103 protein-coding genes (2 of these 103 cut by a window edge) are annotated in these 111828 nt (G+C 69.1%); 62 read left to right on the forward strand and 41 right to left on the reverse strand.

Features of this window, described 5'->3' with window-relative positions; genetic code table 11:
* Positions 1–597, reverse strand: the beginning of a protein-coding gene (locus ACAM42_RS13880; RefSeq protein WP_369632355.1) for a sensor histidine kinase. 762 nt of this gene lie to the left of the window's left edge; the window shows 597 of its 1359 coding nt (coding positions 1–597); it begins with the start codon at positions 595–597; its stop codon lies off the left edge, out of view.
* Complete coding sequence (locus ACAM42_RS13885; protein WP_062474437.1) at positions 594–1268, reverse strand: response regulator transcription factor; 675 nt, start codon at positions 1266–1268, stop codon at positions 594–596. Before ACAM42_RS13885 ends, ACAM42_RS13880 begins: the two co-directional genes overlap by 4 nt.
* A gap of 138 nt (positions 1269–1406) precedes the next feature.
* On the opposite strand from ACAM42_RS13885, the gene ACAM42_RS13890 reads away from it, so the two are divergent.
* Genes ACAM42_RS13890 through ACAM42_RS13900 form a run of 3 tightly spaced genes read left to right on the forward strand, consistent with a single transcriptional unit; the run spans position 1407 to position 4500 of the window.
* On the forward strand, positions 1407–2117 hold the full coding sequence (locus ACAM42_RS13890; RefSeq protein WP_369632356.1) for a phosphatase PAP2 family protein: 711 nt from the start codon (positions 1407–1409) through the stop codon (positions 2115–2117).
* Positions 2104–2679, forward strand: coding sequence for a phosphatase PAP2 family protein (locus ACAM42_RS13895; RefSeq protein ID WP_139705214.1), 576 nt, complete (start codon positions 2104–2106; stop codon positions 2677–2679). The genes ACAM42_RS13890 and ACAM42_RS13895 overlap by 14 nt, the downstream gene beginning before the upstream one ends.
* Before the next feature lie 57 nt (positions 2680–2736).
* Positions 2737–4500 carry a phosphoethanolamine transferase gene (locus tag ACAM42_RS13900; protein WP_369632357.1) on the forward strand — a complete coding sequence of 588 codons (1764 nt, stop codon included), beginning with the start codon at positions 2737–2739 and terminating at the stop codon, positions 4498–4500.
* A 22-nt stretch (positions 4501–4522) separates the two neighbouring features.
* Here the strand turns inward: ACAM42_RS13900 and ACAM42_RS13905 are convergent, their stop codons facing one another.
* Genes ACAM42_RS13905 through eat form a run of 4 tightly spaced genes read right to left on the reverse strand, consistent with a single transcriptional unit; the run spans position 4523 to position 8723 of the window.
* Complete coding sequence (locus ACAM42_RS13905; protein WP_062474448.1) at positions 4523–5104, reverse strand: peroxidase-related enzyme; 582 nt, start codon at positions 5102–5104, stop codon at positions 4523–4525.
* A gap of 2 nt (positions 5105–5106) precedes the next feature.
* Entirely contained in the window at positions 5107–5916 is an 810-nt protein-coding gene (eutC, locus tag ACAM42_RS13910) for an ethanolamine ammonia-lyase subunit EutC (RefSeq protein WP_369632358.1), read from the reverse strand.
* Complete coding sequence (locus tag ACAM42_RS13915) at positions 5913–7307, reverse strand: ethanolamine ammonia-lyase subunit EutB (RefSeq protein WP_369632359.1); 1395 nt, start codon at positions 7305–7307, stop codon at positions 5913–5915. Before ACAM42_RS13915 ends, eutC begins: the two co-directional genes overlap by 4 nt.
* A gap of 9 nt (positions 7308–7316) precedes the next feature.
* Positions 7317–8723 (reverse strand): ethanolamine permease, encoded by a 1407-nt coding sequence (gene eat, locus ACAM42_RS13920; RefSeq protein WP_369632360.1) that lies wholly within the window; start codon positions 8721–8723, stop codon positions 7317–7319.
* Positions 8724–8858: 135 nt separating this feature from the next.
* Here eat and ACAM42_RS13925 point away from each other — a divergent pair, with 135 nt between their 5' ends.
* The 3 genes from ACAM42_RS13925 (at position 8859) to ACAM42_RS13935 (ending at position 10529) form a co-directional block, all read left to right on the forward strand.
* A complete protein-coding gene (locus tag ACAM42_RS13925; protein ID WP_159272246.1) occupies positions 8859–9272 on the forward strand; it encodes an FKBP-type peptidyl-prolyl cis-trans isomerase in 414 nt (137 codons plus the stop codon).
* Between the two features lie 285 nt (positions 9273–9557).
* On the forward strand, positions 9558–10052 hold the full coding sequence (locus ACAM42_RS13930) for a pentapeptide repeat-containing protein (RefSeq protein ID WP_095744888.1): 495 nt from the start codon (positions 9558–9560) through the stop codon (positions 10050–10052).
* A 9-nt stretch (positions 10053–10061) separates the two neighbouring features.
* On the forward strand, positions 10062–10529 hold the full coding sequence (locus tag ACAM42_RS13935; protein ID WP_369632361.1) for a hypothetical protein: 468 nt from the start codon (positions 10062–10064) through the stop codon (positions 10527–10529).
* Between the two features lie 168 nt (positions 10530–10697).
* Here ACAM42_RS13935 and ACAM42_RS13940 read toward each other — a convergent pair whose 3' ends face one another.
* Positions 10698–12296 (reverse strand): glucan biosynthesis protein, encoded by a 1599-nt coding sequence (locus tag ACAM42_RS13940; protein WP_369632362.1) that lies wholly within the window; start codon positions 12294–12296, stop codon positions 10698–10700.
* A 239-nt stretch (positions 12297–12535) separates the two neighbouring features.
* Here ACAM42_RS13940 and ACAM42_RS13945 point away from each other — a divergent pair, with 239 nt between their 5' ends.
* The gene (locus ACAM42_RS13945; protein ID WP_369632363.1) at positions 12536–13288 is read left to right on the forward strand and encodes an alpha/beta fold hydrolase; all 753 of its coding nucleotides are present in this window, start codon (positions 12536–12538) and stop codon (positions 13286–13288) included.
* Here the strand turns inward: ACAM42_RS13945 and ACAM42_RS13950 are convergent.
* From ACAM42_RS13950 to ACAM42_RS13960, 3 genes are all read right to left on the reverse strand, one after another.
* Positions 13281–14324, reverse strand: coding sequence for an RNA methyltransferase (locus tag ACAM42_RS13950; protein ID WP_369632364.1), 1044 nt, complete (start codon positions 14322–14324; stop codon positions 13281–13283). The two genes, ACAM42_RS13945 and ACAM42_RS13950, sit on opposite strands and share 8 nt — an antisense overlap.
* Before the next feature lie 148 nt (positions 14325–14472).
* Positions 14473–17715 carry a hypothetical protein gene (locus tag ACAM42_RS13955; protein ID WP_369632365.1) on the reverse strand — a complete coding sequence of 1081 codons (3243 nt, stop codon included), beginning with the start codon at positions 17713–17715 and terminating at the stop codon, positions 14473–14475.
* Between the two features lie 220 nt (positions 17716–17935).
* A complete protein-coding gene (locus ACAM42_RS13960; protein WP_369632366.1) occupies positions 17936–18322 on the reverse strand; it encodes a DUF4259 domain-containing protein in 387 nt (128 codons plus the stop codon).
* A gap of 329 nt (positions 18323–18651) precedes the next feature.
* On the opposite strand from ACAM42_RS13960, the gene ACAM42_RS13965 reads away from it, so the two are divergent.
* Both ACAM42_RS13965 and ACAM42_RS13970 read left to right on the forward strand, forming a co-directional pair.
* Positions 18652–19653, forward strand: coding sequence for a hypothetical protein (locus tag ACAM42_RS13965; protein WP_369632367.1), 1002 nt, complete (start codon positions 18652–18654; stop codon positions 19651–19653).
* Positions 19654–19693: 40 nt separating this feature from the next.
* Complete coding sequence (locus ACAM42_RS13970) at positions 19694–20494, forward strand: DUF1266 domain-containing protein (protein ID WP_369632368.1); 801 nt, start codon at positions 19694–19696, stop codon at positions 20492–20494.
* 7 nt (positions 20495–20501) lie between these two features.
* On the opposite strand, the gene ACAM42_RS13975 is transcribed toward ACAM42_RS13970, so the two are convergent.
* On the reverse strand, positions 20502–21332 hold the full coding sequence (locus ACAM42_RS13975; RefSeq protein ID WP_369632369.1) for a class I SAM-dependent methyltransferase: 831 nt from the start codon (positions 21330–21332) through the stop codon (positions 20502–20504).
* Between the two features lie 56 nt (positions 21333–21388).
* Positions 21389–23284, reverse strand: a complete 1896-nt coding sequence (locus ACAM42_RS13980) for a sigma-54-dependent Fis family transcriptional regulator (protein ID WP_369632370.1) — start codon at positions 23282–23284, stop codon at positions 21389–21391.
* Positions 23285–23519: 235 nt separating this feature from the next.
* Here ACAM42_RS13980 and adh point away from each other — a divergent pair, with 235 nt between their 5' ends.
* A complete protein-coding gene (gene adh / locus ACAM42_RS13985) occupies positions 23520–25040 on the forward strand; it encodes an aldehyde dehydrogenase (protein WP_369632371.1) in 1521 nt (506 codons plus the stop codon).
* Positions 25040–25417 carry a DUF779 domain-containing protein gene (locus ACAM42_RS13990; RefSeq protein WP_369632372.1) on the forward strand — a complete coding sequence of 126 codons (378 nt, stop codon included), beginning with the start codon at positions 25040–25042 and terminating at the stop codon, positions 25415–25417. Before adh ends, ACAM42_RS13990 begins: the two co-directional genes overlap by 1 nt.
* A 15-nt stretch (positions 25418–25432) precedes the next feature.
* Here the strand turns inward: ACAM42_RS13990 and ACAM42_RS13995 are convergent, their stop codons facing one another.
* On the reverse strand, positions 25433–26350 hold the full coding sequence (locus tag ACAM42_RS13995) for a LysR family transcriptional regulator (RefSeq protein ID WP_369632373.1): 918 nt from the start codon (positions 26348–26350) through the stop codon (positions 25433–25435).
* A gap of 141 nt (positions 26351–26491) precedes the next feature.
* Between ACAM42_RS13995 and ACAM42_RS14000 the strand changes: the two genes are divergently transcribed.
* From ACAM42_RS14000 to ACAM42_RS14060, 13 genes are all read left to right on the forward strand, one after another.
* Positions 26492–26908 (forward strand): YjfI family protein, encoded by a 417-nt coding sequence (locus ACAM42_RS14000; RefSeq protein WP_062476391.1) that lies wholly within the window; start codon positions 26492–26494, stop codon positions 26906–26908.
* A gap of 12 nt (positions 26909–26920) precedes the next feature.
* Positions 26921–27652, forward strand: coding sequence for a PspA/IM30 family protein (locus ACAM42_RS14005; RefSeq protein WP_369632374.1), 732 nt, complete (start codon positions 26921–26923; stop codon positions 27650–27652).
* Positions 27653–27654: 2 nt separating this feature from the next.
* Complete coding sequence (locus ACAM42_RS14010; RefSeq protein ID WP_369632375.1) at positions 27655–28014, forward strand: hypothetical protein; 360 nt, start codon at positions 27655–27657, stop codon at positions 28012–28014.
* Positions 28015–28056: 42 nt separating this feature from the next.
* Positions 28057–28701, forward strand: coding sequence for an OB-fold-containig protein (locus tag ACAM42_RS14015; RefSeq protein WP_070059349.1), 645 nt, complete (start codon positions 28057–28059; stop codon positions 28699–28701).
* 121 nt (positions 28702–28822) lie between these two features.
* Entirely contained in the window at positions 28823–30991 is a 2169-nt protein-coding gene (locus tag ACAM42_RS14020) for a hypothetical protein (protein WP_062476401.1), read from the forward strand.
* A gap of 14 nt (positions 30992–31005) precedes the next feature.
* Positions 31006–31551 carry a zf-TFIIB domain-containing protein gene (locus tag ACAM42_RS14025; protein WP_095947463.1) on the forward strand — a complete coding sequence of 182 codons (546 nt, stop codon included), beginning with the start codon at positions 31006–31008 and terminating at the stop codon, positions 31549–31551.
* Positions 31552–31563: 12 nt separating this feature from the next.
* Positions 31564–36831: a DNA repair ATPase gene (locus tag ACAM42_RS14030; RefSeq protein ID WP_369632376.1), complete on the forward strand. Its 5268-nt coding sequence runs from the start codon at positions 31564–31566 to the stop codon at positions 36829–36831.
* A complete protein-coding gene (locus ACAM42_RS14035) occupies positions 36831–37529 on the forward strand; it encodes a phospholipase D-like domain-containing protein (RefSeq protein WP_369632377.1) in 699 nt (232 codons plus the stop codon). The genes ACAM42_RS14030 and ACAM42_RS14035 overlap by 1 nt, the downstream gene beginning before the upstream one ends.
* Positions 37529–38302, forward strand: a complete 774-nt coding sequence (locus tag ACAM42_RS14040; protein WP_062476414.1) for a hypothetical protein — start codon at positions 37529–37531, stop codon at positions 38300–38302. The genes ACAM42_RS14035 and ACAM42_RS14040 overlap by 1 nt, the downstream gene beginning before the upstream one ends.
* A 112-nt stretch (positions 38303–38414) precedes the next feature.
* Positions 38415–39587, forward strand: coding sequence for a CaiB/BaiF CoA transferase family protein (locus ACAM42_RS14045; protein WP_369632378.1), 1173 nt, complete (start codon positions 38415–38417; stop codon positions 39585–39587).
* Positions 39584–40567 (forward strand): hydroxymethylglutaryl-CoA lyase, encoded by a 984-nt coding sequence (locus ACAM42_RS14050; protein ID WP_369632379.1) that lies wholly within the window; start codon positions 39584–39586, stop codon positions 40565–40567. The genes ACAM42_RS14045 and ACAM42_RS14050 overlap by 4 nt, the downstream gene beginning before the upstream one ends.
* Entirely contained in the window at positions 40564–40944 is a 381-nt protein-coding gene (locus ACAM42_RS14055) for a VOC family protein (RefSeq protein WP_369632380.1), read from the forward strand. The genes ACAM42_RS14050 and ACAM42_RS14055 overlap by 4 nt, the downstream gene beginning before the upstream one ends.
* Before the next feature lie 48 nt (positions 40945–40992).
* Complete coding sequence (locus ACAM42_RS14060) at positions 40993–41958, forward strand: Bug family tripartite tricarboxylate transporter substrate binding protein (protein ID WP_369632381.1); 966 nt, start codon at positions 40993–40995, stop codon at positions 41956–41958.
* Between the two features lie 16 nt (positions 41959–41974).
* Here the strand turns inward: ACAM42_RS14060 and ACAM42_RS14065 are convergent, their stop codons facing one another.
* The gene (locus ACAM42_RS14065; protein ID WP_172438277.1) at positions 41975–42121 is read right to left on the reverse strand and encodes a hypothetical protein; all 147 of its coding nucleotides are present in this window, start codon (positions 42119–42121) and stop codon (positions 41975–41977) included.
* A 204-nt stretch (positions 42122–42325) separates the two neighbouring features.
* On the opposite strand from ACAM42_RS14065, the gene ACAM42_RS14070 reads away from it, so the two are divergent.
* Positions 42326–42772: a GNAT family N-acetyltransferase gene (locus ACAM42_RS14070; RefSeq protein WP_369632382.1), complete on the forward strand. Its 447-nt coding sequence runs from the start codon at positions 42326–42328 to the stop codon at positions 42770–42772.
* A gap of 139 nt (positions 42773–42911) precedes the next feature.
* On the opposite strand, the gene ACAM42_RS14075 is transcribed toward ACAM42_RS14070, so the two are convergent.
* Positions 42912–43478 (reverse strand): LuxR C-terminal-related transcriptional regulator, encoded by a 567-nt coding sequence (locus ACAM42_RS14075; protein ID WP_062476432.1) that lies wholly within the window; start codon positions 43476–43478, stop codon positions 42912–42914.
* A gap of 93 nt (positions 43479–43571) precedes the next feature.
* Between ACAM42_RS14075 and ACAM42_RS14080 the strand changes: the two genes are divergently transcribed.
* From ACAM42_RS14080 to ACAM42_RS14095, 4 genes are all read left to right on the forward strand, one after another.
* A complete protein-coding gene (locus ACAM42_RS14080; RefSeq protein ID WP_062476435.1) occupies positions 43572–44375 on the forward strand; it encodes a CoA transferase subunit A in 804 nt (267 codons plus the stop codon).
* Position 44376: 1 nt separating this feature from the next.
* Complete coding sequence (locus ACAM42_RS14085) at positions 44377–45015, forward strand: 3-oxoacid CoA-transferase subunit B (RefSeq protein WP_095744909.1); 639 nt, start codon at positions 44377–44379, stop codon at positions 45013–45015.
* Positions 45016–45117: 102 nt separating this feature from the next.
* Positions 45118–46515 carry a CoA transferase gene (locus tag ACAM42_RS14090; protein ID WP_369632383.1) on the forward strand — a complete coding sequence of 466 codons (1398 nt, stop codon included), beginning with the start codon at positions 45118–45120 and terminating at the stop codon, positions 46513–46515.
* Between the two features lie 12 nt (positions 46516–46527).
* Entirely contained in the window at positions 46528–47595 is a 1068-nt protein-coding gene (locus ACAM42_RS14095) for a DUF4241 domain-containing protein (RefSeq protein WP_369632384.1), read from the forward strand.
* A 13-nt stretch (positions 47596–47608) separates the two neighbouring features.
* Here the strand turns inward: ACAM42_RS14095 and ACAM42_RS14100 are convergent, their stop codons facing one another.
* Positions 47609–48517 carry a LysR family transcriptional regulator gene (locus ACAM42_RS14100; RefSeq protein WP_369632765.1) on the reverse strand — a complete coding sequence of 303 codons (909 nt, stop codon included), beginning with the start codon at positions 48515–48517 and terminating at the stop codon, positions 47609–47611.
* Between the two features lie 152 nt (positions 48518–48669).
* On the opposite strand from ACAM42_RS14100, the gene ACAM42_RS14105 reads away from it, so the two are divergent.
* From ACAM42_RS14105 to mmsB, 5 genes are read left to right on the forward strand one after another with little or no spacing between them, the layout of a single operon-like run.
* Positions 48670–50193, forward strand: a complete 1524-nt coding sequence (locus tag ACAM42_RS14105) for a CoA-acylating methylmalonate-semialdehyde dehydrogenase (RefSeq protein ID WP_095947476.1) — start codon at positions 48670–48672, stop codon at positions 50191–50193.
* Complete coding sequence (locus ACAM42_RS14110; protein ID WP_070059333.1) at positions 50190–50588, forward strand: lysozyme inhibitor LprI family protein; 399 nt, start codon at positions 50190–50192, stop codon at positions 50586–50588. Before ACAM42_RS14105 ends, ACAM42_RS14110 begins: the two co-directional genes overlap by 4 nt.
* Positions 50585–51739, forward strand: a complete 1155-nt coding sequence (locus ACAM42_RS14115) for an acyl-CoA dehydrogenase family protein (RefSeq protein WP_369632385.1) — start codon at positions 50585–50587, stop codon at positions 51737–51739. Before ACAM42_RS14110 ends, ACAM42_RS14115 begins: the two co-directional genes overlap by 4 nt.
* Before the next feature lie 27 nt (positions 51740–51766).
* A complete protein-coding gene (locus ACAM42_RS14120; RefSeq protein WP_369632386.1) occupies positions 51767–52885 on the forward strand; it encodes an enoyl-CoA hydratase/isomerase family protein in 1119 nt (372 codons plus the stop codon).
* A 40-nt stretch (positions 52886–52925) separates the two neighbouring features.
* Positions 52926–53822, forward strand: a complete 897-nt coding sequence (mmsB, locus tag ACAM42_RS14125) for a 3-hydroxyisobutyrate dehydrogenase (RefSeq protein ID WP_369632387.1) — start codon at positions 52926–52928, stop codon at positions 53820–53822.
* Here mmsB and ACAM42_RS14130 read toward each other — a convergent pair.
* The gene (locus tag ACAM42_RS14130; protein ID WP_369632388.1) at positions 53807–55072 is read right to left on the reverse strand and encodes an MFS transporter; all 1266 of its coding nucleotides are present in this window, start codon (positions 55070–55072) and stop codon (positions 53807–53809) included. The two genes, mmsB and ACAM42_RS14130, sit on opposite strands and share 16 nt — an antisense overlap.
* Before the next feature lie 95 nt (positions 55073–55167).
* Positions 55168–56094: a LysR family transcriptional regulator gene (locus ACAM42_RS14135; protein WP_369632389.1), complete on the reverse strand. Its 927-nt coding sequence runs from the start codon at positions 56092–56094 to the stop codon at positions 55168–55170.
* Positions 56095–56194: 100 nt separating this feature from the next.
* On the opposite strand from ACAM42_RS14135, the gene metE reads away from it, so the two are divergent.
* The 3 genes from metE (at position 56195) to ACAM42_RS14150 (ending at position 59965) form a co-directional block, all read left to right on the forward strand.
* The gene (metE, locus tag ACAM42_RS14140; protein ID WP_369632390.1) at positions 56195–58531 is read left to right on the forward strand and encodes a 5-methyltetrahydropteroyltriglutamate--homocysteine S-methyltransferase; all 2337 of its coding nucleotides are present in this window, start codon (positions 56195–56197) and stop codon (positions 58529–58531) included.
* 37 nt (positions 58532–58568) lie between these two features.
* Entirely contained in the window at positions 58569–59423 is an 855-nt protein-coding gene (locus tag ACAM42_RS14145) for a hypothetical protein (RefSeq protein ID WP_369632391.1), read from the forward strand.
* Positions 59424–59620: 197 nt separating this feature from the next.
* The gene (locus ACAM42_RS14150) at positions 59621–59965 is read left to right on the forward strand and encodes a hypothetical protein (RefSeq protein WP_062481853.1); all 345 of its coding nucleotides are present in this window, start codon (positions 59621–59623) and stop codon (positions 59963–59965) included.
* Between the two features lie 91 nt (positions 59966–60056).
* Here the strand turns inward: ACAM42_RS14150 and ACAM42_RS14155 are convergent, their stop codons facing one another.
* Entirely contained in the window at positions 60057–60641 is a 585-nt protein-coding gene (locus ACAM42_RS14155) for a DNA-3-methyladenine glycosylase I (protein WP_369632392.1), read from the reverse strand.
* Positions 60642–60689: 48 nt separating this feature from the next.
* On the opposite strand from ACAM42_RS14155, the gene ACAM42_RS14160 reads away from it, so the two are divergent.
* Positions 60690–62429 (forward strand): dipeptidase, encoded by a 1740-nt coding sequence (locus tag ACAM42_RS14160; RefSeq protein ID WP_369632393.1) that lies wholly within the window; start codon positions 60690–60692, stop codon positions 62427–62429.
* 24 nt (positions 62430–62453) lie between these two features.
* On the opposite strand, the gene ACAM42_RS14165 is transcribed toward ACAM42_RS14160, so the two are convergent.
* The 5 genes from ACAM42_RS14165 to ACAM42_RS14185 all read right to left on the reverse strand — a co-directional run bounded on the left by ACAM42_RS14165 (position 62454) and on the right by ACAM42_RS14185 (position 67454).
* Complete coding sequence (locus ACAM42_RS14165) at positions 62454–63530, reverse strand: M48 family metalloprotease (protein ID WP_369632394.1); 1077 nt, start codon at positions 63528–63530, stop codon at positions 62454–62456.
* Between the two features lie 181 nt (positions 63531–63711).
* On the reverse strand, positions 63712–64731 hold the full coding sequence (locus tag ACAM42_RS14170) for a helix-turn-helix transcriptional regulator (RefSeq protein ID WP_369632395.1): 1020 nt from the start codon (positions 64729–64731) through the stop codon (positions 63712–63714).
* 60 nt (positions 64732–64791) lie between these two features.
* Entirely contained in the window at positions 64792–65979 is a 1188-nt protein-coding gene (locus tag ACAM42_RS14175; protein WP_369632396.1) for a serine hydrolase domain-containing protein, read from the reverse strand.
* 189 nt (positions 65980–66168) lie between these two features.
* On the reverse strand, positions 66169–66489 hold the full coding sequence (locus ACAM42_RS14180; RefSeq protein ID WP_062481866.1) for a chaperone modulator CbpM: 321 nt from the start codon (positions 66487–66489) through the stop codon (positions 66169–66171).
* A gap of 2 nt (positions 66490–66491) precedes the next feature.
* Positions 66492–67454, reverse strand: a complete 963-nt coding sequence (locus ACAM42_RS14185) for a DnaJ C-terminal domain-containing protein (protein WP_369632397.1) — start codon at positions 67452–67454, stop codon at positions 66492–66494.
* A gap of 259 nt (positions 67455–67713) precedes the next feature.
* On the opposite strand from ACAM42_RS14185, the gene ACAM42_RS14190 reads away from it, so the two are divergent.
* Positions 67714–68559 (forward strand): hypothetical protein, encoded by an 846-nt coding sequence (locus ACAM42_RS14190; RefSeq protein ID WP_369632398.1) that lies wholly within the window; start codon positions 67714–67716, stop codon positions 68557–68559.
* A 68-nt stretch (positions 68560–68627) separates the two neighbouring features.
* Positions 68628–69563 carry an abortive infection family protein gene (locus ACAM42_RS14195; protein WP_369632399.1) on the forward strand — a complete coding sequence of 312 codons (936 nt, stop codon included), beginning with the start codon at positions 68628–68630 and terminating at the stop codon, positions 69561–69563.
* Between the two features lie 261 nt (positions 69564–69824).
* Here the strand turns inward: ACAM42_RS14195 and ACAM42_RS14200 are convergent, their stop codons facing one another.
* From ACAM42_RS14200 to ACAM42_RS14225, 6 genes are all read right to left on the reverse strand, one after another.
* Positions 69825–70478, reverse strand: coding sequence for a histidine phosphatase family protein (locus tag ACAM42_RS14200; protein WP_144004418.1), 654 nt, complete (start codon positions 70476–70478; stop codon positions 69825–69827).
* A 3-nt stretch (positions 70479–70481) separates the two neighbouring features.
* Positions 70482–72878, reverse strand: coding sequence for a penicillin acylase family protein (locus tag ACAM42_RS14205; protein WP_369632400.1), 2397 nt, complete (start codon positions 72876–72878; stop codon positions 70482–70484).
* 102 nt (positions 72879–72980) lie between these two features.
* A complete protein-coding gene (locus ACAM42_RS14210; RefSeq protein ID WP_369632401.1) occupies positions 72981–73562 on the reverse strand; it encodes a glutathione S-transferase family protein in 582 nt (193 codons plus the stop codon).
* A 35-nt stretch (positions 73563–73597) separates the two neighbouring features.
* On the reverse strand, positions 73598–74236 hold the full coding sequence (locus ACAM42_RS14215) for a phosphatidylcholine/phosphatidylserine synthase (protein ID WP_307584024.1): 639 nt from the start codon (positions 74234–74236) through the stop codon (positions 73598–73600).
* An 88-nt stretch (positions 74237–74324) separates the two neighbouring features.
* The gene (locus tag ACAM42_RS14220; protein WP_369632402.1) at positions 74325–75071 is read right to left on the reverse strand and encodes a glutamine amidotransferase; all 747 of its coding nucleotides are present in this window, start codon (positions 75069–75071) and stop codon (positions 74325–74327) included.
* 33 nt (positions 75072–75104) lie between these two features.
* Positions 75105–76007, reverse strand: a complete 903-nt coding sequence (locus ACAM42_RS14225) for a LysR family transcriptional regulator (protein ID WP_369632403.1) — start codon at positions 76005–76007, stop codon at positions 75105–75107.
* 145 nt (positions 76008–76152) lie between these two features.
* Between ACAM42_RS14225 and ACAM42_RS14230 the strand changes: the two genes are divergently transcribed.
* From ACAM42_RS14230 to ACAM42_RS14245, 4 genes are all read left to right on the forward strand, one after another.
* Entirely contained in the window at positions 76153–77307 is a 1155-nt protein-coding gene (locus ACAM42_RS14230; RefSeq protein ID WP_369632404.1) for a CaiB/BaiF CoA transferase family protein, read from the forward strand.
* Between the two features lie 53 nt (positions 77308–77360).
* The gene (locus ACAM42_RS14235) at positions 77361–78329 is read left to right on the forward strand and encodes a Bug family tripartite tricarboxylate transporter substrate binding protein (protein WP_369632405.1); all 969 of its coding nucleotides are present in this window, start codon (positions 77361–77363) and stop codon (positions 78327–78329) included.
* 8 nt (positions 78330–78337) lie between these two features.
* Positions 78338–80146, forward strand: a complete 1809-nt coding sequence (locus tag ACAM42_RS14240) for an acyclic terpene utilization AtuA family protein (protein WP_369632406.1) — start codon at positions 78338–78340, stop codon at positions 80144–80146.
* 198 nt (positions 80147–80344) lie between these two features.
* Positions 80345–80968 carry a hypothetical protein gene (locus ACAM42_RS14245; protein ID WP_369632407.1) on the forward strand — a complete coding sequence of 208 codons (624 nt, stop codon included), beginning with the start codon at positions 80345–80347 and terminating at the stop codon, positions 80966–80968.
* Positions 80969–80974: 6 nt separating this feature from the next.
* Here ACAM42_RS14245 and ACAM42_RS14250 read toward each other — a convergent pair whose 3' ends face one another.
* Positions 80975–81520: an SRPBCC family protein gene (locus ACAM42_RS14250; RefSeq protein ID WP_369632408.1), complete on the reverse strand. Its 546-nt coding sequence runs from the start codon at positions 81518–81520 to the stop codon at positions 80975–80977.
* Between the two features lie 40 nt (positions 81521–81560).
* Complete coding sequence (locus ACAM42_RS14255; protein ID WP_095744933.1) at positions 81561–81920, reverse strand: helix-turn-helix transcriptional regulator; 360 nt, start codon at positions 81918–81920, stop codon at positions 81561–81563.
* A gap of 175 nt (positions 81921–82095) precedes the next feature.
* Here ACAM42_RS14255 and bla point away from each other — a divergent pair, with 175 nt between their 5' ends.
* From bla to ACAM42_RS14280, 5 genes are all read left to right on the forward strand, one after another.
* Entirely contained in the window at positions 82096–82983 is an 888-nt protein-coding gene (gene bla / locus ACAM42_RS14260; protein ID WP_369632409.1) for a class A beta-lactamase, read from the forward strand.
* 49 nt (positions 82984–83032) lie between these two features.
* Positions 83033–84028 carry a LysR family transcriptional regulator gene (locus ACAM42_RS14265; RefSeq protein ID WP_369632410.1) on the forward strand — a complete coding sequence of 332 codons (996 nt, stop codon included), beginning with the start codon at positions 83033–83035 and terminating at the stop codon, positions 84026–84028.
* A 141-nt stretch (positions 84029–84169) separates the two neighbouring features.
* Complete coding sequence (locus tag ACAM42_RS14270; RefSeq protein WP_369632411.1) at positions 84170–85741, forward strand: AMP-binding protein; 1572 nt, start codon at positions 84170–84172, stop codon at positions 85739–85741.
* Positions 85742–85761: 20 nt separating this feature from the next.
* Positions 85762–87000, forward strand: coding sequence for an acyl-CoA dehydrogenase family protein (locus tag ACAM42_RS14275; RefSeq protein WP_369632412.1), 1239 nt, complete (start codon positions 85762–85764; stop codon positions 86998–87000).
* Between the two features lie 34 nt (positions 87001–87034).
* Positions 87035–88033 carry a tripartite tricarboxylate transporter substrate binding protein gene (locus ACAM42_RS14280; protein WP_369632413.1) on the forward strand — a complete coding sequence of 333 codons (999 nt, stop codon included), beginning with the start codon at positions 87035–87037 and terminating at the stop codon, positions 88031–88033.
* A 10-nt stretch (positions 88034–88043) separates the two neighbouring features.
* On the opposite strand, the gene ACAM42_RS14285 is transcribed toward ACAM42_RS14280, so the two are convergent.
* Entirely contained in the window at positions 88044–88667 is a 624-nt protein-coding gene (locus ACAM42_RS14285; RefSeq protein WP_354347693.1) for a hemolysin III family protein, read from the reverse strand.
* Positions 88668–88872: 205 nt separating this feature from the next.
* Here ACAM42_RS14285 and ACAM42_RS14290 point away from each other — a divergent pair, with 205 nt between their 5' ends.
* Complete coding sequence (locus ACAM42_RS14290; protein ID WP_369632414.1) at positions 88873–89868, forward strand: sialic acid TRAP transporter substrate-binding protein SiaP; 996 nt, start codon at positions 88873–88875, stop codon at positions 89866–89868.
* Here ACAM42_RS14290 and ACAM42_RS14295 read toward each other — a convergent pair.
* On the reverse strand, positions 89865–90884 hold the full coding sequence (locus ACAM42_RS14295; RefSeq protein WP_369632415.1) for an AraC family transcriptional regulator ligand-binding domain-containing protein: 1020 nt from the start codon (positions 90882–90884) through the stop codon (positions 89865–89867). The genes ACAM42_RS14290 and ACAM42_RS14295 overlap by 4 nt on opposite strands.
* Before the next feature lie 140 nt (positions 90885–91024).
* Between ACAM42_RS14295 and ACAM42_RS14300 the strand changes: the two genes are divergently transcribed.
* Positions 91025–91816, forward strand: coding sequence for a crotonase/enoyl-CoA hydratase family protein (locus ACAM42_RS14300; protein WP_255221122.1), 792 nt, complete (start codon positions 91025–91027; stop codon positions 91814–91816).
* 9 nt (positions 91817–91825) lie between these two features.
* On the opposite strand, the gene ACAM42_RS14305 is transcribed toward ACAM42_RS14300, so the two are convergent.
* Both ACAM42_RS14305 and ACAM42_RS14310 read right to left on the reverse strand, forming a co-directional pair.
* The gene (locus ACAM42_RS14305; protein WP_369632416.1) at positions 91826–93250 is read right to left on the reverse strand and encodes a GTPase/DUF3482 domain-containing protein; all 1425 of its coding nucleotides are present in this window, start codon (positions 93248–93250) and stop codon (positions 91826–91828) included.
* The gene (locus ACAM42_RS14310) at positions 93247–94635 is read right to left on the reverse strand and encodes a DUF2868 domain-containing protein (protein WP_369632417.1); all 1389 of its coding nucleotides are present in this window, start codon (positions 94633–94635) and stop codon (positions 93247–93249) included. Before ACAM42_RS14310 ends, ACAM42_RS14305 begins: the two co-directional genes overlap by 4 nt.
* A 450-nt stretch (positions 94636–95085) precedes the next feature.
* Here ACAM42_RS14310 and tssE point away from each other — a divergent pair, with 450 nt between their 5' ends.
* Together tssE and tssF are read left to right on the forward strand one after the other, a co-directional pair.
* A complete protein-coding gene (gene tssE / locus ACAM42_RS14315) occupies positions 95086–95676 on the forward strand; it encodes a type VI secretion system baseplate subunit TssE (RefSeq protein WP_369632418.1) in 591 nt (196 codons plus the stop codon).
* 61 nt (positions 95677–95737) lie between these two features.
* Positions 95738–97618 carry a type VI secretion system baseplate subunit TssF gene (tssF, locus tag ACAM42_RS14320; protein WP_369632419.1) on the forward strand — a complete coding sequence of 627 codons (1881 nt, stop codon included), beginning with the start codon at positions 95738–95740 and terminating at the stop codon, positions 97616–97618.
* On the opposite strand, the gene ACAM42_RS14325 is transcribed toward tssF, so the two are convergent.
* Positions 97615–98208 (reverse strand): TetR/AcrR family transcriptional regulator, encoded by a 594-nt coding sequence (locus ACAM42_RS14325; RefSeq protein WP_369632420.1) that lies wholly within the window; start codon positions 98206–98208, stop codon positions 97615–97617. The genes tssF and ACAM42_RS14325 overlap by 4 nt on opposite strands.
* Before the next feature lie 85 nt (positions 98209–98293).
* Between ACAM42_RS14325 and ACAM42_RS14330 the strand changes: the two genes are divergently transcribed.
* On the forward strand, positions 98294–98722 hold the full coding sequence (locus ACAM42_RS14330; protein ID WP_369632421.1) for a VOC family protein: 429 nt from the start codon (positions 98294–98296) through the stop codon (positions 98720–98722).
* A 7-nt stretch (positions 98723–98729) separates the two neighbouring features.
* Here the strand turns inward: ACAM42_RS14330 and ACAM42_RS14335 are convergent, their stop codons facing one another.
* Together ACAM42_RS14335 and ACAM42_RS14340 are read right to left on the reverse strand one after the other, a co-directional pair.
* Positions 98730–100586: an ABC transporter ATP-binding protein gene (locus ACAM42_RS14335; protein ID WP_174543666.1), complete on the reverse strand. Its 1857-nt coding sequence runs from the start codon at positions 100584–100586 to the stop codon at positions 98730–98732.
* A 94-nt stretch (positions 100587–100680) separates the two neighbouring features.
* The gene (locus ACAM42_RS14340; protein ID WP_062475640.1) at positions 100681–101616 is read right to left on the reverse strand and encodes a LysR family transcriptional regulator; all 936 of its coding nucleotides are present in this window, start codon (positions 101614–101616) and stop codon (positions 100681–100683) included.
* A gap of 100 nt (positions 101617–101716) precedes the next feature.
* Here ACAM42_RS14340 and ACAM42_RS14345 point away from each other — a divergent pair, with 100 nt between their 5' ends.
* Together ACAM42_RS14345 and ACAM42_RS14350 are read left to right on the forward strand one after the other, a co-directional pair.
* Positions 101717–102541, forward strand: coding sequence for a class III extradiol ring-cleavage dioxygenase (locus tag ACAM42_RS14345; RefSeq protein ID WP_369632422.1), 825 nt, complete (start codon positions 101717–101719; stop codon positions 102539–102541).
* Between the two features lie 31 nt (positions 102542–102572).
* Entirely contained in the window at positions 102573–103451 is an 879-nt protein-coding gene (locus ACAM42_RS14350) for an alpha/beta fold hydrolase (RefSeq protein WP_369632423.1), read from the forward strand.
* Positions 103452–103470: 19 nt separating this feature from the next.
* Here ACAM42_RS14350 and ACAM42_RS14355 read toward each other — a convergent pair whose 3' ends face one another.
* Both ACAM42_RS14355 and ACAM42_RS14360 read right to left on the reverse strand, forming a co-directional pair.
* Positions 103471–104475, reverse strand: a complete 1005-nt coding sequence (locus tag ACAM42_RS14355; protein WP_369632424.1) for a Bug family tripartite tricarboxylate transporter substrate binding protein — start codon at positions 104473–104475, stop codon at positions 103471–103473.
* Positions 104472–105467, reverse strand: a complete 996-nt coding sequence (locus ACAM42_RS14360) for a Bug family tripartite tricarboxylate transporter substrate binding protein (protein ID WP_369632425.1) — start codon at positions 105465–105467, stop codon at positions 104472–104474. The genes ACAM42_RS14355 and ACAM42_RS14360 overlap by 4 nt, the downstream gene beginning before the upstream one ends.
* A gap of 166 nt (positions 105468–105633) precedes the next feature.
* Between ACAM42_RS14360 and ACAM42_RS14365 the strand changes: the two genes are divergently transcribed.
* The 6 genes from ACAM42_RS14365 to ACAM42_RS14390 all read left to right on the forward strand — a co-directional run.
* Positions 105634–107088, forward strand: coding sequence for an FAD-dependent oxidoreductase (locus ACAM42_RS14365; protein ID WP_369632426.1), 1455 nt, complete (start codon positions 105634–105636; stop codon positions 107086–107088).
* 90 nt (positions 107089–107178) lie between these two features.
* On the forward strand, positions 107179–108021 hold the full coding sequence (locus ACAM42_RS14370; protein WP_369632427.1) for an IclR family transcriptional regulator: 843 nt from the start codon (positions 107179–107181) through the stop codon (positions 108019–108021).
* A gap of 53 nt (positions 108022–108074) precedes the next feature.
* Positions 108075–109370, forward strand: coding sequence for an aconitase X (locus ACAM42_RS14375; protein ID WP_369632428.1), 1296 nt, complete (start codon positions 108075–108077; stop codon positions 109368–109370).
* Positions 109367–109831 (forward strand): DUF126 domain-containing protein, encoded by a 465-nt coding sequence (locus tag ACAM42_RS14380; protein ID WP_369632429.1) that lies wholly within the window; start codon positions 109367–109369, stop codon positions 109829–109831. The genes ACAM42_RS14375 and ACAM42_RS14380 overlap by 4 nt, the downstream gene beginning before the upstream one ends.
* Entirely contained in the window at positions 109828–111528 is a 1701-nt protein-coding gene (locus ACAM42_RS14385) for a dihydroxy-acid dehydratase (protein ID WP_369632430.1), read from the forward strand. Before ACAM42_RS14380 ends, ACAM42_RS14385 begins: the two co-directional genes overlap by 4 nt.
* A 125-nt stretch (positions 111529–111653) precedes the next feature.
* Positions 111654–111828, forward strand: partial view of a porin gene (locus ACAM42_RS14390; RefSeq protein WP_369632431.1) — the 5' end (the start) only. The gene runs 953 nt beyond the window's last position; 175 of the gene's 1128 nt are visible here — the first part of the coding sequence; it begins with the start codon at positions 111654–111656; its stop codon lies beyond the right edge, outside the window.

Below are 111828 nucleotides of genomic sequence, written 5' to 3' on the forward strand. Positions count from 1 at the left end.
GATCTCGGCGGCCAGCTGCTGCAGCACGCGCAGCTCGGTGCGCGCCACGCGGCGCAGCACCAGCGCCAGCAGCGGCAGCACCGCGCCGAGCGGGATGATGAGGCCGAACAGCGTGCGGTTCAGCGCGCGGCGGCGTTCGTCGAGCGGGTCGGCCACCTGGAAGTACAGGCCCAGCGTGGGGTGGCGCACGGTGTAGATGCGCCAGGTCTGGTTGTTGGCGAAGCCCGCGGCCAGCGGCACATCGAAGGCGTCGTCGGGCGCTTCGGCCGAGCGCAGCAGCACGTGCTCGTGCACGTCGACCACCTGGTACATCACGGCGTCTTCGGAGAACAGCTGCTTGGGTGCGATCAGCGGCGTGTCCTGCTTGCCGCTTTCATGGCGCAGGCGCAGCTTCTCGAGCTCCTGCACCGCCATGTCGAACATGCGGTGCGACACCTCCACCAGCTCGTTGTCGAAGTTGTGGTTGATCTCGCGGTCCACGTACCAGACCACGGCGAGCACGCACAGCAGCCACACGCCGCCGACCCACAGGATCAGTGTGCGCGTGAGGCGCCCGGCCAGCGAATCGCGGCGGTCGCGCAGCAAGGTGCCGGTCATTCCTCGTCGTCCGCCGAGAACGACAGCCGGTAGCCCAGGCCGCGCAGCGTCTGGATGTGGCTGCGCCCGAGCTTGCGCCGCAGCCGGCTGATGAACACCTCGAGCGTGTTGCTGTCGGCCTCGTCGCCGAAGCCGTACAGCGCGTCGGCCAGGTTGTCGCGCGTGTGGATGCGCTCGGGCCGCGTGGCCATCACGCGCAGCAGGGCCCATTCCTTCTGCGTGAGCACGACGGGCACGCCGTCCTTGCGCACGCGGTCGTGGGCCAGGTCGATCTCCAGCGTGCCCAGCTGCAGCACCGGCGAGGTGTTGGCGCTGCGTCGGCGCTCCACGGCGCGCAGCCGCGCGAGCAGCTCGGCCGGGTCGTAGGGCTTGATGAGGTAGTCGTCGGCGCCGGCGTCGAGGCCGCGGATGCGGTCGGTGACCTGGTCGCGCGCCGTGAGCACGATGACGATGGGCGGCTCGCGCAGCGCGCGCACCTGCGGCAGCAAAGAGAGGCCGTCGCCGTCGCCCAGGTGCAGGTCGAGCAGCACCGCCGCGTACTGCACCGAGAGCAGGGCGCCGCGCGCTTCGGCCAGGCTGGGGGCCACGTCGACGACGAACGCCTTGGCGACGAGGTAGCTGCAGACCGCGTCTGCCAACGAACTGTCATCTTCGACCAGCAAGATTCGCACGCGGTGGCCCTTACAAAAACTCGAAGTCTAGCGCCGCCCCTCTGGCGATCGCGTCAGGAATCGTTCAGGTCGCTTCAGACTGGGTTCATCCCGCGTGCGTAGGCTCGCGCCAGTCTGTTCCGAGGCCTGTTTTTCTTCATGACCCGTCGTACCCCGCATCTCCGTCTCGGAGCCCTGACCTTGCTTGCCCTGGCCCTGCTGATGATCTGGGACGCCCTTGGCGGCGACCTGCCGCTGGCCCGCCTGGCCGGCACGCCGATGGGCTTTCCCTGGCGCGAGAACCCCTTCCTGGTCCACGTGATGCACGAGGGCGCGAGAAACCTCAGCTGGCTGCTGGTGATCGGCCTGTTCGCCGCCATCCGCTGGCCCGTGGGCGTGCTGCGGCGCCTGGACACGGGCGCCCGCGTGCAGCTGGCGCTGACGGTGCTGGCCTCGGTGCTGGCCGTGAGCCTGATCAAACACCTGAGCGACACCAGCTGCCCCTGGGACCTGAAGGAGTTCGGCGGCGTGGCGCGCTATGTGTCGCACTGGGCCTGGGGCCAGGACGACGGCGGGCCGGGCGGCTGCTTCCCGGCCGGCCATGCGTCGGCCGCCTTCGCTTACCTCGGCGGGTATTTCGTGCTGCGGCGCGTGGCACCGCGCGGGGCCGTCGTGTGGCTGTGCGTGGCGCTGGCCGCCGGCTTCGTGCTCGGCGTGGCGCAGCAGATGCGCGGCGCGCACTACATGAGCCACACGCTGTGGACCGCCTGGGTCTGCTGGACGGTCGGCTTCCTCATCGAACTGGTGGCGACGCGCCGCCGCACGTCCCCTCCCATCGAGCGCACCGCGCCCCTGCATGCAAGCCCTTGATTTCGCCCTGTTCAGCTGGCTCAACGCCTCGGCCTCCGCGCCGGCGTGGAGCCTGCGCTTCGCGATGTTCGCGTCCGACGTGCTGCCGGCGCTGCTGGCGCTGTCCATCGCGGCCGCCGCGGCCTTCGACCGCCGCTGGCGCCACGCCTTCTTCACCGCACTGGTCAGCGTGCTCGTCGTGTGGCTGGTGGTGAACGTGTTCCGCTCGGTGCTGCCGTTCCCGCGGCCCGCGTTTTACGGCCTGGGCATCCAGTGGGTGCCGCAGGGCGCGCGCCCGGGCTTCCCCAGCCTGCATGCGGCCGGCACCTTCGCCGCCGCCTTCTCGCTGTGGTGCCTGCCCTGGCGCACGCCGATGCGGCTGGCCCTGGTGGCGGCGGTGGTGGTGGCCTGGAGCCGGCTGTACCTGGGCCTGCATTTCCCGACCGACGTGACGGCCGCCGCGATCCTGGCGGCGCTGGTCTCGATCGTGGTGGAGCGCGGCATCAGCCGCCCCGCCGGCCGCGCGGTGTCGCGCAGCCCGCGCCTGCGGCTGCTGCGCCGTGCGCGCATCGGCCGAGCCTGAATGCGCTCTGAATGAACTGTTCAGGCTCTCTTCAGGCGCGCTGCCTACATTGGCGGCATGTCTGTTTCGCGTCTCGACTCCGCGCTGCTGGCGCGTGCTCCCAGCCGATCTGAATCCCGCCCCGCGCCGCTGTCGGATGCGGGCGCCGCCGGCACTTTCTGGCAACGCATCGACCGCTGGATCTCGCAGCCCCGCTCGACGCGGCAGGTGATCGTCTGGCTCAGCCTGTACCTCGGCCTCACCGCCAACTGGCCGCTGCTGAACGACCTGGCCCGCCTGGGCGGCGCGCCCAGCACTTACATGCCGACCATCGCCGCGCTGGGGATGCTCACCTTCTGCGGCACCGTCGCGATGCTGTCGCTCACCGCCTGGTCGCGCTGGATGAAGCCGCTGTGGCTGCTCGTGGTCGTGATCGCCGCGGTGGCGCAGCACTACATGCTCCAGTACCGCGTGGTGATGGACCCGAGCATGATCGCGAACGCGTTTCAGACCGACCCCAACGAAGCGCGCGACCTGCTGAGCGGGCGCATGGCCTTCAACGTGCTCGTGGTCGTGCTGCCCGCGGCCTGGGCGATCTGGCGTGTGCGCATCGTGCCGATGGGGCTGCTGTCGCACGTCTGGCGCAACGCGCTGCTGCTGGTGCTGGCCGCCGTCGTGGCGGTGGTCACGGCCGTGGCCATGAACCGGCAGCTCGCGCCGCTGATGCGCAACAACGTGCACCTGCGCTACATGATGAACCCGATCGCCAGCCTGTACTCGGCTGGTGCCGTGGTGCTCAAGCCGATGTTCAAGCGCAGCAGCAAGCTGATCCCGATCACCGCAGGCACGGCGCTGGGCGCGAGCTATGCGGCGCAGAAACGGCCGCCGCTGTTCGTGGTGGTGGTGGGCGAGACCGCGCGTTCCGACCACTTCGGCCTGAACGGCTACGCCCGCGACACCACGCCCGAGCTGGCGAAGCGCAACGTGCTGAGTTACCGCGAGGTGCGCTCGTGTGGCACCAACACGCTGGCCTCGGTGCCCTGCATGTTCTCGCCCCTGGGCAAGAGCGGCTACGAGTCGCGCAAGGACGAGTACGAGAACCTCATGGACGTGCTGCAGGCCTCGGGCCTGGCCGTGTTCTGGCTCGATAACCAGGCCGGCTGCAAGGGCGTGTGCGCGCGCATCCCCAACGCCTCGGCCTTCGACGGGCTCGACGCGGCCACCAAGAAGGCCCTGTGCGACGGCGAGGAGTGCCTCGACAACGTGATGCTCAAGGGTCTCGATGAACGCATCGCCGCGCTGCCCGCCGAGCGGCGTGCCAAGGGCGTCGTGCTCGTGATGCACCAGATGGGCAGCCACGGCCCGGCCTACTACAAGCGCTCTGCGCCCGAGCTGAAGCGCTTCACGCCCGAGTGCAAGACCAACGCGCTGGCCGAGTGCGCGCATGCCGAGCTGATGAACGTCTACGACAACTCGATCGCCCAGACCGACCATTTCCTCGGCCAGACCATCGACTGGCTCCAGACTCAATCGAAGCAGTACGACACGGCGCTGCTGTACATGAGCGACCACGGCGAGTCGCTGGGCGAGTACGGGCTGTTCCTGCACGGCGTGCCCTACAGCTTCGCGCCCGATGCGCAAAAGCACGTGCCCATGGTCACCTGGTTCGGCGACGGCATGAGCGAGCGCCGCAAGCTCTCGCGCTCGTGCATGGAGGCGGGCCTGGACGCGCCGCTCACGCACGACAACCTCTATCACACGGTGCTGGGCCTCATGGACGTGGCCACGCCCACCTACAAGCCCGCGCTCGATGCGCTGGCCTCGTGCCGCGGCAAGGCCTGAGCCCGCCCGCAGCTTCGGCTTCTTACTTCTTTTCGCGCGGCAACCGGCCCATCAGGAAGAACTCCGGGTTCGGCTGCATGCCGCTGAAGCTGGCCAGGCGGTTGCTCAGGCCGAAGAAGGCGGTGATGGCCGCGATGTCCCAGATGTCCTCGTCGTCGAAGCCGTGCGCGTGCAGCGGCCCGAAGTCGCGGTCATCGATCTCGTGCGAGCGTTCGCAGACCTTCATCGCAAAGTCGAGCATCGCGCGCTGGCGCTGCGTGATGTCGGCCTTGCGGTAGTTCACCGCCACCTGGTCGGCCACCAGCGGTTTCTTCTCGTAGATGCGCAGCAACGCGCCGTGCGCCACCACGCAGTACAGGCATTGGTTGACCGCGCTGGTGGCGGTGACGATCATCTCGCGGTCGCCCTTGGTGAGCGAGCCTTCTTCCTTCAGCATCAGCGCGTCGTGGTACGCGAAGAAGGCACGCCACTCGGCAGGGCGGCGCGCAAGGCCGAGGAACACGTTGGGCACGAAACCGGCCTTTTCCTGCACGGCAAGGATCGCGGTGCGGATGTCGTCGGGCAGGTCTTTCAGTTCGGCGAGGGGGTAGCGGGGGGCGTTCATTGCTATGTCTCCTGGGGATCGGTCCCGGGATCATAGGCAACGGCGTCCGGGCCTGCAGCCAGCACCGCCAGGTCACTCTCGTCCTTGAGCCCCACACCGCTCAGCCCCCGGCGCAGCGATTCGCGCACCAGCCACGCGAGCTTGAAGGCGGCCTGCGCGTACGACAGCCCCTCGGGCCGCACGTTCGAGATGCAGTTGCGCTCGGCGTCGTGTCGACCGCGGCGTGGCGAATGGGTCAGGTAGATGCCGAGGCTGTCGGGCGAGCTCAGGCCCGGGCGTTCGCCGATCAGCATGACCGACAGCGCCGCGCCGACCGCTTCGCCCAGTTCGTCGGCCAGCGCCACGCGCGCCTGCGTGGCGATGAACACGGGCGACAGGCGCGTGCCGGGCGGCAGCTGCGGGCGCAGCGCCGCGAGCAGCGGCACGGCGTGGCGGGCGACGGCGAGCGAGGAGAGGCCGTCACCGATCACGAAGCAGACGTCGCAGCCGCCCGCAGGTCGGCCGTCGCGCAGGCGCGCGGCGTCTTCGGCATCGAGCTGGCGGCCCAGGTCGGGGCGGCGCAGGTAGGTGGTGCGGTCGGGCGCGCGGCTGCGCACGCGATCCACGTCCCACTGGTCCGCGCGCAGTGCGGCATCGAGCGCGTCGACATCCAGTGCGGCATGGATCGCGTCGCGCGCCATCGCGTGGGCCCAGCCGAAGCGCAGCGTCTCGTCGGTGGGCATGCCGGCACCGGCGCGGCCCAGCGCGAGCCGCGCGGGCGTGGCGGCGCGCCATTGCGCCCAGGGGTTGGGGGTGACCGGCGAATCGCTCATGGCGCCAGCGCGGACAGTCCGCCCATGTCGCTCAGCAACCGGTTGGCCGTGGGCGGTGCGAGCCGCCCGGCGGTGTCGGTGAGCTGCATGCGCTGCAGCCAGGCCTCGAACTCGGGCGCGCGCTTCAGGCCCAGCGTTTCGCGCAGGAAGAGGGCGTCGTGGAACGAGGTGCTCTGGTAGTTGAGCATCACGTCGTCCGCGCCCGGGATGCCCATGATGAAGTTGATGCCCGCCGTGCCCAGCAGCACGAGCAGCGTGTCCATGTCGTCCTGGTCGGCTTCGGCGTGGTTGGTGTAGCAGATGTCGCAGCCGATCGGCAGGCCCATCAGCTTGCCGCTGAAGTGGTCTTCGAGACCGGCGCGGATGATCTGCTTGCCGTCGTACAGGTACTCGGGGCCGATGAAGCCGACCACGGTGTTGATGAGCAGCGGCCGGTAGCGCCGCGCCAGCGCATAGGCGCGCACCTCGCAGGTCTGCTGGTCGACGCCGAAGTGGGCGTTGGCCGAGAGCGCGCTGCCCTGGCCGGTCTCGAAGTACATGAGGTTGTTGCCGACGGTGCCGCGCGCGAGCGACTGCGCCGCGGCATGGGCCTCGTCGAGCAGCGCGGGCGTCACGCCGAACGAGAGGTTCGCTTTCTCGGTGCCCGCGATCGACTGGAACACGAGGTCGACCGGTGCGCCGGCCTCGGCGAGCTTCAGCGTGTTGGTCACGTGCGTGAGCACGCAGCTTTGCGTGGGGATTTCGAAGCGCTGGATCACCTCGTCGAGCATGTGCAGCAGGCGCCCGAGCACCGGCAGGCTGTCGGACACGGGGTTGATGCCGATCACCGCGTCGCCCGCACCGTAGAGCAGGCCGTCGAGCGTGGAGGCAGCCACGCCGCGCAGGTCGTCGGTGGGGTGGTTGGGCTGCAGGCGCACGGCCAGGTGGCCGGGCAGGCCGATGGTGTCGCGAAAGCGCGTGACCACGTGGCACTTCTTCGCGACCGCGACCAGGTCCTGGTTGCGCATGAGCTTGGACACGGCCGCCACCATCTCGGGCGTGAGGCCCGGTGCCAGCGCGGCGAGCGCCTCGGTGGTGGCCTGCTCGGACAGCAGCCAGTTGCGGAAGTCGCCGACCGTGAGGTGCGCGACTGGCGCGAAGGCCTGCGCGTCGTGCGTGTCGATGATGAGCCGCGTGATGTTGTCCTGCTCGTAGGGAATCAGCGCCTCGGTGAGGAACTGCTTCAGCGGCGTATCGGCCAGCACGTGGCGCGCCGCCATGCGCTGCTGCGCGGTCGCCGCGCCGAGGCCCGCGAGGTAGTCGCCCGAGCGCGCGGGGCTGGCGCAGGCGAGCACCTGCCGCAGATCGTCGAAGGCGAAGCCCTGGCCGGCAATGGTGGTGCGGTAGCGCATGTCTGTTTGTCAGGGCGTGGAAGACAGCATCGCGTCCGGCGCGGCGGCGTCGCGCTGCGCTGAGGTGAGCAGGAAGTAGCCGTAGGCGGCCGCCATCAGAACGAGGAACAGCACCGTGAGCATCGGGTTGAACCAGACCATCGCGCCCAGGCACACCAGCCCGAGCCCGAGCGCGACGGCGGGGAACACGGGGTAGAAGGGCGCGCGGTAGGTGCGCAGCAGGTCGGGTTCGGTGCGCCGCAACTTGAACAGGGCGGCCATCGAGACCAGGTACATCACGATCGCGCCGAGCACGGCCATGGTGACGATGTTGGCGGTGAGCGTCTGCCCGCCGAACTGCACCCACTCGTCGCTGAAGATGGCGGCGATGCCGACCACGCCGCCGGCCAGCAGCGCGCGGTGCGGCGTGTCGAAGCGCGGGCTCAGGCCGGCGAAGTAGGCCGGCAGGTAGCCGGCGCGCGCGAGCGCGAAAATCTGGCGCGAGTAGCCCATGAGGATGCCGTGGAACGAGGCGACCAGTCCGAACAGGCCGATCCACACCAGCATGTGCAACCAGCCGCTGTTGGCCCCCACCACCGCCTTCATCGCCTGAGGCAGCGGGTCGTTGATGTTCGCGAGCTGGCGCCAGTCGCCCACGCCGCCCGCGAAGATCATCACGCCGAAGGCCAGCAGCACCAGCGTGACGATGCCGGTGGTGTAGGCCAGCGGAATCGTGCGGTGCGGATCGCGCGCCTCTTCGGCCGCCATGGCCGCGCCCTCGATGGCCAGGAAGAACCAGATCGCGAACGGGATCGACGCGAAGATGCCCGACACCGCTGCGCCGTTCAGCACGTTGCCGCCGGCCCATCCGTTGGCCACGAAATTCGCCATCGACCAGCCCGGCGCGACCACGCCCATGAACACCAGCAGCTCGAAGATCGCGAGCACGGTGACGAACAGCTCGAACGCCGCCGCGATGCCGATGCCGATCCAGTTCAGCCCGATGAAGACCACGTAGGCCCCGACCGCGAACCACTTCGGGTTGATGCCTGGGAACTGCACGTTGAGGTAGGCGCCGATGGCCAGCGCGATGGCTGGCGGCGCGAAGACGAACTCGATCAGCGTCGCGAAGCCCGCCACGAAACCGCCGCGCGGCCCGAAGGCCCGCCGCGCATAAGCGAAGGGGCCGCCCGCGTGCGGGATGGCGGTCGAGAGCTCGGTGAAGCTGAAGATGAAGGTCGTGTACATCGTCGCCACCAGCACCGTGGCGACCAGGAAGCCGAGCGTGCCGGCCGTGTTCCAGCCGTAGCTACAACCAAAGTACTCACCCGAGATGACGAGGCCGACCGCGATGCCCCACAACTGGACGGGACCGAGGACTTTCTTGAGATGACCGGTGCCGGCGGCGGGGGCCGGCGAAGCGTCGTTGGAGCGCATGGGGGCTTCCTCTCTGGGCGGATGGTGACAGTGCGTCTGTCCCAAAGCAAGGGCCGTTCCATCGGATACATCGGCGTACAGGGGCTTCACGGGGGCTGTCCATAATCGGCAGCTTTTCAACCACCGAGGTGTTTCGTGAAGTCATTTTTCTGTGCCGCGCTCGTGTCCGTCTTTGCTATCCCCGCAGCCTTTGCGCAATCCGCCGCCGTGACCACGCCCAGCGGCCTGATCTACCAGTCGCTCAAGGAAGGCACCGGCGCATCGCCCGCCGCCACCGACGTGGTCAAGGTGCACTACCGCGGCACCTTCCCCGACAGCGGCAAGGAGTTCGACAGCTCGTATAAGCGCGGCGAACCCACCGAGTTCCCGCTCAACGGCGTGATCCCGTGCTGGACCGAAGGCGTGCAGAAGATGAAGCCGGGCGGCAAGGCCAAGCTGACCTGCCCGGCGTCGATTGCTTATGGTGCGCGCGGTGCGGGCAACGGCCTGATTCCGCCGAATGCGACGCTGAATTTCGAAGTCGAGCTGGTGTCGGTCACGAAGAAGTAGTGGTCGCGGCCGGTTGGAGCCGGCTTGGGCAATGGGCGGTGCGTGCAGTCCATCACGCTGCTCGCCACGCAATAGTTGCCCGATTCTTTCCCCCTGTTTTTGCGCACATGGGCCTCCCACAATCCGCCGCCTGACTCCTGATCCACAGGAGCGGCTTCTGGGAGGAACACATGTCCGCATTCCGTGCTGCGCCAACGCGCACGCTTCATAGCAATGGCACCGCCACTCTGATGTTTCTGGGCCGCGTGGTGCCCTCATGTGCAGTCGGATTTTTCGAGGTGCACCATGAGCGCTAAACAAATCATCGAGGACCACGACAAATGGCGAAAGGGCGCAGGCGGTGCGCCGGCGGGTCTTTCCGGTCAGAGCGACGGCAATGCCTACGCTGGCCTCGACCTGAATCTGGTCACTTTCTCGTCGAGCGCTTTCAGCGGCAGCAGCTTCACATCGACCACTTTTCAAGACGCTGTCTGGAGCATGTGCCAGTTCAGCGGCTGTTCCTTCAGTCAGTGCGACATGCAGCGGATCGCGATCAGTGGATGCACCTTCGTCGATTGCACTTTCAGCGCGTCGCAGCTCAAGGCCAGCACGCTCCGCGATTGCACCTTCACCCGTTGCAACTGGACCGCACTCAATTTCGATGCGAGCCAGTGGTCGCGCTTGAAGTTGCTCGAATGCCGAGGCACGCAGGTGAGTGCGACCAACCTGCAGGGCGAGCAGGTCGACTTCACGGGCAGTCAATTCGAAGACATGCAACTGACCAACGCGCGAATCAACTGAGGCTGCAATATGTTGTGGCTTCCTTTTTCGATCATCGGCGCGTTCATTGGCGGATGTGTTGGTCTCACCATATGCGGAGATTGTGCGCACAGTGCGGGTGACGCGATTGGTGCCGTTCTCGGTATTTTCTATATGGCTGTCGGCGCGCTCGCCGGCCTGATTGCTGGATGCATCGGTGGTCTCATTTTTTCGGCATGGGCCAAGAAGGCCCATCTGTCTTCCGTCGAGAGCCAATCAGCTATCGATAGTGCCGACAAGTGGTTTGACGGAGGCTCACCGTGTCCGTATTCGGGTCTTTGGGTCGCGCGGGTGGACGACAGCCATGCGCTGGCCGACGCATTCAACATTTGGAATCGAACCGCCAGGGTGCTCAAGGGAGACCGATTTCCTCATCCGTCGACCATGTTGGCTGGCGTAGTCGTTGCAGACATCCGGTGGAAGTGTCTGGACGGGGCATCGGATTGCCCGAGGATGTAAGCGTGTCTGATCTCGCCATTGGGCATCCGTAGCACTGCGAATCAACGAACTCTGGCTTCGCTTCCGAGGCTGAGGCAGGTCACTGCCCACAGCATCGACCCTTGTCAGATCTCGAAATTTGGCTGCTGCGGATGCCCCGCGGCCTGCCTTGCCGTCCGGGGCTCCCACTCACCCCGGCTGGTACTGATACAGCCAGGTCTCCGTCAACGTCTGATCCCCGTTCTTCAGATACAGCCGCATGTCTACTGGCTCCGTGCCCTCGGGCGTGAAGTCGAACTGCGCGCGCCAGTGGCCCGGCACGCCATTCGGCACGGCTTCGGCGAAGACGTAGGAGAACTTGCCGCGCGGCGCGGTGAGCACCAGTTCGGGCTTGACGCCGAAGGGCACGGTGGTGAGCGGCTGTCCGATGAACTCCACCATGAATTTGCGCACGCCTTGCGGGCGCGGCTGGCCCGGTTGGCCGCCGCGGCCGATGCGGGTGGCGACGCAGCGCGCGAGCGGTGACGGAAAGGGCTCCTGGTCGGTCCAGTGCAGCCGGTATTGCAGGCTGTAGCTCGCACCCGCCTTGGCATCGGCCTTGGGCACCCAGAAGGCGACGGTGTTGTCGTGGATCTCGTCGTCGGTCGGGATCTCGATGAGTTGGACCGAGCCTTCGCCCCAGTCGCCCAGCGGTTCGATCCACAGGCTGGGGCGCTTCTCGTAGTTGACGCCATCCTGGTAGTGGTCGAAGTTGCGGTCGCGCTGCAGCAGGCCGAAGCCGCGCGGCCGGGTGTCGGCGAAGGCGGAGGCGCGGGTCTGCGTGGGGTTGTTGAGCGGGCGCCAGATGCGCTCGCCCGCGCCGTTCCAGATCGCGAGGCCGTCGGAGTCGTGCACCTCGGGGCGCCAGTCGATGGCGGTGGGCTTGATGGTTTCCGAGTACCAGTACATCGACGTGAGCGGCACCAGGCCCAGGCGCGACACGTCGCGGCGCAGAAAGATGCGCGCATCGATGTCCATGATCACAGCCTTGCCGCGCTGCATGACGAACTTGAACACGCCCGTGACGCTGGGCCCCTCGAGCAGCGCGTAGACGGTCATCGAGGTGGTGTTGCCCGCGGCCGGCGTCTCGAAATAGAAGCGCGTGAAGTTCGGAAACTCCTCGGGCTTGTCGGGCACCGCGACGTCGAGCGCGATGCCGCGCGCCGACAAACCGTATTGGTAGAGCTCGCCGATGGCGCGGAAGTACGAGGCGCCGAGAAAGGCGACCCAGTCGTTCTTCTGCCAGTCGAGCTTGCCCTGGTCGCCCAGACGGCTTTCCTGCAGGCGAAAGCCCGCGAAGCCGGCGCCTTCGGGCAGTGCGCGCGCGGGGCTGTCAGGGGGCATCGAGAAGTACGTGGGGCTGTAGAGCACCTCGCGCGCAAAGCTGTCGCCGCCGGCGGTCTCCAGCACGTGCATGCGCACCGGCGTCTGGAAGAAGCGGCCGAGGTGGAAGAACGTGACGGGAAACGCGCCGGGCCCGTCGCGGAAGAGGGCGTTGGCGGGGTCGAAGCGGATCTTGCCGTGCGCGTCGTAGTCGATGCGCTCCAGCACCTGCGGCGCCAGCGGCGCGGCGGCGGTGTAGGGGCGGGCCGCGAGGCGCTTGGCCTGCGCGACGAGCGCATCGAAGGAGAAGGGCGCCGGCTGGCTCAGTTGCAGGCCGTTGGCGGCCAGTGCCTCTTCGGGCAGTCCCAGGGCGGCGAGTGCGGCGGCGGCACTGCCGGCGGCGAGGAAGGATCGGCGATCAAGCATGGGTTCTTGAGGGGCGGCGAAAGCCTTTGGAGGAGAAGGGAAAAGAGAAGCGTCGGGGAGACGGGGGAAAAACAACGCCAAGCATGCCTCGGACCACAGGGTACGGCGCGTCAGCCATTCCGCGCAAACGGGGCCGGACAAGGCCCCGCGCTGTCTTGCGGCAGCGGGTGCCGATCGGGCCCTTTTCGGGGCGTCGCCGGGTATTCTCGCGCCATCGAAAGTGCCAGGAGACAAAGGACATGTACACGGAACAAGGCGGCGAAGGCCCGGACCTGCTGGTGCTGCTGCACGGCATGGGCGCGACAGGCGCGGTGTGGGCGCCGCTGTGCGCGCAGGCGGGTACGCGATGGCGCGGTCGTTGGCTGGCGCTCGACCTGCCTGGGCATGGCACATCGGACCGACAGACCTCTTACGCCATCGGTCAGCACGCGGCGACCGTGGCGCGTGCGGTGCTGCCGCATCTGCAGCCCGAAGGCCGACTCGTGATGCTCGGACATTCGCAGGGCGGTGTGATCGGCCTGGCGCTCGCGACGGGGTGGTTCGGCGTCGTGCCGCACCGGGTGTTCGCGGCCGGCATCAAGGTCGCGTGGAGCGATGAAGAGGTCCGCCGCATGGAGACGCTGGCGACGCAGCCCGCGAAGAAGTTCGCTACGGAAGAAGAGGCTCGGGACCGCTATCTGAAAGTCTCCGGTCTCGCGGGGATCGTCGATGCAGCGGCGCCCGTCGTGGCGCGCGGCGTTGCGCAAGATGGCGAGGGATGGCGCCTCGCCATGGATCCGCGCGCCAATGCCGTGGGCAAGCCGCCGCTGTCCGAACTCGTCGGCCTGGCGCGCTGCCCCGTCCACCTCGGGCAGGGTCGGCACGACGCGCTGGTGACGATGGAACAGACCCGCTCTCTCGACCCCGACGCCCGCGACCTGGGCCCGCACGGCCACAACGTGATGGTCGAGGCGCCCGGCGCAGTGTGGGACTGGATGGCCTCGCTCAGCTGAGCCGGTCGTCGGCGCGGCGGATCGGCACCGTCACCCGCACCTCGGCCGCGCGTGCCCGCAGCTGGCCGCAGCCGCCGTCGACGTCCTGGCCGGCCGAGTAGCGCAGCTTCGTGAGGATGCCGCGTTCGTGCAGCGTGCGGGCCATCTGCTCGCAGCGCTCGCGCGACGGGCGGCCGAAGTCCACGCCCTCCACCGTGTTGAACGGGATCATGTTCAGCACGCCGTACTTGCCCGAGAGCAACCGCACGATGCCTTCGACTTCTTCGGGCCCGTCGTTCACGCCTTCGAGCAGTGTCCACTGGTACTGGATCGGGTAGCCGGTGGCGCGGGCGTAGTGCTCGCCCGCGTCGATGAGGGCTTCGGGCGTCAGGTTCGGCGCGCGCGGCAGGAGCTTGCGGCGCAGCGCCGCATCGGTCGTGTGTAGCGAGAGCGCCAGCGCGGGCCGCACGCGCGCCTGCAGCAGCCGCTCGAACACGCGCGGATCGCCGACGGTGGAGAACACCAGGTTCTTGTGGCCGATGTTGCCGACCGTGCCGAGCAGCTCGATGGCCTCGATCACGTTGTCCAGGTTGTGCGCCGGTTCGCCCATGCCCATGAACACCACCTTGCGCACGGGCCGGCGCAGGCGTGCGAGCGCCACCTGCGCAATGATCTCGGCGCTTTCGACCTGGCGCAGCAGGCCGTCGCGGCCCGTCATGCAGAACTGGCACCCGACGGCGCAGCCGACCTGCGAGGAGACGCACAGGCCGTCGCGCGGCAGCAGCACGCTTTCCACCGTCTGGCCGTCGGCCAGCGCAACGAGCAATCGCTCGGAGCCGTCGGCGCCAGGGTGAACCGCATGGATGCGCGCCAGGCCCGCCAGTTCGGCTTCGATGGCCGGCAGGGCGTCCATCAGTGACGACGGGAAGAACGTGGCCGGCAGGCGCCTGCCGCTGTTGCGCGGCAGCGCGTGCGACCACAGCCGCAGGATGCGCTGCTCGTGGCTGGGGCCGGCCCCGGCCTCGCGGAGTCGTCGTTTCAGTTCGTGGATTCGCATGCGCGGCGTGGGGCAAAGGGGCTCGGGGGAGCGCCAATTGTGCACGGCAGGCATGCGAAGGCGCGGCGCGCCGGAGCGGGCGCCGCGCCTGCGGTGCGTGAGAAAGCGTGTGAAGGGGAGGGCCGTTGCCGGCCGCTCCCGCCTTCGGTCAGCCCAGCAGGCCGTGCAGGATGTTCGTCACGGGCGCCAGCGCGGAGCCTGTGCCGCTGTGGTCAAACAGGCTGGTGATCGGGGCCACGACCTCACACACCAGCGGCGTGACCGCGTGCTCGACGGTGTTCACCACCTCGGCGACCACCGGGGCAACTGCCGAGCTGGCGCCGGCCAGGATGTCGGCCGCGGGCACCGCGGCGCCGGATGCGGCTTGCGTGGCCTCGGCCACGACCGGTGCCACGGCATCGCTTGCATGGCAGAGCACCGACGACACCGGCTCCAGGATGTCCGCGACGGGGCTCTTGCCTCCGAGCAAGCCGCCGAGCAGGCTGCCCACGAGGCCGTCTTCGCCGACGATGCCGCCGAGCAAGCCGCCTTCGCCGCCACCGAGGACGCCGCCCAGCAGGCCGTCGTCACCGAGCACGCCGCCAAGCAGACCACCGTCGCCGCCGAGAACGCCACCCAGGAGGCCGTCGTCACCGAGCAAACCGCCGTCTCCGCCGAGAACGCCACCCAGGAGGCCGTCGTCACCGAGCACGCCGCCGAGCAAACCACCGTCACCGCCGAGGACGCCGCCCAGGAGACCGTCGTCACCCAGCACACTGCCGAGCAGACCGCCGTCACCGCCGAGGACGCCACCCAGGAGGCCGTCGTCACCGAGCACGCCGCCGAGCAAACCACCGTCGCCACCGAGGACACCACCCAGGAGGCCGTCGTCACCGAGCACGCCGCCGAGCAAACCACCGTCGCCACCGAGGACACCACCCAGCAAGCCGTCGTCGCCCAGCAATCCACCGAGCAGACCACCGTCGCCGCCGAGGACACCGCCCAGCAAGCCGTCGTCACCCAGCACGCCGCCAAGCAATCCGCCGTCGCCGCCGCCGAGCAGGCTGCCCAGAAGGCCTTCGTCACCCAGCAAGCCGCCGAGCAGGCCTCCCTCACCACCGAGGACACCACCCAGCAGGCCGTCGTCACCCAGCACACCGCCGAGCAGGCCACCGTCGCCACCGAGGACGCCGCCCAGAAGGCCGTCGTCACCCAGCACGCCGCCGAGCAGACCACCGTCGCCGCCGAGCAGTCCGCCCAACAAGCCATCGTCACCCAGCACACCGCCGAGCAAGCCGCCGCCGTCGCCACCAAGGACGCCATTCAACAGGCCGCCGACCGGGCCTTCGGCACCGAGGATGCCGTCGTCGCCCAGCACACCGCCCAGCAGGCCGTCGTCACCGAGGACGCCACCCAGGAGCCCGTCATCGCCCACCAGGCCGCTGAGCAAGCCGTCTTCGCCGCCGAGCAGGCCGGCCAGCGGGGTCGCGTTCAGCAGGGAGCCGACTGCGCCGTCGGGGCCGAGCAGGCTGTCCACGAGCCCGTTGCCACCGAGCAGTCCGCCGGTGAGGCCCTCGCTGCCGAGCAGGCCGGACAGGGCGCCGTCGCCGCCGAGCACGCCGCCCAGGATGCCTTCGTCACCGAGGAGGCCGTTGACCAGGCCGTCGTCGCCCAGCACGCCGCCAAGCAGACCGCCCTCGCCGCCGAGGAGGCCGCCCAGCAGGCCGTCATCACCCAGCACGCCGCCGAGCAAGCCGCCTTCGCCGCCGAGAACACCGCCCAGCAATCCGTCGTCGCCGAGCACACCGCCGAGCAGGCCGCCATCGCCACCGAGCAAGCCGCCCAGCAGGCCGTTGTCACCCAGCACGCCGCCAAGCAAGCCGCCTTCGCCGCCGAGGACACCACCCAGCAGGCCGTCATCGCCCAGCACACCGCCGAGCAGGCCCCCGTCGCCACCGAGCAGGCCACCCAACAGGCCGTCGTCACCCAGCACACCGCCCAACAAGCCGCCTTCGCCGCCGAGGACGCCACCCAGCAAACCGCCATCGCCCAGCACGCCACCGAGCAGCCCGTCATCCCCCAGCAACTGCCCGATCAACCCGTCTTCGCCGAGCACGCTGCCCAGCAGGCTGCCGTCACCCAGCAGCCCCTCGAGCACCTGGCCGACGACACCGTCCGTGCCGAGCAGGTCGTCCACGAGGCCGTCCAGGCCCAGCGGGGTGGTGATGCCGCCGAGCAGGCCTTCGCTGCCCAGCACGTTCTCCAGCGCATTGCCCAGCGCGTCGGTCAGGTAGTCGACCTGGCCGATCAGCGAGCCGACGAGGGCGTCGGTCAGGCCATCGCCGAGCAGGCCGTCGACCACCGGGGTCAGCACGCCGCCCACGTGAACGGCGATGTTTTCGACCGCGTTGTCCACCGGTTCGAACTCATTGGGATCGTTGGGCTTGAACTCCTCGCCGGTGACCGGCGAGAGCAGGTCGTCGACGAGGTCGGTGAGGCCGTCGGCCACCGGCATCAGCGAGGCCAGCGTGCCCGACGAGCCGGAGGCGCTGCGCACGTTGGCCGCACCGCCGCCCAGGCCGAGCGCGTTGTCGAGGGCGCCCAGCAGGTGCCCGGCGAGGCCGTCGCCCGGATCGAGCAGGTGGTCTGCGTCGGCATCGGCATCCGCGTCCGAATCGGCGTCCGCATCAGCGTCGGCGTCTGCATCCGAATCCGCGTCGGCGTCCGAATCGGCATCGGCATCGGCGTCTGCATCCGAGTCGGCGTCGGCGTCTGCATCGGCATCCGAATCGGCATCCGCGTCGCTGTCGCCGATGCCCGAGACGAACAGCGGGAACCCGCCGCCGTCGCCGCCGCCACCGCCGCTCAGCGCGGCGCCCAGGCCGATGGCGCCCAGCGCGCCGAGTGCGAATTCGCCCAGGCCGATGCCGCTGCCGGCTGCGGTCTTCTTGCTCACGGCGAGTGCCGCGGCTTCCGCGTCGCTGTCGGGCGAGGTGACATCGAGGTTGCCGGCGGCCACGTCGACGTTCACCTGCTCCAGGCCACTGGACAGCTTGGTCGAGGTGATGGTGGCGTCGGTGCCGCCCGCGAACACACCGGCCAGCGGCGCCTTGTTGGTGGCCGAGCCGGGGAAGAGCACGTTGGCCTGCCCGCCGTCGGGCACGATCACGCGGTCGCCGGCGATGAGGGTCTGGTTGCCGTCCACCGGCATGCGAAATCCGTCGCGCATGACGACCGTGCCGGGCGTGGCGTTGGACAGGGTGCCCAGGCTGGTCGGCCCGGCGGGCGCGGCCATGGGGGCGCTCGACCCGACAGGGCCCAGGGGCGTGACGCTGGCCTGTGCAAGCACCACGGGAGCGCCGCTTTCGGCGGCGGCGGGGATCGAAGCGATCGGCGATACGGTGGTGGTCATGCGGCCTCCTCGTCAAATAAATGACTACAGAGGGCAACATGCGTGCCGCCTTCGACTTCGGCCGTCAACGACGGGCCGAAAACGCCGTATCTCTTTGATTCGAAACGATTTTTGTGCGAATGGCCCTGTCAGGCCAATGGTGCAAAACGGGCAGCTGTCGCCACTCGTTACGTAACACGGCGCACGCTTTGGCCGGAACGCCGGGCGCGTTCAGCGTGGTTCAGCCGCGCAGCCGGACCTGCAGGCTCTTCAGGTTGGCGAGCCACGCGAGATAGTCCTCGTCGTCCTCGCCCAACTCGGCCCAGGTGTCGTGGCCGTCCGCGTCGGGGTCGTCGAGGATGGCCTGCAGCGCGTCGGCGGCGGCATGGCGCAGGTCGGTGGGCGGCGCGGCCTTGCCGGCGCACCAGTCGACGGCGTCCGGGTGCGCGTCGGCGCTGCCGTGTCCGGCGAGCAGCGCCAGCACTTCGGCCGCGGCGACGGTACCTTCGGTGGAACCTGAATCCAGCGTCTCGCGGATGAAGGCGAGCGCGTCGTCGGCTTCCTGCAGTTCAGCCAGCCAATCGAGTGCCTCGTCGTTGCCGAAGCCTGCTGTCGACCATGTACCCATTCGTTTGACTCCCGTGTGTGGCGTGTCGCGGTGCGGCCACGGTTTGAAGATGCGCTGATGCTAGCGACCCGATGGCGTGATCGCGCGGCCTCTCAGAATTCGTCAGAATGCCAGGCGACGCTTCCCAGTAGCATGGCCGCGCTCCTGACATGGGGGCGCGTGATCATCCAGTCCGTGAGCCGCCGGGGAACACTTCCCTTGGGCCGGCGTTGCGGCGGTGTCCTTCCAGGACACGCCGCGGTCACGGCCGATCTGCCGTGCATGGCCCACGGAAGCAGATGCCGGGCCGCTTACCCATTCACAACCACGGTTTCAGGGAGAGATTCAGCATGTCATTCGTTTTTTCGTCGTTTACCGATCACCTGGGCGCATTGCCGCCCGAACGCGCGCGCCACGGAGATGCCTTGCGCGCACGCGTGCAGCAACAGGTGCAGGCACCGTTGCATGCCGACCTGTCGGCCTTTGCCTTCCTGCCCGACCAAGCGGACCACCCCGATCACGAGGATGCGCCGCAGGTGTTCGCGCAGGCGGTCGAGCAGATGTACCTGCCCAGGCCGTGGCTGGGCGACGAGATTCCGCTCTTCTTCCTCGGCTACCACGCCATGAACCGGCTCAGCGGCAAGCGCACCTCGCAAGGCCTGCTGCTGACCGACCAGGCGGTGTACGTGCAGGACGACTTCACCGTGCTGTCCGCGGCGCCGCCGCCGGCGCAGGGCCATGCCTTGCCGGCGCGCGCGGACGACGCACCTTCGTTCGTCTCGACGCTGCTGGCGCGCTACAAGGCGTGGAAAGACTGGTCCGGCGTGGCCGACGCGCCCGAGCCGGTGCTGCTCAAACGCTGCGGCGAGCTGCTGGCGCCGACGGTCGCGGCGGTGCTCGCGTACCACGCAGAAAACGGCAGCCAGCGGCAGGCGCAGCAGCGCGTCTGGACGCTGGCCGAGCTGGTGGCCGACCACGGCGCGACCGACACCTTGCTCGACCCCGCCAACCCGAAGCTGGCCAAGAAGCTGGGCAAGGTGACGGACAAATTCCAGATTCCGGCGGGCGAGACGCTGCAGTTCGCGCTGGCCGACTTTCCGCTGTTCGGCGGCCCCTACGGCGTGGCTCTTACTGCGCAGGCGCTGTACGGCAAGGACCTGATGGAGTCGCCGCTGCGCATCGCGCTGGAGCGGGTGGAGGTGCGCGCGTTGCAGATCGGAGAGAAGGGCGACCAGTTGCTGACAGGCTCGACCCCGCCGATGGCGCTGCCGGCGCACATGAAGGAATCGCTGCGCGCACCCTTCCTCGCGTTCCTGCAGCAGGAGATCGCGCGCCTGCAATCGAAGGCCTGATTCGCCCACGCGGCATTCAACAAATTTCGGAGGGGTTTTCATGGGGTTCAAGGACACGCTCGCGCACGCGATGCTCGACAACGACAAGCTCAAGTTCGACGCCGCAGCGCCCGCGCTTTCCGCGCAGGAGCAATGGTTGGTCACGCTGAGCACGCCGCTGTCGGCCTTCAACGGCGACTGCGTGAACGCGGTGCTCACCGGCAAGGACAACGACACCTTGCGCGAAGGCATCGCGCAGGTGTGGAACGTGAGCGACCGCGCGAGCTTCGAGCAGACCGCGCGCTGGCTGACCGAGGAAGGGCAGCGCGCGAAGTACCTGCCGGCCTGGAAGGCCATCGGCGCGATCGATGCGGCGGTGCAGTCCACGCCGGGCGTGCTGCGCCTGGTCATGGACGCGTGGTTTCCCGCGTTCTTCCAGATCAAGGCGCGCGAGCACCTGGACATGCGGGCGCTGTCCGCGCAGACCGGGCACTCGAGCGCCGAGCTGAGCCAGCTGATGACGGGCAGCCAGAGCTGGGTCAGCGCCCTGCGCAAGCACTTCGGCGTGGCGCCGGATCAGCTGACGAACCTGGTGGCCTGGGACGCGGTGCGCCTGGTCAACCTGTCGCGCTGGGCCGTGCAGCTGGGCTTCATCGACCGCGCGGAGTTCGCGGACTTTGCGGGCGGCCTGGCATCGCAGGTGCGCGCGGCCTATGCCAGCTGGTCGCAGGTGAGCGCCGCGTACATCGCGGCGGGCCTGATCTGGCAGTACTCCGACGCGCGCGAAGAGCACCTGCTGCGCACCAACCGCCTGCTGCTGAGCGACACGCGCAGCCCGTGGCGCAGCGTGCCTTTCGCCTGACGCAGCCCTAGTCCTTCGCCCTCAGCGCGTACACCGCATAGATCGGCACGCCGAGAAAGAACAGCACCATCGGCGCGAACAGCGTGTAGGGCCAGCCGTAGCCTTCCATCACGCGGTAGGTGCCGTCCAGGTGCAGGCGCGGATGGGGCTGCGTGAGGTCTTCGTAGCGGCGCAGGCCCCACTGGAACTCCGCACCGGTCGCGCGCACCGACGGATGCTGACGCGCGCGGCCCACGGCCAGCCAGCACATCGCATCGAAGGCCAGCACCGAGCCCGCAGGCGCGCGTTCGCCGAAGGTAGCGAACACCGCGTTCACCTGCTCGGGCGTGAGGTACATCAGCACGCCCTCGGTGAACAGGAAGACCGGCTGCGCCTGGCGCTTGCGCGGCAGGCCGAGCTGCTCCCACCAGCCGGGCGCCGTGAGGTCGAGTTCGCGCAGGTCGTGGCGCGGATGCGTTTCGGGCAGCAGCTCGCGGCGCAGGGCCAGCACCTCGGGCAGGTCGGCGTCGGTCATGCGCGACTTGCCGTCGTCCAGCCATTGGAAGTAGTGGCTCAGGCCGCAGCCCATGTTCACGACGCGCGCGCCCGGGTGCAGCTTGAGGAAGTCCTGCGCCAGGCTGCGAAAGCGCCGCGTGCGCGCGAGGATGCCGTAGATGGTCGTGCGGTCGTCGGGCAGGGCGTGATCGTCGTCGCGGATCTGCTCGAGGATGCCGGCGGCGTAGGCGTCGCGCACGGCCATCTGCGGAAAGAGCGCATCGCCGGAGGCCCGCGCGGCCAGCGGAATCCGCAAGGTGGACGGCACGGCCGAGAGCTTGCGCGCGGATTTGCCGGTGGTCATGAATGCGGGGGCAGGGCCATGCGCAAAGTCTGGCCGGTCCCGCGCGTGCGGGCAAGTCAGTCTTTGGTGTTGCCCGCGGGCGGGCGCTGGCGCGCGAGATGGCGGTACACGGTGCTGCGGTGAACGCCGAGCCGGCGGGCCGCGCGCGCCACGTCGTGGTCGCAGGCCCGCAGGGCTTCGTCGATGGCGTGGCGCGTGATGGTCTGCAGGGGCGCGTTGGGTTGCGACGCCGTGGCTTCGCTGAAGTCGGCAAAGGGCGCGGCGTCGTGCAGGTGCGCGGGCAGCGCATCGGCCGTCACCGCATCGCCCGGGTCGGCCAGCGCCACGAGGGCGCGCAGCACGCTGCGCAGCTCACGCACGTTGCCGGGCCAGCGGTAGGCGGCCAGGCGTTCGAGCGCGTCGTTCTCCAGGCACAGGTGCTTGGCGGCGCCGCCCGATTCGAGAAACAGCCGCGCGATCAGCGCGCGCCGGTCGGCGCGTTCGTGCAGCGCGGGCAGAGCGACGGTGAAGCCGGCCACGCGGTACATCAGGTCGGCGCGAAAGCGCCCGGCCTCGACCAGCGCGGGCAGGCCGGCGTGCGTGGCGCAGACCAGGTCGAAATCGACCGCCACGCCCTGGCCGCCGCCCAGCGGCGTGACCACGCGGCCTTCGAGCACGCGCAGCAGGCGCGTCTGCAGCGCGAGCGGGATCTCGGCGATCTCGTCCAGAAAGAGCACGCCGCCGTGCGCTTCGCGGATGCGCCCCGGCATGCCCTTGCGGCGCGCACCGGTGAAGGCGCCTTCTTCGTAGCCGAACAGCTCGGCCTCGATCAGCGTCTCGGGCAGCGAGGCGCAATCGACCGCCACGAACGGGCCCGCGCTGCGGCGGCTGGCGGCGTGCAGGCGGCGCGAGAACACCTCCTTGCCGCTGCCGGTCTCGCCGTTCACCAGCACCGGCACGCCTTCGTTGAGCACGCGCACGGCGCGCGCCAGCAATGGGCGCACCACGTCGTCGTTGTCGACGGGCGCGGCGTTCGCGGCCATCACCTGCCGCGCGCCGGTGCGGCCCGTGTCGCTGTTCGCCGTGCCCGTGCGCTCCATGACGGTCGCGATCTGCCGCCCGCCCGGCAGCGTGAGCAGGCTGCGCCGGTGCTCCATGCGCGGCCACTGCGCGCCCAGGAAATCTTCGGCGTCGAGGTCGAGCAGGCCTTCCCACGAACGGCCGAACAGGTCGAGCGCCACGCGGTTGGCCGCCACGATGCGCCCGCCCTCGATCACCATCAGCCCTTCGCGCGCGGTGCCGATCAGCGCCGGCCGCGCATGGAAGCGCAGCACATGGCCCGAGGCTTCGGCCAGCAGCATGCGGTGCTCGACCTGCTGCGCCGCCATGCGCACCAGGCCCAGGGCGTGGTGGTTCACGCGCGCGGTCTCGCCCGAGATGTCGAGCGCGCCGGCCAGCTCGCCGCGTCCGCTGAAGATGGGCGCCGCCGCGCAGCCCAGCCGGCCGTTCTGCGCCAGGTAGTGCTCGCCGCCCAGCACCATCAATGCCTCGCGCTCGGCCAGCGCGGTGCCGATGGCGTTGGTGCCGCGGTGGCTCTCCGACCATTCCACGCCGGGCTGCAGCGCCACGCGCTGGGCCTTGGGCAGGAAGTCGGGGCTGCCGATCTCCTCGAGGATCAGGCCACTGGCGTCCGACAGCGCGACGATGCAACCGTTGCCCACCGCGTGCTCGGCGAGCCCGTCGAGCTCGGGCTGCGCGCAGCTGAGCAGGCGCATCGCCTGCTCGCGGCGCTCGTTCAGCAGCGAAGGCGCCATCGGCGTCGGGTCGATGCAATGCGGATCGACCGGCCGGCTGCGCTGCCACGAGCGCGAGATGTGCGGCGCGATCCACGGCGCCGGGTCGCGGCCCTGCGCGAAGAACAGCTCGCGCGCCTGCGCGACGCTGACCGATGGCGCGGAAGCTTCACTCGTCATGCGTGACTCCGTGGACGGGGATTGCCGGCGATTCGCCTTGTGCGACATCGTAGTCGCCACCGTCGCGCCCATCTGTCGCAGATTGCGAATGGAAACCCTCTGCGCGGGCCGCGCCCCTGTGGCGCGGGGCTTGGGGATTGTCCCGATCCGCGCGGGTATGCCGCTTGCGGTGCCTGTGCGGGCCGCCGCATGTCGCGGTGCCGCCCGTTCACACCTTACCCAACGGAGACAACCCATGGACATGCTCGAACCGGGCAAATTCGGTACCGCAGTGCCTTTCAAGGCGCGCTACGGCAACTACATCGGCGGCGAATGGGTCGCGCCGGTGGAGAACCAGTATTTCGGCAACATCACCCCCGTCACCGGCAAGGTCTTCTGCGAAGTGCCGCGCTCCAGCGCCGCCGACATCGACCGCGCGCTCGACGCCGCCCACAAGGCCAAGGGCGCCTGGGGCCGCACCTCGACCACCGAGCGCGCCAATATCCTGAACCGCATCGCCGACCGCATGCAGGAAAACCTGGCCATGCTGGCCGCCGCCGAGACCTGGGACAACGGCAAGCCGATCCGCGAGACCATGGCCGCCGACCTGCCGCTGGCCATCGACCACTTCCGCTACTTCGCCTCGTGCATCCGCTCGCAGGAAGGCGGCATCAGCGAGATCGACCACGAGACTTTTGCGTACCACTTTCACGAGCCCATCGGCGTGGTCGGCCAGATCATTCCGTGGAACTTCCCGATCCTCATGGCCGTGTGGAAGCTCGCGCCCGCGCTGGCGGCCGGCAACTGCGTGGTGCTCAAACCCGCCGAGCAGACGCCGGTGTCGATCCTGGTGCTGATGGAGGTCATCGGCGACCTGCTGCCGCCGGGCGTGCTGAACATCGTCAACGGCTTCGGCGTGGAGGCGGGCAAGCCGCTGGCGTCGAGCAACCGCATCGGCAAGATCGCTTTCACCGGCGAGACCACCACGGGCCGGCTGATCTCGCAGTACGCGAGCCAGAACCTCATTCCGGTCACGCTGGAGCTGGGCGGCAAGTCGCCCAACATCTTCTTTGCCGACGTGATGGAGCGCGACGACGCCTTCTTCGACAAGGCGCTCGAAGGCTTCACGATGTTCGCGCTGAACCAGGGCGAGGTCTGCACCTGCCCGAGCCGCGCGCTGATCCAGGAATCGATCTACGACCGCTTCATGGAGCGTGCATTGAAGCGCGTGGCCGCGATCAAGCAGGGCAGCCCGCTCGACGCGGCCACCATGATCGGCGCGCAAGCCTCGAGCGAACAGCTCGAAAAGATCCTGTCGTACCTCGACATCGGCCGGCAGGAGGGCGCGCAGGTGCTCATCGGCGGCGAACGCCAGCAACTCGAAGGCGACCTGGCCGACGGCTACTACGTGAAGCCGACCGTGTTCCGCGGCCACAACAAGATGCGCATCTTCCAGGAGGAAATCTTCGGACCCGTGGTGTCGGTCACCACCTTCAAGGACGAGGAAGAGGCGCTGGCGATTGCCAACGACACGCTCTACGGCCTGGGCGCCGGCGTGTGGAGCCGCGACATGAACCGTGCCTTCCGCATGGGCCGCGGCATCCAGGCGGGGCGCGTGTGGACCAACTGCTACCACCAGTACCCGGCGCATGCGGCCTTCGGCGGCTACAAGCAATCGGGCATCGGGCGCGAGAACCACAAGATGATGCTCGACCACTACCAGCAGACCAAGAACCTGCTCGTGAGCTACAGCGAGAACAAGCTGGGCTTCTTCTGATGACCGGCGAGGTCCTGCGCGTCACCGCGACCGACGCGGCGCTCGCGCTCATCGACGACCTCGCCGCACGGCACGGCCCGCTGATGTTCCATCAGTCGGGCGGCTGCTGCGACGGCAGCGCGCCCATGTGCTACGCCCAGGGCGAGTTCATCGTGGGCGACTACGACCGGCTGCTGGGCCATATCGGCGGCATGCCGTTCTACATCAGCGGGCCGCAGTTCGAGCACTGGCAGCACACCCAGCTGATCATCGACGTGGTGCCGGGGCGCGGTGGCATGTTCTCGCTGGAAGGGCCGCTGGGCGTGCGCTTCCTGACGCGCTCGCGGCTGTTCACGGAGGCGGAGTGGGCATTGCTCGAGGCTGAGGCGGCGGGGTAGGGTCCCGGCCGGTCGTCAGTTCGATGAGGCGAGCAGTTGCCGCACCAGCAGCTGCGTCGCCGGCGTCAGCGCCGCGCCCGTCTTCGTCGCCATCAGCAGGCGACGTGTGGCCCACGCGTCCTTCAGGTGCACCACCTTCAGGTCGAGCGCGGTCACCTGCGCCCTGCAGGCGGCCAGCGGCACCACGCCGATGCCGAGGTTGGCCGCGATCATGTGGCACATCGCATCGAAGCTGCGCACCTGCACGCGCAGGCGCATCGGAATGCCGGCCTGCTCGGCCGCGCGCGAGGTCAGCTCGAGCAGCGAGCTGCTGCGGTTCAGCCCCACGAACTCGTGCGCGAGGCAGGTCTTGAAATCGACCTGCTTCGCGCGCAGGCGCGCCAGCGGGTGGGGCCTGGCGCACAGCACCACGAGCTCGTCGGTCTGGAAGGGCGCGACATCGAGGCCGTAGGCGGGCGTGTTCTCGGCGAACACGCCGACGTCGGCGAGGCCGTCGACCAGCGCGCGCACGATGTCGCCGCTCAGTTGTTCCTCGACCTCGACGCGGATATCGGGATGCTGTCCCAGGAAAGCCGCCAGCGTGGTCGGCAGGAACTCCGTCAGTGCCGACATGTTGGCCCACAGCCGCACATGGCCGCGCACGCCGCTGGCGTAGTCGCCCAGCTCGTTGCTGAACTGCTCGAAGCCCTGGAAGAGGCGCATCGCATGCTGCATCGCCACGTGTCCGGCGGGCGTGAGCGCGATGCCCTGCGCGCTGCGTTCGAGCAGCTTGGAGCCTGTGGCGGCTTCGAAGTCGGACAGGCGCCGGCTCGCCGCCGAGAGCGCGAGGTGACACGCTTCCGCGCCCTTGGTGATGCTGCCCGACTGCGCCACGGCGCAGAACAGGCGCAGCGTCACGAAATCGACACGCGCGGGGTTGATGGTGGGGGCCATCGGCGGATTCTAGAGAGCGCGCCAGTGCCGAAAGTCATGCGCACGGGTTAAAAGAATTTTTGACATGTTATGTCGCTGCACCTATAGTGAATCCATCGAAGCATCGCGCGCTTCCCACGGTAGACAACCCAAAGGAGAGGTATGCAATCACTGCTGGATCAACTCGAAGGCCTCGACGTGCTGGCCGGTGCCGCGATGGGTGGGCTGTCTGTTCAGCTGCAGCCAATTCCGGGCAGCACGCCGGTGGTGCAGGTGAGCATCGAGGGGCGCGATGAGCTGCCGATCTTCGTCACCAGCTCCGACATGCAGATCATCTGCATCTGCTACCTCTGGACCGAAGAAGACGTGAAGCCCGCGCGGCGCACCGAGTTGCTCGAATCGCTGCTCGACCTCAACCCCTCGGTCCCGCTGTCGTCCTTCGGGCGCGTGGGTGGCCGCTATGTGCTCACGGGGGCGCTGGGGCGCAACGCGAGCGTGGAAGACATCGCACGCGAAGTGGCCGTGCTCAGTGACAACGCGCTCGATGCGCTCGACGCCTTGTCCGAATTCCTGAATTAAGCGGAGATCATCATGACAGTCATCAAGAAGCTGGTCACCTTGCTGCGCGGCAGCGCCCGCGAAATCGGCGAGAGCGTGATCGACAGCAATGCCACGCGCATCTACGAGCAGGAAATCATCGACGCCAAGCACAGCATCGAAAAGGCCAAGGGCGACCTCACGGGCGTCATGGCCAAGGAGATGCAGTCGGCCCGCGAAATCGAACGCCTGAAGGGCGAGGTCGCGCGCTACGAAGGCCTGGCGCTCGAAGCCCTCAACAAGACCCAGGAAGGCCTGGCGCTCGACGTGGCGGCCAAGGTCGGCACGCTCGAGCAGGAGCTCGAGGAGCAGGCCAAGGCCCACGCCTCGTATGCGCTGCAGGTGTCGCGGCTCAAGGACCTGATCAAGTCGGCCGAGGCGCGCATCCGCGAGCACGAGCGCGAGATCGGCATCGCCAAGACCACCGAGAGCGTCTATCGCGCCACGCAGTCGATCTCCGAGAACATCGGCAGCGGCGGCTCGCGCCTGGCCAGCGCGCGGGAGTCGCTGGAACGCATCCGCTCGCGCCATGAGGATTTGTCCGACCGCATGGCGGCGGGCCAGCAGCTCGAGGACGAATTCGGCCACAGCGCGCTCGAGAAGAAGCTGGCCGCGGCGGGCATCGGCAACGACGCCGACCGCACCGGCAAGGTGATGGAGCGCATCCGCGCCCGGCAGGCCAAGCCGTCCGAACCGTCCAAGCCGTCTGAACCGGCGTCGGAGTGACGATGGTGCGGGTCAAGCCGGTACGCTGGCAGGGCTCGGACGAGGCGATCCGCGCGGTCCAGGTGGCCTTCGACGTGGAAGAGGCCGTTCTCGAGGCCGTGCGCACCGCGGCGTTCGAGCAGCATGTGTCCACGCCCGACCAGATCCGGCAGGTGCTGGGCCTGGCGACCACCTCGAAGCCGAAGCGGCCGCGTCTCACCGTGTCACTGAGCACGGCCGACTACGAATTTCTGGCGGCGCGTTATGGTCTGTCACCTGACGACCGCCTGGCCATCAAGGAGAGGGCCACGCGCGAACTGATTGCCTTTGCAGGCAAGGCGAACAAGAAGAACACCGGCACGAGGAAGCCGGGCGGCAGGTAAGAAGAAAAGAGAACAACAACCAACCCGCACGCGGGAGGATCAATGGGCGATTTCATGGGAGCGGTGACGGGGTACCCCACCGCGATCTACACGGTGCTGCTGGGCGTCGTGGTGATCTATTGGGTGCTCGCGGTGGTCGGCATGGTCGACTTCGAGAGCAGCGGGATCGACGTCGACCTGCAGACGCATGCCGACGGCGACACCAGTGACATGGGCCAGATCGCGAGCTACGTGGTCGCCTTCGGCCTGAACGGCGTGCCGTTCTCGGTGGCCGTGAGCCTGCTGGTGCTGGTGGCCTGGACGCTCTCGTGCCTGGGCGGCGAGTGGCTGCTGCCGCTGGTGCCGACGATGGTGCTCAAGCTGGTGGCCGGCACGGTGCTGCTGGTGGTCAGCGCGGCCCTTGCCATCCCGGTGACGGCGGTGGCCATCCGCCCGCTCAAGGGCCTTTTCGTGAGCCACACGGCCGTGAGCAATGCGGCGCTGGTAGGCCAGGTCTGCCGCGTCGTCACCGGCGTGGTGAACGAGAAGGACGGCCGCGCCGAAGTGGCGCGCCGCGGCGCCAGCCTCAACATCCGCGTCTGGGCGCCCACGCCCAACGCCCTCAAGCGCGGCTCGCACGCGCTCATCCTCGAATACGACGAGGTGGCCGCGCGCTACCTCATCGCGGCGCACGAAGACATCGTCTGAGAAGGCGTGAACGAACCCGCCATGTCCGTTCATCGGCCACGCCGGATTCATTCACACCTTCTGACCGCGCGCATCCCTCACCCAAGTTCGTTCGCTCGCTCTTAAAGCATCTGGAGAAAAAATGGAGCCCATCATCTTCGCCGTGGTCATACTGGCCGTCGTCATCCTCGGCCTGTTCGCGATGTTCGCCAAGTTCTATCGCAAGATCGAACAGGGCCACGCCCTCATCGTGAACACGCTGCGCGCCGAGCCCGAGGTGACCTTCACCGGCCGCATGGTCTACCCGATCATCCACAAGGCCGAGCTGATGGACATCTCGGTCAAGACCATCGAGATCGACCGCTCCGGCAACGAAGGCCTGATCTGCCGCGACAACATCCGCGCGGACATCAAGGTGAAGTTCTTCGTGCGCGTGAACAAGACCGCCGACGACGTGCTCAAGGTGGCGCAGGGCATCGGCTGTGCGCGGGCCTCCAACCACGAGACGCTCGAAGAGCTGTTCTCCGCCAAGTTCTCCGAAGCGCTCAAGACCGTGGGCAAGTCGATGGACTTCGTCGACCTGTACCAGGCGCGCGACGGCTTCCGTGACGAGATCATCAGCCAGATCGGCAACGACCTCTCGGGCTACGTGCTCGAAGACGCCGCCATCGACTACCTCGAGCAGACCCCGCTGTCGGAGCTCGACGCCAACAACATCCTCGACGCGCAGGGCATCAAGAAGATCACCGAGCTGACGGCGGTCGAGCATGTGCGCACCAACGAACTGCGCCGCAACGAGGAAATGCAGATCAAGAAGAAGAACGTCGAGACGCAAGAAGCGCTGCTCGAACTCGAGCGCCAGCAGGCCGACGCCACCGCGCGCCAGCAGCGCGAAATTGCCAGCGTGCGTGCCCGCGAGGAAGCCGAGACCTCCAAGATCCAGTCCGAAGAGCGCACCAAGTCCGAAACCGCGCGCCTCATGGCCGAGCAGTCGGTCTCGGTGCAGCAGGAGAACGTGCAGCGCGAGAAGGAAGTGGCCGAGAACAACCGCAAGCGCGCGGTGGCCATCGAAGAAGAAAAGGTCACGCGTGCCCGCGACCTCGAGATCGTCGATCGCGAGAAGGAAGTGACCCTGCAGCGCATCGAGAAGGACAAGGCCGTCGAAGTGCAGAAGAAGGCCATTGCCGACGTGATCCGCGAGCGCATCGTGGTCGAGCGCACCGTGGCCGAGCAGGAAGAAGCCATCAAGGAACTGCGCGTGGTCGCCGAGGCCGAGCGCACCAAGAAGTCGGTCGTGATCATGGCCGAGGGCCAGGCCGAAGAGAAGATGGTGCTCGACGTGAAGGCCGCCGAAACGCAGGAAAAGCGCGCCCGCCACAAGGCCGCCGAAGAACTCACGCTGGCCGACGCGAAGCTCAAGGTGGCCGAACGCGACGCCGAATCGAAGAAGCGCGAAGCCGAGGGCGTGGAAGCCATTTCTGCCGCACCGGGCCTGGCCGCCGCCAAGGTCGAAATTGCCACGGCCCAGGCCAAGCTCGCAAGCTTCGAAGCCGAGGCTTCGGGCAAGGAAAAGCTGGGCCTGGCCGACGTGCACGTGCGCCAGGCCGATGCCGACGCGATCCTCAAGGCCGGCCAGGCCGACGCGCAGGTCATCGAAGCCCGCTCGCAGGCCGAAGCCGCCGGCATGCGTGCCAAGTTCGAGGCCGAAGCCTCGGGCAAGGAAAAGCTCGGCCTCGCCGAAGTCAACGTGCGCACGGCCGACGCCGAAGCCACGCTCAAGTCGGGCCAGGCCGATGCGCAGGTCATCGAAGCACGCTTCAACGCCGAGGCCAAGGGCCTGCACGAGAAGTTCGAGGCCATGAAGTCCATGAGCCCCGAAACCCGCGACCACGAAGAGTTCCGCATGCGCCTGGAAAAGTCGCACATCGAAACCATGAAGGGCATCGACGCGCAGACCTCCATCGCCAAGGAACAGGCCGACGTGCTGGGCACCGCGCTCGCCAACGCCAAGATCGACATCGTGGGCGGCTCGGGCGACTACTTCGACAGCTTCGTGCGCTCGCTCTCCGTGGGCAAGGGCATCGACGGCGTCATCTCCAAGAGCCAGGCAGTGCAGGTGGCCTTCAAGGAGCAGCTTTCGGGCGAGCGCGACGTGGTGAAGGACCTGCGCGACATCGTCGGCGCGCTGGGCAACTCGTCGGGCGAAATCCAGAACCTCAGCGTCGCCTCGCTGATGAGCAAGATCGCCAACGACGGCACCGAGAGCCAGAAGTCGGCGCTGCAGAACCTGATCTCCTCCTTCCGCAACTGAGCCGGGGGCGCGCGATGAACCCGAACCTGAAGTGCAGTTGCGCCGCCCATGCCGCGATGCAGCCCGTCGCACTTGCCGAAGCCTTGCTCGGCGTGCAGTGCGGCGACTGCCACGGCATGGTGATGGACATGGACGACTGGCGCAGCTGGAAGGCCGCCGACCCGAAGCGCGTGCCGCATGAGGTCGACGACGAGGTGATCGAGGTGTTCGACATCGCCGCCGTGCGCCACTGCCCCGAGTGCGAGCGCCTGATGCAGCGCCTGCGCGTGAGCGCGGGCCCCGACTTCCGCATCGACCGTTGCGTGGCCTGCCAGAACCTCTGGTTCGACCAGGGCGAATGGCGCGCCCTCGTGAGCCGCGGCCTGGCCGGCCGGCTCGACGAGCTGCTGTCCGACGGCTGGCAGCGCCGGCTGCAGACCGAGGAGGTGCGCGAGGCGCGCCTGGCCGCGCTGCGCCGCCGCTACGGCGACGACTGCATCGACGAGCTGGACCGCATCCGCGCCTGGCTCGACACCCAGCCTCACCGCGACGAATTGCTCGCACTGCTGCGCGCGGACTGACCGCGCCGATCCATGCAACCCACCGACGACACCGCAGCGCCGCCCGGCGCCCAGGCCCCCATCGACCCCACCGAAGCGCTGGTTTCCGGCAGCGGCAGCTACGACCTGCTGAAGAAGCGGCTCGAAACCCAGGGCGAGGGCCTGCTCAAGAAGACGCAGGCGCTCAACGAGCAGCGGCTGGCCGAGTTCGGCCGCTCCGACCAGGCGCTGATCCTGCGCACCCGCGCGCGCACCGAGAACAACGCCGTGGCGCGCGACATCGTGCGCATCGGCGACCTGCTGCTGTTCGGCTACAACGTCTTCATCGGCCTGCGCAAGGAAACGGCCGTGGGCGACGTGTTCGGCCTGTACCGGCTCGCATCGCCGGGCGAAGCCGCCACCGAGAACGACGAGCTGCAGCCCGTGCCGCTGGCCGGCACCTTCCTCGAAGACGCGCGCTTCGCCTCCGACTTCCGCGAGCTCTACGCCTACTACAAGCAGGCCACGCTGCTGCAGCTGCGCGTCACGCAGGACAAGCTGCTCGCCTCGTTCCAGATCGGCCAGCAGCTGCACGACGTGCGCGTGTTCCGCTGGGCCATCGAGCGCAACGGCAACATCAACTACATCGACAACCGCGGTGAGCGCGACATCGCCTTGCCCGCGAGCCACGATTTCGAGTGGACCGTCGCCACGCGCGAAGACCACGTGGGCGGCAAGCATCCGCACGTGAACGTGCTCGACACCGTGTTCGTCGAGACGCTGGGCGGCGACCTCACGGTCAAGATCGAGAACAACACCGAGACCGGCCTGGGCATCTACAGCGAGCCGGTGGAGGACAAGAGCCAGTCGCTCACCGACGCCGAGATCGCGTGGGCCAAGCTCGGCATGCTGATCCTGCTGCGCGTGAAGCCTTACCGCGAGCAGGTCACGCGCTACCTGGTGTTCAACATCCGCACGCAGCAGGTCGAGCGCATCGACGCCATCGGCGGCTCCTGTGTGCAGCTGCCCGAAGACCACGGCATCATTTTTCCGGGCGGCTACTACCTGCAGTCGGGTGAGTACAAGCGTTTCGACCTGCCGGCCGAGGTGGTGGAAAACCTGCGCTTCAAGCGCATGCTGCGTTCGCCCAACGGCGAAGACGTGGCCTATGTGTTCTACGACCCGAAGCCCGGGCGCTATGCGCTGTTCAACTACAACCTGATCGACAAGAAGCTCGCCACGCCGATCATCGCCAACGGCTACGCGCGCTTTGCCGACGGCCGCATGCTGGTGTTCAACGGCGACGATGTCGAGCCCACGCGCGTGCACCCGATGCAGCTGTGGCAGACGCCCTTCGCCAGCGAAGAGCACGTGAGCGCGCAGCCGCCCGCCACCGGCTTCTTCGGCAAGATCGGCAATGCCGAGCTGGTGCGCGGCGTGAGCGATCTCATGGGCATTGCCCGCGCGGTGCGCGAGCAGGCGCCCACGCGCGCCGCCTACGAAGACCTGATCCGCCAGTGCACCCGCGTGAGCGACGCCTACTTCTGGCTCGACGCGCCCGAGGCCACCGGCCTCATGGGCGAGCTGCGCAGCATCGCCGAGGTGGCGCGCAGCACGCTGGCCGAGTTCGAAAAGGTCGACACCATCCGCCGCGAAACCGTGCGTGCGTTGGCCCGCGCGGAAGACGAGCAGCACGCGCTGCTGGTCGACATTGCCAGCACCCTCTGGCGCGCCCCCGACGATTTTGTGAAGGCGCTGGGCCGGCTGCGCGAACGGCGCGGCGCGCTGCAGATGCTCAAGGAGCTGCGCTACGCCGACCTGCCGCGCATCGCCGCGATGGACGCCGCGCTCGAGGTCGAGCAGCAGCGCATCGGCGAGCGCGCGATGCAGTTCCTGGCGGCCGACACGGCCTTCCACGGCCAGCGGCAGGCGCTGGACAAGCTCGCGCTCGAACTCCCCAACCTGGCCACGTCGCCCGCGCTCGGGCAGATGCTCGCCACGCTCGACGAGCAGGCCGCCGGCCTCGACCTGCTGACCGAGCAGCTGGGCAGCCTGCCGGGTGGCGATGCGGTCATTCGCACGTCGATCCTGGACCGCATCTCGCTGATCTACGCCGACATCAACCGCATGCGCGCCGATGCGCGCGCGCGGCGCAAGTCGCTGGGCGCCACCGAGGCGCGCGCGGAGTTCGGCGCGCAGTTCAAGCTCTTCAGCCAGGCGGTCGAGAACGCGCTGGAGTTCGCCGACACGCCCGAGAAATGCGACGACGCGCTCACGCGCCTGCTGGCCCAGCTCGAAGAAATCGAAGGGCGCTTCGCCGAGCAGGAAGACTTCCTGGCCGACATCGCCGAGAAGCGCGAGACCGTGTACGAGGCGCTGTCCGCGCGCCGCCAGAGCCTGGTCGACGCCCGCCAGCGCCGCGCGCAGGGCGTGGTCGACGCGGCAGGGCGCATCCTCGACGGCATTCCGCGCCGCATCGCGCAGTTCGGCGACCTGACGCAGGTCCACAGCTACTTCGCGGCCGACCCGATGATCGGCAAGCTGCACACGCTGATCGCCGACCTGCGCACGCTGGGCGCCGCGGTGCCGGCCGACGAACTCGACACGCGCCTGAAGACCGCGCGCGACCAGGCGTTGCGCTCCATCCGCGACAAGCGCGAGCTGGTGAGTGAGGGTGGCGACACGCTGCGTCTGGGCCGCCACGCCTTCACCGTGCACCGCCAGCCGGTCGACCTGACGCTCGTGGCCCGCGACGAAGGCATGGCCTACCAGGTCACGGGCACCGACTACCAGAGCCCGGTCGATGAGCCCCGGCTGCTGCCGCTGCAGCGCTACTGGGACCAGTCGCTGGTGTCGGAAACACCTGAACTGTCGCGCGCCGAATACCTCGCCGGCCGCCTGCTGGAGGCGCTGCTCGCCGGCAAGGCCGAGCGCACGTGGGCCGAGGTGCTCACGCTGCTGGCCGAAGACCCGCTGCATCCGCAGCTGCTCGACATGGTTCGCCGCTTCGCTGCGGCGCGCTACCAGGAGGGCTACCAGAAGGGCATTCACGACGACGACGCGATGCGCCTGCTGGGCGCGCTCGTCGGCATGCAGGACCAGGCGGGCCTGCTCGCCTGGGGCCCGACCGAACGCGCGCTGGCCTTGCTCTACTGGCAGCACGGCCACCTGATCGCGCACCGCGAATCGATGCTGCGCCGCGCGCGTGCCGCGATGCAGATGCTGGCGCTGTTCGGCCGGCGCGATGCGTTGGAGCAGCTCGAAGCCGACATCGCGCGTGCACTGAACCACTTCGCCCGCGACGTGGTGCCCGACCTGCTGCCGCCGGCCGACGCTGAAAACGATGAGGAACGCGATGCACGCGACGGCCGCGTGACCACCCTGTGCGACCAGGCCGCCGCGTACCTCGTGCGCGAACTCGCCGGTCCGCATGGCGGCGAGACCTGGACCGTCTCGGGCGCGGGCGAGGACCTCGCGGCGGCGTTGCTGCGCGAGCTGGAGCGCGGCGGCCGGCGCGACGCGTGGCAGCACGACCTCGACGCCGCGCCGCCGGCCGAGCGCTGGCGCCTGGCACGCGACTGGGTGCGCGCCTACGCAACGCATCAGGCGCCGCAATCGGTCGACTGGACCGACGACGCGGCCAGCGTGCTCGCCATGCCGTTGCAGCGCACCCGCGTCAACGCGGCGCTCGACCGCACCGTCGAGGGACTGCGCGGCGAGCACCCGCGCGTCGCCGAAGGGCGCCTGACGCTGAACCTCAACGACTTCTGGCGCCGCTTCCTGTTCCACACCTTGCACGCGGTGCCGGGCTACGAGGCGCTGCACAGCTTGCGCCACGAGCTGCTCGAGCGCGAGAAGGCGCGGCTCAAGCTGAGCCAGTTCCAGGCCAAGCCGCTCTCGACCTTCGTGCGCAACCAGCTGATCGACGAGCTGTACCTGCCCCTCATCGGCGACAACCTCGCCAAGCAGATCGGCTCGGCGGGCGAGGGCAGCCGCACCGACCGCATGGGCCTGCTGCTGCTGATCTCGCCGCCCGGCTACGGCAAGACGACGCTCATGGAGTACGTGGCGGACCGCCTCGGCCTGATCTTCGTGCGCATCAACTGCCCGGCGCTGGGCCATGGCGTCACGGCCATCGACCCGGCGAACGCGCCCAACAGCGCGGCGCGGCAGGAGCTGGAAAAGCTCAACCTCGGCCTGGCCATGGGCAGCAACGTGATGCTGTACCTGGACGACATCCAGCACACCAGCCCCGAGTTTTTGCAGAAGTTCATCGCGCTGGCCGACGGCACGCGCCGCATCGAGGGCGTGTGGAACGGCGAGCCGCGCAGCTACGACATGCGCGGCAAGCGCTTCGCGATCGTGATGGCGGGCAACCCGTACACCGAGTCGGGCGACGTGTTCAAGATCCCGGACATGCTGGCCAACCGCGCCGACATCTACAACCTGGGCGACGTGCTCTCGGGTCGCGAGGCGGCGTTCGCGCTCTCGTACATCGAGAACAGCCTGACCTCCAACCCCACGCTGATGCCGCTGGCCTCGCGCGACCCGAAGGACGTGCAGCTGCTCGTAAAGATGGCCCAGGGCCACGACGTGCCGAGCAGCGCGCTCTCGCACGCCTACAGCTCGGTCGAGCTGGAAGAGATCAAGGCGCTGCTGCAGCGCCTGTTCCGTGCGCGCGACCTGCTGCTGAAGGTCAACCTCGCGTACATCGAATCGGCCGCGCAGCAGGAGACCTACCGTGTCGCGCCGCCGTTCAAGCTGCAGGGCAGCTACCGCAACATGACCAAGCTCGCGGGCAAGATCACGCCGCTGATGCGCGACGACGAACTCGACGCCTTGCTGCGCGACCACTACCGCGGCGAGGCCCAGACGTTGACCACCGGCGCGGAAGAAAACCTGCTGCGCCTCGCGCAACTGCTGGGCAGTCCGACGCCGGAGGAAAGCGCGCGCTGGACCGCCATCTGCGAGGAGTTCGTGCGCCAGCGCAAGCTCGGCGGCGCCGACGTCGACGGCAGCCAGCGCATCGCGAGCAGCATGCTCGACGTGGCGCGCGCGGTCGACGCGCTCAAGCCCGAGCCCAAGCCTGCCGCAGAGGGGCCGAACGAGAGCCAGCGCCTGGCCGATGCCATGCTGCAGATCGCCGTGACCTACCGCGAGCTGATCCTGCCGCTGGTGACCGCCACCGAGCGCCGGCTGGAACTCGACCGCTCGATCAAGCAGGACATGGAGCGCCTCGCCGCCGAGGTGCAGGCCACGCGGGCCGCGCCCAAGCGTGTGCCACCGCCACCATCTCCGCCCAAAGTAGACAAGGATCAGTGATGTCCGCATTGCCCGAACTGCTGGCCCAGCTCGACGCGACGATGGTCGACGCGCGTTTGAGCGACGACGAGCGCCGCGTGCTGGTCCACACCCTGCGCGAGGCCTCGCCCCCCGAAGACGGCCTGCGTCAGCTGCGCAACCGCGCCTTCGACCTCGTGCGCTCGCGCACCGCCGACCCCGAGCAGCTGTCGCTGCTCAAGTGGCTCGAAGGCGTGGTGCGTGCGATCGACACCGGCCGCTCGCCCGACAGCGTCACGGTGCGCTCGCAGGCCTATTTCAGCCCGGGCACCGCCTGCCTGCAGGCGATCAACCAGCAACTGCGAACGGCGAAGCGCGCGGTCGACCTGTGCGTGTTCACGCTCTCGGACGACCGCATCACCGCCGAGGTGCTGGCGGCGCACCGGCGCGGCGTGACGGTACGCTGCATCACCGACAACGACAAGGAATACGACCGCGGCAGCGACGTCGGCCAGCTGCGCGCGGCCGGCATTCCGGTGGCGGTGGACCGCACCGAGGCCCACATGCACCACAAGTTCGCGATCTTCGACGGCGCGCGGCTGCTCAACGGCAGCTACAACTGGACCCGCAGCGCCTGCGAGTACAACGAGGAGAACCTGGTGCTGAGCAACGACCCGCCGCTGGTGCGCCGCTTCGCGGACGAATTCGACACCTTGTGGAAAGAACTGCAGGCCCCCTGATGCCAAGACGAATCGACTACGACTGGGAGCTGCCCGCCGCCATGCAGCAGCGGCTGGGCGGCAGCACCTACGGCGCGCAGCGCATCATCCACGAGCAGGAGCACCTGATGGTGATCCTGCACGAGCCGCCCTCGGGCACCGGCGCCGAGCGCAAGCCCATCGTGTTCCTGCGCAAGCCTGACGGCGCGTGGCTGCACAAGGGCAACAACCCCGGCGAGCGCGCGCTCGCCAAGCTGCTCGAAAGCTACCGCGCGGCATTCAGCACCTTCGAGATCCGCCACCAGGCCGCCGAGACCTCGGAAGACCTGTTCCAGATTCTCGGCCCGCTGATCCCGCTCACCCGCGCCGCGCGGAACATGCAGGACACCCTGCAGGCCGCGCGCGATGCGGTGAAAGGCGACCTGATGCTCATCGACCAGCGCGACCTCGCGGTGGAGATCGCACGCGGCTTCGAGCTGCTGCTGGCCGACACACGCATGTCGCTCGACTACCGCCTCGCACGCGCCGCCGAGGCGCAGGCGCATTCGGCTCTCGAGATGAGCCGTGCGCAGCACAAGCTCAACACCATCGCCGCGCTGACCTTTCCGCTCATGGCCATCGGCGCGGCCTTCGGCATGAATCTGCACAGCGGGGTGGAGAACCTGCCTTCGTGGGTGTACTGGCTCATCTTCGCGGCCGGCATCTGCCTGGGCGTGATGCTGCGCGGCTGGGTGAAGACGCCGGCCGAGCCGCCGGTGGTTGCCAGGCCTGCGTCCACGCTGAAGAAAAAGTAGGGCGCACCGCAGGGGGCTTCGCGTTTCGCGAAGGCCTGCTGCCATCCGAGCAATTCCGTTCGTCGCCATCTGTTCCTAGAGTCGGGGCAACCCACCTGGAGACAGAGAAAAGATGAACGCACTCGAAGGCCTGAAGGTGCTGGAGCTTGGCCAGCTCATCGCCGGCCCGTTCGCTGGCAAGACGCTCGCCGAGTTCGGCGCCGACGTGATCAAGGTCGAGCCTGCCGGCGTCGGCGACCCGCTGCGCAAGTGGCGGCTGCTGCGTGACGGCACTTCGGTGTGGTGGGAGGTGCAATCGCGCAACAAGCGCTCGGTGTGCCTCGATCTGCGCAGCGCCGAAGGGCAGGAGGCCGTGCGCGCCCTGGCGCTCGAAGCCGACGTGCTGATCGAGAACTTCAAGCCCGGCACGCTCGAAGGCTGGGGCCTGGGCTGGGAGCAGCTGCATGCGCTGAACCCACGGCTCATCATGCTGCGCATCTCGGGCTACGGGCAGACCGGCCCTTACCGCGACAAGCCGGGTTTCGGCGTGCTCGGCGAATCGATGGGCGGGCTGCGCTACCTCAGCGGCGAGCCCGGCCGGGTGCCGGTGCGCGTGGGCGTCTCGCTCGGCGACACGCTGGCGGCGCTGCATGGCGTGATCGGCGTGCTCACGGCGCTGCACCACCGCACGGCCCACGGCGGCGAAGGGCAGTTCATCGACGTGGCGTTGTACGAGTCGGTCTTTAACGTGATGGAAAGCCTGCTGCCCGAGTACGACGCCTTCGGTGCCGTGCGCGAGCGGGCCGGCAGCGCCTTGCCGGGCATCGCGCCGACCAACGCCTACCGCTGCAGCGACGGCCACTACGTGCTGGTGGCGGGCAACGGCGACAGCATCTTCCGTCGCCTGATGCGCGCCATCGACCGCGCGGACCTGGAGAACGACCCCGGCCTCGTGCACAACGACGGCCGAGTGCTGCGTGTCGAAGAGATCGACGCCGCCATCGAAGCCTGGACCCTGCAGCGCAGCCGCGACGAGGTGCTGGCCGTGCTCGATGCGGCCGGCGTGCCGGTCGGGCGCATCTACACGGTGGCCGACATCGCGACCGATCCGCAGTACCTGGCGCGCGAGATGATCGTGCAAGCGCGCGGCTCCGACGGCGCGCTGCTCAAGGTGCCGGGCGTGGTGCCCAAGCTCAGCGCCACGCCGGGGCGCATCGCGCATGCGGCGCCGCGTCTGGGCGAACACACGGCGGACCTGCAGGGCGCGGGCTGGCCGGTGCGTGGCGTGGAAAGCGAGGCCGTATGAAAACCGGCAACGGGACGCGGCTGTTCGTCAACGAGGTCGCCACGCGCGACGGCTTCCAGATGGAAAGCCGCTTCATTCCCACCGACGACAAGGTCGCGCTGATCGACCGGCTCGGCACGCTCGGCTACGCCAAGATCGAGGTCACCTCGTTCACTTCGGCACAGGCGATTCCCGCGCTGCGCGACGGCGAAGAAGTGATGCAGCGCATCGCCCGCCGGCCCGGCGTGGTCTACACCGCGCTCGTGCCGAATGTGCGCGGCGCCGAACGCGCGCTCGAAAGCCGCATCGACGAGTTCAACATCGTCATGTCCGTCAGCGAGACGCACAACCTCAGCAACCTGCGGATGACGCGTGAGCAGTCGTTCGCGCAACTGGCCGAGGTGATCGCGCTGGCGAAGCAGGCGAGGGTGCCGGTGAACGTGTCGCTCTCCTGCGTGTTCGGTTGCCCGATGGAAGGCGAGGTGGCGCTCGCAACGGTGCTCGATTGGACCGACCGTTTCGCGGCGCTGGGCGTGCAGGGCCTCACGCTGTGCGACACCACCGGCATGGCCTATCCCACGCAAGTGCAAGCCGTGTGCGAGGCCGTGCGCGCGCGGCACCCGGCGTTGGAGTGGACGGCGCATTTCCACAACACGCGCGGCATGGGCCTGGCGAACACCATCGCCGCGGTCGAGGCGGGCATCCGCCGGCTCGACATGTCGCTCGGCGGCATCGGCGGCTGCCCCTATGCGCCGGGCGCGACGGGCAACGTCGCGACCGAGGACGTGGTCCACATGCTGCAGTGCATGGGCTACGACACCGGCATGGACCTTGAGGGCCTGATCGGCGCTGCGGCTGAACTCGAATCGCTCGTGCAGCACGAACTGTCCGGCCAGGTCTCGCGCGCCGGCCACCGGTTGACGCGACATGCGCCGCCGGCCGATTTCAACGCCATCGTCGAGCGCGCAAAGGCGCGCCCCATCAAGAAGGAGAACGCATGATCGACCACCTGGATCACCTGGTGCTCACGACCGCGAACGAAGAAGCCTGCGTGCGCTTCTACGTGGAGACAATGGGCATGACGCTGGAAGTCTTCGGCGCCGGCCGCAAGGCTTTTCGCTTTGGCAACCAGAAGATCAACCTGCACGTGAAGGGCCACGAGTTCGAGCCCAAGGCCAACGTGCCCACGCCCGGTTCGCTCGACCTGTGCTTCATCGCCAGCGTGCCGCTCGAAGAAGTCATTGCGCGGCTGCAAGCGCAGGGCGTGCCGATCCTCGAAGGGCCCGTGATGCGCACGGGCGCCACGTCGCGCATCCGCTCGGTCTACGTGCGCGACCCCGACCTGAATCTCATCGAGATTTCGGAGCTGGCGCACTGACGCCTACAGCCCGAAGACAGTCCACAAAAAACCACCGGAGACAAACCCATGAAACCCGCTCACCGCCTGCTCGCGGTCGGCCTCGCGCTGGCCGCTGCCGCCTCGCAGGCCGACACCTGGCCTTCCAAACCCCTGACCTTCGTGGTGCCCACGGCACCCGCGGGCTCCACCGACATCATGGCGCGGCTGGTCGCCGACCCGCTGCAACGCGCGCTGGGCCAGCCGGTCGTGGTCGACAACAAGCCCGGCGCCAGCGGCAACATCGGCACCGAGTTCGTGGCCCGCGCCGCGCCCGATGGCTACACGCTGCTGCTGCAGTACTCGGGCTACCACGTCGGCAACCCGTCGCTGTACCCGAACCTGCGCTGGAGCCCGACGAAAGACTTCGTGCCGGTGGCGATGGTGATGCGCGCGCCGCACGTGGTCGCGGTGAGCGGCAAGCTGCCGGTGACGTCGATGAAGGAACTCATCGAGTACGGCAGGAAGAAGGAGGGCGGCCTGTTCTACGCCTCGTCGGGCAACGGCTCGATCCAACACATCGCGGGCGAGCTGCTGTCGCGCCAGACCAAGCAGCCGGCCACTCACGTGCCGTACAAGGGCTCGGGGCCGGCCATCAACGACCTGGTGGCGGGCAATGTCGACATCTTCATCACCACGCCGCCCTCGGTCATCGGTCACTTCGCGGGCGGGCGCATCAAGCCGCTGGCGTACACCGGCAGCAAGCGGCACGCGTCGATGCCGAACGTGTCGACCTCGGCCGAGGCCGGATTGCCGGGCTACGAGGTCGAGTCGTGGTTCGCGGTGTTCGCCCCGGCGAAGACGCCGCCCGAGGTGGTGAACAAGCTCAGCGCCGAGATCAGGAAGATCGTCGAGAGCGAGGCCTTCCGCAAGAAGGTGGACGAGCAGGGCGCCTTCGCGACCTACATGGACCCGGCGACGCTGGGCCGGTTCGTCGACCAGGAACTCGCGGCCTGGTCGAAGGTGATCAAGGGCGCCGACATCAAGCCGGAGTGAACGCCCCCGGCCAGGCTCAGGGCTTGACGCCCAGCACCGACAGGATCACCGCCGCGAGGCCGAGCGCCACGGGCACCTGGTGCCCGGCCAGCGCGCGGGCCTGGGCCACGGACAGCTTCGTCTGCTGAAGGAGGTTCTTTTCCGAATGAAGGGGTGTGGACATGGTGTCTGCTCCTGTGTGGGGCGAACGGTGTGTTCGCGTGGGTTCCACGATAGGCCTCTCAACCGGCGATGGCGCATGGCTTTTGTCGACACGGCGTTTCCGTTTTCGCAACGATCCGGGGCCTCTGGCAGGGAACTTCTGCTCAGAACTCAGAATAGGGTCATGCAACGGAACGCACGAAACACACACCTGAAGGGTTTGACGATGCGCAGGGCCACCCCGGCGGATGCGGTGCCCTGGCCGCTCCTGTTCGACGCGGACGGCCCGCGCCCCGAGATCGAAAAGTACCTGCTGCGCGGCGAGCAGTGGCTGGCCGAACAGGCGGGCGAGGTCGTCGGCCAGATGGTGCTCATGGCCACCCGCGTCGACACCTGGGAGATCATGAACATCGCCGTGGCCGACGCCCACAAGGGTCAGGGCATCGGCACCGCGATGCTGAAGAAGGCGAAAGCGCTTGCCAAGCAGCGCGGCGCGCACCGGCTTGAAGTCGGCACGGGCAACAGCAGCCTGCGCGAGCTGGCCTTCTACCAACGCTTCGGCTTTCGGATCGTCGGGGTCGACGTCGACTACTTCGTGCGCCGCTGGGGCAAGGCGACAAGGCAGAACGGCATTCCGCTGCGAGACCTGGTGCGCATGGAGATGGTGCTCTAGCGCGCCCCGCACCACGACCGCACTCAGTGTGCGCAGGACACTGGGTGCTTCCCGCAGCGAAATCAAGGAGGAGGGCGAAGCCCGGGGGACATTCGCGGAGGGACGTACCCGGTGGCCTGCGCACGCGCCCTGAAAAGAATCACCCCGCGATGAGCTTCTGCACCAATTCCGCAGTCGTAGCCGCCGCGTACTTGCGCATCAACCGCGCCCGATGCAATTCAACGGTGCGATGGCTGATGCCCAGCGCCTTCCCGATCTCCTTCGACGTCAGCCCGCGCATCACCTGCGCCGCCACCTCCCGCTCGCGCGGCGTGAGTTCGGCCTTCACAGCGCGTCGCGAGCCCAGGTCCTCGAAGGTCCAGATGCCGGCCTCGTGCGGCGCCGCGCGGTTCATCGCGTGGCCGGTGACGTGGCACCAGAAGGTCTCGCCGGCCAGTGCGCCGTGCAGCCCGCCCAGGCGCTTCATCATGCGGTTGTCGGCATAGTGGCCGCTGGCGTTCAGAAAGGGCTCCATGCGCTTGCCGATGCGCTCGAATTCGGCCACGCTGGGGTACAGGATGCTGAACGAATGCCCGACCAGCGCGGAGGGCTCTGCGCCGAAAATTTCGCACACGCGCTGGTTGCAGGCGACGATGGTGCGGTTGCTCGAGACCACCATGCCGACGGGTGCATGTTCAAAAGCCAGCCGGTAATCGATCTCGGGCATCGGGGGTCACCATTACGAAATACTACGTATACGAGTAGGTAGTATCGTTGAAGCCTTTCCCACCCACTCTCCACCACCCATCAAGGAGCCCGAGTGAACAAGATTTATCCCTCCGCAGACGCGGCACTCAAGGGGGTCGTGGCCGACGGGCAGACGCTCGCGGTCGGCGGCTTCGGCCTGTGCGGCATTCCCGAAGCGCTGATCGACGCGCTGAAGGATTCCGGCGTGCAGAACCTCACCGTCATCTCGAACAACGCGGGCGTCGACGGCTTCGGCCTCGGAAAGCTGCTCGAGACGCGCCAGATCAAGAAGATGATCGCGTCGTACGTGGGCGAGAACAAGGAGTTCGAGCGCCAGTACCTGGCCGGTGAACTCGCCCTCGAATTCACGCCCCAGGGCACGCTGGCCGAAAAGCTGCGCGCCGGCGGCGCGGGCATTCCGGCCTTCTTCACGAAGACCGGCGTGGGCACGCAAGTGGCCGAAGGCAAGGAGCTGCGCGAGTTCGGCGGCGAGACCTACGTCATGGAGCACTCGCTGGTGCCCGACGTGGCGCTGGTCAAGGCCGACGTGGCCGACAAGGCCGGCAACCTGCGCTTCCGCCTCACGGCGCGCAACTTCAACCCCGCCGCCGCCATGGCCGGCAAGGTCTGCATCGTCGAAGTCGAGAAGATCGTCGAAGTGGGCGAGCTGGCCCCCGACGACATCCACCTGCCGGGCATCTACGTGCACCGCCTGGTGCTCAACGCCACGCCCGAGAAGCGCATCGAGAAGCGCACCGTGAGCGCCTCGGTCGATGCCGCCGCCGCCAAGGTCGAGGCCCAGACCGCCATCGCCCAGGCCGCCGCCGCCGGCAGCGAATCGGCCGTGAAGGCCGTCAACAAGAAAGAAGGAGCCTGAGATGCCCTGGACCCAAGACCAGATGGCGGCCCGTGCCGCGCAAGAACTCGAAGACGGCTTCTACGTCAACCTCGGCATCGGCATCCCGACCCTGGTGGCCAACCACACCGGCACCAAGGAAGTCTGGCTGCAAAGCGAAAACGGCATGCTCGGCATCGGCCCGTTCCCGACCGAAGACAACGTCGACGCCGACCTCATCAACGCCGGCAAGCAGACCGTCACCACGCTGCCTGGCAGCGCCATCTTCGGCAGCCATGACAGCTTCGCGATGATCCGCGGCGGCAAGATCAACCTGTCGATCCTCGGTGCGATGCAGGTCAGCGCGAAGGGCGACCTCGCCAACTGGATGATCCCCGGCAAGATGGTCAAGGGCATGGGCGGCGCCATGGACCTCGTGGCCGGCGTGAAGCGCGTGATCGTGCTGATGGAACACGTGGCCAAGAAGAAGGACGGCACCGAGGACCTGAAGATCCTCGAGCAGTGCTCGCTGCCGCTGACCGGCGTGGGCGTGGTCGACCGCATCATCACCGACCTGGCCGTGATGGACGTCGTGCCCGAAGGCCTGAAGGTGGTCGAGCTGGCGCCGGGCGTGAGCTTCGACGCGCTGCAGGCCAAGACCGGTGCGAAGCTGATCCAGTAAGCAACTCGCACAAGGTCGCGAACGCAACGACAGCAACAAGGGCAGGGCCGCGCAAGCGGACCCTGCCTTTTTCATTTCCTCTTTCCCCTGAAGGTTTGACGCATGGCAACGAGTGAAGAAGTCCTGGCCGGTCTCTGGCAACTGGCGGGGTTGCCCGCCGAGGCGCTGGCTTTCGCGCGGCTCACGGGGGCCGACCCGGTGCTGCCGTCGTCCTTCGCGGTCGGCCTCGCGGCGCAGGCCAGCATCGCCGCCGCCGCGCTCGCGGCCTGCGAGCTGGGGCACCGGCGCGGCGTGGCGCGGCAAGAGGTCGCGGTCGACACGCTGCACGCCGCGCTCGACTGCACAGGCTGGTTCAGCCTCGACGGCCGCGTGCCCGATCTGTGGGACACCTTCTCGGGCGTGTACCGCTGCGCCGACGGCTGGGTGCGCATCCACGCCAACTTCAAACACCACCGCGAAGGTGCGCTGCGCCTGATGAAACTGGACCCGGCCAGCGCCACGCGCGCCGAGGCCGAGGCCGCGATGGCCGGCTGGCGCGCGATCGATTTCGAAACGGCCGCCGCCGCGCAAGGCCTGGTGGCGACCGCGCTGCGCCGCTTCGACGAATGGGACGCGACGCCGCACGGGCAGGCGGTGGCGGCGCAGCCGCTCTTCACCATCGAGCGCATCGGCGATGCACCGCCGCGCGCGTTGCCGCCGCTGCAGGGCGACCAGCGTCCGCTCGAAGGCCTGCGCGTGCTCGACCTCACACGCATCCTCGCGGGCCCGGTCGGCGGCCGGGCGCTGGCGGCCTATGGCGCCGACGTGATGCTGGTCAATTCGCCGAACCTGCCGAACATCGAATCCATCGCCGACACCAGCCGCGGCAAGCTCTCGACGCACGTGGACCTGTGCACGGACGAAGGTCGCGCCGTGCTGCACGGCCTCGTGGCCGACGCGCATGTCTTCGTGCAGGGCTACCGCCCCGGCGGCATCGCGGCGCTGGGCTTCGGCCCCGAGGCGCTGGCGCGCGAGCGGCCGGGCATCGTCTGCGTCTCGCTCACGGCCTACGGCACGCAGGGGCCGTGGGCCGATCGGCGCGGCTTCGATTCGCTGGTGCAGACCGCCATGGGCTTCAACCATGCGGAAGGCGAGGCCGCGGGCGACGGCAAGCCGCGCCCGATGCCGATGCAGATCCTCGACGAAGCCAGCGGCTACCTGATCGCCCTGGGCGCCGCCGCGGCGCTGTGGCGCCAGCAGCAGGAGGGCGGCAGCTGGCATGTGCAGGTGTCGCTGGCGCAGACGGGGCAGTGGCTGCGCGGGCTGGGGCGCGTGGACGGCGGGCTGTCGATCGCGCGGGCCGATGTCGCGCCGTACGTAGAGACCTCGGCCTCGGGCTTCGGCGAACTGGCGGCGGTGCGCCACAGCGCGCAGCTGTCGCGCACGCCGGCCGCCTGGCCGCGGCCGTCGATGCCGCCGGGCAGCCATCCGCCGGTGTGGCCCACCGCTGCCGGGGGATGAGAAACTGGGCGCATGGCCTATCTAGACATCGACAACCTCCAGAGCATTTTTCTTGACGACGAGGCGCTGCGCGCGCGGCATCTGCAGCGCCAGCCTTGCGGGGCCCTGAACATCACGAGCGGCCGCATCGTGGCCTGCGATCCGCTGGTGCAACCCGAGCGCGAGCCTTTCGTTCGCAGCGTGAGCGGGCGGGGCGCGTTCCCCGTCGAGGTGCTGCAGGGTGGAGGCCGCCATGCGCTGGCCGTGCTGTGGCTGCGTGAACGCGCCGGGCTGCAGGCGAGCGATCTGCACTGGGAGGCGGCGCTGCTCGAAGGGCAGTCGCAGGACGAGCTCGGCAGCGACGAGTTCTACGGCTACCCGGTCGATGCCGGCGTCGGCTGCTTCATGGATGCCGACGGCGCCAAGGCCATGGCCGAGCGCGAGGCGCGCGAGTCCGCCGCCAACCCCGAGTACGTGAGCTACTACGACGACGTGCTCGGCGCCGACCTCGCCTCGGCCGACATCGCCGACCACTACCCGTTGGGCGCGGGCAGCGCGAACAACGTGCTGATCTTCAGCGCCGGCTGGGGCGACGGCAGCTACCCGAGCTTCTGGGCACTCGACGCCGCGGGCGAGCCCGTGGCGCTGGTGACCGACTTCATGGTCATGCAAGGCGGCGACGCGCGCGACGAGGACGACAAGCGCAGTGACGCCTACCTGGCCAGCCTCTCGCCCGAGAAACTGGCGGCGCTCGAGGCGCTGGGCGCGGCGGCGGTCGCAGGCGATGCGACGGTGATCCAGCCCCTGCTCGCCGGCGGGCTCGCGCAGCCCAACGAGATCATTCCTTCGCTCGGCGAGACCGCGATCATGAGCGCCATCCGCATGAACCAGCTCGACGCGCTGCGCGTGCTGCTGGCGGCGCTGCCAGGCCAACTGCCGATGCCGCCGCAGTTCTATCGCATGGATGAGGAAGAGAACTACATCGACTACGCGCGCCGGCTCAAGAAGCCGCGCGTGGAAGGGCTGATCGAGCTGCTCGAAAAGGCGGCGGCGCCGGCACCGGCGACCAAGCCTGGGTTCCTGAAACGCCTGTTTTCCTGAGCGCGAGAGCCGGTCACCTGGCGTTCGTCGCACTGTCAGGCAACAGCACCTGCTGTTGCGCCGTGGCCGTCGCGCGCAGGAACTCCCACACGGTCTGCATGCGCGCCAGGTGCTTCGTTTCCGCCGGCATCGACATCCAGAAGGTCCGCGTGAAGTTCGCCGCGTCCGGCAGCACCGGCTTGAGCGCGCGGTCATCCTGCGCGATGAACGCCGGCAGCACCGCAATCCCCGCGCCCGCCGCCACCGCCCGGTGCTGCGCGAGCACGCTGGTGCTGCGCAGCGCAAAGCTGTCGGGGCGGTGCAGTTCGTCCAGGTACTGCAGCTCCTTGCTGAACAGCAGGTCGTCCACGTAGCTGATGAAGGTGTGGCCGCGCAGGTCTTCGCGCGTCTTGATGGGCTTGTGCGCGGCCAGGTACTGCTTCGATGCGTACAGGCGCAGCGTGTAGTCGGTGAGCTTGGTGACCACCACCGGCCCGCGCGCCGGCCGCTCGAGCGAGATGACGATGTCGGCCTCGCGCCGCGACAGGTGCACCAGCCGCGGCATCGCGAGCAGGTCGATCGTGAGCTTGGGGTGCTGCACCGCGAACAGCGCCAGCTGCGGCGCCAGCACCACGGTGCCGAAGCCCTCGGTGGCGCCGATGCGCACCAGCCCCGACAAGCCTTCCTGCGACGCCGGCGCGGTGCTCTCCACGGCCTGGAAGGCGCTTTCCATCGCCTCGACCTGCGGTTGCAGTCGACGGCCCGCCTCGGTGAGCCGGTGGCCGCCGGCCTCGCGCGAAAAGAGGGGCGCGCCCACCTCCTTTTCGAGCGCTTGGATGCGCCGCGCGACAGTGGTGTGGTCGACCTCCAGCCGGCGCGCCGCGCTCATCAGCGTGCCCGAGCGGGCGAGTTCGAGAAAGTAGCGCAGGTTGTCCCAGTCCATGTGCGTGCGGCCTCGTGCGGGGTGGCGTGCGGTGCTTTGCATTTTTGCAAAGAGATGACGCATATTTGTCTATTGTCATGGCAAATCTGCAAAGCTAGGATGCAGGCTGCACCGGTTCGAACCGGTCCCGTATTCACAGGAGACAAACCCCCATGGACGCCACCACCACCCCCTCGACGCAGGTCGCCACCGTCAAGCTGCTCATCGGCGGCAAGTTCGTCGAATCGAAGACCACCGAATGGCGCGACGTCGTCAACCCGGCCACGCAGCAGGTGCTGGCCCGCGTGCCCTTCGCCACCCAGGCTGAACTCGACGCCGCCGTGGCCTCCGCCAAGGAAGCCTTCAAGACCTGGCGCAAGACGCCCCTCGGTGCGCGCGCCCGCATCTTCCTGAAGCTGCAGCAGCTCATCCGCGAGAACATGGGTGAACTCGCCGCGATCCTCACGGCCGAGCAGGGCAAGACGCTGCCGGACGCCGAGGGCGACGTGTTCCGCGGCCTCGAAGTGGTCGAGCACGCCTCGAACATCGGCAACCTGCAACTGGGCGAGCTGGCCAACAACGTGGCCAACGGCGTCGACACCTACACGCTGCTGCAGCCGCTGGGCGTGTGCGCCGGCATCACGCCGTTCAACTTCCCGGCCATGATCCCGCTGTGGATGTTCCCGATGGCCATCGTCACCGGCAACACCTTCGTGCTCAAGCCCTCCGAACAAGACCCGATGGTCACGATGCGCCTGTGCGAACTGGCGCTCGAAGCCGGCGTGCCGCCCGGCGTGCTGAACGTGGTGCACGGCGGCGAAGCGGTCGTCAACGGCATCTGCGACCACAAGGACATCAAGGCGATCAGCTTCGTCGGCTCGACCAAGGTCGGCACGCACGTCTACAACCGCGCCACGCTGGCCGGCAAGCGCGCCCAATGCATGATGGGCGCGAAGAACCACGCCATCGTGATGCCCGACGCCAACAAGGAGCAGACGCTCAACGCACTGGCCGGTGCGAGCTTCGGTGCCGCCGGTCAGCGCTGCATGGCCGTGTCGGTCGCGGTGCTGGTGGGCGAGGCGCGCAACTGGGTGCCCGAACTCATCGAGAAGGCCAAGACGCTGAAGATCGGCGCGGGCACTGAAAAGGGCGTGGATGTGGGCCCGCTCGTTTCGTGCGCAGCGTACGACCGCGTGAACAGCCTCATCGAACGCGGCGAAGCCGACGGCGCCAAGCTGGTGCTCGACGGCCGCAAGCCCACCGTGCCCGGCTACGAGAAGGGCAACTTCGTCGGCCCGACGATCTTCACCGGCGTGAAGCCCGGCATGACGATCTACGAACAGGAAGTGTTCGGCCCGGTGCTGTGCATCGCCGACGCCGAGACCATCGACGAGGCCATCGACCTGATCAACAGCAACCCGAACGGCAACGGCACGGCGATTTTCACGCAGTCGGGCGCTGCGGCGCGCCGCTTCCAGGAAGACATCGACGTGGGCCAGGTGGGCATCAACGTGCCGATCCCGGTGCCGGTCCCGATGTTCTCGTTCACCGGTTCGCGCGCCTCCAAGCTCGGCGACCTGGGCCCGTACGGCAAGCAGGTCATCATGTTCTACACGCAGACCAAGACCGTGACGGCACGCTGGTTCGACGACAGCACCGTCTCGCACGGCGTCAACACCACGATCAGCCTCAAGTGAGGCAGGGGCTTCGCGTCGCAGCCTGGGCCGCCGCGGCGGCGCTTGCCCTGCTGGCCGGCGGGGCGCAGGCGGCCGGCTCCGACGAGCCGGTCGACTGCAACCCCAACGGCAACCAGCAGCAGATGAACGACTGCGCGCTGCGCGATTTCCGCGCGGCCGACGCCGAGCTCAACATCCGCTACGGCGAGGTGATGAAGACGCTCTCGCCGCAGATGCGTGTCGCGCTGCGCACCGAGCAGCGGACCTGGCTCAAGGGCCGCGACCCGGGGTGCAAGCGGGCCGCGAAAGCGAACGAAGGCGGCTCGATCTGGCCGCTGGTGTTCAACGCGTGCCTGGAAAAATCGACCCGCAAACGCACCGCCGAACTGGACCTCTGGAAGGGTCGTCAACCATGAATTTCGAACTGTCCGAAGAACAGAACGCCTTTGCGCAGACCGCGCGCGATTTCGCGCAGGCCGAGTTCGCACCGCACGCCGCGCAGTGGGACGCCGAGGCGGTCTTTCCGCGCGAGGCCATCGCCAAGGCCGGCGAGCTGGGCTTTTGCGGCCTGTACGCGCCCGAGCGCATCGGCGGCCTGGGCCTGCCGCGGCTCGACTCGGCGCTGGTGTTCGAGGAAATGGCCGCGGTCGACCCGTCGACCACCGCCTTCATCACGATCCACAACATGGCGACGTGGATGCTCGGCACCTGGGCCACCGACGCGGTGGCGAAACAGTGGGGCGAAGACCTCACGAGCGGGCGCAAGCTGGCGTCGTACTGCCTGACCGAACCGGGCGCGGGCTCTGACGCGGGGTCGCTGAAGACGCGCGCCGAGCTGCAGGGCGCCGAGTACGTCATCAATGGTGGCAAGGCCTTCATCTCGGGCGCCGGCTCGACCGACGTGCTGGTGCTCATGGCCCGCACGGGCGGCGCGGGCGCCAGCGGCATCTCGGCCTTCGCGGTGCCGGCCGACGCGCCCGGCGTGAGCTACGGCAAGAAGGAGCACAAGATGGGCTGGAACAGCCAGCCCACGCGCACCATCAACTTCGACAACGTGCGCGTGCCCGCGCAGAACCTGCTGGGCAAGGAAGGCGAGGGCTTTCGCATCGCCATGAAGGGCCTGGACGGCGGGCGCATCAACATCGCGACCTGCTCGGTGGGCGCGGCGCAGGGCGCGCTCGACGCGGCGCGCCGCTACCTGCACGAGCGCCAGCAGTTCGGCAAGCCGATCGCGAGCTTCCAGGCGCTGCAGTTCAAGCTGGCTGACATGGCGACCGAGCTGGTCGCCGCGCGGCAGATGGTGCGGCTGGCCGCCAGCAAGCTGGACGCGGGCCATGCGGACGCGAGCACCTATTGCGCGATGGCCAAGCGCTTCGCGACCGATGCGGGCTTCAATGTCTGCAACGACGCGCTGCAACTGCACGGCGGCTACGGCTACCTGAGCGAGTTCCCGCTCGAGCGCCTGGTGCGCGACACGCGCGTGCACCAGATCCTCGAAGGCACCAACGAAATCATGCGCGTCATCGTTGCGCGAAAATTGCTGGAAGGCGACAGCGACATCCGCTGACCCCGCCGCACCCAGGACCTGAAAACAATGACCGACAACGTAGTTCTCTTCAACGAAATCAAGACCGCCGGCGGCCAGCGTTTTGCCGTGGCCACGCTCAATGCGCCGGCCTCGCTCAACGCGCTGTCCGTGGACATGGTGCGCCTGCTCACGCCCAAGCTGCGCGAGTGGGCCGCAGACGCCGGCATCGTCGGCGTGCTGCTCGACGCGGCGGGCGAGAAGGCCTTCTGCGCCGGCGGCGACCTGCGCCAGCTGTACCAGACGCTGCTCGACTGCGGCCCCGCGCGCAACACCTACGCCGAAGACTTCTTCCGCGAGGAGTACGAGCTCGACCACCTGATCCACACCTTCCCCAAGCCCTTCCTGTGCTGGGGCCACGGCATCGTGATGGGCGGCGGCGTGGGCCTGCTGGCGGGCGCCTCGCACCGCGTGATGACGCTGCAAAGCCGCATCGCCATGCCCGAGATCAACATCGGCCTGTACCCCGACGTGGGCGGCAGCTGGTTCCTGCGCCGCACGCCGGGCCGCACGGGCCTGTTCCTGGCGCTCACGGCCGCCAACATCAACGCGCACGACACCATCTTCTGCGGCCTGGCCGACGTGCTGGTGCCGCACGAGCGCAAGGGCGCGGTGATCGAGGCCATCGCGTCCACGCAGTGGGCCGGCGGCGACGCCAAGGCCGACCGCGCCACGCTGTCGCGCATCCTCGCCAAGGCGGGCGAGGGCGCCGAAATGCCCGCCTCGAAGGTGCGCGAGCACTACGACACCATCAACGCGCTGATGGCCGGCGACGACCTGCTCGACATCGCCAGGCGCCTGCGTGACGTGCAAAGCGACGACGCGTGGCTGCAGACCGCATCGAAGACCTTCACCAAGGGCGCGCCCAGCTCCATCGCGCTGAGCTTCGAGCTCTGGCAGCGCGTGCCGCGCATGTCGCTGGCCGAGGTGTTCCGCCTCGAGTACTGGGCGTCGCTGGGCTTTTGCGCGAACAAGGATTTCGCCGAAGGCATCCGCGCCGTGCTGGTCGACAAGGACCGCAACCCGCGCTGGAACCCTGCCACGCTCGAAGAGATCACGCCGGCCTTCGTCGAAGACCACCTGCGTCCGCGCGGCGAGATGCCGGCGGAGCTGGCCTCGCTGACCTGACCGGCCCCATTCCCTGCACAGAACAACGGAGACAAGACACATGAAGATCGCATTCATCGGCCTGGGCAACATGGGCGGCCCGATGGCCCTGAACCTGCACAAGGCAGGTCACACGCTCAGCGCCTTCGACCTCTCGGCCGAAGCCTGCAAGAAGTTCGCCGCCGAAGGCCTGCCGATCGCGAAGTCGGCCGCCGAGACCGTGGCCGGCGCCGAGGTGGTGATCAGCATGCTGCCCGCCAGCGCGCACGTCGAGGGCCTGTTCCTCGGCGGCGCCGGCAAGCCCGGCCTGCTCGACAGCATCCAGGCCGGCACGCTCGTGATCGACAGCAGCACGATCGCCGCCGCCACCTCGCGCAAGGTGGCCGAGGCCGCCGCCGCCAAGGGCATCGCGATGATCGATGCGCCCGTGTCGGGCGGCACCGGCGGCGCCATTGCCGGCACGCTGACCTTCATGGTCGGCGGCGACACCAAGGACCTGGAGCGCGCGCGCCCCGTGCTCGAGAAGATGGGCGCCAACATCTTCCACGCCGGCGCGGCCGGTGCGGGCCAGACCGCCAAGATCTGCAACAACATGCTGCTCGGCATCTTGATGATCGGCACCTCGGAGGCGCTCGCGCTGGGCGTGGCCAACGGGCTCGACCCGAAGGTGCTGTCCGAAATCATGCGCCGCAGCTCGGGTGGCAACTGGGCGCTCGAGAAGTACAACCCCGTGCCCGGCGTGATGGAAGCGGCACCGGCCTCGAAGAACTACGCCGGCGGCTTCGGCACCGACCTGATGCTCAAGGACCTGGGCCTGGCGCAGGAAAACGCCACCGCCGTGCGCGCGGCCACACCGCTGGGTGGCCTGGCGCGCAGCCTGTACGCGGCGCACAGCCTTGCGGGCCACGGCGCGCTCGATTTCTCGAGCGTGCTGAAGCTGGTTCAGAAAGCCGGCTGAACGGCGCGCCGGCCGCGCCGCGCCATCGCGAGCAGCAGGCCGGCCGCCACGAGGTTGGCGCCGATCGCCACGAGGATCGGCAGCAGGTAGCTGCGCGTGAGGTCGAAGGCGAAGCCCGCGGCGCTCGGCCCGATCAGCGTGCCGATGGCCACGCTGGTGTACAGGATGCCGATGATCGCGCCGATATGGCGCCCGCCGAACCAGTCCATCACCAGCGCGGGCAGCAGCGCCACGAAGCCGCCGTAGAACACGCCGTAGGCAAAGGCGAACAGGGCCAGCCCCCAGAACCCGCCCGACACGGCCCACGCCACCAGCGACAACGCCATGCCCGCCGACATCAGCGGCAGTGCATGGTCCCGGCCCATGCGGTCGGCCAGCCCGCCCAGGAAGAAGCGGCCCGCCGTGCTGCCCACGCCGATCGCGCCGAGCAGCAGCACCGCCGACGACGCGGCCACGCCGTGGTCGAGCGCGTAGGGCACCAGGTGCACGAAGGGCACGAACAAACCGAACGAGCTGATGAGGCAGGCCGCGTACAGCCCCGCGAAACGGCGGGAGCCCACGGCCTCGCGCACCGAGGCGCCGGGCGGCAAAGCGGTGGGCGCTTGCGCCTGCGGCGGATCGCCATCAGGCCCGAGGCCGCGTGCGCGCGGATCGTTCTCGACCAAGAGCGCCATGCCCACGCCCACCACGGCCGCGAGCACGCCGAGCGCCAGGTAGGCGTCGCGCCAGCCCAGCGTGTCGATGAACCACGAGGCCAGCGGCGGCATGGCCAGCGTGCCCACGCCGATGCCGCTCACGGCGAGCCCCGAGGCGAAGCCGCGCTGGCGCACGAACCAGCGCTGCACCGCACCCAGCACGGGCACGTACGAGGCGCCCACGCCGAGACCGACGCCGAGCCCGTAGGCCCAGAAGATCTGCGTCAGGCTGCGCGCCTGCCCCGCGAGCACCAGCCCGAGGCCGACCAGCACCATGCCCGCGACGGCGAGCCGCCGCGCGCCCCAGCGGTCGGCGAGCGGGCCGCTGAACACGCCGAGCCCGAAGTACAGGAAGCCCGCGAGCGAGAACACCAGCGACACCTCGCCGCGCGAGGCGCCGAAGTCGCGCTGCAGCGCATCGAGGAACGCGCTGAAGGTGTAGGCGCAGCCGAAGCCCACGAACATGACGGCGAAGGCGCCGGCGACCACGAGCCAGCCGTGGAAGAAGCGGGGGCGTGGAATGGCAGGGGTGTCGAGTGTCTTCGGAGAGGTCATGGGGCGGTCCGTGGTGGGGGTCGATCTTCAGGCCGTGCACCACCACGCACTGGCCGGATTCGGACGTGATCCTCCCGCCCTCGGGTTCACAGGGCTCACAGCAATTCGATCCCCGGCAGGCTCTTGAAGCAGCTCTCGCGGGTGACGCGCACGAAGTCGTCCAGCCAGGGCCGCGCCGATGTCGCCTGCGTGCAGGCCATGTACAGCCGCCCCGTCAGGCCCCGGGCGCCCACGCGGCGCGCCGTGACGTAGCCGCGGTCGAGGTAATTCTGCACCGCCCACAGCGGCAGCGTGGCCACGCCGCGCCCGCTGGCCACCAGCTGCAGCATCGCCACCGTGAGCTCGGTCGTGCGCCGGTGCGCGGGCTCGACGCCGGCGGGCGCCAGCACCTGGCGCACGATGTCGAGCATCTCGTCGGGCACGGGGTAGGTGATGAGCGTCTGGTCGGCGAAGTGCCGGGCCGTGAGGTGCGGCTTGGCCGTCAGCGCATGGTCGTTGGCCAGCAGCGCGACGATCTCGAAGCGGAAGAGCGCGTGGTAGTCGACCGTTTCATCGGGGTCCTGCTCGGAGACGATCGCCACCTCGGCGCGGTTCTGCATCACGAGCGCGATCGGGTCGGGGTGGAAGCCCGAGACGATGTCCAGCTCGATCTCGGGCCAGCGCTGGCGAAAGGCGTCCATCGCGGGCATCAGCCAGTCGAAGCAGGTGTGGCACTCGACCACGATGCGCAGCTGCCCGCTGCGCCCCAGCGCCAGCCGCGCCACGTCGCGCTCGGCCTCTTCGACGAGCGGCAGCGCGGTATCGGCCAGCTGCAACAGCCGCAGCCCCGTGGTGCTGAACTGCGGCGGCACCGACTTGCGTTCGAAGAGCTGCGCGCCGTAGCGCTCTTCGAGCAGCTTGATCTGGTGCGACAGCGCCGACTGCGTGAGGTTGAGCAGCTGCGCCGCGCGCACCAGGCTGCCGGTGTCGCGCAACGCGGCCAGCGTGCGCAGGTGGCGGATCTCGAGGATGGACTGCATCATGAAAATTATTCAAGCGAACGGGCAAAAGGTTTCGTTTGAATCATATGCGCCAAACGCCGACGATCACCGGTTTCCAAGACCAGCGACCGGATTACCTGCAATGACCACCCGTACCCACATCCTCGGCTTTCCGCGCATGGGCGCCCACCGGGAACTCAAGTTCGCCCTCGAGAAGCACTGGCGCGGCGAGACCGGCCACGCCGCGCTCGAAGCCGTCGGCGAGGCGCTGCGCGCGCGCCACTGGCAGGCGCAGCGCGACGCGGGGCTGGACTTCGTGACCGTGGGCGACTTCGCCTTCTACGACCACGTGGCCAACCACATCCAGCTGCTGGGCTGCGAGCCGGCGCGTTTCAACTTCAGCGGCGACGAGCCCGAGCTGTCGCGCTACTTCAAGATGGCGCGCGGCGTGGAAGACGAGGCGGGCCACGTGCACGACGACAGCTGCACCCACGGCGCCGAAGGCACCTTCGCGCTCGAGATGACCAAGTGGTTCGACACCAACTACCACTACCTCGTGCCCGAGTTCGATGCGGCCACGCAGTTCAGGCTCGCCTCGACGCGCCTGTTCGACGAGGTCGCGCAGGCGCAGCAGGCCGGTCACGCGGTCAAGGCCGTGCTGCTCGGGCCGCTGAGCTTCCTGTACCTGGGCAAGGAAAAGGCGGCGGGCTTCGACCGCTTCTCGCTGCTCGAATCGCTGCTGCCCGTGTACGAGCAGGTGCTCGGCCGGCTCAAGCAGCAGGGCGTGGAATGGGTGCAGATCGACGAGCCGATCCTGGGCCTCGACCTGCCCGAGGCCTGGCGCAACGCCTTCGAGCGCGTGTACTGGCAGATCGCGCGCAATGCGCCGAAGCTGCTGTTGGCGAGCTACTTCTCGCCGCTGTCCGAGAACCTGCGCCTGGCCTGCCAGCTGCCCGTGGCCGGCCTGCACGTCGATGCCGTGCGCGCGCCGCAGGAGCTGACCGGCGTGGCCGACTGGCTGCCGGCGCACAAGGTGCTGTCGGTCGGCGTGGTCGACGGTCGCAACATCTGGCGCACCGACGTCGATGTGGCGCTGGGCAAGCTCAGGCCCGTGGCGGAGAAGCACCAGGGCGAGCTGTGGATCGCGCCGTCGTGCTCGCTGCTGCATGTGCCGTTCAGCCTCGCGGCGGAGACGAAGCTCGACACCGAACTGAAATCGTGGCTCGCCTTCGCCATCGAGAAGCTCGATGAATTGCGCGTGCTGCGCGCCGCCGTCGATGGCAACGAAGCCTCGGTGGCCGCCGATCTCACAGCCGCCCGCGTCGCCGTGGCCGCGCGCCGCGCCAGCCCGCGCGTGCACCGCGCCGACGTGGCGCTGCGCCTGGCACGCAGCGTGGCCGGCGACGACCGCCGCGTGTCCGCTTTCCCGCAGCGCCAGCAGCTGCAGCGCACGCGCTTTGCATTGCCCGCGCTGCCGACCACCACCATCGGCTCGTTCCCGCAGACCGCCGAGATCCGCGCGGCCCGCGCCGCCTTCAAGCGCGGCGAGCTCGATGCCCCCGGCTACCGCGAGAAGATGCGCGCCGAGATCGCCTTGGCCGTGCGCAAGCAGGAAGCCCTGGGCATCGATGTGCTGGTGCATGGCGAGGCCGAGCGCAACGACATGGTCGAGTACTTCGGCGAGCAGCTCGACGGCTTCGCCTTCACGGCCAACGGCTGGGTGCAGTCGTACGGTTCGCGCTGCGTGAAGCCGCCGGTGATCTTCGGCGACGTGGCACGCCCGGCCGCGATGACGGTCGAGTGGACCGCCTATGCGCAAAGCCTCACCAAGTTGCCGATGAAGGGCATGCTGACCGGCCCCGTGACCATCCTGCAGTGGTCCTTCGTGCGCGACGACCAGCCGCGCGCCACCACCTGCGAGCAGATCGCGTGGGCGATCCGCGACGAGGTGAACGACCTCGAGGGCGCCGGCATCGGCATCATCCAGATCGACGAACCCGCCATCCGCGAAGGCCTGCCGCTGCGCCGCGCAGGCTGGCCCGCGTACCTGAAGGTGGCCACGCGCGCCTTCCGGATCAGCGCCTCGGGCGTGCGCGACCAGACGCAGATCCACACGCACATGTGCTATTCGGAGTTCAACGACATCCTGCCGGAGATCGCGGCGATGGACGCCGACGTGATCACCATCGAGACCAGCCGCTCGGACATGGAGCTGCTGCGCGGCTTCGGCGGCGAGGGCGGCTTTCGCTACCCGAACGAGATCGGCCCCGGCGTGTACGACATCCACTCGCCGCGCGTGCCCTCGGTCGACGAGATCGTGCGCCTCATGCGCAAGGCCGCGCAGGTGGTGCCGGGCGAGAACCTCTGGATCAACCCCGACTGCGGCCTCAAGACCCGCGGCTGGCCCGAGACCGAGGCGGCGCTGTCGAACATGGTGGCGGCCGCGAAGCTGCTGCGCGGGGAACTGGCGCAGGCCTGATGAAGGGCGCGGGATCGCGGCGTGCCAATAATGCGGGATGTCCTTGCTGTCCCGCCTGTCGTCGCCCCGTTGCCTCTTGTTGCTGTCGTTGCTCCTTGCCCCCTTGACGGGGTGGACGCAGGACCGCGCGCAGGCCCTGCTCCAGTTCGAGGGCGTGCAGGCGCGCTACCAGAACGCCTACGGCCCCGGCGCCGTGTCGCGCGGTGCGCGCGAGCTGCTGGAACCGCCGGACCTGGCCATCGCCGACAAGGCGCTGCAGTCGCTCGACGTGGCGGCCGGTCGCGCCTTCGACGTGAACGCCTCGGTGGCAGCGATCCGCCAGGACGTGGCGGCGGCCGGGCAGGGCGCCGCCGCGCCGGCGCCGCAGGTGCTGGAGGCCGTGGCGCGCCTGGCGAAGCTGCGCGCCGACTACGCCGCGATGGACGAGCCCGGCAAGGTGACGTTCTTCCACCAGCAGCACGCGCGGCCGGCCGATCCGGCGCGCGTCGAACTGCTGGCGCGCATGACGGTGGCCGAGGCGCGCGAGATCGATTTCTCGAGCCAGCTGCTCATGAGCGCGGTGGTCAAGCAACTGGCGCGCGGGAATGCCGGGCAGTTCAGTTCGCTGCCCGACCGCACGCTCGACACCGCGCTCGATTCGCTGTGGTCGCGCGGCGTGACCTCGCCGCGGCCGCGCAACCTGATGACCGTGGCGCGCGAGTTCGAAAAGCTGGTCACGCAGGCGCTGCTGCTGGCGCTGCCCGACGCCGACGTGGCCGCCTTGCTCGCCTGGCGCAACGAACCGCAGGCCGCCGCCGAGCGCGAGGCGCTGCTCGGCAGCTACCGCGCCGAGGTCAAGGGCAGCGGCGCGGTCGCGATCCGCACGCTGGTGCGCAGCTGGGGGCGGCCCTGAGACTTGACGAAAGCGCGCCAAAGTTTGCAAACTCGGGGGCGTTTGTACGAAAAAGTTTCACGCGAACCCCGCATGTCGGAAAGTTCCCCGTGATTGTTTCAATTCCGTGAACACTGCGATTCAGATTGACTGGGGTTTACCCTAGGAATTTGGCGCACACTTCAGGGCATCCAAAGCCCGATCAAGAAGGAATTGAAATGAAGACCTCGAACATCCTCGCCGCCGCCGCTCTCTCCCTGCTCGCCGCCGCTGGCGCCGCCCACGCAGAGACCTACGAAGGCGTTCACGCCGTGACCTCCGGCTACAGCCGTGCCGACGTGGCACCGCAAGCCGTGGCCGCCGCCCGTGCCGGCAACGAATACAGCGACGCCGTGTCGGCCAGCGTGGCCCCCGTGCTGGCCTCGTCGGTGGACCGCGCCTCGGTCCGCGCCGAAGCCGTGGCAGCTGCCCACGCTCCCGGCCAGAACCTGCGCCGCGAATCCTTCGCCGGCAGCGTGATCCCCTCGCAGGCACGCAGCTTCACGCGCCAGGCTGGCCTGTGATCGACAGCGGCGCAAGCCGCCTCGGTTAGCAAGACCACCACCCGAAAAGACCGGACCGTGCGACAGCACCGTCCGGTTTTTTCATGCCTGTTCAGGCGCGGCGGTGGTCGCGATGGCAATGGCAGTCGGGCGCGTGGTCGTCGACGATGCCCGTGGCCTGCATCCAGGCATAGACGATCACCGGGCCGACGAACTTGAAGCCGCGCTGCTTCAGCGCCTTGGACATCGTTTCGGACAGCGGCGTCTGCGTGGGCACCGTGCCCGTGGTGTTGACGACCGGCTGGCCGCCTGCCAGGCCCCAGACGAAATCGGAAAAATCCTCGCCCGCCGCCTGCATGGCCAGGTAGGCCTTGGCGTTGCCGATGGCGGCCTCGATCTTGGCGCGCGAGCGCACGATGCCCGCGTCCTGCATGAGGCGCTCGACGTCGGCGGGCGTGAAGCGCGCCACCGTCTCGGGCACGAAACCCTCGAAGGCCGCGCGGAAGGCGTCGCGCTTGCGCAGGATGGTGAGCCACGACAGGCCAGCCTGGAAGCCGTCGAGCATCAGCTTTTCCCACAGCGCGCGGCTGTCGCGTTCGGGCACGCCCCATTCGGCGTCGTGGTAGCTGGCCAGCAGCGGATCGGTGCGGGCCCAGGCGCATCGCTGGGGCGAAGATTGGCTGTCGTCGTGAGGCATGGCTCGGCTATCGTCGGGGAATGTTTTCGAAATGAGGGGGTGACCCTGATGCAGCAGTCTCGTTTTTCATTGTCGGCGCTTTCGCTGGCTCTCATGGCGCTCGCCGTCGCTGTCCCGGCCGGTGCCGAGACCCTCAAGAAGCCCGCGCTCGACCAGCTCGCCGCCGCCTGGAAGGGTGGCCGCACGGCGCCCGATTTCAAGGCCTTCCTGGCCCAGGCCGCGCAGGCCCAGCCCGCGCTGCAGGCCAGCGTGGCGGCCTACACCGGCGGCAAGGCGCTGGCGGGCGACGACCTCGTCAACATCGCGCGCCTGCTGGGCCTGTACAACCGGCTGCAGAACCAGCAGGCCGTGATCGCCAGCATCGGCACCATGGTCGCCTTGCCCACCGTGCGCAACGTGCAGGTGCCGCCGCACGAGAGCCCGCCGATGGTCGCGTTCGGCCAGCTGGTCGAGAAGATGGCGAAGGACTTCGGGCTGGGCTACCGCAACGTCGACGGCCGCATCTTCGAAGTGAGCCTCAAGGGCCGAGGCAGCGAGGAGTTCGGCATCCTCACGCACGCCGACGTGGTGCCCGCCGTGCTGTCCGAATGGGTGCTCGACGACGGCACGCGCCTGGATCCCTTCGCGATGACGCGCGTGGGAGATTTCCTCTACGGGCGCGGCACCATCGACGACAAGGGCTCCATCGCCGCCGTGCTCTACGCCATGAAGGCCGTGAAGGACAGCGGCCTGCCGGTGGAGCGCGGCGTGCGCCTGATGATCGAGACCACCGAGGAAACCGGCGGCGACGCGATGCAGTACTACCGCGACAAGACGCCGCTGCCGGCCTACAACATCGTGCTCGACAGCAAGTACCCCGCGGTCGTGGCCGAGAAGGGCTCGGGCGCGCTCAAGGTGTTCTTCCCCGCGGAAGCGGCCGACCCCGCCGCGACCGCCATCGCCGCGATGAGCGGCGCGGCCTCGGCCAACGCCATTCCCCAGACCGCGACCGCCACGCTCAAGGGCGGCGACCTCGCGGCCGTGGCCGCGAAGCTCGAGGCCGCCAAGGCCGCCTTCGTGCGCAAGTACGAAAGCCAGGGCGGCAAGTTCGCGATCGATATCGCGCGCGGCGCCGAGGCCGTCGAGCTGAAGGTCACGGGCACGTCGGCCCACGGCTCGCGGCCCGAAGAGGGCGTGAACCCCGTGCCGCGCCTGGCGCTGTTCCTGAAGGAGTCCGGCGTGCCGCTGGCGGCCAACCCCTACCTGCGGGCCGTGCAGTACATCGACGCGCTCTATGGCACCGGCTACCTCGGCGAGAAGATGGGGCTGGGCTACCAGGACGACTTCATGGGCCCGCTCACGATGTCGCCCACGCTGGTGCGCATGGGCGCCGACGGCCGCTTCGAGGTGACGGCCAACGTGCGCATGCCGCGCGGCCGCACGCCCGACGAACTGAAGGCGCAAGTGGCGGCCAAGGTCAACGGCTGGGCCACGGCCAGCCAGGTGAAGCTCGAGCTGGCCTACGACCAGGGCAACTGGATGGCGCGCGACCCGAAGGGCGCGTGGCTCTCGACCCTGCTCAACATCTTCGGCGACACCACCGGCCTGGAGGCCAAGCCCGTGCCCACCGCCGGCAGCACCACGGCCAAGCTGATGCCCAACGCCATCAACTTCGGCCCCGCGATGCCCGGCAAGAAGTACACGGCGCACAACGCGAAGGAATACAAGGAAGTGCCCGACCTCGACGCCGACATGCAGATGTTCACCGAGATGCTGGTGCGCATCGGCAACCTGCAGCAGATGCAGTAGCGGCCCGCGCTCACGCGCGGCGCGTCAGGACTTCGATGTCGCCAGGGGCACCAGCGGTGCCCCGTTCTTTGTCTTGGCCTGGATCTCGGCGATGGTGCGCCGCATCGCGACGAAGCGTTTGGCGGAGCTCGGCGGGGTGCTCATGAAGCCCTTCTTCTTCGCGCCGGCCGTGTGCACGCCGAGCTCGCGCCAGATCCGTTCGGCGCCGTCGATGTCGTAGCCCGCCGCGGCCACCATGTAGAGGCCGAGGTAGTCGGCCTCGGCGTCGAACTGCTGCGAGAACGGCGACGACAGCGCCTCTTGCGCCAGCCCGGTGCCGCCCAGCGCGCCATCCACGATGCCGGCCGCGATGCCCACCGCGCGCGTCTTGCCGCCATGCGACAGCACGCCGTTGGCCAGCTCGTGCCCCAGCACGATCGCGAGGTCGCGGTTGTCGGGAAAGAAGCGCATCAGCGCAGAGTTGACGACGATCTCGTGCCCATCGTTCTCCGCATGGACCTCGTTCTTCATCCGCGTGATGGCCGTGTAGTTGCACGCCGTGGTGTAGGGCAGGCGCAGCGCCGTCGACTGGCCCTCGCGCTGCACCACGGCCTCCAGCCAGCCTTCGCGTTTGGCGGGCTTGGCGCGCGCGGCGTCGATCAGCACGTCGTTGAGCCGATCGATCCCTTTCTCGCCGGCGGGCAGCGGCTTGCCGCCGACGGACAGCAGCACGTCCCCGGCGCGCAGCGGCGTGGCCGGCGCCTGCTTCCTGTCGAGCGTCCACAGCACGGTCAGCCGGTCGTCCAGGTGCAAGGTCTGCTTCGCCGCCGCGCGTTCTTCCTTCTCGAAGCTCCACAGACTGGCGATGTGCGCGCCCAGGCTGGCCCGCACGTCGCCGCCGCAGAACGGCGCGCTGTGCTCCAGGAGCGGGATCGCCACATCGTCGAGCCGGCGCTGCAGCGTCATGCGGTGGTTCAGCGACAACGACTGCTGCAGGGACTGTTCCTGGACGACGTCAGGGTCGTCGCTGGCCGGCCGGATGGAGGCGGCGCAGGCCGTGAGGACAAAGGTGGCCGCGATCGACGCGCAGGCCGGGAAGAAGGACGGGCGAGGGTTGTTCATTCGCTCAAGAGGTGCTGGGCATCGGTCGCATCCAGGCGCGGACGCGATGCCAGATGCCATCGAGGGAAGGGGAGTTGCCCGGTGGCGATGGCGACCGGGCGTTCCAGGCAAGGCGAGGTGCCGCGCCCGCTTGGCATTGTGGGAGCGCGAGCGCGCTCCAAGCTGAAGATCAGATGAAGGTTCAGCCGGTCTTGCGCGCGCGCAGCGTGGCAGAAGGCAGCTCGCCGAAGCGCTGCTGGTAGGCCGCGGCAAACAGGCCGAAGTTGGCGTAGCCCCATGCCTGCGCCACCGAGCGCACCGTCGCGCCCGCGTCGGCCATCAGCAGTTCGGCGCGCACGCCCTGCAGGCGTTGCTCGCGCAGCGCACGCATCGGCGTGGCCTGGCGGTATTCGCGAAAGGCGCTGTTCAGCGTGCGCACGCTGACGCCCGCCACGCTCGCCAGTTCACCGAGCGTGGGCGCGTGCTGTGCGTGCTCGCGGATGTGGCGCTCGGCCGCCAGCACATGCCGCGGCGCCATGCGGTGCTGCACGGCTTCGGCCGGGTGCTCCAGCTGCGCGCGCCACTGGGTCAGCACGTGCACGCCGATCATCTCTTCGAGGTGCCGCCCCAGCGGGCCGCTGTCGACCGCCTCGGGCAGCTCGGTGACGCAGCGACACGCATACGACAAGAGCGAGATCCAGCTCGACTGGGCACCGCCGAACTTGAACTTGCGCGTCCACAGCCGCTCGTCGGCGGGCGCGCCGAACCAGCGCGCGTGCAGCGCGGCCAGCGCGTCGTGCGAGAAGCTGAGGTTCACCTGCAGGTGGTTGGCGTCGAAGTCCACCCAGTAGTGCGTGCGCGAGGTGTCGACCACGAAGGCGTCGCCCACGCCGGTGTCGGCATAGGCGTTGGCTTCGGACCAGTGGCGGCCCGCGCCGCGCACGGTCGTCAGCACCATGCCGACGCCGCTGTCGGGCGAGAAGTCCTTGATGTTCACCGGAATGCCGTAGTGGAACCGGCTCAGCGTGAAGTGCCCGATGCGCGTGGCGTCGAGCACCGAATCGGGCGTGCGCGCCCGCCCGATGGGCGTGACGCGGTAGGGCATGTAGATGCGGTCCGACCAGCGCCGGATGTCGTCCCAGTCGTGCGAGGCCACCAGGCGGTGGCGCTCGCTCGGCTGCCCGCGGGCGTCGGTGACCAGCACGTTGCGGATCGCATCCATCGCGCACCTCGGTTCAGAAGGAAGAAGGTGCGCGCCCCGGGGCGCGCACCGCTCAGCGGCTCAACGGTGATGGTAAACCGCGGTCTCGAAAGCCACGAAGCCCGGGTAGCTCGCGCAGTCCTGGAACGGCAGGATCTGCGTCGCCCAGTAGCCGCCGATGCCGCTCTCGCGGTCGATCCAGAAGAAGCTGTTGGCCAGGCCCGCCCACATCAGCGAGTTCGCGGGGCGGCCCGTGGGCGCGCGCTCGCGGTTGGTCATGAAGGTGTAGGCCCAGCCCTTGTCGGTGCCGGGCAGGAACTCGCCCGTGTTGCTCAGCGCGGGCACCGACGTGCGCCAGCCGCCCACCGACAGGTCCATGGCGGCCAGGCCGTCCTGCGCCATGCGCTGCACCGTGTCGGCCTTCAGCACGCGCCCGTGCGGCCCGGTGCCGTCGTTCAGCACCATGCGGATGAATTTCATGTACTCGCCCACGGTGGCATACAGGCCGTGGCCGCCCATGTCCATCGGCGGCGGCTCGGGCAGCACCAGCTCGGGCAGCGGCGTGAGCCGGCCATCGGCGGCGCGGTCGTGGATGGTCACGCGGCGTGCCTTCATCGACTCGGACATGCCGAAGCCGATGTCCTGCATGCCCAGCGGCTCGAAGACGCGCTCCTTCATCACCTCGCCCAGGCGCTTGCCGCGCTGCCGTTCGACGATGCGGCCCAGCCAGTCGATGTTGGCGCCGTAGGTCCAGGCCGCGCCCGGCTCGTGCAGCAGCACGGTGCGGATCGATTCGAAGCTGCCCGACACCACCGTGGGAATGTTCAGCGCGGCGCGGTACTTCAGGTCGTCTTCGCTGAAGAACTCGTAGCCCAGGCCCGAGGTGTGCAGCATCAGGTCGTTGACCGTGATGCGTCGGCGTGGCGCGCGCGTGCGCGGCCGGCCATCGGCGTCGAAGCCGTCGAGCACCTGCAGTTCGTCGATCTCGGGCACGTAGGCGCCGGCCGGGTCGGTGAGCGAAATCTTGCCTTCCTCGATCAGCTGCATCACGCAGGTGCCCGTGATCGCCTTGGTGGTCGAGAAGATGGCGAACACGCTGTCGGTGGCCATCGGCCGGTCGAGCCCGAGTTCGCGCGTGCCGGCGGCGCCCTCGTAGAAATTGCCCGCGCGGTCGGTCGCCATCGCGACGACGCCGGGGGCGCCGCCGTGGCGGTGAACGGTCTGGTGCAGCGTTGCGTCGAGCGCGGTCTTCAGCCTGTGCGAGGTCATGCCTTCTTGTCTCCTGTGTGAGGAGGCCGGGCGGTGTGTGAAGGGGTGCCTGCGCGCCGGCCTGCCATGCGAAATTCCGCAGGCAGCGGCAATCTAGGGCCGAGGGCTCACCGATCCTGTTCGGAAGTGGCAGGCGGCTGTCCAGGTCTGGCAGTCATTGCGCGCGACCTGCGGCGCGCGCGGCGCCTTTCAGCCCACGCCGTGCGCCTGCAGCACCGCCTTCAGCCGCCGCACCTCGTGCTGCAGGTCGAGGATCAGCGCGGCGGCGTCCAGGTTCACGCCGAAGTCGCGTTCGAGCCGGCGCGCTTCGAGTGCGTGCTGCAGGTCGGTGCTGGAGAACTCCCAGCGCTCGGGCGGCGCGTCGGTCGTGGTGACCTGCACGATGCCCACTTCGACCAGCTGCACGACCCAGGCGGTGTCGGCGCCGCAGGCGTGCGCCAGTTCGTTCGCGGCCAGCGGGTGCGAGACGCCGATGGCCGTGGTGGTGGTCACGGAAGAAAAGTTCGCCATGCTCAGACTCCCAGGTGCTGGCGGGGGTTGAACGAGGAGGTCGCCTGCGCGAGTTGCGTGTAGGCGTTGCGCGCGGCCTCGCTGTCGGCGGGCGGCAGTGCGATCTCGAGCAGCAGGTACAGGTCGCCGGGCGTCTTGCCCGCGAAGCCCCGACCCTTGAGCCGCAGCTTCATGCCGCCGCGTGCGTTGGGCGGCACGGTGACCTCGACCACGCCGCCGGTGGGCGTGGGCACCTGCACTTGCGCGCCCAGCGCGGCTTCGGCCGGCGTGACGGGCAGCGTCATGTACAGGTCGCGCTCTTCCACGCGGTACAGCTTGTGCGGCGCGATGCGCACCTCGAGGTACAGGTCGCCAGCCGGCTCGCCGCCGTGGCCGGGCATGCCCTGGCCCGCGAGGCGGATGAACTGGCCGGGGTGCACGCCGGGCGGGATCTTCACGGCGAGCGTGCGGTTCTCCCACTGCGGACGGCCCTGCGCATCGAGCGACTGGGCGCGCAGCGTGAGCTCGCGCTCGGCGCCGTTCAGCGCGTCTTCGAGCGTGATCTCGATGGCCGCGTGGTGGTCTTCGCCGCGCGCGCGGTAGTTCTGGCGCGTGGCACCACGGCGCTCGGCGTCGCCGAACATCGACGAGAAGAACTCGCTGAAGTCGGCGTGGTCGGCCGGGCCCTGGCGCGGGCCGCGGTGAAACTCGTAGCCGGTGTCCCAGCCGGGCGGCGGCTCGAAGCTGCCGTCGGGGCGGCCGCCGCGCGCGACACGGTCGGCCAGCGCGTCGTAGGCGGCGCGCTTGTCCTTGTCGCCGAGCACGTCCTTGGCCTCGTTGATGTCGCGCATGCGCTGCTCGGCGTCGGGCTCCTTGCTGACGTCGGGGTGGTACTTGCGGGCGAGCTTGCGGTAGGCCTTGCGCACCTCGTCGTCGGACGCGGTGCGTTCGACGCCCAGTGCGCTGTAGTAGTCCTTGAATTCCATGGTGGTGGTGATTCCGGATTGTCTTACTGAGGTTATACAGGCTTGAGAGCGGTCACCAACAGCATAGAAACGACGCCGGCTACTCTCTGGTGGGACGCTGTATACAGGAGCGAACGACGCTTCTAGACGCTTGGCGATCCTCTGGCAATGTGCGGTCTGGCATACGAAATACAAGTGGCGGCGTCGGGGAGGTCATGAACGCGTTCTAGGGTGCCGTGCAAGGGCACCTTTTTGGGGGCGTAGATATGATGCTTGAACTATGTCTCGCATTCCCTATTCAATCCGCCACGGTCTGAACAAGAACGCCAAGGGCTTTGGTCTCTTCGACACCTTGCAATTGTTTTGTGATGCCTTTGATGACCTGAAAGAGCAGGGGTATACGCACGAGTACTTCGGCTTCTATTGCATCGATGAGGACGAGGTGAGAGGGAAAATTTCCAACATTGAGCGTGAGATCAAGCTGGTGCTGCGTAAGAGCAACCTTTGGCCTATCTACAGCACTGGAGTCGGAAGTTGGAAAGAGGATGATCTGTTCGACATGATGGAATTTTTGTACGACCGCGTCAGCAAGCCGCTGACGGGGAGCCATCATTCCTACGGAGACTGTGGCATGCATTGGGTAACCTTTGATGCGCAGAAGGGGAAAGAACACTTCGTTCAGAAAATGAACGACGTCCTTTTGACATATGAGAAGCCGTTCATCATGTCGGCCGACGGTTTGATCATGCGGAGGGCGCCTGATGGCCTTGAGCAAATCTTCGATGCAAAGCTTCCAAGCGAAGACAATTCGGTCCTTGGAAGGGTTAAAGCTGCTACCAACGCCTATCGTCGTTACGGTGCATCAATCGATGATCGCAGACATGCCGTAAGCGATCTGGCCGGAGTTCTTGAGCTGTTGCGCCCCAAAATGCGAGACGTCATTACAAAGGCTGACGAAGCTGATCTTTTCAATATTGCCAACAATTTCGAGATTCGGCATCAGAATGACAAGCAGAAGAATGACTACGATGCCGCTATCTGGCTTTCTTGGATGTTCTACTTCTACCTTTCGACCATTCATTTGATGTTGCGTCGTTTGGCGAACGAGCCCAAGCAGCAGCTCTAACACCCGGACTCTTTCGGTAGGAAGACTCAAGGTCGCGGAATATAAAGCGCACGTATACCAGGTAACCCATGGCAAAACTCATTCCAGCGCCGTTGATAGCCGTAGTGTCCGTGCTCGTGGCAGGCGAGGAAACGCATGCAACCCTCGACGGCTTGTTCTCCTATGCGGAGGCACCGGGAGATCCTCCTCAAGGCCTTAGCAAGCACGCCAAGGCGCAGGAATGGCTTCGCCTAGCGAACAAGCTCCACCCAGAGCCGTTGGTGGTCCTGGGCAAGATCATTTGTGGGTATTTGGAAGACCCAATGATGGTCGCAGACTATCCGTCTCCGCAGTGGGGAAGCGAAGACGAGGCGATAACGAAGAAGCGCGAGAGCGTTCGAAAGATCGAAGCCGTGCTCGCCAACAACGGATTGACCTATCACACCGGAGGGGTCATCACGAGCAGCGGGCTGGCCCCGAGCAAAACGCTTGGACAGCTTATCAAAGGGCGGGACATGCCCGCTATCCATCGCGAGTTTGATCGCGCTATGGAGACCGTGGATGCAAAGCCTCGCGACGCGGTATCTGCTGCGTCCAATATCCTCGAATCGATCTTCAAGACATACATCGAGGACAACGGACTCACGATGCCCGACAAGCAGGATTTACAACCTGTTTTCAAGATTGTCCGGGCGGATTTGGGGCTTGATCCTAGTAGCGTAGAGGATCAGGATTTGCAACGGATCATTACCGGCTTGTTCGGGATTGTTGATGGGATCGGGGCGCTACGCACGCACGCTGGGAGTGCTCATAGCGAAGGCCGGAAAGGCTACAAACTTGAGCCTCGTTATGCGCGATTGGCCGTAAACGCCGCTCACACAGTTGCGACCTTTGTGATGGAAACATGGGACAAGAAGTCGGGTATCACTCCATCCCAGCCTGCACCACCTGCACCACCTGCACCCAAGCAGGTCGCAAAAGCAGTGTCCTCATGGGCAGAGTTTGATGATGACGCTCCTTTTTAGCTCAGCGTCATACGACACCTACGATGTGGGTTGCCGAGCTTTCAAGTCGCCGCCTCTGCGTTGCTCTCAAACTCATGCAGGATGATCCAGTTATTCACGTTTGCGGCTAGGCCCAGCTCTTCCGCATAGGTCGGGACAAAAAGGCTACGAAGGGGGCATCTTGATTGCCCTTCTGCAGCTAAGGCATGAAGTAGTCCTTGAATTCCATGCTGGTTGGTGATTCCTTTCCGTGGACGGCGTACAGGGCGACCGGGCGCTGATTCAGGCCAGGGCGGCTCCGCCGTCGGCTTGCCGCTGTTGCAGCGGCGTCACGGCCCATGTGGGGCCGGCACGTGTGAAGCGCAAGGGTTGCGCGTTGCCGAAGATGCTCGCATCGACCGCCACGCCCAGCAGCGCGGCCAGCGCGTAGAGCGTGCCGCCGTGCGCCACCACCAGCACCGGCGCGGGCTGCGCGGCGAGCGCGGCGGCCAGCGCCTGGCGCTTGCGGTCGACGAACTGCGCCAGCGTCTCGCCGCCCTCGGGCTCGCAGGCCCAGTCGATGTTCGCCGACGAGGTGCCGATGAGCGCGCCGAAGTTGCGCTCGCGCAGGTTCTCGTGCGCGCTGGGCACGAGGCCCAGGGCGCGCGCCACGGTGTGGGCGGTGTCGAAGGCGCGGCGCGCGTCGCTGCACACGATGGCGCCGATCGGCTCGCCGGCCAGCAGCTCGGCCGCCTGCACCGCCTGCTGCTCGCCGAGCGCGCTCAGGGGCTCGTCGGGCGCCTGGAAGACGCGCAGCGCATTGCGCCCGGTCTGGCCGTGGCGCAGGAAGTAGAAGTGATCGCAGGCCGGGGCGAGCGGCTGCTCGGCGGCCAGGCGGTTCAGCAGGTCGATGCCTGTGGCGGCGTGGGCGGGGAACGGAACGGTGCTCGAGGACATGGTTCAGTACGCCAGCTGCAGCGGCTTGCCTTCGCGCTGCGCCTGCACGTCGGCCGGGTGGAAGGGCAGCGGATGCCACTGCTTGGCCGCGAACAGCGGCAATTGGTCGTAGGCGCGCGGCGAGGCCGGGTCGCTGCTCTGGCCGTAGGTGAGCAGGCCTTGCGCCACGGGGCCGCGCGCGTCGAAGGTCACGACCTGCATGTAGCTGCTGCCGTAGTTGATGGCGTAGCCCTTCGGGTCGATCAGCGGCTGGCCCTGCGATTCGAGCTTGTTGAGCACGCCCTCGAACTCGTCGCCGCCGGGCAGCGCGATCTTCTGGCCGCGCACAGTGCGCGACTGCGGCACGCCCAGTGCCACATCGGCCGCGAAGCCGGCGGTGCGCACGGTGCCGACCGCATCGCCCAGCGCCTTGAACACCGCCTCGCGCGTGGCGGGCGTGGCCATGTCCAGGCCGGTGGGCGTGGTCACGGGCTGCGCCGGGTCGAAGGGCACGCGCCAGACCTTGGGCAGGTCCTTGGCCTTGCGCCAGAACTCGCGGAACAGCGCCGCGCCCTTCGACTCGGCGTTGCTGGTGCGGTCCCAGGCGGAGAGCACGCGGCAGCCCAGGGCCTGGTCGGCGCTCAGCGCGGCGCCGGTGGCGGTGCACGCGGCCTTCAGGTCGTCCATCACCAGCATGCCGGCGAGGTTCCTGTCGCGGAAGATCACGCTGCGCAGCTCGGCCGCGCCCATGCGGTTGCCCGGCAGGCCGTCGGTGCCGGCCAGTCGGCCTTCGATTTCCAGGATGCCGCTGCGCGTGCGCAGCCGCTGCGGCACGCCGACGGGGCCGACCAGCGGCGACACGCCGGCCATCGGCGGCACGCGCGGGTTGCTGAGCCAGAAGCTGTCGTTGCTGTTCTGCACCCAGTCGGGCGTGACGACGACCGGCATGCGGGCCGGCGCGATGATGCCGGGCGCAGCGGCGCCGGGGTCGCGGTGCCAGGCGCAGGCGCTGCGCGAGCCGTCGAGCACGGGCAGTCCGGCCGCGTTGAGCAGCGCAGCGGCGGCCGGCGAGGGCGCGCAGGCCTTGAGCATTTCGGCCGACACGTCGGGCACCACCGACAGGTCGGCGTACATCGCGTTGCCCTCGCGGTCGGCCGCCAGGGTGTTGATCCACGGGATGCCCTGGTTGCCCATGGCGGCGCGCAGCTCGGCGACGTTGCGGGCGCGGCCCATCTTCATCCAGCTTTCGGCCGAGCGCACGTTGAGCGTGTTGGCGTCGCGGATCGCATAGGCCTTCTGGGCGGTCCAGCCCAGGCCGGCGCGCGGCAGCGAGACCACGGGGCCCCAGTCGGTGGCGTAGAAGGTGTGCTGCACCGGCGCGCCGCCCGCCGTGGCGGCGGCCGGCAGCGCCACGGTGCGCGCGACCATCTTCTTCGGCTGGCCGTCGACCCAGTACACGGTCGGGTCGTTGGGGTCGAGCTTGAGCTCGTACAGCGTGAAGCGCTTGCCGGTCGACACGGTGTGGGTCCAGGCCACGTCCTTGTTGAAGCCGATCGACACCACCGGGCTCAGGCCGCCGGTGGCGCCCATCACGTCGAGCTGGCCGGGAATGGTCAGGTGCATCTGCCAGAAGCGGTTGGTGCCGTTCCAGGGGAAATGCGGGTTGCCCAGCAGCAGGCCCTTGCCGTCGGGCGTGGCGTTGCGCCCGAAGGCCCAGCCGTTGGAGCCCAGCTCGCCGCCCTCGGGGTTGGCGTTGAAGCTGTGGCGGCCGATTTCGGCCACCGCCTGCTCGAGCGCGACCGGCGCCGCGCCGGTCTTGGCGCCCGGGGCCGGCGGCACGGCGGCCAGCACGGCGCCGGCCAGCGCGCCCAGGCCGCCCTGGATCATCGATTGCTCGGTGGCGCGCGCCAGGTCGGCGGCCGTCATCGGGCGCACCCAGGGCTTGCCGCGGCAGGCCTCGGGCAGGCCATTGGGGCCCGCATCCTGCAGGTAGCGGTTGTAGCCCGCCACGTAGCCGCGCAACGCGGCCTTCACCTCGTCGTTGGTGGTGGCCGCCGCGCGGGCCAGCGCCGCGTCGTCCATGTGGTAGCGCACGAACAGGTCGATCTGCGCGTTGGGCATGCGGCCCAGGCCGAAGTCGCCGGTGTTCTGTGCCCCGAGGAACTGCGCGCGGTCGCCGCGCAGCGTCAGCAGGTGCTCGGCGGTCTGGCAGACGTTGTCCTGCGCGTGCGCGTAGGCGGTGCCGTAGGCCAGGCCTTCGTAGTCGGGCGCCGTGATGTGCGCGATGCCGAAGGTGGTGCGCTCGATGCTCACGCTGCGGCTGCCGGGCGGCGGCGTGCTGGCACAGGCCCCGAGCAGGGCGACCAGGCCCAGGGAGAGGGCCGTCAACGAGAACCGGGAGCGCGAGGTGTTCGAAGTCATGGGGCGGGCGTGAGGTGGGGAAAGGGTCGAAAAAGAGGGACCGATTAGAGGATGAACCTCCGCCGCGCACTGTCGCCAGCGCGGCACGCCTTGCCGCTTACTTCAACCGAACTTCATGCCTTTTGGCCGTGCCTGCAGCCTGTGGATGTAGGCGTCGAGCTTCGGGCGGTTGGTGCGCCCGCCGAAGGCGCGGTGCCAGATGAGCATCGAGCCGATCATCACGTCGGCCGCCGTGAACTGCGCGCCGAACAGGTAGGGGCCGTCGCCGAGCTCGCGTTCGACGGCGTCCTTGGCCTGCTCGAAATCGGTCCAGCCGCGCGCGCTGTTGTTGCTCTTGATCTTCAGCAGGCTGTCGCCCATCGAGGGCTCGAGCTGCGCGGTCGAATAGACCATGAGCGACAGGTAGCGCCCGCGCTCGGGCGTGCCCACGGCCGGTGCCAGGCGCTTGCCGGGGTACTTCTCGGCGATGTACATGCAGATGGCCGCGTTCTCGAAGATGCGGGTGCGGCCGTCGACCAGCGCGGGCAGCTTGCCGGCCGGGTTGATCTTCAGGAACTCGGGGCGCTTGTGGGCGCCCTCCCGGATGAGGGTGGGCACGATCTCGTAGTCGACCTCGGCCTCGTCGAGCATCCACTTGGCGACCTGCGCACGGCTGCGCGGGTCGAAATACAGCTTCATCGTCATGCGGGGTCTCCTTGGTGAGCGGGGCAGAGGTGCGGTCAGAACTTGGGGATGCGCAAGGTCTTGCTGATCATCAGCGTGCCCGAGAGCGCGAACAGCAGCACCAGCGGGTGCAGCTGCCAGGGGCCGAGCGTCCAGGCGCCGCCCCACACGTTGGCGCCGAGGGCGCCCTTCGAGGCCGCGTAGGCCAGCACGCCCACCAGCACCACGCTGGTCGGGATCGGCGTGCCTTCGAAGTACTTCACCTTGTCGGCGCCGGCCGAGAGGGCCTCGGCCGTCACGTTGTAGCGCGCGAGCCGGCTCACGCCGCAGCCCACGAAATAGATCAGCACCGCGCAGTCCCAGCCGCCGTCCAGGCCGGCGGCGAAGCCGAGCGCGGCGGGCAGCACACCGAAGGAGATCACGTCGGCCAGCGAGTCGAGTTCGCGCCCGAGCGCCGACTGGGTCTGGCGCCAGCGCGCGATGCGGCCGTCGAGCACGTCGAAGATGAAGGCGGCCGGGGCGAGCGCCGCGGCCCAGTAGAAGTGGGCGAGCGACTGGCTGCGCATGAAGGCCATCGCGAAGAACACCGCCCCGACGCCGCAGGCCGCGTTGCCGAGCGTGAACACATCGGCCAGGTGAAAGCCGCGGATCATCGAGAAGTGCTTGCGGGCCGGCGGGGGCGAAGGCGTGGTCATGAGGCGGGGAAAGCTGCGAAAGGAACCGCACCTTAACCCAAGCGGGGCCCGCTTTTTGTAGTCGCGCGCCGACGCCCCGTCGGCGCCCTCAGACGGCTGGCTGCGCCTTGGCCTCGACGATCCGCGCGAAGCGCCCGAGCAGGCCCGCCGCCGCGTCGGTGGGGCGCACGCCTTCGCGCAGCGCCGCGGCATCGAGCCCGTCGGCGGCCAGGTCGCGGGCCAGCAGCTCGATGTAGCCGCCCATGGTCGTGGCGTCGAACTCGGGGTGGAACTGCAGGCCCCAGGCCTGCGCGCCCACGCGGAAGGCATGCACGGGTTCGTGCGCGCTGTGGGCCAGCTTCACCGCGCCCTCGGGCAGGCGCAGCGCGCTCTGCCAGTGGATCGCCTGCGCCGGGAACTGCGCGGGCAGGTCGCCCAGCAGGGCGTCGCCGGCGGCGGCGGCATCGAGCGTGACGGTGACCGTGCCAACTTCGGGGCCGCCCGGGTGGTGGCCGGCCTCGCCGCCGAGTGCGTGCGCCAGCAGCTGGTGGCCGTAGCAGATGCCGAGCACGGGCGTGTCGCGCGCGACCAGTTCGGCGAGCCAGGCGGCGGTGGTTTCGCTCCAGGGTTCGCGATGCGACACCATCGCGTGCGAGCCGGTGACGACCACGCCCGCGACCTGGCCGGGCGCGGGCAGCGTGTCGCCGCGACGCGGGTCGACCACCACCAGGGGCAGGGTCTGCGTGCCGAGGCCGTCGGCGATCCAGTGCTCGAAGTCGCCGCGGCCTTCGCGCAGCGCGTCATGGGTGTCACCGACCTTGACGATGACCAGGGGATACGGGGGCGTGCTGTGCATGGCGTCGATCATGCCGCAGCCGCCGTGCGCCGGTCAGCGCCGGGACGATTCCCGACGGTGCAGCAGGTCCATGAAGGCACGGCCCACGGGCGAGGGAGAGCGTCCCGCGCGCGTGACCAGCCCGATGGGCCGCGACATCAGCGGGCGCCGCAGCGGCACGGTGGCCAGCTCGTCGTTCTGCGACAGCTGCAGCGCGAGCCGGGGCAGGGCGGTGAGCCCCAGCCCGGCCGCCACCAGCGCGCCCGCCACGGCCACGCTCGGGTATTCGAGCGCGGGCTGCACCTGCAGGCCGCGCTGCAGGAAGGCGGCGTCGGTGATCGGCCGGATGCTGCTCTGGAAGCTGCTCGCAATGAAGGGGCGCGTCGCGAACACCGACCACGACACCGAGGCGCGCGCGGCCAGCGGGTCGTCGCGCCGGCACAGCAGCACGAAGGGGTCGTCGCGCAGGTGGCGGTACAGCAGGGGCTCGTGCGTGCCGGGGCGCACGCTGAGGCCGAAGTCGGCGCGGCCTTCGTCCACCGCGGCACGCACCGCTTCGGCCGGCCCTTCGATCAGCGAGAACTGCACCTGCGGATGCTGCTGGCGGAACTCGGCGATGGCGCCGGGCAGCAGCGCCACGCCGGTCGAGGGCAGTGCCGCGATGGTGAGGTGGCCGCTGCGGCCTTCGAGGAACTGCGACAGCTCGCTGAACGAGCTGTTGAAGTTCTCCAGGATGCGCAGCGCGATCGGCAGCAGCTCGCGCCCCGCCGGCGTGAGCTCGACGTGCCGCGTGTCGCGGTCGAACAGGCGCGCGCCCACCAGGTCTTCGACGATGCGCACCGTGCGGCTCAGCGCCGGCTGCGACACATGCAGGGCCTGCGCGGCGGCGCGGAAGTTGGTGGTCTTCGCGACTTCGACGAAGGCCTCGAGCTGCTGCAGCGTGATGTCGACTCGCACGGACGCGGCTCCCTCGGGGTGGCTGTGGATTGATCCATCCAAGTTATCACAGATATAGGAATATTGTTCTTCACAGATCAATGCGCGACGCCGAGACTGGCGCATTCGATACCACGGAGACAAGGGGCCCACGCGCCCCCGTGACATGGACACCAAAATTCTGGAAGGCATCCGGGTGCTCGAGCTCGGACAGGTGCTGGCGGGGCCCTTCGCGGGCGCGATCCTGGCCGACCTCGGCGCCGACGTCGTGAAGCTCGAGCGCGTCGAGGGCGGCGACGACGCGCGCCACATGGGCCCGGCGTTCCGCCACGGCGACGCGCTCAATTTCCACGTCTTCAACCGCGGCAAGCGTTCGGTCGCCATCGACCTGAAGAGCGAAGAGGGCATGGCGGCTTTTGAGACTCTCGCGGCCGGCGCCGACATCCTCATCCACAACCTGCGCCCGGGCGTCACGCAGTCGATGGGCATCGACGGCCCGTCGCTGTGCGCGCGCCATCCGCGGCTCATCTACTGCGAGATCTCGGCCTTCGGCCACACCGGTCCGCTGCGCATGCAGCCGGGCTACGAGCCGCTGATCCAGGCCTTCAGCGGGCTGTCGAGCATCAACGGCGGGCCCGACGACCCGCCGATGCGCACCGGCGCCTCGGTCTGCGACCAGGGCACCGGCATGTGGGCCGTGATCGGCGCGCTGGCGCTGCTGCAGCGGCGCCACCTCACGGGCCGGGGCGGCGTGGTCAGCACCTCGCTGCTGGAGACCGCGCTGGTCTGGACGGGCCAGAAAGCCGACGCCTACGTCAACGAAGGCCGGCTGCCCGAGCGCCACCGCTCGGGCCATCCGGGCTTCGTGCCTTACGAGGCCTTCGACACCGCCGATGCGCCACTGCTGATCTGCTGCGGCAACGACCGGCTCTTCGCCAAGTTCGCGCACGAACTCGGGCGCGACGACTGGACCACCGACGCGCGCTTCGCCGGCAACCGCCAGCGGCTGCAGCACAAGGCGGCGCTGTTCGAGGAGATCGGCCCGCTGCTGCGTGCGCGCACCCGCGCCGACTGGATGGCGCGCTTCACCGCCGCCGGCGTGCCCTGCGCGCCGGTGCACACCGTGCCCGAGGCCGTCGCGCACCCGCAGGTCGAGGCGCTGGGCATGCTGCAAGCGGTGCCGGGCGAAGACTTCCGCCTCACGGCGCTGCCGATGTCCATCGACGGCGTGCGGCCCGCGCACCGCGCGGTCGCGCCCCGGCTGGGCGAGCACAACGCGGCGCTCGGCGCGCCGCCGGTGCCGCAGCGCGACGGCGCCTGAGCGACCGCACCCTTTCCCTTTTCAAGAACGACATCCCACCGGAGACATCACCCATGCGCACTTCCATCTTCCGCCTCGGCGCGGTCCTGGCCTTCGCGGTCGCGGCGGCGGCACCTGCCCAGGCGCAGGACTACCCCGCCAAGCCGCTCACCGTCGTCGTGCCCTTCGCGGCCGGCAGCGGCACCGACCAGCAGGCGCGCAGCTTCGCGCAGGCCCTGACCACCGAGTACAAGGTACCGGTGATCGTGGAGAACCGCGCCGGCGCCAGCGGCTTCCTGGCCGCACAGTACGTCGCCAAGGCCGCGCCCGACGGCTACACGTTGCTGATGACCACCAACACCACGCACGCCGCCAACGAGCACCTGTACAAGAAGCTGCCCTACGACCCGGTGAAAGACTTCACGCCGGTCGGGCTGCTGTCCAAGGGCCACATGCTGCTGCTGGTGGGGGCCGATTCGCCGATCAAGTCGGTGGCCGATCTCGTGGCGGCGGCGAAGAAGTCGCCGGGCAAGCTCAACTTCGGCAGCGGCAGCTCGTCCAGCCGCGTGGCGAGCGAGCTGCTCAAGCAGATGGCGGGCATCGACATGGTGAACGTGCCCTACAAGAGCAACCCGATGGCCATCACCGACCTGCTGGGCGGGCAGGTCGACTTCATGTTCGCCGACGCGCCCACCGCGCTGCCGCACGTCAAGAGCGGCAAGCTGCGCGCGCTGGCCGTGAGCGGCGACAAGCGCCTGGCCGCCGTGCCCGCGTTGCCGACCGTGGCCGAGGCGGGCGTGAAGGGCTACGACATGTCGTACTGGACCGCCGTCTACCTGCCACCGGGCGCGCCCGCGGCCGTCACGCGCAAGCTCAACGAGATGCTGGTGAAGGTGTCGGCCTCGCCGGCCATCGTCGCCTACCAGGCCATCTCCAGCGGCGAGGCCGCCACCGGCACGCCCGAGGCGCTCGCGAAGTTCCAGGCCGCCGAGTCGCAGAAATGGGGCCGCGTGATCCGCGCCGCCGGCATCGAGCCCGAATGAGCCGCGCGATGAACAGCTCCCACACGCAGCAGAAGACCGTGCGCATCGGCGGCGCCTCGGGCTTCTGGGGCGACAGCAGCACCGGCGCGCCGCAGCTCGTGGCGCACGGCGGCATCGACTACCTCGTGTTCGACTACCTCGCCGAACTCACGATGTCGCTGCTGGCCGGCGCGAAGCTGAAGAACCCCGACGCCGGCTACGCCACCGACTTCGTCACCACCGCCATGGCCGCCGTGCTGCCCGACGTGATGCGCCAGGGCATCCGCGTGATCGCCAACGCCGGCGGCGTGAACCCGCGCGCCTGCGCCGCCGCGCTCACGCAACTGGCGGCTGGCATGGGGCTCGCGCCGCGCATCGCCGTGGTCATGGGCGACGACGCGTTGCCGCACGCCGAGGCGCTGCGCGCGCAGGGCATCGGCCACATGAGCACGGGCGCGCCGCTGCCCGAGCGCCTCGTGAGCGCCAACGCCTACCTGGGCGCCGTGCCGATCGCGCGGGCGCTCGATGCCGGCGCGCAGATCGTCATCACGGGCCGCTGCGTCGACAGCGCCGTCACGCTCGGCGCGCTGATGCACGAATTCGGCTGGGCCGACGACGACTGGGACCGCCTCGCGGGCGGTAGCCTGGCCGGCCACATCATCGAATGCGGCGCGCAGGCCACTGGCGGCCTGCACACCGACTGGGAGCAGGTGCCCGACTGGGCCCACATCGGCTACCCGGTGGTCGAATGCGCGGCCGACGGCAGCTTCGTCGTCGGCAAGCCGCCCGCCACCGGCGGGCTGGTGAGCCGCGCCACCGTGGGCGAACAGCTGCTGTACGAGATCGGCGACCCCGCGGCCTACCTGCTGCCCGACGTGACCTGCGACTTTCGCACCGTGCAGATCGAGGCCGTGGGCACGGAGCTGGTGCGCGTCTCGGGCGCGAAAGGACGTGCGCCCTCGGGTCGCTACAAGGTCACGGCCACCTACGCCGCGGGCTACCGCTGCAACGCCGAGCTGCTGATCGTCGGCTTCGATGCCGCCGCCAAGGCGCGGCGCAGCGGCGAGGCCATGCTGCGCCGCACGCGCGACCTGTTCGCGCAGCGCGGCTGGGCCGACTTCTCGGCCACCCACATCGACGTGCTGGGCGCCGAGCAGTGCTACGGCCCGCACGCCACCGCCCAGCCGCCGCGCCAGGCGGTGCTGCGCGTGGCCGTGACGCACGCGGACAAGGCGCCGCTCGAACTCTTCGCGCGCGAGATCTCGGCGGCCGGCACCTCGTGGGCGCCCGGCACCACCGGCCTGGGCGGCGGGCGGCCGTCGGTGGCGCTGTCGATCCGGCAGTTTCCGCTGCTCGTGGACAAGGCGCTGTTCACGCCCGTGGTCGAGATGGCGGGCGAGTCCTGGCCCGTGGCGGTGAGGGCGCAGGCAGCGCAGGTCGCCATGGCCGATGAGGTGGCGTCGCAGGCAGACGCCACCGACCCGGACACGGACGACGAATGGCTCGAAGTGCCGCTGATCCGCCTGGCCTACGGCCGCAGCGGCGACAAGGGCGACGTCTCGAACATCGGCATCCTCGCGCGCGAGCCGCGCTTCCTGCCCGTGCTGCGCGAGCAGCTCACTGCGCAGGCCGTGCGCGCCTACATGGCGCACCTGGTCGCAGGCGAGGTGACGCGCTACGAGCTGCCCGGCATCGGTGCCTTCAACTTCGTCTGTGAAGCGGCGCTGGGCGGCGGCGGCATGGCCTCGCTGCGCACCGACCCGCTGGGCAAGAGCATGGCGCAGATCCTGTTGTCGATGCCGGTGCGCATCGCAGCCCGCCGGCTGCGCGCGGCCTGAGCCGACGCGCCGCCGGGCCCGCGTTTTCAGCGCGGGCCCACGCCATCGCGCATCGCTTTCGGATTCGTCCGATGGCCTGCCGCGGTGGTTTTTCCTAGAGTGCTTCGTTCTCTGAGCGCTGGCCGTTTTCCGGCCGGTCTGCTCTTCCTTCTTTTCGTCAGATGGCCGCCTTTTTTGTGAAGGCGCTCGAAGCACGCCATGTCCTTGTCCAGATTCCTTTCCTTCCATCCCCGCCTGCGCGCGGGCCGCTGGCTGCTTGCCGCCGCCACGCTGGTCGCGGGCTGCGGCCCCGTCGCCGTCACGCCGTACGTGCCGCTGCCTCCGATGCCGCCGCCTTCCGAGCCGATGAACATGGCCGTGCCCGTCGCGGTGTCGGCCACGAACTCGCGCAAGGGGGCTGTGTACCGGCCCGCGCCCGCGGTGGTGCCCGAGCTGGCGCAGGTCGTGTTCTTCCGCCGCGCCACGTCCGCGCCCAGCACGGGCGCGGCGCATGTGTATGTCGACGGCGAGTTCCATGCCGCGCTGATGCCCAACGGCTTCACGCGCCTGTGCGTGGCGCCGGGCGCGCATTCGCTCGAGGCCTACATCGACGATGCGCCGCTGTACGCGGGCAAGTCGCAACCGAAGACGCAGGCCGTGCTCGAAGGCGGGCAGACGGTGTTCGTGGCCGTGTCGGAAATGGGCGAGGGCGCGCCGGTGCCCCACGGCAGGGTCGCGGCCGAGCGCCTGCTCAAGAGCGCGCGCGAGCAACGGCAGGTGATAAGCCGCGCCGTCCGCGTGCAGCCCTGCCGCGCGCCTTCGCAGCCCGCCCGCCGGGCCTGACACCCTTCAACGGATGTGCGTCGCGTAGGCCGCCTCGGCGGCCTCCAGTTGGGTCCAGAAGCCTTGCGGCGCGCACCCGTGCAGCACCTCGTCGAGCACGCCCAGGTGCGCGTGCCAGCCGCTGGCCACGCTCAGCGTTTCCTTGCGGTCGGGCAGGCGGCGGTGCGTGAGCACCAGGTGCGTCGCTTGCGCACCCTGCGGCGACAGTTCGAAGCTGACCTCGGACGCGTCCTCGCGCTCGCTGCCCCAACTGATGACCAGCAGGGTCGGCGGCTCGATGCGCAGCACGCGCGAGTGCTGCACATGGGTCTCGCGGTAGGCCGCGAAGCGCTCGGGCGCCACCTCGCCCGACAGCTCGGTGTGCTGGAAGCGCAGTTCGAACACCGCGCCCGGCGCCTGCGCCATGGTGCCGCCGGCCAGCCAGCTGCGGCGCTTCTCGGGATCGACGAGGTAGGTCCACACGCGGTCGATGGGGCCGGGCAGGGTGCGCTCGATGCGCAGGGTGCCGGGCTCGGTCTGCGTGCCCAGGCTGTGCTTCAAGGTCGTGGTCATGGGGCAGTGCTCCTTGGGTGAATGAAGGGAGAGAAGGTGCTCACGCGCGGCCGTGGCCGTCGTCGTGGGCATCGCGCCGCAGCGCATCCGCCAGCGCGTCCAGGCGGTGGTTCCAGAAGACTTCGTACGCGCGCAGCCACGCATCGGCCGTGGCGAGCGCCGCCGGTTCCAGCCGGCACACGTGCGCGCGGCCCTGCACGGTGCGCGACACCAGCCCCGCGCGCTCCAGTGTCTTGACGTGCTTGGAGGCGCCCGCGAAGGACATGCGAAACGGCGCGCCCAGCTCGCCCACGCTGCATTCGCCCTGCGCGAGCAGCTGCAGCATGGTGCGCCGCGTGCTGTCGGCCAGGGCGTGGAACACGGCGTCGAGCCGTTCGTCTTCGATTTCAAGTTCAACCATGAAGTTGAATATAGATCGGTTCCAAAGAAAATTCAACCCGAAGGTTGAATGACGAAGTGGCGTTACACCTGATACACCCGGGACGCCGTGCGCGCTCCGGGCGCTGGAAGCGCGGCAGCGGCGCTCCTACGATGCCTTTCATTCCATCCACTCGCGAAAAGAAAGACGCACGCACATGAACCCTCTGATCCAGCGCCGCACCCTGTTGCTCGCCGCCGCCGTGACCCCGCTTGCCGGCGCCTGCAGCGCATGGCCGAAGAAGGGCGCGCAGTCGGACGCCGAAACGCAGCTCGCCGAACTCGAGCGCGCCTGCGGCGGGCGCCTGGGCGTGTCGGGCTTCCACACCGGCAGCGGCGCGCGCCTGCAACACCGTGCGCACGAACGCTTTCCGCTGTGCAGCACCTTCAAGCTGGTGCTCGCCGCGGCCGTGCTCGAACGCAGCGCGACCGACGCCAGCCTGCTCGGGCGCCGCATCAGTGTCGGCAAGGGCGACCTGGTGTCGCACTCGCCGGTCGCCGAGAAGCACCTCGCCACCGGCATGACCGTGAACGAGATGTGCGCCGCCACCATGCAGTACAGCGACAACGCCGCCGCCAACCTGCTGCTGAAGGTGCTGGGCGGGCCGGCCGCCGTCACGGCCTTTGCGCGGCGCATCGGCGACACCACCTTCCGCCTCGACCGCACCGAGCCCGAGCTGAACACCGCCATTCCCGGCGACCCGCGCGACACGACCACGCCCGCGGCCATGAGCGACACCGTGCAGCGGCTGGCGCTGGGCGACGCGCTCGGCGCGCCGCAGCGCGAGCAGATGCGCGAATGGCTGCTCGGCAACACCACCAGCACCGAGCGCTTCCTGGCCGGCGTGCCCAAAGGCTGGCGTGTGGGCGACAAGACCGGCGCGGGTTCGTACGGCTCCACCAACGACGTCGGCGTGCTGTGGCCGCCGTCGGGCGCGCCGCTGGTGCTGTCGGTCTACCTGACCTTCCCCGACAAGGACGCGAAGGGCCGCAACGACGTGGTCGCCTCGGCCACGCGCATCGCAGTGAAGGCCCTGGCAGGCTGAGCCGGCGACGGGGCCACAATGGGTGCCCCCATCTTTCCCCGGCCGCCCCATGGACCTGAGGTCTCTTCGCTATTTCATCGCGGTGCTCGAAGCCGGCAGCCTGTCGCGCGCGGCGGCGTCGCTGTACGTGGCGCAGCCCGCGCTGACCGCGCAGATCAAGAAGCTCGAGGCCGAACTCGGCACGCAGCTGTTCGACCGCTCGCACGTGGGCGTCACGCCCACGGCCGCCGGGCTGCAGCTGTACCAGGACGCGCGGCGCCTGCTGTCGGATGCCGCCGCCATGCGCGAGCGGCTGCAGCGCGCACCCGACGGGCCCGAGGGCTCGGTCACGGTGGCCGTTCCGTTCCTGCTGGCCTCGCTGCTGCTCGGGCCGGTGCTGGCGCGGCTGAAGCAGTCGCATCCGCGCATCCGCGTGTTCGTGATCGACGACCTGAGCCTGATGGTGCGCAAGGCGATGGTCGATCGCCGCGCCGACATCGGCCTGCTGGTCGACACCCCGAGCGTCGAAGGGCTCGATGTGCGCCCCTTCGTGCGCGAAGGCATGTTCCTCTGCGGCTTCGATGCGAAGGGCGAGGTGGCGGCACTGCTCGGAAAAAGTGCGAAGGGTGGACGTGCGAAGAAGAGTGCGCCGGTTCGCCCCACAGTGCCTTTCGCACGCGCCGCGAGCCTGCCGCTGGTGCTGCAGTCGCGCCGCTTCAGCATCCGCCAGCGCGTCGAGGCGGCGGCCGAGGTGGTGGGCGTGGAACTCAACGTGGTGCACGAGCACGACTCGGCGCGCGTGCTGCGCTCGCTCTACCTGGCGGGCGCGGGCTTCACCGTCACGCCCGCCTGCGCGCTCGCGGACGGACCGGGCGATCAGCCGAACTGGTTGATCGCACGCATCGTCGAGCCCGAGCTGGCGCGCACGTACCACCTGGCGACGCCGGCCGGCAAGGTGCCCGACGCGGCCACGCAGGTCGTGAGGCAAGCGCTGGCCGACGAGGCACGCTCGATGATCGCCTCGGGCCGCTGGGACGCGCAGTTCCTCGGCGACGGCAAGCCATAGCCATCGCGAACGGAGGTGCCGTGCGCCGGGGCCATCATCTTTTGTGATGGCCGCGCATCAGCAATCGGTATTTGTTGTGCGGCGGCGTTGTTTGCGAAAGTTCTCCCCACGGTGCACAGGCACCGGCCTCAAGGAGACAACTTGCCCTCACTTTCGCCCGAGGTCGCCAACGTCGGCGAACTCGCATCCCGCGCCGCCCGCCTGCATGCCCGGCAGATCGCCGTGACCAGCCCGCAGCGCGCCTGCACCTACGAACAGCTCGACCGGCGCGCCAACCGCCTGGCCAATGCCCTGCGCGGGCTCGGCCTGCAGCGCGGCGACCGCGTGGGCGTGTACCTGCCCAACTGCGTCGAGATCGTCGAGCTGGAGCTGGCCTGCTACAAGGCCGCGCTGGTGAAGGCGCCGATGAACGCGCGGCTCGCACCGGTCGAGGTGGCCGAGGTCATCGAGAACAGCGACGCCGCGCTCATCGTCACCACCGCCGCGCGCGCCGAGACCTTCCTGCCACTGCTGAAGGGCGCGGCACCCAAGCTGCTGCTGCTCGACGCCGCCGAAGGCGCGCCCGCTTCCTACGAAGGCCAGCTGGCACGCGCGAGCGACGCCTTCACCTGCGAGCGCGTGCGCGCCGACGAGCTGGCCGTGCTGCACTACACCTCGGGCTCCAGCGGCGTGCTCAAGGCCGCGATGCAGACCTTCGGCAACCGGCTGGCCCAACTGCGCAAGTTCCTCTCGCGCAGCGAAGGCCTGCGCCCCGGCGACCTGCTGGGGCTGGTGGGGCCGATCACGCACGCCTCGGGCATGCAGATCGTGCCGGCGCTGTGCAGCGGCGCGACCATCCGCCTGTTCACCGGCTTCGAGCCCGCGCGCTTCCTGGACGACATGAAGAAGGAGCGCGTGACCCACACCTTCATGGTGCCCACCATGATCAACATGCTGCTGGCCGAGCTGCAGGGCCGCTACCGGCCGCTGCCCGACCTGCAGCGCCTGGGCTACGGTGCCGCGCCGATGGCGCCCGCGCGGATCATGCAGGCGATGGACGTGTTCGGCCCGGTGCTGTCGCAGGGCTACGGCGCGGGCGAGACCACCTCGGGCGTGTGCGGCCTCTCGGTGGAAGACCACCTGTTCGCGCGCGCCGCCATGCCCGAGCGGCTGGCCTCGTGCGGGCGGCCGTTCCTCGAATCGCTGGTGGAGATCGTCGACGACGAAGGCCGACCGGTGGCGCCCGGCGAGGTGGGCGAGATCGTGGTGAGCGGCGAGGACATCTTCGCCGGCTACTGGCGTGCGCCCGAGCTCACGGCCGAGGTGCTGAAGCACGGCCGCTATCACACGGGCGACCTCGCGCGCGCCGACGACGAGGGCTACATCTACATCGTCGACCGCAAGAAGGACATGGTCATCAGCGGCGGCTTCAACGTGTACCCCTCGGAGGTCGAGGCCGTGCTGTACCAGCACGCGGCGGTGGCCGAGGCCTGCGTGTTCAGCGTGCCCGACGACAAGTGGGGCGAGGCGGTGGCCGCGCACATCGTGCTGAAGCCGGGCGCCTCGCCCGACACGGCCGGGCTCGACGACTTCTGCGCCGCGCGGCTGGCGGGCTTCAAGCGGCCGCGCCGCATCGAGTTCGTCGAGTCGCTGCTGAAGAACGCCAACGGCAAGGTCGCGCGCAAGGCGATCCAGACGCCGTACTGGGCCGGCCACGCGCGCCGCGTCAATTGAACAAGAGCGAAGAGAACGACATGGACACCACGCTGACCCCTTCCGCCGCACCCACCGAGGCTTCGGCCATCCGCGCGCCGCTGTTCGACGGTCCCTTCGAGGGCTCGCCGCGTGCGGCCGAGTTGATCGCCCGCATCGGCGATTTCCTGAACGGCGAACTGGCCGACCTGGTGCGCGAGAAGGGCATCGACCACGAGCACGGCCCCGACAGGGAGACGCTGCGCCACGTCTGGCGCCGCTCGCACGCGATGGGCTTCTACGGCATGACGCTGCCGCCGGCGATGGGTGGCCTGGGCCTGTCGCTGCTCGACCATGTGCTGGTGAAGGAATCGATCTACGCCAGCGGCTCGCCGCTCGCGCCGCATGTGTTCGGCGAACTCAGCGGGCCGCCGCGTGTCGGCGCGCTCGCGAAGTTTGCGACGCCGGAGCAGATGGCGAAATTCATCCGTCCCGTGGCGCAGGCCGAGAAGGCGATCTGCTTCGCGCTTACCGAAGCCGAGGCCGGCTCCGATGCCGGCGCGGTGCAGACGCAGGCGCGGCGCGAGGGCGACGTGTATGTGCTGAACGGGCGCAAGCGCTTCATCTCGGGCTCGCCCTTTGCCGATCTCGCGGTGCTCATGGCGTCCACCTCGGACGATCCGGCGCGCCGCGAGGTGACGGCGTTCTTCGTCGACCTGACGCAGCCGGGCGTCCAGGTGCAGGCGGGCTACAAGACCATGGCGGGCCAGTCGACCACGGGCGACATCGTGCTCACCGATTGCCGCGTGCCGGCCGCGAACCTCATCGGCGAGCCCGGCAAGGGATTGGCACTGGCGCTAGGGCGCATCACGGTCAACCGGCTGCTGCACTGCCCGGGCATGGTGGGGCTGGCCACCGTGGCGCTGAAGGACGCGCGCGACTACGCGCGCACGCGCCGCCAGTTCGGCCGCGCCATCGCGCAGTTCCAGGCGATCCAGCATTCGCTGGCCGACATGGCGACGCAGCTGTGCGCGGCGCGCGCGCTGATGCTGTCGACCGCGCGGCAGATCGACGCCGGTGGCGACCCGCGCGCCGAGGCCTCGATGGCCAAGCTGTTCTGCTCGGAGGCCGCGTTCCGCGTGGCCGACGCGGCGGTGCAGATCCACGGCGGCGAAGGCATCGTGCAAGGGCGGCGCGTGGAGTTTTTGTTCCGCATGCTGCGCATGTACCGCGTGCTCACGGGCACGAGCGAGATCCAGAAGAACATCATCGCGCGCGAGCTGATCGGCGATGCGGCCTGAGGCCGGACCACAAAATCAGGAGACACCACAAGCCATGACTCTCATCAATGCCAATCGCCGCGCGCTGTGCGGTGCGATCGCGGCCTCGGCGCTGCTGCCGGCCGTTGCTCGCGCAGCGGGCGCGAACGCTTCCGCCTGGCGACCGACCCGCCCGGTCAAGTGGGTCGTGCCGTACCTGGCCGGCACCGGCCCGGACAACGCCGCGCGCATCCTCGCGGAAGCGCTCGGGCCCTTGCTGGGGCAGCCGGTCGTCATCGAGAACCGCGGCGGCGCGGCCGGCAACATCGGCGCGCGCCAGGTCGCGCGCGCCGCGCCCGACGGCTATACCTGGATCTACTCGAGCGCGCCCATGGCCGCCAACATGCGCATGCAGCAGAACCCCGGCTACGACGCGCTCAAGGACTTCCGCCACATCATGCGGCTGACCACCTCCGACGTGCTGCTGGTGGTGAATGCGGGCTCGGGCATCCAGACCCTGCAGGAACTCGTGGCGCGTGCGCGCGCCAACCCCGGCAAGCTCGACTACGCCTCGGGCGGCGTCGGCACGCCCTCGCACCTGGGCGTGGAGCTGTTCCTGCAGGCCGCGGGCGTGCAGGCCACGCACGTGCCGTACAAGGGCGCGTCGGAAATCGTCAACGCGGTGCTGGGCAACCAGGTGAACTTCGGCATGCCGATCTTCTCGGTGGCGCTGCCGCACGTGCAGGGCGGCAAGCTGCGCGCCCTGGGCGTGGCCGGCACCAAGCGCAACGCGGCCCTGCCGCAGGTGCCGACGCTGGCCGAACTGGGGCTGCGCGGCGTCGAGCTCACGTCGTGGGGCGGTGTCTCGGTGCCTGCGGGCACGCCTGACGCGATCGCTGCGCGCATCTACGAGGTGTTCGGTCAGGCGCTGAAGCAGCCGTCGGTGATCGCCGCGCTGACGGAGCTGGGCAGCGAGGTGAGCCCGTCGACGACCGAGGCCTACGTGCAGGGCTTCGCGAGCGAGATGGAACTGACCGAGCGGATGATGAAGACCGCGAAGCTGCAGCCGCTGTAAGAAGCAGGCTTCAGAGCACGAACCAGCCCACGGCCACGTAGTGGCTCGTGGTGCCGGCCAGCACGAACAGGTGCCAGGCGCCGTGCGCGTGGCGCAGCCCCCGCCGGTTGCGATAGAACACCGTGCCCACCGTGTAGAGCACGCCGCCCGCGACCAGCCAGGCCAGGCCCGTGGCGTGCAGCTTCGCCGCCAGCGGCGCGGCGGCCAGCACGCCGAGCCAGCCCATGCCGATGTACAGCGGCAGCGAAGGCTTCTTCGCCGTACCGGTCTCGGCGGGCTTCAGTTCGCGCCAGATGCCGAAGCACGCCGCGCTCCAGATCGCCGCGAGCAGCAGCCAGCCCCAGGGGCCTTGCAGCGTGACGAGCGCGAAGGGCGTGTAGGTGCCCGCGATGAGCAGGAAGATCGCGCAGTGGTCGGCGCGCTCCCACAGGCGCTTGCTGCGGCCGCGCGTGCTGTGAAAGAGCGTGGAGGCCGCGTACAGCGCCACGGCCGAGAGCGAGAACACCAGCCCGCCCGCGATGCGCGCCGGGTCGCCGGTGGGCAGCGTCTTGGCGAGCAGCAGCGCGGCCGCCGGCAGTGCGAGCAGCAGGCCGAACAGGTGGCTGTAGCCGTTGAGTCGTTCGCCGGGGTACATGAGGTGCTGAGGTGCGGTGGGGAAGTGGGCGCGTCGGGCGCACGCGGATGCTAGGGAAGGGCCATGACTGCCCCGTGACCGGGCAAACCCTGTCTGAATTCCGGTTGCAAATGTTTACATTCAGCGGCCGGGATGCGTTCCCGACACCCGCCGCGTGCTTTGGCGCACCAGTGCCGGCGGGCCTTCTCACCGTGAGGGACTGCCGATGAAAAAACGTTTGATGTCGTGGCGCCGGGCTGCTGTCCTGTGCGTCGCCATGGGGAGCGCCGCTGTCGCTTGTGCGCAAGTGCAGCAGTTCAAGTGGGGCCACATCTACGAGCCCGCGAGCATCTTTCACCAGCAGGCCGAACTGGCGGCGCGCAAGATCGCCGAGCAGTCCGAGGGCAAGATCAAGATCGAGGTGGTGCCCGCCTCGAAGCTGGGACAGGAGCGCGACTACGCGCTGATGCTCGCCAACGACGCCATGCAGATCGCCTACGTCGGGCAGGCCACGCTGGCCGAGGGCTACCCGCCGCTGGGCCTGGGCAGCTACCCCTTCGCCTTCAAGGACCTGGACCACGTGCGCAAGTACCTCGCGAGCCCGCTGCTCGCGGACCTGATGAAGGGCTACAACGAACGCAGTGGCAACCGCATGGTCGCGTCGGTCTACTACGGCGCGCGGCAGGTGACCTCGGGCAAGCCGCTGCAGCGCCCCGAGGACTTTCGCGACCTGCGCCTGTACGTGCCCGACGCCGCGGCCTACCAGCTCTTCGCCACCGCGCTCGACGCCAAGCCCGTGTCGCTGCCCTTCAACAGCCTGTACGGCGCGCTCAAGAAGAACGAGGTCGAGGCGCAGGAGCATCCGCTGGGCACGGTGCGCGCCAAGCAGCTGTACGAGGTGCAGAAATACGTGCAGCTCACGGGCCACATCTACGACACGCTGGGCATCGTCATCGGCAAGGCCGCCTGGGCCCGCCTCACGCCGCCGCAGCAGGCGATGGTGGAGAAGACGCTGGCCGACACGGCCAAGTGGACCAACGTCGGCGTGATCGCCAGCGAGCTCGAAGACGAGCAGTTCCTGCGCAGCAAGGGCATGACGGTGCAGCCGGTCAACCGCCTGCCGCTGCTGGAGCGCGTGACGAAGCGTTCCTCGCCCGAGCAGATGGGCGCGCGGCCGGGCGACTTCGCCAAGCTGCAGGCGCTGGCCGGCGCAGCGAACTAACCCGCGCGCTGGCGGTAGCCACGCGGCGTGCTGCCGGTCCACGTGCGAAAGGCGCGGTGGAAGGCCGGCGTGTTGTCGAAGCCGACCGAGGCGGCGATGCGGTCGATGGGTTCGCGCGTCTTCACGAGGCGCTGGATCGCGAGGTCGCGCCGCACCTCTTCCTTCAGAGCGCGAAAACTCGTGCCCTCGGCCGCGAGCTGGCGCGACAGCGCGCGCTCCGACATGTGCACCGCGCGCGCCGCCGCGCCCAGCGTGGCGTCCGACGCGAGGTGCGCGGCGACGAACTCGCGCACCGTGGCGCTGGTGGTGTCGTGGTCGAAGGTGACGAAGATCCAGTCGTCGGGCGCGCGGCGCACGAAGTCGAGCAGCTCGGCGCGCGTGCGCTGGAAGGTCTGGCGCAGCACCGGTTCGGCAAAGCGCACCGAAGACGTGTCCTGCTCGAACTGCAGCGGGCCGGGGAACAGGTTGGCGTACTCGTCGAAGCGCGCCGGGCGCGGGAACGCAAAGCCGACGCCCAGCACCGGCAGCTGCCGCCCCATGAGCCACGAGGCCACGCCGTGGATCAGCTTGACCATCAGCGCATGGCCGAAGGGCGTGGTGGGCCGCGCGGCGGCTTCCGGGTGCGGCGCGATGGCGATCGTGGCCACGCCGTGGGCGCGCGTCATGCGCAGGCGGTGGTCGTCCAGCAGCAGGTTCCAGAAACGCGTGAAGCGGTACATGGCGACCATGAGCGAGGGCGCGTCGAGCAGGCTGAGCCCGAGGTACTTGAGCGCGCCCGCGCGGATCGGGCGCGACCACAGGCCCAGCATCTCGTCGCCCATGAAGAGCGACACGCACTCGTACATGCGAACGAACTGCTCGCGCGTGACGCGCGCGCCGTCCTGGCGCAGCAGCTGCGGCGAGAGGCCGGCCTGCGCGGCCAGCATGTCGATGTCGCGCGGGCTCAGCTGGCGGCGCGCGCCGCTCAGCAGGTGCTGCAGGAAGCTGACGGCGACGGTGGCGCGCTCTGGCGGCATGACGAGTTCAAAAGACGGTTGGCGGAATCTGCAAATGAATGGGCGCGATCTGCAAGCAATGGCGCGGCGCCCAGGGCTATCGTAGCCCTGAAGCGCCCCATTCCGGTGGCGGAACCCGCAATAACCCAAGGAGCCCTGCCGTGATCGAACGGAACGTCACCCTGCACATGGACGAAGAGGTCGCCGTCGTGACCCTGAACCGTCCCGCCAAGCGCAACGCCATCGACGAGGCCACGCTGGCCGCGCTGGACGCCGTGTTCAGTGCGCTGCCGCGCGAGGCCAAGGCCGTGGTGCTGACCGGCGCGGGGCCGCATTTCTGTGCCGGGCTCGACCTCAAGGAACACCACGACAAGGAGCGCACGGCGGTCGACTTCATGCGCGTGTGCCAGCGCTGGCACAGCACCTTCGACAAGATCCAGTACGGGGGCATCCCGGTGGTCGCGGCGCTGCATGGCGCGGTGGTCGGCGGCGGGCTCGAACTGGCGGCGGCCACGCACGTGCGCGTGGCCGACCCGTCGACCTACTTCGCGCTGCCCGAGGGGCAGAAGGGCATCTTCACGGGCGGCGGCGCGACGGTGCGCGTGGCGCGCATCATCACGCCGGGCCGCATGGTCGAGATGATGCTCACCGGCCGCGTGCTCGACGCCCGCGCCGGCAAGACGCTGGGCCTGGCGCACGAGATCGCCGCGCCTGGCGAGAGCCTGCGCGCCGCGATGGTGCTGGCCAAGCGCGTGGCGAAGAACGCGGCGCTGTCGAACTACGCGATGGTGACGTCGATCAGCCGCATCGCCGACATGTCGGCCACCGACGGCATGTTCGCCGAGTCGCTGATGGCGGCGGTGGTGCAGACCGGCGGGGAAGTGCAGACGCGGCTAGGGGCGTTTGTCGACAAGTCGCTGGCCAAGGTCACGCCCGAGCAAGTGGCGGGTTGAAGCCCGGCTTCAGGCGTCGAAGGCGCGCCGCAGTTCGCTCGACAGCGTGCCGGCCAGCGCCTCGCGCTGCGGCGCAGGGCGCCAGAAGCTGCGCGTGAGGGCGCCGGTCGATTCCCACTCGGGATGGCTGCGCGCGGGCTGCACGGCACGCACGGCACCGGCGGCTGCACGCATCAGCGTGTCGTCCTCGTCCGCCGACGGGGCCTCGGCCCGGATGCGCTCGACGGCCGCATGGCCGCGCCGCTCCAGCGCCTGCGAAAGCTGCAGCTGCCACGCCGCGAGCGTGAACAGCACGCTGTCTTCCACCGTGAGCTCGTGCATGTCGCGCAGCTTGTTGGCCAGCTTGCGCCCGAGCGGGCCCCAGCCCTGCGACACCGCGCCGCCGATGGCGCCGCCCAGCGCCGCGCCCGCGCCCAGCGACAGGCCCGCCACCGCGAGGTCGGCCACCACGCCCACGGCCGCGCCGATGACCGCGCCCTTGCCCAGGCGCAGGCCCGCGTCCTTCATCGCCTCGGGGTTGAAGAAGTCGAGCGTCCAGCGGCCTTCGATGATCGGCAGCGGCGCTTCGTCGGCGTCGCCCTGGCGAAAGCCGTAGAGCGCGAGCAGGTCGTCGGTGCAGCGCTGGGCCTTGTCGAACACGTCCTTCTGCACGCCGGCGACCAGCGCCTGGCGGCGCGTGGCGTCGGCGAACTCGGCGGCTGGCACGGTGCGGCGGATGGCCGCGGCATCGACCAGCAGGTCCGCGATGCGCGTGCAGGCCGACTGGCGGCGCGCGTCGGCCTCGGCGTCGAGCGCGTCGACCACGCCGCGCAGCACGTCGCGGCGGTCGCGCAGCAGCGTGGCGAGGTCGTTGTAGAGGTCGTGCTCGGCACCCACGAACGGCGCCGCCGCATCGAAGCGCACCTGCACGTGCAGGCCGTAGGCCGAGAGCAGTTCTTTCCAGGCCGGCTCGCGGCTGGCGGCATCGCGCACGAAGTTGAGCACCGGCAGCACCGGGCGCGCGCAGGAGTTCAGGAGCTCGATCTCGTCGCGGAACTTGGGCAGCACCGGCTCGCGCACGTCGATCACGAGAAAGGCGGCGTCGATGTCGAGCATGGCGCGCAGCACCTTGGCCTCCTGCTCGAACACGCCGTGCGCCTCGGGGCCCTGCAGAAAGCGGCGGATGCGCTCGGGCGGCGTGGCCTGCTGCGCGGCGTCGAGGCCGGCCAGGTGCTCGCGCAGCGCGACCGCGTCTTCCAGGCCCGGCGTGTCGAGGAAGCGCACGGCCGGCTGGCCGTTCACCTCGAGATCGACCGACTCGACATGGCGCGTGGTGCCCGGGCGCTGCGACACCTCGCCGAAGTTCACGCGCCGCGTGAGCGTACGCAGCAGCGAGGTCTTGCCCGCGTTGGTGTGGCCGACGACGGCAATGCGGATCGGAGTCGGGGAGGTCATGCGGTGGCGGTGCCTTCCGTGAAGACGGCATCGAGCCGGTCGCTCGCGACCACGTGGGCCAGCCCGGCGTCGCGCAACCAGTCGCGCCAGCGCTGCGTGGCGGCGGCGTTGGGCGCGTCGGCCAGCCAGAGCCGGCATTCGCCGCAATGCGCCAGCACCTCGCGCAGGAAGCGCTCGGTGCCACGGTCGGGGCTCGAGGCCGCATGGCAGACCAGCAGCACGGTGCGCGGGTGGATTTGCGCGAGCTGGTCGAGCAGCGCGCGGCGCGCCGGGGCGCTGCCGTCGATGCGGACCGCCGATGCTGGCAATCCGGCGGGTGGCCAGGCCAGGTCGGGCGGCAGTTCGAAGCCGACGACGAACAGGCCATCGTGCTGCTCGGAGGCCGGCAGGCCCGCGGGCGCGGCGGGGTGCGCGCGGCCGGGGTCGGCATCGACGATGGCGGGTGGCGCCAGCGCGGCGAAGCGGGCCAGCAGCTTGCGGTAGTAGGGCGCCTGCCAGTCGGGCTGCAGCGCGGGGCGGCGGTGGCGGCAGACGGCGGCGCTCAGCAGCACCAGCGCCAGGCGCGGCAGCAGGCCGTACACCGCGATGCAGCCGGTGAGCCACAGCGCCCAGGTGCGCTGGGCCGCAGCGACCGGCGCCGCCGATTGCACGGTGGCCGCATCGGGCACGGGAAAGCCGAACTGCGCCGGCAGCCAGCCCAGCGCCTGCACCACGCGCACGAAGAAGGCGGGCTCGAGGATAGTGGTTTCCCAGCTCAGCGTGTAGCTGCGAAAGGCGAGGGCGAACAGCATCGCGGCCAGCACCACGGCGAACGACAGCGCCCAGATGCCGTGGCTCACGAGCCCGAAGGCCCAGGGCAGCAGGCGCGCACGCGTGAGCAGCCCGGTGGCCGCGCGCACCAGCTGCGGCGCCTGACCGCGCTGGCCGCCCGCCACGCGCGCCGTGAGCGACAACCACAGCCAGCCCAGCGAGGCCGTGCCGAAGGTGCCCGACGGCAGCCACAGGCCGGCCAGCCACAGCGCCAGCGTGAGCGCATGTAAGCCAAGCAAGCTGACGAGCGCGACGATCACGTTGATGTGGCGGTCGTTGCCCCCGACCACCTGGCCCGCGAGGCCCAGGCCTGCGATCACGACCAGCGCCACCAGCGCCAGCAGCACCCACGGCGCCCATTGCCGGCCGCGTGCGAGTTCGGCCTGCAGGCCCATGCGCTCGCCGAGCTGGCGGGCGCGTTCAACGATGCGGGTGGGGCCGTCGGCTGCGCGCGAGGCCGCGGTGCGAAGGGCCGACGCGTCGTCGAGCGGGCCGTTCTGTTCGGTCCATCGGACCGCCTCGGTGATCACCGCATCCGGAAAAGCAGGTGCGCGCAGCGCGGTGGTGGTGATCAACAGGGTCCCTTCTTCTTCGCCAATGACGCCCCGGCGCAGCAAAGCGGTGGCGGGGCGCGCAAATTATGCCCGGCGCATGCAGAAGGCCTGCCCAAGAGAAACGGGGCCGCGAACGGCCCCGTGGCGCTGCGCTTGCGGTTTCAGCGCAGGCCGAAGAACGACAGCACGGCGACGACGACCACGACCAGGCCGACGATGTAGATGATGGAATTCACGCGAAGGCTCCTTGTGGTTGGCGATGACCCAGCATCGGGCGCCAATCGGCGCACGGGTGTCGGCGAGGGACGGCGCGTGCTGTAGGACTCGCGAAGCGCGCACACGGCGACAAATGCCCGAGATCGGCGTGGACGTGGGCGCGGGCGTGCACGCCCGGCCCGCTGTGTGACCATTGTTTGCAATGAGCGGCGGGCATCCACGCAAGACTCTGCCCCTTCCAGAAAAGGCCAGGTCATGCGGCTCACCGAGCAATCCCCGTTCACAGGTTCCCACCCCGCGCACCCCGGCGCCCGCGCGCCCCGCGGGCCCGATGCACCCGCCGCGCCGCGCGTCAACGCGCAGCTGCTGCCCACGCTGTTCGACCGCCTGCGCGACGAGGCGCCCGGCCGCACGACCGAGCTGCCGTCCGAGTACACGGCCACGCCGGCCCGGATGCGCGAGATCATCCAGCGCGACCTGGCCCTGCTGTTCAACACCACCAACGCCGAAGACCTGATCGATCGCACGCGTCATGCCGACGCGGCGTCTTCCACCGTCAACTACGGCGTGCCGCCGCTGGCCGGCAGCTACCTGTCGGAGCGCAAGTGGGCCGACATCGAACGCATCATCCGCCGCGCCATTCGCGACTACGAGCCGCGCCTCATTCCCGACAGCGTGCAGGTCGTGCCGCTCATGAAGGAAGACGGCGCGGCCGAGGCCTACAACGTGCTGCTGTTCGAGATCCGCGCGCTCATCCACCTGAAGCCATACCCGCTGGCCTTCAGGGTGCAAAGCGCGGTCGACCTCGAGACCAACCGCATGCGCATCGTCGGCGCGGCGGACTGAAGCCTGTCTGTCTCTTTTTCATTTCTCCTTACTTCAACCACGCCAGGGAAGGCTTACCGTCATGGACCCGCAACTCCTCGAGTACTACAACCGGGAACTCGTCTACATGCGCGAGGCGGCGAGCGAGTTTGCCGCTTCGCACCCCAAGATCGCCCGCCGCCTGGGCATGCACGGCATCGAGGTGGCCGACCCGTACGTGGAGCGGCTCATCGAGTCGTTCAGCTTCATGTCGGCGCGCATGCAGATCAAGCTCGACGCCGAATTTCCGCGCTTCACGCAGCGCCTGCTCGAGGTGCTGTACCCCAACTACCTGAGCCCCACGCCGTCGATGGCCGTGGCGCAACTGCATCCCAGCGTGAAGGAGGGCGACTTCACGCGCGGCTTCGTGGTGCCGCGCGGCACGGCCTTCCATGCGCGCGTGCCGGCGGGCGAGCAGACGCCGTGCGAGTTCCGCTCCAGCCAGGACGTGACGCTGTGGCCCTTCGAGATCGCCGAGGCGCGGCTCACCGGCGCACCGCCCGACATCCCGGCGCTGGAGCGCTACGTGCCGCCGCACGTGCAGGTGACGGGCGCACTGCGCCTGCGGCTGCGCATCGTGGGCGAGATGGGCTTCTCGGCACTGTCGGGGCTCGACCGGTTGCCGATCTACCTGCGCGGCAACGAGCAGGTGGCGTCGCACCTGTTCGAGCTGCTGCACACCTCGGCGGTCGCCACCTTCGTCGGCGAGCCCGGCCAGCTGATGGACCGGCCGCACGTCGTGACCGAAGGCGCACTGGTGCATGAAGGGCTGGGGCCGGGCGAAGGCCTGCTGCCGCTGGCATGGAACACCTTCCACGGCCACAACCTGCTGCACGAGTACTTCGCGTGCCCCGAGCGCTTCTACTTCTTCATGCTCACGCAGCTCGCGCCGGGGCTGGCGCGCATTCCCGGCAAGGAGGTCGAGATCGTCGTGCTGCTGAGCAAGCCGCCCGGCGCGCTGGGGGCGCTGGTCGATGCGGCGCAGTTCGCGCTGTTCAGCACGCCGGTGGTCAACCTGTTCGAGCGGCGCACCGACCGCATCGAGCTCGACAGCGCGCAGACCGAGTTCCACCTCGTGCCCGACCGCTCGCGGCCAATGGACTTCGAGGTGTATTCGGTGCAGCGCATCGCCGGCCAGCAGGCGCGCACCACGGCCGAGATCGACTTCCGCCCGCTCTACCAGACGCTCAACGAAGACGAAGGCAACCACGGCCGCTACTTCTCGGTGCGGCGCGAGCCGCGGCTGGTCTCCGAAACGGCGCGCAAGTACGGCACGCGCACGCCCTACATCGGCACCGAGGTGTTCCTGTCGCTGGTCGACCAGCAGGAGGCGCCGTACCCCGAGAGCCTGCGCTACCTGTCGGTGAAGGCGATGCTCACCAACCGCGACCTGCCGTGCCTCGTGCCGCGCAACGGGCAGGCCGACCTCGCGGTGGCCGATTCGATTCCGGTGTCGGCCGTGGGCCTCATCCGTGCACCGAGCACGCCGAAGTCGCCGTTCGCGCAGCGTGAGATCGCGTGGCGGCTGATTCGCCAGCTGGGTTTCAACCACCTGCCGCTGGCCGACATGCCGCACCGCGAGGGCGCGCAGGCGCTGCGCGACATGCTGCGGCTGTTCGTCACCGCCGACAACGACGTGCTGCGCCGGCAGATCGACTGCCTCGTCGGCTCGCGCATCGAGCCCGTGACGCGGCGCCTGCCGGGCGCGGGGCCGTTGATCTACGGGCGCGGCGTGCAGTGCACGCTGAGCGTCGACGAAGAAGGCTTCTCGGGCACGAGCCCGTACCTGCTGGGGCTGGTGCTGGAGCACTACCTCGCGCGGCACGTGAGCATCAACGTGTTCACGCAGACCACGCTCGAATCGATGCAGCGCGGCACCGTCGCCAAGTGGCCCGTGCGCATGGGCGGGCGAGGCGCGGTCTAGTTCCTCTTGGGCGGGAGCGCCTGCTCCAGCAGCCACAGCATGGCCGCCCGCACCTTGGCGGCATCGGCGCCCGCATCGATCTCCAGCGCCGCGCGGTCGAAGGCGGCCGACAGCAGGCGGGCGAGGGCGTCGAGCGACACCTCGCCGCGGCCCATGCCGGCGCGCGCCAGCCCCTGGCGCAGCGAGTTCGCCGAGGTGGCGTCGTCCATCGACATCATTTCCGCCAGGCCCAGGACGGCCGGCCCGTCGATCAGCAGCAGCCGGGTGCGACCCGGCACCGTCATCGCCTTCAGGTAGGCCTCGCTGCCCACGAGCAGGGCGTCGCGCGGGCCGAGCTCGTCGGGCGTGGCGGCATCGATGTCGGCCGCGACCGCCTGCGCCTCGAGCAGCAACACCTGGCGGAACAGGTCGCGCTTGTCGTTGAAGTGGTGGTACAGCGCGCCGCGCGTGATGCCGGCGGCCATGGCGATCTCGGGCGTGGAGGTGTCGCCGTAGCCCTTGCTGACGAAGAGCGTGCGGGCCGCCTCGGTCAGCGCGAGGCGGGTGGTTTCGGTGCGTTCGCGGTTGGTGCGTGCCGGGGTTTTGGCCATGACCCTAATTTACATGCAGTCTGTTTGTGGATTAATATTTAACTTACATGCAGTTTGTATGTTTAATCCACGAAGGAGCCACCCCATGAAAGTGACGAGCTATTACCCGGTGATCATGACGAGCGACGTGGCCGGCACCGCGGCCTTCTACCAGGCGCATTTCGGGTTCGTGTCGCTGTTCACGACCGACTGGTACGTGCACCTGCAGCTGGCGGACGATGCCTCGGTGAACCTCGCCGTGCTCGACGGCAGCCACGCGACCATTCCCGCCGAAGCGCGCGGGCAGGTGGCGGGCGGGCTGCTGTTGAACTTCGAGGTGGAAGACCCCGACGCGGTGCACGAGCGCCTGAAGGCGGCCGGCCTGCCGATCCTGCTGTCGCTGCGCGACGAGGCTTTCGGCCAGCGCCACTTCATCACGCGCGACCCGAACGGCGTGCTGATCGACATCATCAAGCCGATCCCGCCGTCGGGTGAGTACGTCGCGCTGTACGAGGCCGGTACGTCACCGACCTGACGATCGCTCAGGCGCGCAGGGCTTCGTCTTCTTCGAGCCCGTCGCCCAGGAAGCCGCCGCTCTGGTGCGCCCACAGCCGCGCATACAGGCCGCCTTGGGCCATCAGCGTGCGGTGGTCGCCTTCTTCGACGACGCGGCCTTCGTCGAGCACGATGAGCCGGTCCATCGCGGCGATGGTCGAGAGCCGGTGCGCGATGGCGATCACGGTCTTGCCTTCCATCAGCGTGTACAGGCTCTGCTGGATCGCGGCCTCGACCTCGGAGTCGAGCGCGCTCGTGGCTTCGTCGAGCAGCAGGATCGGCGCGTCCTTCAGCATCACGCGCGCGATGGCCACGCGCTGGCGCTGGCCGCCCGAGAGCTTCACGCCGCGCTCGCCCACATGCGCCTCGTAGCCGCGCCGTCCGCCCGCGTCGCCCAGCGTCTGGATGAAGTCGTGCGCCTCGGCACGCCTGGCGGCCGCTTCGATCTGCGCCAGCGTGGCGTCGGGCCGGCCGTAGGCGATGTTGTCGGCCACCGAGCGGTGCATCAGCGAGGTGTCCTGCGTGACCATGCCGATGTGCATGCGCAGCGAATCCTGCGTGACCTTCGAGATGTCCTGCCCGTCGATGAGGATGCGGCCGCTTTCCAGGTCATGGAAGCGCAGCAGCAGGTTCACCAGCGTCGACTTGCCGGCGCCCGAACGGCCGACCAGACCGATCTTCTCGCCGGGCCTGACCACGAGGTTCAGGTCGTCGATCACGCGGCGGCCCGCGTCGCCGTAGCGGAAGCTCGCCTGCTCGAAGCGCACCTCGCCGTGCGGCACGTCGAGCACCGTGGCATGGGGCGCGTCGAGCACCGTGCGCGGGCGCGACAGCGTCTTCATGCCGTCCTGCACCGTGCCGATGTTCTCGAACAGGCTGGTCATCTCCCACATGATCCAGTGCGACATGCCCTGCAGCCGCAGTGCCATCGCCGTGGCGGCGGCCACCGCGCCCACGCCCACCGTGCCGTGCGACCACAGCCACAGCGCCATGCCCGCCATGCCGGCGGTGAGGCCCATGCTCAGCGTGTGGTTGACGATCTCGAAGGCGCTCACCAGCCGCATCTGGCCGTAGCCGGTCTTCATGAACTCGCGCATCGCGTCGCGCGCAAAGCCGGCCTCGCGCTGCGTGTGCGAGAACAGCTTGACGGTCGCGATGTTGGTGTAGGCGTCGGTCACGCGCCCGGTCATGAGCGCGCGCGCGTCGGCCTGCGCCTTGCCGACCTTGCCCAGGCGCGGCACGAAGTACACCAGCGAGGCGATGTACAGCGCCAGCCAGATGACGAAGGGCCACACCAGTTGCGCGTCGAGCACGCCCACCAGGATGATCATGGTGGCCACGTACACGCCCATGGCCACGAGCACGTCGGCCAGCACGAACACGGTCTCGCGCACGGCCAGCGCGGTCTGCATCACCTTGGCCGTGATGCGGCCCGCGAACTCGTCCTGGTAGAAGGCCATGCTCTGGCCCAGCATCAGGCGGTGGAAGTTCCAGCGCAGGCGCATCGGCAGGTTCACCGCCAGCGTCTGGTGCTTCACGATGGTCTGCAGTGCCACCACGCCGATGCTGATCACCAGGAACGCGGCCAGCCACAGCAGCGTGTCGCCGCGCTCGGCCCACAGCCGCGAGGGTACCTGGCCGCCTAGCCAGTCGACGATGCGTCCGAGGATCGCGAACAGCGCGGCCTCGAAGGTCGACATCACCGCCGTGAGCACCGCCATCGCGGCGATCTTGCCGCGCACGCCGTGCGTGCAGGCCCACAAGAAGGCGAAGAAGCCTTGGGGCGGCAGCGCGGGTTCGGCGGCGGGATAAGGGGTAAGGAGTTTTTCGAAAAAGCGGAACAAGGAATCGGTCTCCAGGAGAGCCTTCGACTGTAGCCCTGCATGCATGACCTTGCCCCGAAAAGGTGCGTTCGCGGCCGGTGCCTTCAGCAAGCCTTCAGCTGCGTCGTGTCTTGGTGTCGTCGGCCCGTGCTGCCTTTGTTTCCATGCCTCCCAGCCGCTCGCTCAGGAAGTCGATGAAAGTTCGCAGCTTGGGCGACATGTACTGCCGGCTCGTGTACACGGCGAACAGCGTGACCGGCGTGGCCTCGAACGTGGGCAGCAGCCGCACCAGCCGACCCTGCGCCAGGTCGTCGTCGATGAGCCACACGGGCAGGTAGGCGATGCCCATGTCGGCGCGCACCGCGTGCAGCGTGAGCGTGGTGTCGTCCGAGCGCATCGCGGGCGTGAGCCGCAGCGGGAACATGCGCCCGCCCGGTCCCTTGAGCGCGAGGTTGTCCAGGTTCACGTAGCTGGGCACGATCGCGCCCAGCTTCGCGAGGTCGGCCGGCACCGCGGGCAGGGCGCCGTGGCGCTTCAGGTAGGCCGGCGTGCCCGCAAGATGAAAGGGCACGCGGCACAGCGGCCGCGCGATGAGCGCGGGCGAGGGCTCCTGCGTGGCGCGCAAGGCCAGGTCGTAGCCGTCGGCCGCGAGATCGACCTTGCGGTTCTCCAGGTGCATGTCGACCAGCACCTCGGGGTACGCCGCGCGGTAGTCGGCCAGCACGCGCGCAAAGCGCGGCGTGGCGCACCACACGGGCGCGCTCACCTTGAGCTGGCCGCGCGGCGCGTCGCTCGTCTGGCCGATGGCGGCCTCGGCCGCGTCGAGCAGGTCGAGCGCGCGGCGGCTCTGTTCGTACCAGGCGGTGCCGGCCTCGGTCAGGCTCAGGTGGCGGCTCGAGCGGTGCAGCAGCCGCGCGCCCAGCGATTTCTCGAGCTGCGCCACGTGCTTGCTGGCCATCGGTGCCGACAGGCCCAGGCGCTCGGCCGCCGCCACGAAACTGCCGGCCTCGACGACCTCGCGGAACACGCGCAGGCTGGTCATGCGGTCCATCGATGATTTCCTGTGAAGAAAGGATTTGATGCATCGTAGCCTGTCGATTTCCTGAAAGGAAATGTCTACAGTCGATCCAACGCCTTCAAGGAGCATCGACTTGACCCACGACACCACGCTTTCCCGCCTGCCCACGTACTTCATCTCGCACGGCGGCGGCCCCTGGCCCTGGATGAAGAAGGAGATGGGCGCCACCTACGACCAGCTCGCCGCCTCGCTGGCCGACATGCCGCGCCAGATTGGCCGCACGCCGGCCGCCATCCTCATGGTCTCGGCGCACTGGGAGTCGCCCGTGTTCACGGTGCAGGGCAACCCCAAGCCGCCGATGATTTACGACTACGGCGGCTTTCCGGCCCACACCTACGAGGTGCGCTACGCCTCGCCCGGCTCGCCCGAGCTCGCGCAGCGCGTGCAGTCGCTGATCGCCGCCGCCGGCCTGCCGGCGCAGATCGACCCCGAGCGCGGCTACGACCACGGCATGTTCTCGCCGATGGCCGCGATGTACCCGAACGCCGACGTGCCGGTGGTGCAGCTGTCGCTGCGGCGCGGGCTCGACCCGGCCGAGCACCTGGCGCTGGGCCGCGCCATCGCGCCGCTGCGCGACGAGAACGTGCTCATCGTCGGCAGCGGCCTGAGCTATCACAACCTGCGCAACTTCGGCCCCCAGGCGCACGGCGTGTCCAAGGCCTTCGGCGACTGGCTCGACGAGACCGCTGTGCAGGCCACGCCGCAGGCACGCGTGCAACGCCTGCAGGACTGGGCCACGGCCCCGTCGGCGCGTGTGGCGCACCCGCGCGAGGAGCACCTGATTCCGCTGATGGTCGCGGTGGGCGCGGCCGAGGGCGATGTCGGCGAGCGCGTCTACCACGAGGACGCCTTCATGGGCGGGCTCGTGGTGTCGAGCTACCGCTTCGGCGCCGCCTGAAGGCACGCGGGCCGCGCGGCAGAATGAAGTCATGCCCACGCCCGCTCTTCCCACCCCCGACGAATCCGCCGAAGCCCGGCGCCAGATCGCCCGCATCGAAGCCCTGTCCACCTCGCACGACCCCGTGCACGACGGCATTCGCGTGCGCTGGCGCCGCTTCGGCACCGACACGACGAAGCCGCCCATCGTGCTGCTGCACGGCGGCCATGGCAGCTGGATGCACTGGCTGCGCAATGCCGAGGCGCTGTCGGCGCAGCGCACGCTGCTCCTGCCCGACATGCCCGGCTTTCATGATTCCGACGCGCTGCCGCGCGTGGCGCCCGGCGAGGACGCGCTGGTGCCGCTCCTGGCCGCGCTCGGCGGCACGCTCGATGCGCTCATCGGCGCCGGCACGCCCATCGACCTGGGCGGCTTCTCGTTCGGCGGGCTCACCGCCGCGCGCTTCGCGGTGCGGCGCGGCGCGATCCGCCGGCTGGCGCTGATGGGCAGCGGCGGCCACGGCACCTTGCGTCGCATGACGGTCGAGATGATCAACTGGCGCGCCGCCCCCGACCGCGAGACCGAGCGCGCCGCGCTCATGCACAACCTGGGCGCGCTGATGCTGCACGCGCCGGCCGCCATCGATCCGCTGGCCTTCGAGATCCACGACCTCTCGTGCCACGGCACGCGCTTTCGCAGCAAGGAGGTGTCGCTCTCGGGCGGTCTGCAGGCCGCGATCGACACGCTGGGCGTGCCGACGCTGCTGCTGTGGGGCGAGTTCGACGTCTCCGCCGATTCGCGTCCGCTGGTGGCGCAACTGGCCAGCGAAGGCCCCGGCCGCGAAGGCGTGGTGATCGACGGCGCGGGGCACTGGGTGCAGTACGAGCGCGCCGACGAGACCAATGCGCGGCTGCTGAAGTTCTTCGGCTGAACTTCGCCGTCGCGACCCGTTACTGCTTCGTGAGGCCGAGCTTGCGGATGGTCTCGGCCCACTGGTCGTAGGTCGTGCGCGTGAGGTCGGCCAGCTGCTGCGGGGTCGACGATTCAGCCTCGTACGCCCCCTGGCGGAAGAAGTCGCGCGTGGCCGGCATGGCCAGCACCTGCGCCAGCGCGGCGTTGAGCTTGGCGACCACCGGGGCCGGCATGCGCGCCGGGCCGTAGAAGCCGAGCCAGCTCGCCATGTCGACGCCGCTCACGCCTTGCTCGCTCATCGTGGGCACGTCGGGCAGCATCGCGCTGCGTTTGGGGGCTGCCACCGCGAGCATGCGCACCTTGCCGGTGGCCGTGTTCTGGATGGCGTTGGGCGCCGCGTCGAAGTAGTACTGCACGCGGCCCGCGAGGAAGTCCTTCGCCGCATCGGCGCCGCCCTTGTAGGGCACGTGCACCACGTCGAGCCCGGCCTGCCGCGCGAAGGCCTCGCCGTAGATGTGCGACGAGGTGCCGGTGCCGAACGAGGCGTAGCTCATCTTCCCCGGGTTGGCCTTGATGTACGCCACCAGCTCCTGCACGTTGCGCGCCGGCACGCTGGTGTGCACCGTCAGCACCAGCGGGCCGCGCGCGCCGAGCGAGATCGGCGTCAAGTCCTTGAACGGGTCGTAGCGCACCTGTGCCAGCGTCTGCGGGTTCTGCGCGACCACGGAAGAGGGCGCGTACATGAAGGTGTAGCCGTCGGGCGCCGCGCGGATCACTTCCTCGGTCGCGAGGATGAAGCTCGCGCCCGGGCGGTTCTCCACGATCACCGGCGTCTGCAGCACCTCGCCGAGCTTGTTGGCGACGAAGCGCGCCTGCGCGTCGGACGCGCCGCCCGCCGCCAGGCCGAGCACGATGCGGATGGTGCGGCCCTTGACCGGAAAGTCCGCGGGTGAGGCTGCGAATGACGACAGCGGCAGGGCGATCGCGCCCAGCGCGAGCCATGCGGCCGCGCCGCGTCGGGTGATGAAGGAAGAAGGGCTCATTGCTTGGCCAAGCCTACCTGCTGCACCATCGCGCCCCAGCGCTCGTAGGTCGTGCGCGTGATGCCGGCGAATTCTTCCGGCGTCGTCGCACCCGCTTCGTAGCCGCCCGTGCGATAGAACTCGCGCACCTGCGGCATCGCCAGCACCTGCGTGAGTGCCGCGTTGAGCTTGGCCACCACCGGCGCCGGCATGCGCGCCGGCCCGTAGAAGCCGAGCCAGCTCGGCAGGTCCAGCCCGGCGTAGCCTTGTTCGGCGAAGGTGGGCACGTCGGGCAGCGCCGGGATGCGTGCGTTCGCCGCGATGGCCAGCACCTTCACCTTGCCCGTGGCCGAGGTGATGATGGCCGACGAGGCCGAGTCGAACATGTACTGCACGCGCCCGCCGATCAGGTCCTTGGCCGCGTCCGAGCCGCCCTTGTAGGGGATGTGCACCGCGTCGACGCCGGTCTTCTTCACGAAGGCCTCGCCGTAGATGTGCGACGAGGTGCCCGCGCCGAACGAGGCGTAGCTCACCTTGCCGGGGTTCGCCTTCACGTAGGCCACGAGATCCTTCACGCTGTTGGCGGGCACGGTGGTGCTGACCGACAGCACCAGCGGCCCGCGCCCGCCCATCGAGATGGCGGTGAAGTCCTTGAACGGGTCGTAGGGCACCTGCGCGAAGGTGTGCGGGTTCTGCGCCATCGTGGACGAGGGCGCGTACAGCAGCGTGTAGCCGTCGGGCAGCGCGCGCGACACCTCGTTGGCCGCGAGCATCGTGCTCGCGCCGGGCTTGTTGTCGACGATCACGCTGGTGCCCAGCACCTCGCCGAGCTTCTGCGCCACGATGCGCGCCTGCGCATCGGTGCCGCCGCCGGCGGTGAAGCCCACGACGATGCGGATCGGTTTGTTGCGCGCCGGAAAGTCCTGCGCGAACGCGTGCGGCGCCAGGCCCAGCAAGGCCGCGGCGCCGAGCGCCGAGCCGAATGCACGGCGGGTGCCGTTGAGTTTCTTCATCGATGTCTCCGTTGGAATGTTCTCCTGATATTGATTTGGAAAATCATAAAAATCCATATTGACTAGGGAATACCCCGAACAATGGCCTTTTCTTGGCTTTTGTATTTGACAAAATGAACATTGAAATCAAAATACGACGAAACAGCCCATCAAAGACATCCATCCCATGAAAACTGTCGTCCGCACCGACGAGCGCATCCTGTCCTCCGACATCTTCGACCGCGAAAGCCGCGTCAAGCGCCCTGACCACGGCAGCTGGGCCGAGCCCGGCAAGAACATTCCGGTCTATCACCGCTGCGGCGTGCTGGTGGTCGGCGGCGGCCCGTCGGGCACCGCCGCAGCCGCTGCCGCGGCCCGCGCCGGCGCCGACGTGGCGCTGCTCGAGCGCTACAACCACCTGGGCGGCTTGTCGACCGGCGGCCTCGTGATCTGGATCGACCGCATGACCGACTGGGAAGGCAAGCTGGTGATCCGCGGCTTCGCCGAAGAGCTGTTCGACCGCCTGCCCGCCGACGCCATCGCCGGCCCGCAGCGCGCGGACTGGGGCTCGCAGGACGTGGCCAAGGCTGCGCACTGGTCGCAGCGCACGGCCGCCTACCACGGCATCGTCACCTGGTCGCCCACCATCGACCCCGAGCGCCTGAAGCTGCTCTCGCAGGAGATCGTGCTGGAGCGCAAGGTCAAGCTCATCTACCACTCGTGGGCCGCCATCCCGATCGTGCAGGACGGCGCCGTCAAGGGCGTGGTCTTCGAGAGCAAGGAAGGCCGCATGGCCATCATGGCCGACGTGGTGGTCGATGCCACCGGCGACGGCGACCTGTTCGCCCGCGCCGGCGCCGCCTACGTGAACGACATCGAAGAGGCCGACGTGCACCACTGCATGAACACCTCCTGGCTCTTCGGCGGCGTGGACATGAACCGCTGGATCGACTTCAAGGCCGGCCAGCCCGAGGCCTTCGCCGGCTTCATGGCGCGTGGACGCGAGCAGCTCGGCCTCTTCGAGCGGCCCTTCGTCTCGTGGCGCAACGACGTGGCGCTCTTCATGGGGCCGCGCCAGTCGGGCTACTCGGCGCTCGACGTGGACGACCTCACGGCCGTCGAAGTGCGCTCGCACCGCGCCATGGCCGCGCACCTCGATTACTTCAAGGCGCACGCGCCCGGCTTCGAGGACGCCTACCTGATGCTGAGCGCGCCGCAGATCGGCGTGCGCCACGCGCGGCGCCTCACCGGCGTGGGCGCGGTGCTGCGCAGCCAGTGGCCCGACGGCGTGGCACTGGCGGACGAGATCGGCGTGACGCCCGCGGTGTCGCCGAAATTTCCGAACATCTCCATCCCCTATGGCGCGCTGGTGCCGCAGCAGCTCGACGGCCTCGTGGCCTGCGGGCGCCACATCTCGTGCGACCGCAACTCGCACGGCTTCATGCGCGAGATTCCGCAGTGCTGGATCACCGGGCAGGCCGCGGGCGTGGCGGCGGCGCTGGCGTCGCAGGGCGGCATCGCGCCGCGCTTCGTCGACACCGGCGCACTGCAGTCCGCGTTGCTGGCACAGGGCGTGTACCTGCGGGCCGGGGCTGAAGGCGGGCAGGGCGTGGCCTCCGTCGCGGCCGAAGCCAGCGCCTGAGCCGGCCCCCTTTTTGCCATGAACCCGGACGACCTCCTTTCGCGAGCCTCTACATTGCAGAGTCTTGCAAAGCGTTCAAAGGGTCCTTCCATGTCCACCGAAAAAAACGACAGCTCTCTTTCCGCGGCCGATGCGTCCGATTCGCGCGGCGAACGTTCCGACACCGTGAGCGCGCTGGAGCGCGGCATCTCGGTGCTGCGCTGCTTCAGCGAAGACCGCCCGGTGCTCGGCCACGCCGACGTCGCGCGCATCACCGGCATTCCGCGCCCCACGGTCAACCGGCTGGTCGCCACGCTGCTCTCGCTGGGCATGCTCAAGCCCGCGCAGGCGCCCGACCGCTTCATGCTCGGGCCGGGCGTGGTGTCGCTCTCGCGCGTGTTCCTCGGCAGCCTCGACGTGCGCGCCGCCGCGCGGCCCAGTATGCAGGCGATGGCGGAGGAGGTGGGCGCATCCGTCTACCTCGCGGTGCGCGACGGCATGGAGATGGTGCTGATCGAAGCCTGCCGCCCGCGCTCGTCGATGCTCTCGGCGCGGCTGGACGTGGGCTCGCGCGCGCCGCTGCCGAACTCGGCGCTCGGCCGCGCGTACCTCTCGGCGCTGCCCGATGCGCAGCGCAACCAGCTGGTCGATTCGATGCGCCTCCTGCGCGGCCCCGAGTGGGACGGCATCGCCGCGCCCATGACGCGCGCCATCGGCGAAGCCAAGCGGCTGGGCTACTGCCTCTCGCTCGGCGAATTCCACCGCGAGATCAACTCGGTGTCGGTGCCGCTCATCGGCCCCGACGGCGAGGTGATGGCGCTCAACGGCGGCGGCGCCGCCTTCGTGTTTACCGAAGACAGATTGCGCAACGAACTCGCACCGCGCCTGCACGACATCGCGCTCACCATTGCGCGCGACATCGGCGGGCACGTGCCTTCACCCTCGCCGGGTTAGCAACCCGGCAGGGGACCCTTCCCCACGACGACAAAAGAACGGAGACACAGGTCATGCACCTGAGCGATGAAGAAAAAGCCATGTACGACGGCCGCGACGGACCGGCCGTGCAAAAGGCGATGGACCTGCTGATGCGCTATGGCGAAGCCCTCGGCGCCGAGCGACTGGTCGAGACGCGCAACGTCTGCGCCACCATCACCTCGACCACGCCTTTCCAGCGCGACTTCGCGCTCGCCAAGGGCGGCGGCATGGACGCAGTGTTCTCCGAATTCAGCCTCGACAGCCAGGAGACGGTCGAGATCCCGAAGTTCAAGGTCTTCACGAGCCACCTGCAACTGGGCTTCGATCCCGGCCAGCCCGAGCGCATGGGTGTGAGCGAGGAGATCGTCCAGTTCTACAACAAGAGCGAACGCCATGCGGCCGGCCTCGGCGCGCAGATCATGAACACCTGCACGCCCTACCAGGTGGGCAACATCCCGACGCGCGGCGAGCACTGCGCGTGGATGGAATCGTCGGCGGTGGTGTATTGCAACTCGGTGCTCGGCGCGCGCACCAACACCGAGGGCCGCGAGAGCACGGGCGCGGCGATGCTCACCGGGCGCATTCCGTACTGGGGCTACCACCTCGAGGAGAACCGCCGCGCCACGCACGTGATCGAGCTCGACATCGAGGTCGAGTCGGTGCAGGACTGGGGCCTGCTCGGCTACTACATCGGCGAGCACGTGCAGGAGCGCGTGCCGGTGGTGCACAGCCGGCGCGGCATCGGCCGTGTGCCGAACTTGCCGCGGCTCAAACACTTCGGCGCAGCCGCCTCGTCCTCGGGCGGCGTGGAGATGTACCACATCGCCGGCGTCACGCCCGAGGCGCTGACGCTGGAACAGGCGCTCGGCGGCAAGGCGCCCATCGAGGTGCTGCGCTACGGCGAGGCCGAGCGCCGCGCCACCTACGAGAAGATCAACGTCACCGGCAAGGACAGCGAAGTCCAGTACGTGATGCTGGGCTGCCCGCACTACACCATCGAGCAGATCTGGGAGGCCGCGCAGCTCATCGAAGGGCGCAAGGTGCACCCCGATTGCGAGCTGTGGATCTTCACGCCGCGCGCCATCAAGTCGCTGGCCGACCGCAACGGCTACACGAAGATCATCGAGGACGCGGGCGGCATCCTCATGAGCGACAGCTGCTCGGCCATGAGCCGCGCCGTGCCCAAGGGCACGAAGACCGTGGCACTCGATTCCGCCAAGCAGGCGCACTACCTGCCCGCCATCCTCGGCGTGCAGGCGTGGTTCGGCAGCACGGCCGAATGCATCGATGCGGCCTGCACCGGTCGGTGGAACGGAGGCTACGCATGAACGCCGCCGTCATGACCGAAGAAAGCACCATCGTGATCCGCGGCCGCAAGGTGGTCGGCGGCGTGGCGGAAGGCGAGGCGCTGGTCACGCGCGACCGCATCTCAGGCTGGGGCGGCATCGACCCGCGCACCGGCACCGTCATCGAGACGCGGCACGAACTGCGCGGACAGAGCTTCGCGGGCAAGGTGCTGGTGTTTCCGGGCGCCAAGGGCTCGTCGGGCTGGTCCGCGATGTTCCACATGACGCGGCTCATGAACTCCGCGCCCGCGGCGTTCCTGTTCAACGAGATGACGACCAAGATGGCGCTCGGTGCCGTGGTGACGCACTCGCCCTCGATGACCGACTTCGAGCGCGACCCGCTCGCATGCATCGAGACCGGCGACTGGGTGCGCGTGGACGCCGATCGCGGCGTGATCGAGATCACCAAGAAGAACAACGACAAGACCGGAGACCGCCCATGACCCGCCCCCTGCGCAGCAACTTCCCGCGCGGCTCCTACCTCTGGTCGGTGCGCAACGCGCACTGGCGCGCGCTTGGCATCCCCGAAGAGGATTGCGAGAAGCCCAAGATCGCCATCGTCAACAGCTCCTCGGAACTGGCCGCGTGCTTCAGCCACCTGGACAAGGTGGCGGCGGAAATCAAGGCGGCGATCCGCGCGGCGGGCGGCGTGCCGTTCGAGATTCGCACGGCCGCGCCCAGCGACTTCATCACCGGCGCGGGCGCACGCGGCGCCTACATGCTCGGCGCGCGCGACCTCGTGACCAACGACATCGAGGTCGCAGTCGAAGGCGCGCAGCTCGACGGCATGGTCTGCCTCACCTCGTGCGACAAGACGGTGCCGGGGCAGCTCATGGCGGCCGCGCGACTCAACATCCCGACCTTGCTCGTGCCCTGCGGCTACCAGCCCAGCGGCGAGTACCGCGGCAAGCACATGGACATCGAGGAAGTGTTCATCGGCGCGATGCACGCGGTCACCGGCCACCTGCCGGTGGAAGAACTCGTGGGCATGAGCCGCGAGGCGATCCGCGGGCCGGGCGTGTGCTCGGGCCTGGGCACGGCGAACTCGATGCACATCGTGTGCGAAGCGCTCGGCATGGCCTTGCCCGGCAGCGCGCCGGTTGCCGCGCTGAGCCCGAAGATGATGGACGACGTGCGCGCGGCCGGCACGCGCATCGTGCAGATGGTGCTGGACGACCTGAAGCCGCGCGACATCCTCTCGGCCGGCGCCTTTGCCAACGCGGTGCGTGCGGTGCTGTCGGTTGGCGGCTCGCTCAACACGGCCAAGCACCTGCAGGCGATATCGACTGAAGGCGAGTGCGGCGTCGATGTGTACGGCCTCTTCGAAAGCCTCGGCCCGACGACACCGGTGCTGGCCGGCGTGCGGCCCATCGGCGCGCATTCGATCGAGGCCTTCGAGGCGGCGGGCGGTTGCCGCGCGCTGATGAAGCAGCTCGCACCCTTGCTCGACACGGGCGCGCTCACGGTGACCGGCGGCACCGTCGACTACAACCTTCGCCGCGCCGAAGTGAGGGACGCCGAGGTGATCCGCCCCATCGACCGCCCGGTCGCGCCGCTGCCGGCCATCGTGCTCCTGCGCGGCAACCTTGCGCCCGAGTCGGGCCTCATCAAGACCGGCATCGCCGAGCGCAAGGTGCGGCGCTTCACCGGACCGGCCGTGTGCTTCTGGACTTCGGACGCCGCCATCGCTGCAATCAAGAACAACGAGATCGTCCCCGGCCAGGTGGTCGTGATGCGCGGTGCCGGCGCGTGCGGCGGACCGGCCATGGGCGGTGGCGCATCGCGCGTGGTCTTCGCGGTCGATGGCGCGGGGCTCGGCGACCAGGTCGCGCTGCTGACCGACGGGCATCTCTCGGGCCTGGTCTGCAAGGGGCTCGTGGTGGCCGAGGTGTCGCCCGAAGCGGCACTGGGCGGTCCGCTCGGGCTGGTGCGCGATGGCGACGTGATCACCATCGACCTGGACGCGCGCCGCCTCGACATCGCCTTGACCGACGCCGAACTTGCCGCGCGCCGCGCCGACTGGCAGGCGCCGCCGCCGGCCTTCGACACCGGCTGGCTGCAGCAGTACCGGCGCAACGTGAGCCCGCTGTCCAAGGGCGCCGTGCTCGTGCGCACGGAGCGGCCGCAGCCCGCCAGCTAGACCTTTTTCATCCCGGCCTTCGCCAACCGGTGCGCACCCCCGTGCGCACCCGGTGGCGCAGCCCTGCGCCATTTCCGAGTGATTCCAGAGTTTTCAACCAAGAAAAGAGCAGGAGACAAGAAACCATGAAGAGACTTTTGATGTGGTCGGCCATCGGCCTCGCCAGCAGCGGCGCGGCGCACGCGCAATCCAGCGTCACCGTGTTCGGCGTGATGGACCTCGGCGTCCAGTACACGAAAGGCGAGGGCGGCGGCTCGATCAAGGCGCTGTCGAACGGCGGTCTCTCGACCAGCCGCATCG

Origin of the sequence: Variovorax sp. V35 (genome assembly GCF_041154465.1) — a bacterium.
GTDB lineage: Bacteria > Pseudomonadota > Gammaproteobacteria > Burkholderiales > Burkholderiaceae_C > Variovorax > Variovorax boronicumulans.

Bases quoted from the DNA above. Each gene is read 5' to 3' on its own strand.
- ACAM42_RS13890 (WP_369632356.1), top strand. From the start codon at position 1,407: ATGACCCGTCGTACCCCGCATCTCCGTCTCGGAGCCCTGACCTTGCTT.
- ACAM42_RS13895 (WP_139705214.1), top strand. From the start codon at position 2,104: ATGCAAGCCCTTGATTTCGCCCTGTTCAGCTGGCTCAACGCCTCGGCC.
- ACAM42_RS13900 (WP_369632357.1), top strand. From the start codon at position 2,737: ATGTCTGTTTCGCGTCTCGACTCCGCGCTGCTGGCGCGTGCTCCCAGC.
- ACAM42_RS13905 (WP_062474448.1), bottom strand. From the start codon at position 5,104: ATGAACGCCCCCCGCTACCCCCTCGCCGAACTGAAAGACCTGCCCGAC.
- eutC (WP_369632358.1), bottom strand. From the start codon at position 5,916: ATGAGCGATTCGCCGGTCACCCCCAACCCCTGGGCGCAATGGCGCGCC.
- ACAM42_RS13915 (WP_369632359.1), bottom strand. From the start codon at position 7,307: ATGCGCTACCGCACCACCATTGCCGGCCAGGGCTTCGCCTTCGACGAT.
- eat (WP_369632360.1), bottom strand. From the start codon at position 8,723: ATGCGCTCCAACGACGCTTCGCCGGCCCCCGCCGCCGGCACCGGTCAT.
- ACAM42_RS13930 (WP_095744888.1), top strand. From the start codon at position 9,558: ATGAGCGCTAAACAAATCATCGAGGACCACGACAAATGGCGAAAGGGC.
- ACAM42_RS13935 (WP_369632361.1), top strand. From the start codon at position 10,062: ATGTTGTGGCTTCCTTTTTCGATCATCGGCGCGTTCATTGGCGGATGT.
- ACAM42_RS13940 (WP_369632362.1), bottom strand. From the start codon at position 12,296: ATGCTTGATCGCCGATCCTTCCTCGCCGCCGGCAGTGCCGCCGCCGCA.
- ACAM42_RS13945 (WP_369632363.1), top strand. From the start codon at position 12,536: ATGTACACGGAACAAGGCGGCGAAGGCCCGGACCTGCTGGTGCTGCTG.
- ACAM42_RS13950 (WP_369632364.1), bottom strand. From the start codon at position 14,324: ATGCGAATCCACGAACTGAAACGACGACTCCGCGAGGCCGGGGCCGGC.
- ACAM42_RS13955 (WP_369632365.1), bottom strand. From the start codon at position 17,715: ATGACCACCACCGTATCGCCGATCGCTTCGATCCCCGCCGCCGCCGAA.
- ACAM42_RS13960 (WP_369632366.1), bottom strand. From the start codon at position 18,322: ATGGGTACATGGTCGACAGCAGGCTTCGGCAACGACGAGGCACTCGAT.
- ACAM42_RS13965 (WP_369632367.1), top strand. From the start codon at position 18,652: ATGTCATTCGTTTTTTCGTCGTTTACCGATCACCTGGGCGCATTGCCG.
- ACAM42_RS13970 (WP_369632368.1), top strand. From the start codon at position 19,694: ATGGGGTTCAAGGACACGCTCGCGCACGCGATGCTCGACAACGACAAG.
- ACAM42_RS13975 (WP_369632369.1), bottom strand. From the start codon at position 21,332: ATGACCACCGGCAAATCCGCGCGCAAGCTCTCGGCCGTGCCGTCCACC.
- ACAM42_RS13980 (WP_369632370.1), bottom strand. From the start codon at position 23,284: ATGACGAGTGAAGCTTCCGCGCCATCGGTCAGCGTCGCGCAGGCGCGC.
- adh (WP_369632371.1), top strand. From the start codon at position 23,520: ATGGACATGCTCGAACCGGGCAAATTCGGTACCGCAGTGCCTTTCAAG.
- ACAM42_RS13990 (WP_369632372.1), top strand. From the start codon at position 25,040: ATGACCGGCGAGGTCCTGCGCGTCACCGCGACCGACGCGGCGCTCGCG.
- ACAM42_RS13995 (WP_369632373.1), bottom strand. From the start codon at position 26,350: ATGGCCCCCACCATCAACCCCGCGCGTGTCGATTTCGTGACGCTGCGC.
- ACAM42_RS14000 (WP_062476391.1), top strand. From the start codon at position 26,492: ATGCAATCACTGCTGGATCAACTCGAAGGCCTCGACGTGCTGGCCGGT.
- ACAM42_RS14005 (WP_369632374.1), top strand. From the start codon at position 26,921: ATGACAGTCATCAAGAAGCTGGTCACCTTGCTGCGCGGCAGCGCCCGC.
- ACAM42_RS14010 (WP_369632375.1), top strand. From the start codon at position 27,655: ATGGTGCGGGTCAAGCCGGTACGCTGGCAGGGCTCGGACGAGGCGATC.
- ACAM42_RS14015 (WP_070059349.1), top strand. From the start codon at position 28,057: ATGGGCGATTTCATGGGAGCGGTGACGGGGTACCCCACCGCGATCTAC.
- ACAM42_RS14020 (WP_062476401.1), top strand. From the start codon at position 28,823: ATGGAGCCCATCATCTTCGCCGTGGTCATACTGGCCGTCGTCATCCTC.
- ACAM42_RS14025 (WP_095947463.1), top strand. From the start codon at position 31,006: ATGAACCCGAACCTGAAGTGCAGTTGCGCCGCCCATGCCGCGATGCAG.
- ACAM42_RS14030 (WP_369632376.1), top strand. From the start codon at position 31,564: ATGCAACCCACCGACGACACCGCAGCGCCGCCCGGCGCCCAGGCCCCC.
- ACAM42_RS14035 (WP_369632377.1), top strand. From the start codon at position 36,831: ATGTCCGCATTGCCCGAACTGCTGGCCCAGCTCGACGCGACGATGGTC.
- ACAM42_RS14040 (WP_062476414.1), top strand. From the start codon at position 37,529: ATGCCAAGACGAATCGACTACGACTGGGAGCTGCCCGCCGCCATGCAG.
- ACAM42_RS14045 (WP_369632378.1), top strand. From the start codon at position 38,415: ATGAACGCACTCGAAGGCCTGAAGGTGCTGGAGCTTGGCCAGCTCATC.
- ACAM42_RS14050 (WP_369632379.1), top strand. From the start codon at position 39,584: ATGAAAACCGGCAACGGGACGCGGCTGTTCGTCAACGAGGTCGCCACG.
- ACAM42_RS14055 (WP_369632380.1), top strand. From the start codon at position 40,564: ATGATCGACCACCTGGATCACCTGGTGCTCACGACCGCGAACGAAGAA.
- ACAM42_RS14060 (WP_369632381.1), top strand. From the start codon at position 40,993: ATGAAACCCGCTCACCGCCTGCTCGCGGTCGGCCTCGCGCTGGCCGCT.
- ACAM42_RS14065 (WP_172438277.1), bottom strand. From the start codon at position 42,121: ATGTCCACACCCCTTCATTCGGAAAAGAACCTCCTTCAGCAGACGAAG.
- ACAM42_RS14070 (WP_369632382.1), top strand. From the start codon at position 42,326: ATGCGCAGGGCCACCCCGGCGGATGCGGTGCCCTGGCCGCTCCTGTTC.
- ACAM42_RS14075 (WP_062476432.1), bottom strand. From the start codon at position 43,478: ATGCCCGAGATCGATTACCGGCTGGCTTTTGAACATGCACCCGTCGGC.
- ACAM42_RS14085 (WP_095744909.1), top strand. From the start codon at position 44,377: ATGCCCTGGACCCAAGACCAGATGGCGGCCCGTGCCGCGCAAGAACTC.
- ACAM42_RS14090 (WP_369632383.1), top strand. From the start codon at position 45,118: ATGGCAACGAGTGAAGAAGTCCTGGCCGGTCTCTGGCAACTGGCGGGG.
- ACAM42_RS14095 (WP_369632384.1), top strand. From the start codon at position 46,528: ATGGCCTATCTAGACATCGACAACCTCCAGAGCATTTTTCTTGACGAC.
- ACAM42_RS14100 (WP_369632765.1), bottom strand. From the start codon at position 48,517: ATGGACTGGGACAACCTGCGCTACTTTCTCGAACTCGCCCGCTCGGGC.
- ACAM42_RS14105 (WP_095947476.1), top strand. From the start codon at position 48,670: ATGGACGCCACCACCACCCCCTCGACGCAGGTCGCCACCGTCAAGCTG.
- ACAM42_RS14115 (WP_369632385.1), top strand. From the start codon at position 50,585: ATGAATTTCGAACTGTCCGAAGAACAGAACGCCTTTGCGCAGACCGCG.
- ACAM42_RS14120 (WP_369632386.1), top strand. From the start codon at position 51,767: ATGACCGACAACGTAGTTCTCTTCAACGAAATCAAGACCGCCGGCGGC.
- mmsB (WP_369632387.1), top strand. From the start codon at position 52,926: ATGAAGATCGCATTCATCGGCCTGGGCAACATGGGCGGCCCGATGGCC.
- ACAM42_RS14130 (WP_369632388.1), bottom strand. From the start codon at position 55,072: ATGACCTCTCCGAAGACACTCGACACCCCTGCCATTCCACGCCCCCGC.
- ACAM42_RS14135 (WP_369632389.1), bottom strand. From the start codon at position 56,094: ATGATGCAGTCCATCCTCGAGATCCGCCACCTGCGCACGCTGGCCGCG.
- metE (WP_369632390.1), top strand. From the start codon at position 56,195: ATGACCACCCGTACCCACATCCTCGGCTTTCCGCGCATGGGCGCCCAC.
- ACAM42_RS14145 (WP_369632391.1), top strand. From the start codon at position 58,569: ATGTCCTTGCTGTCCCGCCTGTCGTCGCCCCGTTGCCTCTTGTTGCTG.
- ACAM42_RS14150 (WP_062481853.1), top strand. From the start codon at position 59,621: ATGAAGACCTCGAACATCCTCGCCGCCGCCGCTCTCTCCCTGCTCGCC.
- ACAM42_RS14155 (WP_369632392.1), bottom strand. From the start codon at position 60,641: ATGCCTCACGACGACAGCCAATCTTCGCCCCAGCGATGCGCCTGGGCC.
- ACAM42_RS14160 (WP_369632393.1), top strand. From the start codon at position 60,690: ATGCAGCAGTCTCGTTTTTCATTGTCGGCGCTTTCGCTGGCTCTCATG.
- ACAM42_RS14165 (WP_369632394.1), bottom strand. From the start codon at position 63,530: ATGAACAACCCTCGCCCGTCCTTCTTCCCGGCCTGCGCGTCGATCGCG.
- ACAM42_RS14170 (WP_369632395.1), bottom strand. From the start codon at position 64,731: ATGGATGCGATCCGCAACGTGCTGGTCACCGACGCCCGCGGGCAGCCG.
- ACAM42_RS14175 (WP_369632396.1), bottom strand. From the start codon at position 65,979: ATGACCTCGCACAGGCTGAAGACCGCGCTCGACGCAACGCTGCACCAG.
- ACAM42_RS14180 (WP_062481866.1), bottom strand. From the start codon at position 66,489: ATGGCGAACTTTTCTTCCGTGACCACCACCACGGCCATCGGCGTCTCG.
- ACAM42_RS14185 (WP_369632397.1), bottom strand. From the start codon at position 67,454: ATGGAATTCAAGGACTACTACAGCGCACTGGGCGTCGAACGCACCGCG.
- ACAM42_RS14190 (WP_369632398.1), top strand. From the start codon at position 67,714: ATGTCTCGCATTCCCTATTCAATCCGCCACGGTCTGAACAAGAACGCC.
- ACAM42_RS14195 (WP_369632399.1), top strand. From the start codon at position 68,628: ATGGCAAAACTCATTCCAGCGCCGTTGATAGCCGTAGTGTCCGTGCTC.
- ACAM42_RS14200 (WP_144004418.1), bottom strand. From the start codon at position 70,478: ATGTCCTCGAGCACCGTTCCGTTCCCCGCCCACGCCGCCACAGGCATC.
- ACAM42_RS14205 (WP_369632400.1), bottom strand. From the start codon at position 72,878: ATGACTTCGAACACCTCGCGCTCCCGGTTCTCGTTGACGGCCCTCTCC.
- ACAM42_RS14210 (WP_369632401.1), bottom strand. From the start codon at position 73,562: ATGACGATGAAGCTGTATTTCGACCCGCGCAGCCGTGCGCAGGTCGCC.
- ACAM42_RS14215 (WP_307584024.1), bottom strand. From the start codon at position 74,236: ATGACCACGCCTTCGCCCCCGCCGGCCCGCAAGCACTTCTCGATGATC.
- ACAM42_RS14220 (WP_369632402.1), bottom strand. From the start codon at position 75,071: ATGCACAGCACGCCCCCGTATCCCCTGGTCATCGTCAAGGTCGGTGAC.
- ACAM42_RS14230 (WP_369632404.1), top strand. From the start codon at position 76,153: ATGGACACCAAAATTCTGGAAGGCATCCGGGTGCTCGAGCTCGGACAG.
- ACAM42_RS14235 (WP_369632405.1), top strand. From the start codon at position 77,361: ATGCGCACTTCCATCTTCCGCCTCGGCGCGGTCCTGGCCTTCGCGGTC.
- ACAM42_RS14240 (WP_369632406.1), top strand. From the start codon at position 78,338: ATGAACAGCTCCCACACGCAGCAGAAGACCGTGCGCATCGGCGGCGCC.
- ACAM42_RS14245 (WP_369632407.1), top strand. From the start codon at position 80,345: ATGTCCTTGTCCAGATTCCTTTCCTTCCATCCCCGCCTGCGCGCGGGC.
- ACAM42_RS14250 (WP_369632408.1), bottom strand. From the start codon at position 81,520: ATGACCACGACCTTGAAGCACAGCCTGGGCACGCAGACCGAGCCCGGC.
- ACAM42_RS14255 (WP_095744933.1), bottom strand. From the start codon at position 81,920: ATGGTTGAACTTGAAATCGAAGACGAACGGCTCGACGCCGTGTTCCAC.
- bla (WP_369632409.1), top strand. From the start codon at position 82,096: ATGAACCCTCTGATCCAGCGCCGCACCCTGTTGCTCGCCGCCGCCGTG.
- ACAM42_RS14265 (WP_369632410.1), top strand. From the start codon at position 83,033: ATGGACCTGAGGTCTCTTCGCTATTTCATCGCGGTGCTCGAAGCCGGC.
- ACAM42_RS14275 (WP_369632412.1), top strand. From the start codon at position 85,762: ATGGACACCACGCTGACCCCTTCCGCCGCACCCACCGAGGCTTCGGCC.
- ACAM42_RS14280 (WP_369632413.1), top strand. From the start codon at position 87,035: ATGACTCTCATCAATGCCAATCGCCGCGCGCTGTGCGGTGCGATCGCG.
- ACAM42_RS14285 (WP_354347693.1), bottom strand. From the start codon at position 88,667: ATGTACCCCGGCGAACGACTCAACGGCTACAGCCACCTGTTCGGCCTG.
- ACAM42_RS14290 (WP_369632414.1), top strand. From the start codon at position 88,873: ATGAAAAAACGTTTGATGTCGTGGCGCCGGGCTGCTGTCCTGTGCGTC.
- ACAM42_RS14295 (WP_369632415.1), bottom strand. From the start codon at position 90,884: ATGCCGCCAGAGCGCGCCACCGTCGCCGTCAGCTTCCTGCAGCACCTG.
- ACAM42_RS14305 (WP_369632416.1), bottom strand. From the start codon at position 93,250: ATGACCTCCCCGACTCCGATCCGCATTGCCGTCGTCGGCCACACCAAC.
- tssE (WP_369632418.1), top strand. From the start codon at position 95,086: ATGCGGCTCACCGAGCAATCCCCGTTCACAGGTTCCCACCCCGCGCAC.
- tssF (WP_369632419.1), top strand. From the start codon at position 95,738: ATGGACCCGCAACTCCTCGAGTACTACAACCGGGAACTCGTCTACATG.
- ACAM42_RS14325 (WP_369632420.1), bottom strand. From the start codon at position 98,208: ATGGCCAAAACCCCGGCACGCACCAACCGCGAACGCACCGAAACCACC.
- ACAM42_RS14330 (WP_369632421.1), top strand. From the start codon at position 98,294: ATGAAAGTGACGAGCTATTACCCGGTGATCATGACGAGCGACGTGGCC.
- ACAM42_RS14340 (WP_062475640.1), bottom strand. From the start codon at position 101,616: ATGGACCGCATGACCAGCCTGCGCGTGTTCCGCGAGGTCGTCGAGGCC.
- ACAM42_RS14350 (WP_369632423.1), top strand. From the start codon at position 102,573: ATGCCCACGCCCGCTCTTCCCACCCCCGACGAATCCGCCGAAGCCCGG.
- ACAM42_RS14355 (WP_369632424.1), bottom strand. From the start codon at position 104,475: ATGAGCCCTTCTTCCTTCATCACCCGACGCGGCGCGGCCGCATGGCTC.
- ACAM42_RS14360 (WP_369632425.1), bottom strand. From the start codon at position 105,467: ATGAAGAAACTCAACGGCACCCGCCGTGCATTCGGCTCGGCGCTCGGC.
- ACAM42_RS14365 (WP_369632426.1), top strand. From the start codon at position 105,634: ATGAAAACTGTCGTCCGCACCGACGAGCGCATCCTGTCCTCCGACATC.
- ACAM42_RS14370 (WP_369632427.1), top strand. From the start codon at position 107,179: ATGTCCACCGAAAAAAACGACAGCTCTCTTTCCGCGGCCGATGCGTCC.
- ACAM42_RS14375 (WP_369632428.1), top strand. From the start codon at position 108,075: ATGCACCTGAGCGATGAAGAAAAAGCCATGTACGACGGCCGCGACGGA.
- ACAM42_RS14380 (WP_369632429.1), top strand. From the start codon at position 109,367: ATGAACGCCGCCGTCATGACCGAAGAAAGCACCATCGTGATCCGCGGC.
- ACAM42_RS14385 (WP_369632430.1), top strand. From the start codon at position 109,828: ATGACCCGCCCCCTGCGCAGCAACTTCCCGCGCGGCTCCTACCTCTGG.